The organism is Bradyrhizobium sp. AUGA SZCCT0176, from assembly GCF_018130145.1.
In the GTDB taxonomy this organism is placed as follows: domain Bacteria; phylum Pseudomonadota; class Alphaproteobacteria; order Rhizobiales; family Xanthobacteraceae; genus Bradyrhizobium.
Genome location: NZ_JAFCMB010000002.1, coordinates 453,339 through 568,085, shown reverse-complemented (window position 1 = coordinate 568,085; position 114,747 = coordinate 453,339). Strand labels below are relative to the sequence as shown.

Here is a 114,747-nt window from a genome sequence, read left to right as displayed (position 1 = left end):
GGGCACGGTCACCTTTACCGATACCGATTTGACCGATCGCCCGGTGGTGACTGCGGCGATCTCGACAACCGAGCCGTTCAGATACCTCGACGCGCAGGGGCATAACGTCACCGCGACGCTGACGCCGGCACAACTGGCGGCAATTGCAGCCGTCAAGGTTCCCTTGAGCGTGACGCAGGGGGGCGCAAACGGCCATAACGGTTCGGCGACCTGGACCTACAGCATCGCCGACCACGCCTTCGATTTCCTCGCCAAGGGCGAGAAGCTGATCCTCAACTACGTCATCAAGGTCGACGACGGCCATGGCGGCGTTGTGTACACGCCGGTCAGCATCTCCATCAACGGCGCCGACGTCACCGTGATCGGCACCAACGACGTTCCCACCATAGTTCCGGAGTGGACGACGGCGACAGGCGAGATGACGGAGGATGCAGCGGCGACGCTGACCGCCAATGGAACGATCACGTTTCAGGACCTCGACCTGACGGACACCCATGCCGCGGCATTCGCTCTGAAGTCGTCGAACGCCACTGCCAATCTGCCGGGCTATTCGGAGGCGGCCCCGCTGGGTCAAATCGGCACGTTTGCCCTGACCGCGATAAGCGAGAATCCCGGTGTTTCGACCGTCGGCTCGCTCGGCTGGAACTTTACGCTGAACGACGACGATCCGGTGCTGCAGTCGCTGGCCAAGGGCCAGACCATCACCCAGATCTACACGGTCACCATATCAGACAATAACGGTGCGCCGGTGACGCAGGACGTGACGGTGACGATCACCGGCACCAACGATACGCCGACCATTGTGGGTGGATCTACCACGGCGACTGGCGGGGTGACGGAGGATACCGGCGTCAACGACTCCGGTAACATCGAGACCTCGGGCACGATCACGTTCGGCGATCTCGACCTGATCGACACCCACACCGCCGGCTTCGTGCTGAAGTCGACGAATGCCAGCGCGAACCTGCCGGGCTTTGCCGAGGGCAACGGCGCATTGGCCGCCAATATCGGCACCTTTGCGCTGACCGGAGTGAACGAGAGCACGACCGACACCGGCAATACCGCCAGCATCGGCTGGAACTTTACGCTAAACGACAACGATCCGGTGCTGCAGTCGCTGGCCAAGGGCCAGACGATCGTCCAGATCTACACGGTCACCATATCAGACAATAACGGTGCGCCGGTCACGCAGGATGTGACGGTGACGATCACCGGCACCAATGACACGCCGACGATTGTGGGCGCGTCGACGACGGCGGCCGGCGGGGTGACGGAAGACGTCGGCGTCAACGTTTCCGGCGATATTGCGACTTCGGGCATGATTACGTTTGGTGATCTCGACCTGATCGACGCCCATACTGCGGGCTTCGTGCTGAAATCGACGGATGCCAGCGTGAACCTGCCGGGCTTTGCCGAGGGCAACGGCGCATTGGCCGCCAATATCGGCACCTTCGCCCTGACGGGAGTGAACGAGAGCGCGACCGACACCGTCAACACCGCCAGCATCGGCTGGAGCTTTACGCTGAACGACAACGATCCGGTGCTGCAGTCGCTGGCGTTGGGCCAGACCATTACCCAGATCTACACCGTCACGATCATAGACAGTAACGGTGCGCCGGTGACGCAAGATGTGACGGTGACGATCGCCGGCACCAACGATGTGCCGGTTGCGGTTGCCGACACTGACACCGGCCATATCGTCGAGGCGGGGAACAACAGCGACAATTCCGTACTGGCCGGCGTCTCGACCACGTCGGGCGACGTGCTCAGCAACGATACCGACGTCGACCTGATCGATACCCACCACGTCATCGGTGTTGTGGCGGGTTCGATCAGCGGGGTGCTGACGAACGACGATGTCGGCGCGACCGTCATCGGCACTTATGGGTCACTGGTTCTCAACGCCAACGGTACCTGGACCTATACGCTCGACAATACCAATCCGCTGACCGACTCGCTAGCGCATGGCGCGCACGCCAGCGACGTCTTCAGCTATACCGAGTCCGATGGTTATGGCGGCACGTCGACGACGACGCTGACGATCGATATCACCGGCACCAACGATGCACCGGTTGCAAATGCGGCGCCGGTCGCTGTGACTGACGTCAATTCGGGTGCGCCGGTTTCCGAGCAAGGCGTCAGTCCGGTCAATGACGCGTTTGCCGGCGTCGCATCGGCGACCGGTAACGTGCTTGCCAACGATCTCGACGTCGATGCCGGCGACACCAAGACGGTGCAGGGAGTTGCCAGCGGAACGCAAACCGGCCCCTTGACCGTAGGCGTGGCTAGCGTGGTCGCCGGCACCTATGGCAGCGTGACGATCGACGCCAACGGCGCGTGGACGTACACGCTCAATAACACCAAGGCCACGACACAGGCGCTGATGCAGGATCAGCATGTCGCAGACGTGTTCACCTACACCATGCATGACGTCTACGGCGCGACCGCGTCCGCGACGCTGACGATTGATGTCACCGGTACCAACGATGCGCCGACCCTGGCCCCGGCGACGGTAGGGCCGCTGCTGGATACCGCCGTTACCGATAGCTACAGCACCATCACGGGAACGCTGGTCGGGTACGATGCCGACAGTGGCGAGGCCGCGACGCTGAGTTACGGCACGATCGTCGGACTGAGTGCCGTGAACTCGGCGGTTGCGGGCCTGTATGGCTCGCTCACGGTGGACGAGGACGGCCACTACATTTATACGCCCGATGCCGCCGCGATCAACGCGCTGCATGCCGGCACCCAGACCGAAACTTTCACCGTGCAGACCGCGGACGTCAACGGTGCCACGGGTATCGCTTTATTCACGGTGAATGTGACCGGCGCCAACGACACGGCGACGATATCGGGCGATTGGGAGGGCAGCCTGAACGCCTTCACGAGCAGCGGCGAAATTGTACCCCTCGACACCGTCAGCGGCACGCTGACGGTCAGCGATGTCGACACTGGCGAAGGTCATTTCCAGGCGGTCGATCCGGACTTGCTCGACGGCGCCTATGGCACCTTCACCTTCGACAGCGGTACGGGCGGCTGGACCTATCAGCTCGATAATTCCAAGGTTGAGGTTCAGTCGCTGGGCGAGGGCACCAGCGTCACCGATACGCTGACGGTGACGTCAATCGACGGCACCGAGAAGAATATCGTCGTCACCATCAACGGTACCAACGACGCGCCGGACTACTCGGGAAAGAGCCTCGCGTCGACCTACCATGCCGGCGACAGCCCGGTCGCGATCGTCTACGGCGTCGCGGCCGCCGACATCGACAGCGCCCATTATGCCGGCGGAACTCTGACCGCAACCGTCACGGCCGGACACGAGGGCGACACGCTGTCGATTGTGGGCAACGACTACATTTGGGTAGATAGCGGCTCGATCGTCTATTTCGATTCCGACGGTAATGATCCGGGCGGAGATGTCGCGATCGGGACGCTGGCACACAACGGCGATAACAGCCTCACGGTGACGCTGAACGGCAGCGCCGGCGATACCGCCGTCGAGGCGTTAACGCAGGCGATCGAATTCTCGAACTCCAAGCCGGACCCGGTCGCCGGTACGCGCACGGTGGCATTCACACTCTGGGACGGCCACGGTGCCCCTAACAATGGGCACGACAGCGACTATTTCGAAGCGCATGTGACGGTGCCTGAGAGTGCAGGGGCGGCGCCCGTGATCCAAACGGACCTGTTCACCCTCTCCGAACTCGGCGATGGAGTAACGATGGTTTCCGGTCTCTACGTCACCGATGCCGACGCCTCGGAGACCGAGACCTTCACCTTTACCGCGACCACCGGGGCGCCCCTGGTCAGCAGCGTGTCGATCGATCCGGGTGACCTTGAGGATATCGACGAGGCGCTTGGTGCTGTTGCTGTTGCTGGTGTCACATACAATCCCGGCGGCGGCTCTCAGCCGCAGAATGACTCTGTCAAGTTCACCGTGACTGATGGCTTCGGCCATTCCGACACGGTCAATTTCATCTTCAATGTGACTGGCGAAAGCGATGTCGAACTGACCGGTACGGACGGGAAGGATGTCATCTTCGCGACAGGCAATACGGATACGCTGACCGGTGGCGCGGGCGCCGATCAGTTCGTGTTCCGGGTCGGTGATGGCAACGACACGATCACGGACTTCACGCCGGGGCAGGACCACATCGATCTCAGGGCGTTTTTCGAAACGATCAACCCTGAAACGATCGATGCATGGCTCCATGACCATGCGGCGCCAAGCCAGAACGATCCGGCGGATATGGTGCTCTGGCTCGGCGGCGATGACAATGTCACGCTGAAGCAAGTCGCGAGCCTCACGGCCAACGACTTCATCCTCCATCCCGGCATCGGTAACTGACCGCGACGCTCCAGCGGCGGTAGACGTTCTCTTACAAGACCCGCGGAATCCCCAGCCGCTCAGCCTCTTCACGCACCGTCGCCGCGTTCTGATAGCCGGCGCCCACCTTGCTTTTCGGATCCTGCAGCTTGACCGTCGGCACGTCCGGCACGGCGTAATATTTGTCGTGAACCAGGCAATGGTTGCGGATCAGCGGCCACAGCATCAGGCCGAGCATGTCTGGTCGTGGCCGTATTTTGCCGTCGGCCTGGCGACAAAATAGCGGCGTATCAGTCCGCAGCAGCGCGCGAACACGATCGTGAGGCCGGGGCGGCGGCCGAAGGGTTCCGCCTGCAGTGTTCGGTTTCGTCAATCCCGATGGTCCCCCCAATGCCACCATAGCCAGCCATGGTCCGCCGGGAAAGCGGGCGAGCGGCCTTTTGGAAGCGCCGGGGTCCCATAATGCCGCGGCGCGGGTCGCAACCTGTTGGAACAATCTGCCTGCCCGTGATACCGAAGCAGCATGAAGCGGCTGAGAGTATTTTGGCGGTGGTTCAAGCGGCGCTTTGGCTATGCCCGGCTGGCGTGCGTGGCGCTGCTGATCGGGTTTGCCGCGCTGCGCGTGTGGGACCCTGCTCCGGTCGAAGAGATCCGCGTTCGAACCTTCGACGCCTTCCAGCGCGTCGACCCGCGGAAGAAGACCGCACGTCCGGTCACGATCGTCGATATCGACGACAAAAGCCTGGAAAAGCTTGGACAATGGCCGTGGCCGCGGACGCGGCTTGCGGATCTGGTAACGGAGCTGACCAATCTCGGCGCCGTCGTGATTGCCTTCGACGTGGTGTTTTCGGAGCCCGACCGGCTCAACCCGGAATTCGTCGCCGATACTTACCGTAATCTCGATGAGGAAACCCGCAGCCGGTTGCGTTCGCTGCCGAGCAACGACCAGGTTTTCGCCGATGCCATCCGCGCCTCGCGCGTGGTGCTGGGTGAATCGGGTTTGCCGGAAGAACTGGGTGTGCTCGACAAGACGCTTCCGGTGACCGGGCTTGCGATGCTCGGCGAGGAGCCGCAGCGCTTCATGTTCGAATTCCCCGGCCTGCTGCGCAACACCAAGGTGCTGGAGCATGCCGCTGCCGGACGCGGGCTGTTCACCATCAAGCCCGAACGCGACGGTATCGTGCGGCGGGTGCCGATGATCATGCAGGCGCAGGGCCAGACCATGCCCTCGCTGAGCTTCGAGATGCTGCGGGTCGCCACCGGTTCGGGCACGATCCTGATCAAGGCCGAAAAGGCCGGCATCAAGAGCCTCGGCATCAAGGGCTTTCAGCTGCCGACCGACGGCAATGGCCAGCTTTGGGTCCATTACGCCCGGCACGATGCGTCGCTCTATGTTCCGGCGATCAACGTGCTGGAAAAGACCGTTGCGCCCGAGAAGATCGCCGGCAAACTGGTATTGATCGGCACCTCGGCCGTCGGTCTCAACGATATCAAGACCACGCCGGTGTCGCGCGCCATGCCCGGCGTGGAAATCCACGCCCAGGTGCTCGAGAGCGCGCTGACCGGGGAGGTGATCTCGCAGCCGATCTTCGGTATCTCGATCGAATTCGCCACCGCGGTCTTGTTCGGATTATTGGTGATCGCGTTCGCGCCCTTGTTCGGACCGGTCACGCTGGTCGCCCTCGGTGCGGCGTTTGCCACCGCGCTGATCGGAACGTCCTGGTATTTCTATTCGCAGCACCGGCTGCTGATCGATTTCACCTATCCGTTGATATCGACGACGTCGATCTATCTCACGCTGATCTTCTCGAGTTTCGTCCGGGAGCAGAAGCAGCGCAAACAGATCCGTAACGCGTTCTCCCAGTATATGTCGCCCGCGCTGGTCGCCCAGCTGGCGCAGTCGCCGGAAAAGCTCGTGCTCGGCGGCGAGGAACGCGAGATGACCATCATGTTCTCCGACATGCGTGGCTTCACCTCGATCTCGGAGACCTACAAGCGGGACCCACAGGGCCTCACTGCGCTGATGAACCGCTTCCTGACGCCGCTGACCAACGCCATCCTTCACCGCAAGGGCACCATCGACAAATATATGGGCGACGCCATCATGGCGTTCTGGAATGCGCCGCTCGACGACAAGGATCACCAGCTCAACGCCTGCGAGGCGGCGCTCGATATGCTGGAGCGTGTCGACGAACTCAATCAGGAACGAATGGAGGAAGCCGAGGAAGAGGGCCGCCCGTTCATTCCGCTCAATGTCGGCGTCGGCCTCAATACCGGAACCTGCGTAGTCGGCAACATGGGATCCGACATGCGGTTCGACTATTCGGTGTTCGGCGACAGCGTCAATCTGGCCTCACGGCTGGAGGGCCAATCCAAGGAATACGGCTTCCCGATCATCGTCGGTTCGAAAACCGCGCTGGCGGTCAAGGACAAGTTCGCGATCCTCGAACTCGACTTCATCATGGTGAAGGGCAAGAAGGAGCCAGAGGTGATCTACGCCATCGCCGGACGGGAGGACACCGCGCAGTCCGGCCGTTTCCAGCGCTTGCGCAACCTGACCATCGAGATGCTGGCCTGCTATCGCGGCCGCGACTGGCAAGGCGCGCTGGCGGCGATCGAACGCGGCCGCCACACCGACGAGGTGCGTTCGCTCGAGTTGTTGTTCAACCTCTACGAGGCGCGAATCCGCAACTTCCTGGAGGCCCCGCCGCCGGAAGACTGGAACGGCGCATTCGCGTTGTTGACGAAGTAGCTTTTGTCGTCCCGGCCTTGAGCCGGGACCCATACCGCGTGATTTCTCGATGAGGCGGAGTGGGAGAGACCTTTCACCGACAACTGCACCCTGTGGTTATGGGTCCCGGCTCAAGGCCGGGACGACAGGAAATCTACTCCAGCCCGATCGTCGTCAGATCCTGAAACCAGTGCTGCGCCTGCACGAATTTCTTCACCTTCGGCGACAGCGCATGCGGGTTGGTGTCGTGCACCACCCACACCAGCACGGCGTCGTCGACGATCTGGGCGTGGGCCTGCGCCAGCAATTCGTCCTGCTTGGTGGCATCGAAGGTCTGCTTGGCCTCGTCGATCAGCGCGTCGACCTTTGGTGACTTGTAGCCGCCCCAGTTGACGCCGACAGGCGCGATCTGGCCGGAGTGGAAGAAGCGCACGATGGCGTAGAGCGGATCCGAGGTGACATAAGCGATGTTGTTGGAGGTGATGCCGGCGTTCATCTCGTCGGCCGCGCCCTTGCGCCAGGCCGTATACAATGTCTCGAGCTCGACCACCTTGAAGTCGATCTCGATGCCGATTTCCTTGAAGCTCTGCTGCAGGAATTCGTTCATCGGCAGCGACAGCATCTGTCCGGTGCCGCCCTGCGCGATGATGAAGGTGGCCTTCAGCGGCTTCTGCCTGGAGTAGCCGGCTTCCTCGACCAGTTTCTTGGCCGCCGCCACATCATGTTTAAGCTCGAAGCTGGGCTTGCCAAACCAGGGGCTCGACGGATCGACCTGACCCTTGGCGGGCTTTGCCAGGCCGTTCATCAGACCGACGACCCCTTCACGGTCAATCGCAAGGTTGAGCGCCTTGCGCAGGCGGATGTCGGTCCATGGCGAGCCCGGCAGCACGCTGAGATGATAATTCCAGACATGCGGCGTGATGTTGTCGACGATGCGCATCCCTGCGGATTTCAGCTGCGGCACCGCATCGGGGGCCGGCGTTTCGATCAGATCGACCTGGCCGGCGAGCAGCGCATTGGTGCGCGTCAGCGCTTCCGGCATCGGAATCAGGACGATCTTGTCGGCCTTCGGAATCCGCTTCTTGTTCCAGTAATCCGCGTTCTTGGTGAGTTCGGCGAGTTCGCGCGGCACCAGCTTTGTCAGTTTGAACGGCCCGGTGCCGGAAGGTTGGCTGGCGAATTTGTCCCAGTCCTTGCCGAGCTTTTCATATTGCGCGGGGCTCGAGACCAGGAACCAGAGCATCTGGTAGGGGAAGAACGAATCCACCGCCTTGGTGGTGATCTCGATGGTTTCGTCGTCGATCTTGGCGTAGCTGGCGACCGAGGGCAGGCGGGTCTTCACCTGCGCGCTCTGGCGCTTGTCGAATTGCGGCGCCTTCTCGTTCAGCACCTTGTCGAGATTCCAGATCACCGCGTCGGCGTTGAGCGTGCTGCCGTCATGGAATTTGACGTCCTTGCGCAGACTGAAACGCCATTTGGTCTTGTCCTTGTCGTCGACCTTCCATTCAGTCGCGAGCCCCGGCACCAGCTTGCCGGGCCGGTCAGCCACGTCCATTTCCCAGGCTACCAGCGGATCGTAGATCGTGTAGGCGCTGAACTGATAGGCACCGGCGCCGCGGTCCGGCTGACCCGTGGTCAGGGGAATATCGGCCATCGAAATTCCGTAGCGCACCACGGATTCGGCCCGCACCGGCGTGGCCGGCAGGGCGCCGATGGCGAACGCCATAGCGGCGACGAGTAGCATCGAATTGCGGGTGCGCATGAACTAAACTCCGTTGGCAGTATGCTGAATACCTAATGCCAACTTGCAAGCTTGATGCCAGAATAGGCATCACTGGCTTTTCTTCGTGCGGAGCGGGAAGAAACCATATGTCACATGGCTATTTCGCGAAGAACTATCTCTTTTGGCACGGGCGTTGCATAACTTTGCATAAGAAATAGTCACCTGAAGTAGAGAAGGGATTGCTGCATATGCGTAACGAGAAATCAAAGAAGACCGCGACGGCGGTCGCGCTGGCGATGGCAATGGCGGCGGGGTTGCCGCTGGCCGCCAGCGCCGAAACCGTGCTGCGCATCGGCATGACGGCTGCCGATATTCCGCGCACGTTGGGTCAGCCGGACCAGGGCTTTGAGGGCAACCGTTTCACCGGCCTCACGATGTATGACGCGCTGACCATGTGGGACCTCTCCTCGGCCAGCAAGGCGAGCGTGATGATCCCGGGGCTTTCGACCGAATGGAAGGTCGATGATGCCGACAAGAAGAAGTGGACCTTCAAGCTGCGTCCCGGCGTCACCTTCCACGACGGCTCGCCGTTCAACGCCGACGCCGTGGTGTGGAATGTCGAGAAGGTGCTGAAGCAGGATGCGCCGCAGTTCGACGCCAGCCAGGTCGGCGTCACCGCTTCGCGCATGCCGACGCTGGCCTCCGCGAAGAAAATCGACGATCTGACGGTGGAATTGACCACCAAGGAGCCGGACAGCTTCCTGCCGATCAACCTGACCAATCTGTTCATGGCGAGCCCCTCGAAATGGCAAAAACTGTTCGAGTCGGCTGAGGGCGCGGATGCCAAGGCGAAATCGCAGGCCGCCTGGGCGGCGTTCGCCCGCGAGGCTTCGGGCACCGGCCCGTGGAAGATGTCGAAGTTCACGCCGCGCGAGCGGCTCGAACTCGTCAAGAACGAGGGCTATTGGGACAAGGCGCGCGTGCCCAAGGTCGACAAGATGGTGCTGCTGCCGATGCCGGAAGCCAATGCCCGCACCGCGGCGTTGCTCTCCGGTCAGGTCGACTGGGTCGAGGCGCCCGCGCCCGATGCGGTCAAGGAAATCAAGGCACGCGGCTTCTCCCTGCAGGCCAACGAATCGCCGCATGTCTGGCCGTGGCAGTTCTCGCGCATTGAAGGCTCGCCCTGGAACGACATTCGCGTTCGCAAGGCCGCCAACCTCTGCATCGATCGCGAGGGTCTCAAGGAGGGGCTGCTCGCCGGCCTGATGGTGCCGGCGACCGGCACGTTCGAGGCTGGTCATCCCTGGCGCGGCAAGCCGACCTTCGAGATCAAGTATGACCTGAAGGCGGCGCAAAAGCTGATGCAGGAAGCCGGTTACGGTCCGTCGAAGAAGCTGACGGTCAAGACCCAGACCTCGGCGTCCGGTTCGGGCCAGATGCAACCGCTGCCGATGAACGAATATCTGCAGCAGGCGCTGGCTGAATGTTACTTCGACGTCCAGCTCGACGTGATCGAATGGAACACGCTGTTCACCAACTGGCGCCGCGGTGCCAAGGACGCGTCCGCCAATAACGCCAACGCCACCAACGTGACCTATGCGGCGATGGATCCGTTCTTCGCGCTGGTGCGCTTCCTGCAGTCGTCGATGGCACCTCCGGTGTCGAACAATTGGGGCTACATCAACAATCCCAAATTCGATGAGCTGGTGACCAAGGCACGCCAGACCTTCGATCCCGCGGCGCGCGATGCGGCGCTGGCCGAACTGCATGCGGCCTCGGTCGACGATGCCGCCTTCCTCTATGTCGCCCATGACGTGTCTCCGCGCGCCATGAGCCCGAAGGTGAAAGGCTTCGTGCAGCCGAAGAGCTGGTTCGTCGACTTCTCGCCGGTGACGATCGCGCCGTAAGGCGTGATACTCCAACTTCGCGTGTGCTTCCCTCTCCCCTTGTGGGAGAGGGTGACTTCGCGAAGCGAAGACGGGTGAGGGGTTCTCTCCGCGGATACCCCTCTCTCATTCGCAATGACCGCTTCTGCGGATTGAACCCCTCATCCGGCGCGCTGCGCGCGCCACCTTCTCCCACAAGGTGAGAAGGAAGAAAGAATGTCTCGTGCTCGTCTATATCGCCCGCCGTATCGTCTATGTGATCCCGATCGTGGCCAGCGTGGCGTTGGTGTGCTTCCTGCTGGTCCACATCACGCCGGGCGATCCCCTGGTGGCGGTGCTGCCGGCGGACGCCAGCCAGGAACTCGCGGCGCAATTGCGCACTGCCTATGGCTTCGACCGCCCGCTGCCGGTCCAGTTCGGGCTCTGGCTGTGGCGTGCGCTGCACGGTGATCTCGGCAATTCGATTGCGACGGGCCGTCCGGTGCTGTCGGAGGTGCTGCGCGCGGTCGGCAATACCGTGACGCTGGCGATTGCGGCCGCGTCGATCGGCTTCACGCTGGGTTTGTTTTTCGGCCTGATTGCCGGCTATTTCCGCGATACCTGGATCGACAAGGTCGCGACCTCGATCGCGATCGCCGGCGTCTCCGTGCCGCATTACTGGCTCGGCATGGTGCTGGTCATCATTTTCTCGGTGCAGCTCAACTGGCTGCCCGCGGTCGGCGCCGGTCCCGGCGGCTCGGGCGCCTGGGGCTGGGATTGGGAGCACATGAAATATCTGATCCTGCCCGCGATCACGACATCCGTCATTCCAATGGGCATCGTCACCCGAACGGTGCGGGCCCTGACCGGCGACATCCTGAGCCAGGATTTCGTCGAGGCGCTGCGCGCAAAAGGCCTGCGCGAGACCGATGTGTTCCGCCATGTCATCAAGAACGCCGCGCCGACCGCGCTCGCGGTGATGGGCCTTCAGCTCGGCTATATGCTCGGCGGCTCGATCCTGATCGAAACCGTGTTCTCATGGCCGGGCTCGGGGCTGCTGCTGAATTCGGCGATCTTCCAGCGCGACCTGCCGCTGCTGCAGGGCACGATCCTGGTGCTGGCGCTGTTCTTCGTGGCCCTCAACCTCCTGGTCGATATCGCGCAAGCGTCGATCGATCCGCGCATCAAGCGGAGCTGACATGGTCCGGAAAAGTGGGAACCGGTTTTCGCTCGCGACAAACGCGGAACGCGTTTGCGTGGAGATCATGCTCAAACAAAAAGAGCGTAGCGCATGAGCGCGATCACAGATACCGCCCTGCAGGCGGCACCGGCCACCCAGGCGCGGGGCTATTGGGCCACCGTCGGCCGCCGCATCCGGCGCGACAAGGTCAGTATGGTCTGCGCCTTCATTCTGGTGCTGATCTTCCTGTCCGCGCTGCTGGCGCCGTGGCTCGGTTTGGCCGATCCCTATCAGGGCTCGATGATCCGCAGACTCCGCCATATCGGCACGCCGAACTATCCGCTCGGCACCGATGAGCTCGGCCGCGACATGCTGGCGCGGCTGGTCTATGGCGGCCGACTGTCGCTGCTCATCGGCATTCTGCCCGTGATCCTCGCCTTCATGATTGGCACATCGCTTGGTCTTGTCGCCGGTTACGTCGGTGGCAAGCTCAACACCGCGATCATGCGCACCGTGGACGTGTTCTATGCATTCCCGTCGGTGCTGCTGGCGATTGCGATTTCGGGCGCGCTCGGCGCCGGCATCGTCAACTCCATCGTCTCGCTGACCATCGTGTTCGTGCCGCAGATCACCCGCGTCGCCGAGAGCGTCACGACCGGCGTGCGCAACATGGATTTTGTCGAGGCAGCGCGCGCTTCCGGCGCCGGGCCCTTCATCATCATGCGCGTGCACATGCTCGGCAACGTGCTGGGCCCGATCTTCGTCTACGCCACTGGCTTGATCTCGGTCTCGATGATCCTCGCCGCCGGCCTTTCGTTCCTCGGTCTGGGTACAAAACCGCCGGAGCCGGAATGGGGGTTGATGCTCAACACGCTGCGCACCGCGATCTATGTCAATCCGTGGGTCGCGGCGTTGCCCGGCGCCATGATCTTTGCGGTGTCGATCTGTTTCAATCTGCTCAGCGACGGTATGCGCAGCGCCATGGACATCAGGAACTGACGCGATGAACGAGAGCAGCCCGTCGGTCGAACTGCTGGAAAAGATCGAGGATGTCGGCGGCGCCGCGCAGCCGCTGTTGCAGGTCAACGGCCTGACCAAGCATTTCCCGGTGCGCGGTGATCTGTTCAGCGCGCGCAAGACCGTCCGCGCGGTCGACGACGTCTCGTTTTCGATCGCCAAGGGTGAAACCGTCGGGATCGTAGGCGAATCCGGCTGCGGCAAGTCGACCACCGCGCGGCTTCTGATGCATCTGATGAAGTCAGACGCCGGCGATATCATCTATGACGGCATGCAGGTCGGCCGCGCACTCTCATTACGTGAGCTGCGCCGCGGCATGCAGATGGTGTTTCAGGACAGCTACGCCTCGCTCAACCCGCGCCTCACCATCGAGGATTCGATCGCGTTCGGCCCGAAGGTACACGGCATGGCGGATGCCGCCGCGCGGACGCTGGCGCGCGAACTGCTCGGCAAGGTGGGCTTGCGGCCCGAGACCTTCGCCAACCGCTATCCGCACGAGATATCCGGCGGCCAGCGCCAGCGCGTCAACATCGCGCGCGCGCTGGCGCTGTCGCCGCGGCTGGTGATCCTCGACGAGGCGGTATCGGCGCTCGACAAATCGGTTGAAGCCCAGGTGCTCAATCTGCTGGCCGATCTAAAGCGCGAGTTCGGGCTCACCTACCTCTTCATCAGCCACGATCTCAACGTGGTGCGCTACATCAGTGATCGCGTGCTGGTGATGTATCTCGGCGAGGTCGTCGAGCTCGGTCCGGTCGACAAGGTCTGGGACGAGCCGGCGCATCCCTATACGCGGGCGCTGCTGGCGGCGATGCCGTCGGCGGATCCTGACAACCGCACCCAGACGCCGCCGATCACGGGCGATCCGCCCAATCCGATCGATCCGCCGCCGGGCTGCCGGTTTCACACCCGTTGTCCATATGCGGAGCCGCTCTGCTCAAATGCGACGCCAAAACTCAGCGACCTCGATACACTGGGTCACCAGGCGGCGTGTTACATGGCCATTCCGGGATCAGGGCACAGCCGCGCACCGGCCAAAGAAACGACCAAGAAAAACGCATAAGGGAGCAAATCCGCAATGACAAAACCCAGTCCAAAAGAGGTCAAGGTCATGACCGATGTCGCGGGCGTGCCGGTGACCGCCGAAGTCGCCGAGCGGATCGCCAATTCGATCGGGCCGGCGTTCGAAGGCTTCGCGCCGGTCGCCGGCACCCTGCCGTTCGACCTGGAGCCCGCGAGCTTTCTTCTGGCGCAGAACCCCGGGGTGTCGAAATGAGCACCGAAGCGGCCCTGATGTCGCTGGTGTCGGTCGCCAAGGCGATCGCCAGCAAGGAAGTTTCATCGCGCGAGGTGACAAAATCCTGTCTCGACCGCATCGCGCAATGGCAGCCGCGCCTCAACGCCTTCATGGCGATCGAGGCGGAGGAGGCGTTGGCGGCGGCCGCCGCCGCCGATGCTGATCTCGCCAAGGGCAAGAATAAGGGCGTGCTGCATGGCGTGCCGCTGGCACACAAGGACATGTATTACGAGGCCGGCAAGGTCGTTACCTGCGGCTCGAAGATCCGCCGCGACTTCGTCGCCACCACGAATTCGACCGCGCTGCAGCGCCTGAAGGACGCCGGTACCATCAGGCTCGGCTCGCTGCAGATGGTCGAGTTCGCCTACGGGCCGACCGGCCACAACCCGCATTACGGCGCAGTGCGCAATCCCTGGAACGTCGATCACATTACCGGCGGCTCGTCGTCCGGCTCGGGATCGGCGGTCGCGGCCCGGCTGACCTTTGCGGCGCTGGGCTCGGACACCGGCGGCTCGATCCGGATGCCCGCGCATTTCTGCGGCGTCACCGGGTTGAAGACGACGGTCGGCCGCGTCAGCCGCGCCGGCGCGATGCCGCTGTCGCAATCGCTCGATACCGTCGGCCCGCTGGCGCAGAGCGTGGAAGATTGCGCGCTGCTGCTCGGATTGATGGCGGGCGCGGATCCCGATGATCTCACCGCATCCACGCTGCCGGTGCCGGACTATATGGCGGCCACCAAGGGCTCGCTCAAAGGCCTCAGGATCGGCGTGCCGACCGCGTTCTATATCGACGATCTCGATGCCGAAGTGGCGCGCGTTCTCGATGAGACCATCGCGACGCTGAAGAAAGAGGGCGCCGAAATCGTCTCGGTCGAATTGCCCGACCAGCGCCAGCTCACGGCCGCCTGCCAATTGGTGCTCGCGACCGAAGCCGCCGCGTTCCACAAAAGATGGATGATCGAACGGCCGCAGGATTACGGCGCGCAGGTCCTGATGCGGCTGCAGAACGGCCTTGCGATCCCGGCGGTGTCCTACCTCGAAGCGATGCGCTGGCGGGGTCCGGCGCTGGCGGCGTATCTCGCGGCGGTCACCGGCACCGATGCGGTGATTGCGCCGGTCGCGCCGATGCCGGCGGCAACCATCGCCGAGAGCGATGTCGGCAACAGCCGCGACGCCGAGGCCGTGATCCAGCGGATCACGAAATTTACCCGCCCGGTCAATTACCTAGGCCTGCCGTCGCTTTCGATTCCCTCGGGCTTCACCAAAAGCGGTTTGCCGGTCGGCCTGCAATTGATCGGCCGCTCCTTTGACGAGGCGATGCTGCTGCGGATCGGCGCCGCGTTCCAGCGCGCCACGGACTATCATAAACAGGTACCCAAACCGGCATGACCAACCTCGTCGAAATCCGCGATCTCAGCATCCGCTTCACCGGCGAGCGCACCGTGCACGCCGTCAACGACATCTCGCTCTCGCTCGGCGAGGGCGAGGTGCTCGGCCTCCTCGGTGAATCCGGTTCGGGCAAGAGCGTGACGTTGCGCGCGCTGATGCGGCTATTGCCGAAGAAGCGGACGCAGATTTCGGGCAGCGTGAATGTTCTCGGCCGCGACGTGCTGGCGTTGAACGACGACGAATTGTCGGCGTTTCGCGGCCAGACCGTCTCCATGATCTTCCAGGAGCCGGCGCTGGCGCTCGACCCCGTCTACACCATCGGCCGGCAGATTTCCGAATCGGTGATGCGCCATGAAGGCAAGAGCGAGAAGGAGGCCACCGCGCGGGCGCTGGAAATGCTGGAAGTGGTGCGGATTCCCTCCGCCAAGCGCCGCCTCGATGCCTATCCGCATGAAATGAGCGGCGGCATGCGGCAGCGCGCGATGATCGCCCTCGCACTGGCCTGCAAGCCGAAGATCCTGTTGGCCGACGAGCCGACCACGGCGCTCGATGCCACCGTGCAGATCCAGATCCTGCTCTTGCTGCGTGAGTTGCAGCGCGAGTTCGGCATGTCGGTGATCTTCGTGACCCACGATATCGGCGTCGCCATCGAAATCTGCGACCGCGTCGCTGTCATGTATGCCGGCCAGATCGTCGAGCAGGGCAAGCTGCGCGACATCGTCCGGACGCCGATACATCCCTATGCGCGCGGGCTCCTGGCATCGACCACCCACGGCGCCAAACGCGGCCAGCGGCTGGAGACCATCCCGGGCACGCCGCCGTCGCTCGACAAGGCGCCGGTGAACTGCTCGTTCGCGCCGCGCTGCAGCGTGGCGCAGCCGCGCTGCACCGAGCAACTGCCGCCGAATGTGCAGGTTGCGCCGGATCGAATCGCGCGCTGCGTTCTGGCCGAACCGACCGCAGCCACCGCGATCTGATTCATCAAGAATTAAGGTCATCGCCTGCATTCCCCGGATGCTGAGCAGCGCGCCGCACTTCGCGGCGTGGTGCGCGGCTGTTCCGGGGTCCAGATGTTGGCACGCAGTAGGTCCCCCGATGCGCAGTTGCGCATCTGAGCTCTGCGGAGCAGCGTTTGCACGCTGCGCCGCGTCCGGGACACGAGACTTAGCCACCCAATCCCGGATCCGCCCATTGTTCGATCTGGGCGGGCCCCACGATCTGCTTGGGCTGGTGCGGATTGAGCGTGCCTGCGCTCGCAGACCAGCCCTTCGCCAGAATCTGCATCGCGAACAGTTTGGCGTCGACTTCCGATTTAAATTTGCGGGTCGAACGGACCATGCTCGTCGCACTCTCGTCGGTCCGCTCCGGCCCAAAACTTACATACCAAATATCAGGTTGCGTCATTGCCGGATAACGCGGACTGCGATTGACAGTTCCACCACAGGCGGCGTGGCGGGCAGATTCAGGTCGTCACATCGGGGAATTGCCGGTAGTCTAAAACCGCGGGGCGGATGACGCGCGCGAAGCGGGGGATTTTCAGGTGCACGTATCCAACCAGGGCATTTTGGTCATCCTGTTTATCGGGCTCGTCGCCGGCTGGCTGGCCGGCAAGATCGTGCGCGGCACCGGTTTTGGCCTGATCGGCGACATCCTCGTCGGCATCGCCGGCGCGCTGGTTGCAAACCTTCTTTTGCCCAAGCTCGGCATTCACATCGGCACCGGCGTGATCAGGGAGATCATCAATGCCGTGATCGGCGCCGTCATATTGCTGCTGGTGGTGCGGCTGGTTCGCGGCCGGAGGTAGGGCAGCAAATCAGCCGAGACGCAAATCCTTGCGCAGGTCACCCGGCGCCATCCCATAGGTTTGACGGAAGGTGCGGTAGAACGTGGCGAGACTGTCGAAGCCGCTGGCAGAGGCGATTTCCGCCACCGGCCGAAGCGGCATGGATTCCATCTGGCGCCGGGCTTCGGCGAGGCGCATCGCGAGCACCGTCCGCGCGAACGACTGCCCGGTCGGCTCGAACAGCAGATGAAGCTGCCTCACCGAGATATTCAATGCTCGCGCCACCCGCGTCGGCGACAGATCCGGCTCCAGCAGATGGCTTCTCAGCAACGCCAGCGCCATCTGCAGATAGCCGTGCCGCACCGCGTTGCGGCTTTCCGACGTGCCTGGCGTCACCCGGCCGCGCGCCAGCAGCGCCAGTTGCGCGATATGGCGAATGGTGGCGTCGGCGTGGGCCGCCTCTATTCGCTGCTCGACGATCGCCGCAAAAATGGCTTCGATCAGTCGCGCGACCGGCGTCTCCGGCAATAACGGCTCGCAGAGCAAATTCTCCGCGCCGGCCGCGAGCCGTGCATTGCCGGTGACCGGAATTTTCAGCGCGCGGAAATGGAAGCCGTCGGAACGGATTGGGGTCCCGGCAAAGGGCACGTCGGAATGGGCGATGGTCATCGTGCCGTCGGCGATCATATGGACACGCTCCTCGCCGGCGCGAAGCATGCCGGGGCCGCGTACCTGCTGGAAAATGTTGAGGCTGTCGCCGGACATGCGCTTGATGTCAGCCCATGTGCGGCTGACCCTGTAGGAAGAGGCCTGCAGTTCAGCGACGGTCGCGCCACCCGTTTCGTAGGCGGAGAACCGCCCGTGGAAATCCGGCCGCCGCTCGCGAGACACCTCGATGGTGACGCCGAACAGTCCCTTGGCGCGCACTTCGCACCAGTGATCGAAGCGTTCGTCCGGCCGCAAGCCATCGGTATCAAAACTGATCATGTGGCCGCGAGAACTCCGTCGGTACCTGCACGGCGGGTGCAGCCAGGGCGCGGAACCTACCACGGTCCGTAAGGCCGTGCGCGCTCATTCGCGGGTCCGGGCGCCGCGCCGAAACCCGCTGGCGGCCGGCAGGCGGCCTTAAGGACCGGGAGTGGGTGTTCGACCTGCACGGCGAAATTGGACGGGCTCGATATCAGTGATTCCAGCGCCTTTTGCGACGGCCGAACCGGCAAAGCCCCGCGCCGGACCCGCCTAACCCGCTCTGCAGGCTCATTTCCCGGTGTTTCGGCCAGACACGTCCTGCCGCCGGCGGGGGCATGAACCGCATCAGGTTAACGTGACTTAAATAGACGCTGGCCACAAACATCGGTAGAACCAGCCCGTTAGCTAATCCCTTTTGCAGAGACACGAATTGATGGCAGCTGCTCCCGGTGTCCGGCGGTCCGAACTCGGTATTGCGCTGCGCGCCTGTCGCAACGCGTTTATCGGCGTCGGCGTCATGAGCTGCATGATCAACTTGCTGTATCTGACCGGCTCGATTTTCATGCTGGAGGTCTATGACCGCGTGATTCCGAGCCGGAGCGTGCCGACCCTGATCGGCCTCGTCGTGCTCGCCGGGGGACTATACGTCGCCCAGGGCGGCCTCGACCTGATCCGGGGCCGGATTCTCGGCCGCATCGGCACCGCGCTCGATGAAGCCATCAATGCCCGCGTGTTCGATACCATCGTGCGCCTGCCGCTGATGGTGGGCGCCCGCAATGAAGGCCTGCAGCCGCTGCGCGACCTCGATAACGTGCGCTCCTTCCTCGGCAGCCAGGGGCCGGGCGCGTTTTTCGATCTGCCCTGGCTGCCGTTCTACCTCGCCATCTGTTTCGCATTCCACTGGCTGCTGGGCCTTACCGCGCTGGTCGGCGCCATCATCCTGGTGATCCTCACCGTGATCACCGAAGTGATGTCGCGCCAGCCGGCCAAAGACGCCATGATGCTGGCGGCGCGGCGCAACGATCTGGCGGCGACCAGCCGGCGCAACGCCGAAGTGCTGGTCGCGATGGGCATGGCCGGACGGCTGACCAAGCGCTGGACCGAAGCCAACGAGACCTATCTGGCCGGCAATCAGCGCGCCAGCGACGTCGCGGGCGGCCTCGGCGCAATCGCCAAGGTGCTGCGCATGATGCTGCAATCGGCGGTGCTGGCGGTCGGTGCCTATCTGGTGATCCATCAGGAGGCGTCCGGCGGTATCATCATCGCAGGCTCGATCCTGAGCGCGCGGGCGCTGGCGCCGGTCGATCTGGCGATCGCGCACTGGAAGGGTTTCGTCGCGGCGCGCCAGAGCTGGCATCGCCTCACCAAGCTGCTCGAACAGATACCGGCGCAGAATACCCAGACCTTGCTGCAAAGTCCCACCAAGCGATTGTCGGTCGAGGGCGTCACCATCGTGCCGCCCGGCGATCAGCGGGTCATCGTCCAGGATGTCACTTTTGCGGTCGAGGCCGGAACCGGTGTCGGTGTGATCGGGCCCAGTGGATCGGGCAAGTCGTCGCTGATCCGTGCCTTGGTCGGCGTCTGGATGCCGGTGCGCGGCAAGGTGCGGCTCGATGGCGCCGCGCTCGATCAATGGTCGTCCGACGTGCTCGGCCGTCACGTCGGCTATCTGCCGCAGGACGTCGAATTGTTCGCCGGCTCGATCGCCCATAATATTTCCCGTTTCGATCCCGACGCCAAATCGGATGCGATCATCACCGCGGCCAAGGAGGCCGGCGTGCATGACATGATCATCAAGATGCGCGAGGGCTATGACACCCAGATTGGCGAGCAGGGGACCGCGTTGTCGGCCGGGCAGGCGCAGCGCGTCGGGCTGGCGCGGGCGCTGTATGGCCATCCCTTCCTGATCGTACTCGACGAGCCGAACTCCAACCTCGACACCGAGGGCGACGAGGCGCTGACCCGTGCCGTTCGCGCCGCGCGCGAGCGCGGCGCCATCGTGATCGTGGTGGCGCACCGACCGATCGGCATCGAGGCGGTCGACCAATTGCTGGTGCTGAAGGACGGCCGCATGCAGGCGTTCGGGCCGAAGGAAACCGTTCTCGGCCAGGTGCTGCAGCGCGCCGTCCCGCCGCCGCCCGCGCCGATCAAGATCGTTGCCCCTGGAGCCAAATCATGAGCGAGGAGTTGAAAGGCGCCCGCCGTTCGATACGGTCGCATCTGGTTGTCGGCCTGGCGCTGATGCTGGTGCTGGTGGGCGGATTCGGCGGATGGGCCTCGACGGTGCCGATCTCGGGCGCGCTGATCGCGCCGGGAGCCGTGGTGGTCGATTCCAACGTCAAGAAGGTGCAGCACCCGACCGGTGGCGTGGTCGGCGAAGTGCGGGTGCGCGACGGCGATACCGTCAAGGCCGGCGACATCGTGGTCCGCCTCGACGAGACCGTGGTCAAGGCAAGCCTGGCGATCGTTGTCAAAACCCTCAACGGATTGTTGGCGCGCGCGGCACGGCTGGAGGCCGAACAGCGCGGCACTGACAAGATCAAGTTCCCTCCGCTGCTGGCCGATCGCGCCGACGATGCCGACGTCAGGGACGTCATGGCGAGCGAAACCAAATTGTTCGAGGTTCGTGTCCACGGCCGCGCCGGGCAAAAGGCCCAGCTGCGAGAGCGGGTCATGCAACTCAATGAGGAAATCGAGGGCCTCTCGGCGCAGGAGAAAGCCAAGGACAAGGAAATCGCGCTGGTCGAAAAGGAACTGATCGGCGTCCGCCAGCTCTACGACCAGCGCCTGATCCAGATCTCGCGCCTGACCACGCTGGAGCGCGATTCCGCCCGCCTGTCGGGCGAGCGCGCGCAATACATCGCCTCGCGCGCGCAGGCCAAGGGCAAGATCACCGAGACCGAGCTGCAGATCATCCAGATCGACAAGGAACTGGTCAGCGAGGTTTCCAAGGATTTGCGCGAGACCAACGACAAGATCGGCGAATTCGTCGAGCGCAAGGTCACCGCGGAAGATCAGCTCCGCCGCATCGACATCCGGGCGCCGCAGGCCGGCATGGTGCTGCAATCGACGGTGCATACCGTCGGTGGCGTGATCACCGCCGGCGACGCGATCATGATGATCGTGCCGCAGGCCGACGATCTCTCGGTCGAGGCCAAGGTCAATCCGCAGGACATCGACAAGCTGCAGATCGGCCAGAAGACATTGCTGCGGCTATCGGCCTTCAACCAGCACACCACGCCGGAACTGAACGGCAAGGTCACCAGGGTCTCGGCCGACGTCACCACCGAGCAGCGCACCGGGCAAACCTATTACACGATCCGCGTCTCGTTGCCGCCGCAAGAAGTCGCCCGCCTCGGCGACAACAACAAGCTGATCCCGGGCATGCCGGTGGAAGCCTTCGTGCAAACCGGCGACCGCACCATGTTCTCGTATCTGATGAAGCCGCTGAGCGATCAGCTGATGCGTTCGTTCAGGGAGAAGTGAGTTGCTGTCGTCCCGGCGTAGGCCGAGACCCATACGCCGTGTTGGTCGTTGTGAGACACGCGTGTTCGACGACTTTATCTAACCACGAAAGCCTGTGGTTATGGGTCCCGGCCTTCGCCGGGACGACACTGATGGCCGATCAATAGCACCGCGTGATGTTGATGGTCGTCTGGCCGTTGCGTCCGGGAACCGTGACGGGCTCCGAGGAGCAGCTCGACACATAGGGCCGGTCGGACGGCACAACGTTCGGCGGATAGCGATGCGCCCAATCCCAGGGCACATCATAGGTATAGGTGTAACGGATGTCGCGGGTGGTGGACTGGGGCGCCTCGACCACAGTCTCGCCATTCGAGGGCGAATAGTAATAGCCGCCGCCTCCCGGCCAGTAGGTCCCGACATTGTGCCGGCGGTGATGTCCGAAACCGTGGGCGGCCGGCGAATGGGACCCCGAACGCACGCCACCTGGCGCTGTTCCTGATCTTGCGAACGTATCGCCCGCGGCAAGCAAAAGCGCGGCTGCGCTGAGAGACGCGACAAGCGCCGAATGCATTCTATACGCCATGGCACATACCAATCGTTGGTTTCCAGGCGGCTCCCCCAAGCCGCTCCCTGATGCACGCTAGGTCGGGCCTTTCGGGCCGGCAAACGCATACTTAATGATTGGTTAAGATGTAACGTTAATAGGGTCGAGTTTCGAGTGAAATCCTGCCGTCTTGGCTCAATACACCGCCGTCGTCCCGGCGAAGGCCGGGACCCATACCGCGTTGTGCTGTCCGTTGGGGCAAGGTGGCAGACACCTTCCGCAACAACAACGTTCGGTGGCTATGGGTCCCGGCGTTCGCCGGGACGACACAATACTGGCCGCTCTCTCACCGCCTGTCATATTCGTCCGGTCCCATCGCCCAGGCCCATTGTTCGTGGCCGGGCGCGTAGGTGCGGTTGGTCTCTGCCGGGTTGCGGTTGACCAGCGGCCGCATGAACATCGGGTGCGTGGCGCTGCGTACCTCGTGCTCGACCGTGAACAGATGCTTGCCGCTGTCGAGGTCGACGATGTCCTTGAACCGGTACTGGTACGGGTTGTCTTCCTGCGAGACCAAATTGCGCTCCAGGAGCTTGCGGTAGGGGCCCGAGAAATTCGTGATGTAGATCTGCACGTGGTGGCCGTCGAATTCCGGCTGCTTCCGGTCGGTCTCGCGGAATTGCAGATATTGATCCTTGCCGACCTTGACGCGCGCCGTGGTGCCGTCGCCGTTCTTGAATTCGGCCGGCATTCCCATGATCTCGGGGTAGAAGCCGCAAATGGCTTTCGCTGTCCCAACCGGCACGTCGAACTCGACATAGGGAATGCCGAGCGTGATGCGGCCGAAGCGTGCAGCGTCCGGCTCATAGCAGCGCACGCGATTGCCCCAGGGACAGATCGCCTCGACGTAATCATTGTGTTCGCTGAACGCGAATTTGGTGCCTTCGAGCTTTTTGGCGACCGACGCCAGCCGTTCGAGCAGCGCCTCGCGGCCGGAGATGACGATGCCGGTATGGCCGCGCAGCACCTGTGCCTCACCATCAGGCAGATGAAACTGGCTCTTGCCGACATTCACCCACATGTTGCTGTCCGACACCATCAGATAGGGATCGCGTGTCAGTCCGAGCCCGGTGACATAGAACAATGTCGCCAGCCGCTGATCGGGCACGAAGACGTTGACATGTTCGAAATGGATCGAGTTGCCGAGGTCTTCTGCGGCGCGGTCGAACGGCTGTTGCATGGCTGCGATCCCTGGATGTTTCAGCGGATTATAGTCAGGCGCGGTGCCATGATCCAGCCGTCGCCGCGACGAGCAGGTATCTTCCCCGAGCGCATCACGGCTGATCAGACATTTCGATGGGTGCGGCGGATATACCCAGCCGGCCGTGCAGGGATTGGTGATAGGATGGTTTCGATAAGTGAGCGATCGGAAAGCCGGGATGCCGCGGCGCAGGCCGTCGTCGCGGCGCGACCACAGACGGGAGCGGGTGCCGAGATGATCACAATCCCCCAATTGACCGCGCAAGCCCTGGGTTCGTTCCTGTCACGGGAAACCGAGGGACGGTTCGGCGCCTCGCATTCCGATTTGACGAAGCTGTTGCCATTTGCCGCGAGGCTGACCCTGGAGTGCATCGGCAACAGCGATGCGCTGTATCACAACATCGAGCACACCATGCTGGTGACGCTGGTGGGCCACGACATCCTGGTCGGCCGCGCGCTGGCGCGCGCCACCACGGCGGACGATTACGCCAACTTCATCATGGCCTGCCTTGCCCATGATATTGGATATGTCCGCGGCGTCGTCCAGGGCGACGAGGATGATGCCTTTGTTGCTGATCTGAGCGGCCGCAAGATCCATCTGCCGGTTGGATCGTCCGACGCTGCGCTTGCGCCCTACCATGTCGACCGCTCAAAGCTGTTCGTGATCGAGCGGCTCGATACCATGGAGGAAGTCGACGCGGCCCGGATTTCCCGGGCGATCGAATACACCCGCTTTCCCTATGCCACGGGTCCGAACGACGGTGATGATCTCAACGAGGAGGAGGGATTGCTGCTGCGTGCGGCCGATCTGATCGGCCAGCTCGGCGACCCCAACTACATGCGCAAGTCGAATGCGCTGTTTTACGAATTCGAGGAAATCGGAATGAACAAGACGCTGGGCTACGCCACGCCCGCCGACATCGTTTATCGATTCCCGCAGTTTTATTGGACCAACGTCGCGCCGCAGATCCAGCTTGCGATCCGCTATCTCAACGTCACCTCCAGCGGCCGGCAATGGATCGCCAACCTGCATAGCAACGTCTTCCGGGCGGAGCGGGAAGTGAACCTGTCTGGACCGCAGCGCTAGAACTGGTTCGCGCTTGCGGTCCGAATCGTAAGTTCAACGTCATTGCGACATCTTTGGCTGACGTTGGAGTGCTTCCTGCTGCGCTGAGCGATCCTTGCCGGCTTCCGCCAGTCCTTCGCCGATCTGACTGCGATTGATGCCCATGTCCCTCAGCTCCCGGTCGGCAAGGTATCGCAGGATGACGAGATTGGCCTGTTGCTCGCGCCGGGCAATCAGCTTTGCGATACAGTCATTGATCATGTGGCCGAGCCAGGCCTGCCATGACCTCAATGTACTGCGGATCGCGCCGGTAGTGACAAAAGTACTGGACGTATGGTTTAGCATCGACATGTTGTTTCTCCTTCGAAACGGTGAACACCCCCTTTCGCAGCAGCAACATGCACCACGTGCGCTTCCATGACTTTCAGGGAAGCACGATTTGTTCTTTTGTTTAGCTTGAGACGGCCTTGATCTTGATCAATTGGACCCGCGATGTGTGAAGCAGTTCACAATCGGCGCGTCGCGTCGCCTACTTCGACACGTTCTCCAGCAACAGGCCCAGCGCCGTGCTCGCAAATTTCTGCATGTTCGCCTGCCGGTCGGCGCTGCCGGTCTCCAGTGTGAAAACCGCATTCTGCGGGCCCGCGACCGCCATGCAGCTGTGGCCGGCGGCGTCGCCGTAGCGGTTGCCCGTCGGTCCCGTGGCGCCGGTCTCCGACAGGCCCCAGTCGGTGGCGAAGCGCTGGCGCACCTGATTAGCCAGCAATTTGGCATAGGGCTCCGACGCCGACCGGAGGCCCTTCATCGCCTCATCGGAAATGTCCATCAGGATCCGCCGCGCGTCGCGGGTGTAGACCACACCGCCGCCGAGGAAATAGGCGGATGCGCCGGGCACCGACAGCAGCGCCGCCGAGATCAGACCGCCGGTGGAGGATTCCGCGATCGCGATGGTTTGTTTTCGCTCGATCAGTTTGACGGCGATCTTCTCGGCGATCGTTACGAGCTCTTTCATTCCTCAACTCCGGCGCAGCATGCGTTTCAGCAATGACTTCTTGTCGGGCTTGTCAGCCAGCGAATGATAGACGACGCGAATGAAGTTCTTGGAGGCGAGCTCCGTCGGCGCCCATTTCTTGTCGAGATCGGCGAACGGTTTGGCGGCCACCACGTCGTCTTCGCTCTTGCCTTCCTTCACCAGCTTCGCCATGCGGTCCCGCGCGGTGACCAGCATGGCGCGGTATTCGGTCAGAACAGCCTTGTCGGCGATCGGCCCGTGGCCCGGCACGATGCGGCTCTTGGCGTTGGTCATCTTGAGATAGGCGTTGGCCGCCGCGATCATGCCCTTGATGTTGCCGCCATTGGCAAAGTCGATGTTGGGATAGCGGCCATTGGTGAAGGTGTCGCCGGTCGCCAGCACATTGGCGGTCTTGAACCACACATAGGTGTCGCCGTCGGTATGGGCGTGGGCGATGTGCTGGAGTTCGGCGACGCGGCCGGGCAGCCGGAGCTTGAGCGTCCCGCCGGCATAGGTCTTCTTCGGCAGCGCGCCAGCGGCGGCCGGCGGCGTCTTGACGCCGGTCAGGCCGTTGGTGGTTCCCTCCGCCAGGCGAATCTTGACGTTGACGTCGGAGACGATGGTGACGCCGTCCTTGGCGAAGGCTTCATTCCCGCCGGTGTGGTCGCCGTGATAATGCGTGTTGATGAGGTATTTGATCGGCAGGTTCGAGATGGTTGAGATCGCGGCCTTGATCTTGTCGTGCAGCGGCGCGAACTGGCCGTCGACCATGATGATGCCGGTTTTGCCGACCGCCACGGTGATGTTCCCGCCCTGGCCCTCGAGCATATAAACGTTGTCGCCGAGGTCGGTGGTCTTGATCTCGACCTTGGAGAAATCGACCGGCGGGGGTGCGGCAGGCGGGGCAGGGGGCGCTTTCTGCGCGGCTACCGCGCCAGCCAGCAAAAGGGTGATGGCAACCGCCGTACTTCCAGTCCGAATCATCAAAATCTCCTAAGGGCCGACCCATGTTTTCCTAGCACAGGGGGCTAGCGTTTGCCGAGTTGCGGCGCACCGGCCAGCCTGCTTGAATGCGGCCAAAGAACCAAGCGGCGCGGCTTACAAGATGCCGTGAGACCGCGGGCGCGCACGAGGAAACATGCCCGAGGAAACGTCATGACGTCACCGATCGCAGGCGGTGTGGATTGCGACCTGCATCCCGCCGTGCCCCATCTGACCAGCCTGCTGCCGTATATGAACGACTACTGGCGCGACCAGGTGACGACGCGCGGCATGACCGATCTGGTGTCGCAATCCTATCCGGCCAATTCGCCGATCAGCGCGCGCCCCGATTGGCGTCCGGCGCAGGGTAAGCCGGGCTCCAGCCTCAGCGATATGCAAAAGCAGGCGCTCGATCGGTTTCAGGTCAGCTACGGCATCTGCAATCCCTTGTATGGCGTGCAGATGGTGTTTTCCGAGGACATGCAGGACGCCTTCTGCCGCGCGCTGAACGACTGGCTGGTGCAAGAGTGGCTCGACAAGGATTCCCGTCTGCGTGGCTCGATCGTGATCCCGACCCAGAGCGTGGAAAAATCAGTCGCCGAGATCGAGCGCTGTGCCAAAGACCCGCGCTTCGTTCAGGTGCTGATGCTTGTGATGGGCGACATGCCGGTCGGCAAACGCGCCTATTGGCCGATCTATGCCGCCGCCGAGCGGCTGGGGCTGGCCATCGGCATCCACGCCGGCTCCGCCTATCACAACCCGCCGACCTCGGTCGGCTGGGGTTCCTATCATGTCGAGGATTATGTCGCCCAGGCGCAGGCGTTCCAGACCCAGTTGACCAGCCTGATCGTCGAGGGCGTGTTCGCGCGGCATCCGAAGCTGAAGATGGTGATGCTGGAAAGTGGCTTCACCTGGCTGCCGTCATACCTGTGGCGGCTGCACAAGTTCTGGCGCGGGGTGCGGATGGAAACGCCCTGGGTCGACCGCGCGCCGCTGGAAATTGTGCGCAGCAACATCCGCTTTTCGCTGCAGCCGGTCGACGCGCCGCCGGATCCGGCCACGTTAAATCGCCTGTTCGACCATATGCAGTCGGACGAATTGCTCCTATTCTCAACCGACTATCCGCACTGGCAATTCGACGGCGACGAGGTGCTGCCGGAGGGGATTTCGGAAGGTCTTGTCCGCAAGATCATGATCGATAATCCGCACGCGACCTATCCTCGTCTAACGCAGCCCGCGCTCAAGGAGGCAACGCCATGAATGTGCAGTTCCGCACCGAGCCGTCAGCGTCTGTCAGCGTCAAGACCGCGATCGCCGATTGCGACATTCATCCCGCGCGCGCCACCGGGACCGAACTCTATCCGTTCCTGGCAAAACGCTGGCATTCGCATCTGGAGACCTACGGCAAGCACGCCTATCAAGGCATGATGGAAGGCCCGCCCTATCCGAAGGCGCAGCCGAACGCCTCGCGCCGCGACGCCTATCCGCCGGAAGGCGGCAAACAAGGCTCCTCGCTGTCCTTCATGCAGAAGCAGCTGCTCGACCCCTACAATGTCACGCTCGGCGTGCTCAACCCGCTCGACACCGGGCAGGGCCTGCGCAACCACGATCTCAGCGCGGCGCTGGCGACCGCGATCAACGACTGGCAGATCGAGAAATGGACCAGCAAGGATTCGCGTCTCAAAGGTTCGATCGTCGTCGGCAATGAAGACGGCCCCACTGCCGCCGCCGAGATCCGCAAGCGCGCCGGCGACAAGAATTTCGTGCAGGTGCTTTTGCTGAGCCGCAATGTCGAGCCGCTCGGCCAGCGCCGCTACTGGCCGATCTATGAGGCGGCGCAGGAGATCGGCCTTCCCGTCGGCGTCCATGCCTTCGGCTTCGGCGGCAACCCGATCACAGCTTCCGGCTGGCCGAGCTTTTACATCGAGGAGATGGTCGGCCATTCGCAGTGCCAGCAGACCGCGCTCGCAAGCCTCGTGCTCGAAGGCGTGTTCGAGCGCTATCCCAAACTGAAGATGGTGATGATCGAGGCCGGCTTCGGCTGGGCGCCGTCGCTTTCATGGCGGCTGGACAAGAGTTTCGACCGGCTGCGCAGCGAGGTGCCGCATCTGAAGCGCCGTCCGTCGGAATATATCCGCGATCACATCTGGTGGACCACGCAACCGATGGAAGATCCGGAACGCCGCGAGCATCTGTTCGAGGTGATCGAGTGGATCGGCTGGGACAAACTGCTGTTCGCGACCGACTATCCGCACTGGGATTTCGACGAGCCCTCGCGCGTGCTGCCCCCCGGCGTCAGCGACGCCAACAAGCAGGCGTTCTATCTCGACAATGCGAAGAAGCTGTACGGGATCGCATGATCAGGAAAAGTGGGAACCGGTTTTCCGAAAAAGATCATGCGTAGGAAATAATATGGCCCGGCATGTCATTGCCCCGGTGGACGAGTTGCCGCCGGGCACGCGAAAATTCCTCACCATCGACGAGCGGCCGATCGCGATCTTCAACGTCAAGGGCGAGTTTTTCGGTCTGTTGAACCGCTGCCCGCATCAGGGCGCGGCATTGTGCGAGGGACCGCTGGTCGGGCTCGCCACTTCCTCCGACCCCGGCGAGATCGAGTACACCAAGTTAGGCGAGATCATCCGCTGCCCCTGGCACGGCTGGGAATTCGATATCCGCACCGGCCAGTCCTACTGCGATCCCAAGCGCTTCCGCGCCCGCGCCTATCCCGTCAATGTCGAGCCCGGCACCAACCTGGTGAAAGGGCCGTATGTCGCGGAGACGATCAAGGTCGCGGTCGAGAGCGACTACGTGGTGGTCGATCTGTAGCGGCCGCCGTTCCGGTGAACGCCGGCCGCTTCGCCATCCCTAGACAGCGTCTTTGGCAACCTTCAGCGGCGACGCCTTGACCGACTTGCTGGCCGGCTTGGCCGCGAACTCCATCGGCTCTTTCGTGAACGGATTGATGCCGCTGCGGGCTTCAGTCGCCGGCTTGTTCACGACAGACATTTTGACGAAGCCGGGAATGACGAACTCACCGGACTCGTTCAGCTCCTTGTAGCCGACGGTGGCCATCTGCTCGATGACGGCCTTGACGTCATTCTTGGAAAGCTGCGTTCCCTCTGCGATTGCATCGATCAACTGAGTCTTGGTCATCTTGGCCATTGAAAATTACCTTTCTGTGTGGGGGAGAACGGATTGAAGCGCACGCGCTACGCTGGTTGCATAACTCGGTCTGGAGCGCGGCAAGGCCACGCAAATCGCTTCCCGTTCATGGCTGCGGTCATGAAAGCTACCGGGCTTAAAACCTATCGACGCCCAAAACGCAAGGCGTAGATCGGCCTGTGGGGAACCGCTTCCGGATCGATCGGCACCTGCAGGAGGCTGGTAAAGTCGCTGATACCACTGGCGTCCTGCGAGGTCAGGCGCTGATAACTCTGCCCGGATCATCTTGCAATGACACAACAAAATCCCGCTGTCGCGATGACAGATGCAGGCAACAGTCGTTAGCTTCGCGCTATGTGCTTGCCGTCGACATGGATATTCAATCGCTTCATGAAAAATCCGGACGCATAAATTTCCACAACCCGGTTGGCCTCTCCCGTCTTCAACGCGCCACACAGCAAGGCCGCGCGGGTGTAAAGAGACACACCGGAGGATGATTCAACCAGCTGCCCGTCGATGTACAACTTCAAGATCATCCGTCCCGCCTTCTCCATATCCGGGACCGCGCTGCATGCGATCTGATGTCCTTCAAAGGTCGTCGTCACTTCTAAACACACCCATTGCTTGATCTGCTCTATCCCGTTGTCCACCGAAATTGGCGGAGTTCGTCGAGCTGCGGCGAACCGTCCCGAACCGTCGCCCTTGCCGCTATGGCCTCAACGTCCCCTGCAGCAGCTTGATGCCGTCGGCGAGCGCGCGCTGCATCAACAGCGCATCTACGCCGTAGGCGATCATGCGAAAGCCTTTGGCGCGGAAATCGCGCGCCCACTTCTCGTCGCCGGCGAGGAAGCCCGGCGTCTTGCCGTGTTTCTGGCAGGCTTCGACCAGTCTATCGACAGCGCTGTGGAATTTCGGATTGTCGAACTGCCCCGGGATGCCCATGAAGTTCGTCAGATCGTAGTGGCCGAGCCAGACCACGTCGACGCCGTCGACCGCGGCGATCGCATCGACGTTCTCGATGCCCTTGGCGGTCTCCACCAGCGCGATCACCATCGTGCGTGCGTTTGCCTCGGCAATCTTGTCGGTCTCGGCTCCGCCGGCATAGTCGTCATGCGCCGCGACATTGAACGCGGCGCCGCGACGCCCAACGGGCGGATATTTCGTGCAACCAACGATCGCCCTGGCCTGCTCAGATGTTTCGACCATCGGCACCATGATGCCCATCGCACCGATGTCGAGTGCGCGAGCGATGTGATGATAGTCGCCGGAGGGAACGCGCACGAGAGGCACCAGATCGAGCCCGCGGCAGAATGCGAACTGCGCCTTCATTGTCTCGAAGCCGACGCCCGAATGCTCCATGTCATAGAGGATGAATTCGGCGCCGGCCTCGCGGCAGATCGAAGGATAGCCGGGCGTGAAGAACTCGAACGTCATCGTTCCGAACGCACAGCCCCCCGCCGCGAGCCGTGGCTTCAATGGATTTGGGCGCAACGGATTTTCCTCCGAGAGTTGTTCAAGCGCCCGGCATGGCGAACACGGCAACGCAGCCGGGCACAGGCGTTGACGCAACTTTACGCACGGCCGCAGTTCCTATCAATGCTGCCGTCCGGAATGGTGGGTTCTTGTACGCGGCCGCCGTAAACCATCGCTTGAGGGGATGTCCGCTGACGATGGAAGCTGACAAGATAATCCGACCACCGGTCGCCGGGCCTCCCATATCCGGGCCTCCCATATGATGACCCCATTTCCTCAAGTTGGGCCATCTCCTCGTTTGTTTTGAATAGTGGTCAATATTGACCAGCCACATCGGATCCGGAAGCGCATGCTGCTTCCACCATCGCCCCAGTCACGGCAGCCGTTGGTGACAGCGCAGTAACGCTTCCGCCATGGAAGCATTGTGCTCCTCGTCCAGAATCTCTTGACCGGTATTGAGCGCCCGCGCGGATCTCGTTGAGGTCGAAAAGCAGGGTGGTTTGGAAGTCGTTGCTTGACCGGGTTTTCTTATCTTTAGCTCAGACGGAGATCGCATATGCAGGCAACGATACTTGCGAAACTCCGCGAATGGTCCATCCTTATAACCGCACTTTGTATTGCTCTTGGCGGAATCTTGTACGCAGCTTCTTTCTCATCGACACCGCCGGAATCGCTGGCGGTCGCGCCCACCGCCGCCAGTTCTCAGCCGCAGGCGTCTTCAGTTGCTTCCAGGAATTCCGCAGCGGCGCCACAAAGTTCAGCCGTGGTCCCAGCACCAGCGGACCCGGCGACGCCAAGCCGCCCCCCGGCGTCGTCCGGACCGACGGCACACCAGATGCATGGCCACGCACCAACGCAGCCGTCGAGCGCTCCCGCGCTCAGGGCTGCTGCGACGAACGCTCCTCCGACGCAACCCGTTACTCCCACGCCACCCCCAACACTGGCTGGCGGGACAGCCGTCGACGGCGATGCGGCGACCGGCCGCCAGGTCTACAGAAAATGCCAAGCCTGCCACTCGCTGGAGGTCGGCAAGAACGCCCTTGGCCCGAGCCTCGCCGGCATCATTGGCAAGAAGTCCGGCGAGGTGCCCAACTACAATTATTCGCCTGCGATGAAGGCTGCCAATTTGATTTGGGACGCCGCGACACTCGACGCCTATCTGCTTGATCCATCAAAGCTGGTTCCGCAGAACAAAATGCCGTTCGCGGGATTGAAGACCGTGAACGAGCGCAAGGATGTGATCGCCTATCTGGTTGCGGCCGCGTCTCCGACCGGCGCGCCGGTTGTTGCGCAGCGTTCGCCCTCGCCGGCGGCTGCGCCGGTGCAACCGTCAGCCCCGGGCGAACCGCGCGCTTCTGTTTATTTGCCGGAGGCCCGCTACACACTGCGTACCGGCATTGCAGAAGGACGGATGGTCTATCTTGGCGTCGGCGGCACCATCGACGGACAAGTCAATCCGCTTCTTTCAGCCGCGGAGGGACAGACGGTGCAGATCATCCTGATCAACGGAGAAGGGGCCGAGCACGACATCGTATTTCCGGAACAGAATGCAAGGTCGTCACGTATATTTAGCCCGGGCGCAAGCACAGCGTTCGCGTTCCGCGCCACGCGCGCCGGAGATTTCACCTACCTGTGTAGCGTTCCAGGGCACGAGTTGGCGGGCATGCGCGGACAACTCGTCGTCACGCCGCTTCCGCCCGATCAGGTGCTGGTCGAAGCCGACATCTCGAGGAAATCGACCGAGGTTCCACCGCCTGTCGGCCAACGTCCGCCGCAAACAGTGCAAGTCGAACTCAACGCAGTCGAACTCGAAGGCCGCCTCGCGGAAGGGACTACGTTCGGCTATTGGACGTTCAACGGCCGCGTTCCCGGGCCGATGCTGCGCGTCCGCGTCGGAGACACCGTGGATGTGCGCGTCAAGAATTCCGCTGACAGTACGATGGTTCATTCGGTCGACTTCCATGCGACCACCGGACCCGGGGGCGGAGCCGCTTCCACACAGGTCGATCCCGGGGCGGAGAAATCATTCAAATTCAAAGCGCTTATTCCGGGACTGTATGTCTACCACTGCGCCACGCCAATGGTGGCCCATCATATCGCCAACGGGATGTATGGTCTCATGCTGGTCGAGCCCGAAGGCGGACTGCCGGCGGTGGATCGCGAGTTCTACGTTATGCAGGGCGAGATCTATACTGAGGCGCCGTTCGGCCATCGCGGCAGTCAGGAATTCAGTGTTGAAAAATTGCTGAACGAGCGGCCGGAATATTTCGTTTTCAACGGTTCGGTGGGGGCGCTTTCAAAATTGCATCCGCTGGAGGCCAAGGTCGGTGAAACCGTTCGAATCTATTTCGGCGTCGGCGGACCCAACTACACGTCCTCCTTCCACGTCATCGGTGAAATTTTCGACCGAGTCTACAATCTCGGCGGCTTGCTAAGCGAGCCATTGCGCGGCGTGCAGACCGTCACCGTTCCAGCGGGTGGTGCAGTCATCACGGAATTCAAGGTCGAGGTTCCCGGCAACTATATGCTGGTTGATCATGCTCTGTCGCGCGCCGAGCGCGGCCTGGTCGGCATGTTGCATGTTGAAGGGCCACCCAACCCGGAAATTTTCGACGGCAAGATCGAACCCGGGACGGGCCATTGAGACTGATGGCTGCGCGACCTGGGTCAACCATGCCATTTAGCTGATGCTCGAAATCCTGCTGGCGCCCTGATCGCCCAGGGCGGCGCGGCAGACACCGTCGTTTATATTCAAAGCCGGCCAACTGTCCGCCGCATTTCGCACTCAGCCTTCGTTCGCAGAGGAACCGATGCGCTGCTGTGGACTATATACTCAAAGGGAGAAAACCAGATGAAGCTCAAATTCGCACTTCTCGCACTGGCCACCTTAGCCGGCGCTGCGCTTTCGACCGGAACCGCTTCGGCTATTCCGCTCGCCCCCTTGGGACAGCTCCAGCCTTCGAATGTCGAACGTGTTGCAGTGGTCTGCGGAGCACGCGGCTGCGTTCGCACGGCGCCCGTGTATCGGCGAGGAGCCTACGTCGTCCGCCGCCCGTATGTACGTCGCGGTTATGGATATCATCGGGGCTATCGTCGCTACTAACCTGAAAGATCGGGTATGCGGCTACGCCGCGGCAGGCGGTCCGAACCAGTTGGTCAGCGCGTCGGCGAGTCCCGTCTGCGTTGAATTTCCCACCCAGGCCACATATCCATCGGGCCGAATTAATACGGCGTCGGGAGCGGTGACCGCGCCGAGTGCCGGAAGCTCCCACGCGCCATCATACTTGGCGTCGATCAATTGGACCCGATCCGCCCACGGTGTGATGTCGAGGCTGCCGGGCTCGGCAAGATTGAGCAGCACCGGCCGGGCATCGTGTAGCAGGGTGAACACCCGCAGCGGGCTGCCTTCGGTGATCAGGTCGAGATCGGGCATGCGGCGTCCGAGCAGCTTATGCCCTTCGCCAAAGTCGTAACGAATGCCGAAACCGGACATGTCAGCGGCGAACCGCTTGCGCGGCTCGTCCATGCGCATCAGCTCGGACACGGCCTCGCCCAAGGCTTTGGTGCGGTCGTCGGTGCGCAGCAGTGCTACTTGCGCCATCGTGTTGCGCAACGCGAGGGCCGCGACCGGGTGCCGTTCGGCATGGTAGGTGTCGAGCAGACTTTCCGGCGCCGTCTGCTTGACCACTTGCGCCAGCTTCCAGCCGAGGTTCACCGCATCCTGCACACCGAGGTTGAGGCCCTGTCCGCCTGTCGGATAATGCACGTGGGCGGCGTCGCCGGCCAGCAGCACCCGTCTGTCGCGGTAGGACGCGGCCTGCCGGGTCATGTCGGTGAATCTCGAAATCCAGGTCGGACTGTGGATTCCGTAATCGGTCCCGAAGATTCCGATCAGCGCCTCGCTGAGATCGCTCAACGTCGGTTCGCCGGACCCGACGTTCCGCTCGGTCACCATGACCCGTAGCGGTCCCCCATCCAGGTAGACAATTTCGCCGTCGCGGATCTCGTAGTTCAACTTGCTGAAGCCATGGGCGCCAAACTCATTGCGGTGGATGCCCAGTTTCGGCTGCTCGGCCACCTCGACCTCGGCGATCAGATTGCTGACGGTCGGATCCGATCCGGGGAATGCGATGCCGGCGGCTTTGCGGATCAGGCTGCGTCCTCCGTCGCACCCGACGAGATATTTCGCGCGCAACGCTGCCCCGTCGGACAGCGCGACGTCCACGCCGCTGTCGTCCTGTGCGAAACCCGTCACCTCCGTTCCGCGATAGATCGGCACCTTCAGCTCAAGGGCCCACTCGGCCAGGATGCGCTCGATATGGTTCTGCCACAGCCCGAGCCCGTAATTGTGCCGGGTGGGAAAGTCGCTGATATCGAGCGGAACGTGGAAGTGCACGACCCCGAACGTCTGTCCCTCCGAGAGGAACCGGTCGGCGATGCCACGCTGATCGAGGATCTCGATGGTGCGCGAATGCAGGCCGCCGGCGCGTGAGCCCGCCAGTTCCTGGCTGGCCCGCCGCTCGACGATGGCAACGTCGATACAAGCCAACGCCAATTCGCCCGCCAGCATCAGCCCTGTGGGGCCGCCCCCGGCGATCACCACCGCATGCTCCGTCTTTGCCGCACCCATGTCGTCCCTCCGTAGCTGTTGGCGTCGGCAGGCGTTCTACGGGATGACCGGGGTCTTGAAGCAAGCCCCTTGCGCACTACATATCAGTGTGGGGAGGCTGGTGTTCCGCTTTTTGCGGACCGAAGCTCGCCAATCAAGCCATCACCGCGTTCAAGGCCGCCACCGGCTCGGGCAAGGCGGCAACAGTTTTTGCCGCGGCTGGAACAGTTCGCGCAACCAGCCGCTCGAGATCGCGAACCGTCTGCTGCTCGACGAACTTGACCGCGATGCCGTTGGGCAACAGCCGCACGACGCGCCCGACGCATGCGCCGACCGCGAGCGGCATGCCGACGGGCGGCTGCACGGCGGTCGACACCGCAACGCCCGTGACCGAGCAATCGATAATGAAGCAGGGGTGGATCGAACTATCCGCCAGGGTCAGCGTGGAATGCGGATTGGGCGGCACGAAGCGCGCATTCTTTCGCAGCTCCAGCATCGCCGGATTTTTCTGCTTCTTCTCCAGCCAGGTCAGCATATCAGAGAGTCTTTCGCGCCGCTCGCGCGTCATCTCCAGCTCGAGCATGAAACTGCGATTCATCGTGTCGCTGATGCTGCCCTCGAATCTTCCGAAGTCGCGGAAATACGACGTCAGGCGGTCGCCGATCTTGCCGACCACGGGCACCTCGACAATCATGCGGTACGGCGACACGCGCGTGGTGCGGCAGGCGAAGGTGCGAAGCTTGCCCTGCGGGTCATACCAGTTCGGCAGCGTGTAGCTGCCGCCGACGATGACATTCACCGCTCGCTGGCTGAGGAAATCCTGAACAGGCACGATGGATCCTTGGGGAGCAAATGGGAGAGTTTGAGCGGCCGCTGATCTTTGTCAGCTTGATAGGCTGCTCCTCGGCCATTCGCGACCTCGGGCGCACCACGCGAGAGAGCCGAAGCCATCTCTTGCGCCGTTGCTCTTACGGCCATTTTCTGAATGGGAGGTAAAAAGGTAGGCAGAATCAGCAAATATCCTAATGCTTCATGAATGGAACCGGATCGGCGTTGTCAGACCGCAAATCGCTTCTGATTTACAGAAGTCGTGTCAAGCCCCAGAATAAAAAATATTTCTGTTTACCAGAACCAAAATCAGGGGCATATATTCTCCCATCCCGTCCTGGCCAGAAGGGCGTCGGCCGTCGTCACGGACGTTGGACGGGTTGCGGTGGACGCTTGTTTACGCTGAGACGACGGCGTGGATAAGCGTACGGCAAAACCGTGTGGTCCTGGCGCCCGTTGCAGGCGTCAAGCTGTCGGGTAGGCGAGAGCTGAACGGCGGCGACGGAGTCAACCAAGAACTCGTCTCCGGGGAGATCACGGCATAAGCCGTAAAGCCATTGCGCAGGGAAGGCCGGGTGTTCTCCGCTGCCCTGTATGCTCGTGTGCAGCCTTTTTTGTGCAAACCGCACACGGGACCGCGGGTGCAGCGCGCACCCGGTCTTCCCTGCGCCCTCTTTCTTATGGGGCGAAACGATTTGCAAAACTTCGGGCGTATTGCGCCGCGAGAATAATTTTCGTCGTCCCGGACAAGTGAGCGCAGCGAACGCGATCCGGGACCCATACGCCGCGCCCCTTCGATGAGAGCGCTGGCGTCAGATACCTTCCTTAACAAGGATCGCCGCGGAGTATGGGTCCCGGCTCAAGGCCGGGACGACGAGTGGAGAGGACTAGGAAACGCATTGGCAGCTAAACATGCCCCATCATCCGCCGCTCCCGCGCATAACGCACCAGGGCGACGAAGCGATAAATGCCGTGCACAAATTTGCCATAGGGCATGGTGACGAACAGCGAGAACACCACGCCGAGATGCAGCGCCAGTAGCGGTCCCATCGCCGGTGTTGCGCGCAAGAACAAGAGCGCCATGCCGGTCAGGCTGGTCAGGAACAGCATCACGATGAACGCGACATCCATGCCGAGGCGTTTTTCATCGACCAGCACAGGATCGCGCTTCCATTTTTCGAGGAGCAGTCCCACGGGTCCAATCAACAGCCCAATGCCGCCAAGCGTGCCCAGCACGACAGGCAGGTCCCACCACGGGTAAGGCGCCTGACGCGCCAGAAAATAATGATAGAGCGTCGCGACACTGGTCGAGGCAAAGCACAGTCCAAAACCGTAGAAGGTGAGGTGGTGATAGATCTTGCGGCGGTCGGTCGGGCGATCATCCTCGTTGAAGCAGCCGACGCCGCCGCCATCGAGATAACGCAACTCGCCGGCGTCGCGGATCGCCTGCCAAATCGAGCCCGCATCGGCGCGCATGCCGACGGGCTCGCCGATATCGCGCCAGAACGCGCGCACGCCCATGAAAAGCGCCACGATCGCATAGAGGAAGGCGGCGCCGAACAGCGCCGCCATCGCATTGTGCGGCATCAATTTGTAGAACGCGCCCGGCCCGGTGTGGACGCCGAACAGCACTTGCCGGTCGTGGAAGGCGGCAAAGCCGAAGATGAAGGCGGCGACGCTGAGCGCCGCAACGATGCTGATCACGAGGCCGTTGCGCGCGAAGGCGCCGGAAAAGGCGCGGGGCCACACATAGGCGGCGTAGGATTCGTTTCGCGCGACGGCAAGCGTCTGCGGCACATTGACGTTGAACTCATGCGGCGGCGAGAACTGGCAATCGGTGTAGCACGCGCCGCAGCCGTGGCAGAGATTGGCGAGATAATTGAGGTCGCCGTCGGAAAACGCGCGGCGCATCTCCATCGCCGGAAATACCGCGCAGAGCCCCTCGCAATAGCGGCAGGAATTGCAGACCGTCATCAGGCGGTCCGCCTCCTCCAGAATTCTCGTTCCGTGCATCGCGCGGCGCTCTCTTCCCAAACGTGTCTGTTACTTGGTCAGGCCCTTGCCCTCGAGCCATTTCTGGATCAGGGCCGCGACCTCGGCGTTGTTCTTGTCCATCATCACCATGTGGGAATTGCCCTTGATGCCGGCCTTCGGCAGGTCGACGACATCGACGCTGCCGCCGGCGGCCTTGAGGCTTTCGGCAAAGGCGACGCCGGTGGCGCGGATCTTCGGCCAGCGCGAGTCCTGCTCGATATAGTCGCCATAGACCATCAGCGTCGGGATGTTCTTCAAGCTTTCGACCTTGGCGGGATCGCCGACACCGGCGGGCTCGATCGCGATCAGCGCCTTGACCTTGTCGGGGCGCGCCTGCGCCACCTTGAAGCCGAAGCTGCCGGCCTGGCTGTGGAACAGGATGATGGAGGGGCCGACGCGGTCGATCTCGGCGATATAGGCGGCAATGATCGCATCATCAGTGGTGGTCCAGCGCGGCACGTTCTGCTTGACGAAATTCTCATAGCCGTCGTTCGGAAACTGATTGCCCGGCAACAGCTTGCGTTTGGTCGGATCGGCATCGTAGGAACCGGCGCCGTCGCCGATGCGAAAGCGCTCGAACGGATTGGCCGTGGTGAGGAAGACCGGCTCGCTCTTGAAGATGTCGGGATATTGCGCCCAGCCGGCGCGGCCGCGCTCGACGGCGTCGGAATTGTAGACGGCCCAGCCCTTGCGCAGAAAATAGTTCAGCCAGCCTTCGCGTCCGTCCGGCGTGGTCTCATAGGTGACCCCTGTGAGGCCGCCGCCATGCCACATCAGCAGCGGATAGGCGCCCTTCTCAACGGCGGGCAGAAAATACTGCACGTACATCTGCTCGACCTGGTAGGTGCCGTTCGGATCGACCTTTGCGGGCACGCCGCCCGGCGTGAACGTCACTTCCTTCACCGGCTTGCCGGAGATTTCGACCAGCCGTCCGCCGACATGGAACGAGCCCATGTCGCGCAACGCGATCGGCTCGGCGGCATTGGCCGCGCCCGTCATCAGGACAGCTGCAATGGAAAGAAAAGCAAATCGCGACATCAAACCTCCCATGAATCCTGGCGGCTGTTAGTTCTTGGCATTCTTCGCCGCTTCCCGTCCCGCCACCCGTCCGAACACGCTGCCGATGGTCATGCCGATGCCGGCGGCGTAGCCCTTGCCGAGCACGTTGCCGGCCATGATCTCGCCGGCGGCGAACATGTTGGCGGAAGGCTTTCCGTCCTTCATCACCATGCGCGACTGCTTGTTCACGCGGGTGCCGAGATAGGTAAACGTAATGCCGGGCCGCACCGGATAGGCCAGGTACGGCGCGGCCTCGATCTTGCGCGCCCAATGCGTTTTTTGCGGCATGATGCCTTCGGTGCGGCAATCATCCAGGATGGTGTGGTCGAACGTGCCGGGCTGCACCGCGGCGTTGAAATCGGTGATGGTCTTTTCCAGCGCCACCGGGTCGAGTTCGAGTTTTCCCGCGAGCTCGGCGATGGTGCCGCCCGCGATCGGCGGGAACAGCGTCGGCATGAAGCTCGTGACCACGGCCGAATCGAAAATGATGTAGGCGATCTGGTCGGGCTGGGCCGCCACCAGCCGGCCCCAGATCGCGTAGCGCTTCGGCCAGATGTCTTCGCCCTCGTCGTAGAAGCGCTGCGCGTGCTTGTTGACCACGATGCCGAACACGACCGAGTCGTGCCGCGTGATGATGCCGCCGTCGAATTTCGGCGCCCGGGCGTCGATTGCGACCGCATGGCATTGGGTGGGATCGCCGATGTCCTGCACACCCTTGGCCAGCAGCATTTTCAGGATCGAGCCGCGATTATAGGGCGTGCCGCGAATGAGAAAGTTGTCGGCGGCCTCGCCCCAATATTCCTTGAGCCATTCGATGTTGGCCTCAAACCCGCCGGCGGCGGCGACCAGCGCCGAGGCGCGGATTTCGGTGGCCCCATCGATCGGCTGCTTCAGGTGAGCTGCCAGGAACATGCCGTCCTCGATGTGGAGGTCGGCGACCTCGGCGTCATAGATGATCTGGACGCCGAGCTGTTCGGCGGTCAGATACAGCGCGTTCAGCATGGCGCGGCCGCCGCCGAGGAAGAACGAATTGGTGCGGCCGAGGCTGAGCGTGCCGCCGAGCGACGGCTGCCAGCGCACACCCTGTTCGACGATCCAGTTCAGGATGTCCTTGGACTCCCGGATCATGAATTTTGCCAGTTCTTCGTCGGTCTCGCCGCCGGTCACCAGCAACAGATCCTGCCAGAATTCCTCTTCGGTGTAGGGCCCGGTGAGAATGTCGGTCGCCGCGTCATGGGCGCAACGCATGTTGCGGGTGTGCCGGGTATTGCCGCCGCGATAGAATTTCGGCGCGCCCTCCAGCACCAGCACCGAGGCGCCGGCCCTGCGGGCGCTGATCGCGGCGCACAGCGCAGCGTTGCCGCCGCCGATCACCAGAACATCGAACCTGCGTTTCAAATCCACCATGCGCTCTTGTTATCGTTGTTTGCATGGAAATCAAATTGGCGGACGCGCGACATGCGACAATGTCGGATACGGCGCGCATCGTGGAATGAACCGTCGGAGCCGACGCGCCGCCGGGGCAGTGCATTGCCCGGCGCATCCCTGCAATGCTCTAGGCGGGAACGGCGTCGCGGGCCGCGATCGTTTCTCCGTCGCGATAGATGGCGAGCGCTGCGATGATGCCCAGCGCCGCGGCGCACATCAGCCAGTAGGCGGGGGATGCCTTGTCGCCGGTGTGACCGATCAGCCAGGTCGACGCAAATGGCGTAAACGTCCCGAACAGGCCTGCGGCGAGCGCAAAGGCCAGCGAGAAACAGGTGGTCCGGACGTTCGCCGGCACCACCTCGACCAGCGCGCCCAGCATGGTGCCGCTGTAAACGCCGAAATAGAACGAGAACATCATTTCGACGGCCAGCATCTTGCCGAAGGTGGGCGCCGCGATCAGCCAGTGCAGCGCCGGATAGGCGGTCACCAGCGACAGGCATGCAATCGCCAGCAATACCGGCTTGCGCCCGATCCGGTCGGACAGCGCGCCGCCGACCGGATTCCAGATGAAATTGGCCACGGCTACCAGCAGGGTCACGAGGAGCGCGTCCGGCGTGGACAGCTTCAGCACGGTCTTGCCGAAGGTCGGCGTGTAGACGGTGACGAAGTAGAAGGTCGTGGTGGTCAGCACCGCCATCATCATGCCGAGAATGACGATGCGCCAGTTTGCCACCGCGGACGCGAACACTTCCGATGCGGTCGGATGCGTCTTCATGGCGAGGAAGGCGGGCGTCTCTTCGAGCGTCCGCCGCAGCACGAAAATGAAGGGAATGATGAGGCAGCCGATGAAGAATGGAATGCGCCAGCCCCACGCCGCAACCGTTTCTGCCGGCATCACCTCGCTCAGCACATAGCCGAGGATCGCGGCAACAAAAATGGCGACCTGCTGGCTGGAAGATTGAAACGAGGTGTAGAAGCCCCTGTTGCCGGGGGTGGCAATCTCCGCCAGGTAGACCGAGACACCGCCGAGTTCGACGCCGGCGGAAAATCCCTGCAGCAGCCGGCCAAGCAGCACGATGACGGGAGCGGCGATGCCGATCGTCTCAAACCCCGGACAGAAGGCGATCACGACCGTCCCGATCGCCATGATCCCGAGCGTCACGATCAACCCCCGGCGCCGGCCGATGCGGTCGATATAGGAGCCGAGCACGATGGCGCCGACCGGGCGCATCAGCGCGCCGAGCCAGAACACCCCGAACGCATTCAGCAGCGCCGCCGTTTCGTTCTGAGCAGGAAAGAACGCCTTCGCGATTGCGCTGGCGTAAAATCCGAACAGGAAGAAATCGAATTGCTCGAGGAAATTGCCGCTGGTCGCGCGCAGGATGGCGCCGATACGCGATTTGATTTGCGGTATTTCCGCATCACTTGCCTGCGCCATGACGCCGTCTCCCTGCTGTGTTGCCGCCGGCGCAAAAAGTCTCGTTCACCGAGACAGTTAGCCTGCTTGATGCGACAATTTGGCACAGTGAGGCGTGGCGACAACCCGCAAAACGGCGGAGGTGCCCTGAGAACGCGGAATGTCGGCCTTTCAGGGCTTGTTCTGTACCGAGGCAATCAGCCATTGCCGGAACGCCGACAGTTTCGGCGGGTCCGTTCGTCCCGCGGGCGAGACCAGATAGAACCCGGCATCGGTCGGCAGCGTGATCTTGAAGGGCACGACGAGGCGGCCCTTGGCGATGTCCTCCTCGACATAGGCGGTGCGGCCCATCGCGACGCCGAGGCCGTCGATGGCGGCCTGCACCGTCATGAAGATGAGGTCGAAGGTCACGCCCGGCTGCTTGGAAAAGTCCGCCGGCAGGCCGGCCGCTGTCAGCCACAGCCGCCAGTCGTCGCTGTTGAAATTGCTGGTGTGCAGCAGCACGTGGTCGCGGAGGTCTTCCGGGCATTTCAGCGGCTTGCTGCCCTTCAAGAGGTCCGGGCTGCATACCGGGAAAAGCTCGTCCGCCATCAGCCAGTCGGCGCGCAATCCCGCCCATTGGCCGCGGCCGTAGCGGATCGCGGCATCGACATTGTCGCGCTGGAAGTCGACCAGATTGGTCGAGGTGGTGATACGCACATCGATCCCGGGATGCGCTTCCTGGAACGCGGAAAGGCGCGGCAGCAGCCATTTGGCGGCGAGCGAGGCCAGCGTCGAAACCGTCAGCACATGGTCGTCGTCCTTGCGCAGCAGCCGATCGGTGGCGAGCCGCAGGTCGTTGAAGGCAGCGCGGATGCCGGGCAGGTAATCCACCGCCTGCGGCGTCAGCGTCAGCGCCCGGTTCTGGCGCACGAACAGGCGGACGCCGAGCTCTTCTTCCAGCCGCTTGATCTGATGGCTGATCGCGGTCTGCGTGACGTTCAGCTCGGCCGCCGCCTGCGTGAAACTCAGATGCCGGGCGGCCGCCTCGAAGGCGCGCAACCCATTCAGCGACGGCAGCCTGGCGGTCATCTCCGGCATTCCCTCAATATATGAGTTTTTATCATCCGAAGCGGTACAAAGTGTCGTTTGTGAAAGGCCTTGGGAGCGCAGATATTAGCGTCAACAGATTAGAGATAGGAGCTTCAAATGTCTACTTTCACGCATGAATCGATGATAAATCATCATGGACAGAGCCTTTTCAGCCAGGTTGCCGAACTGTTCCATGTCTGGCGGCAGCGCTCCGCGGCTCGCCGGGAACTGGCCAACTGGTCCGACCGGGAACTCCACGACATCGGCGTTTCCCACGGCGATGCCATCTACGAAGCCTCAAAACCATTCTGGCGGGCATAAAACGCAGCCATGCCGGCGTCGCCTCATCAGGGGGACGCCGGCCATTTTTTCGGGAGCAATGGGAGCGTGCGATGACGACAATGCGTTTCGACGATCTCAAGCAATATTCGGACCTGCTGCGCGCGCGCAGCGGCGAGGCCCTGACCGTGCGTTTCGTCGAGCCGCGCGATGCCGAGGCATTGCAAAGCTATTTCCGCGCGCTGACCATCCGCTCCCGCTACAACCGCTTCCTCGGCGCCACGCGTGAACTGCCGCCGTCGGTGCTCGAGGATTTCATCCATATCGGCGAAGCCGACCGCTTCAGCGTGGTCGCGAGCATGCTGGTCGATGGCCATGAGATCATCGTTGGCGAAGCCCGTTACGCGTTCGAGGACGGCAGCATCGAATTCGGCATGTCGATCGACGACCGCTGGCAGGGCCACGGCATCGGCAAGGCGCTGTTGAAAAATCTCGAATGCCGCGCCGCCTCATTCGGCGCTGACCGTTTGTTCGGCGATACGCTGCGTTCCAATGAGGCCATGATCGGCCTCGCCCGCAAATCCGGCTACGCCTTCATGCCGACCCCCGGCGACTGGAAGCTGGTGCGCTTCGAAAAGCATATCGACGTCGAACCGCAAGACATCCCCTGTGCAAGCTGGCGGCTCGCCGCCCTCTCCCGCCAGGCCACTATGTCCTCGGTTGCGGTTTGACGAAACTAAGCCCGGTTCTGGCTGACCAGAACCGGGCTATTTTTATGCCTGCGGGTTCAGCAACATTTACGCAGCCTCTTCAGTCCAGTAGGTCGAAGTCGAAACCTCGCGCCAGGCCGCGAGCTCCTTCTGGTGTCCCGCCTATCCCGGCTTCTTCCTGTATTATCCGAGCCGCCGCCAGCTCTGCGCGCCTTCGTCGATTTCGCGGGGGCGGCCAGTGCGTCCGCCGCGCCACGCGCGAATGCAAAGATGACAAAACGTTGGCGAGGGCTCGCGGCTATCGATTGAAAATCGCGCCGGCCCCGTTTAGCCTTGCCCCACCGAGCGGAGGGCGGCGCATGTCAGTCGATGCTGAATTCGTGCGGAAGATCTTTGCCGGCCTCGAGCATGGCGATGGCGCAGTATTCTTTGGCCATGTCGCTGACGATGTCGACTGGATCGTGATGGGCACGCATCCGCTCGCCGGCCACTACGCATCAAAGGCCGATTTCATTGCCGGGACCTTTGCGAAGCTCGGCAAGGTGTTGCCCCACGGCGCGCAATTGCACGTCGACAATCTGATCGTGAATGACGATGTCGCGATTGTGGAACTACATTCGGAAGCGACCGCCAGGAACGGATTTCGCTTTGACAACCATTATTGCTGGGTCTGCTATTTCAAGAACGACAGAATCGTGCGCGTGCGCGCCTACCTGGATTCGGTGATGGTGGCGCGGCTGTTTGACGAAAACCCGATAAGCTAAGTTCTCAGCCGCCCCTGAACACCGGCTTGCGCTTTTCGATGAAGGCTTGCACCGCCTCCTTGTGATCCGCTGTCACCTGGGTGCGGATCATGCGTTCGGCTTCATGGTCGCGCGCGGTGGCGAAATCGAACATCAGGGCTTCGTCGAGATTGTCCTTCATATAGCGGATCGCGATCGTCGGACCTTCTGCGATCGATTTGGCGAGCGCAAAGGCTTCGGCCTGAAGCTTGTCGTCCGGGACCACGCGGTTGACGAGGCCGATCGTCTCGCACCTGGCGGCGTCGACCCGTTCGCAGGTGAACATCAATTCGCGCGCCCGCGCGGTGCCAACCAGCCGGGTCAACAGCCAGGCGATGCCATAGTCGCCGCTCAGGCCCACCTTGAGATACCCGGTGGAAAGGAAGGCCGATTGTGCGGCGATACGGATGTCGCAGGCCATCGCGAGGGCAAGCCCGGCGCCGACTGCGGGGCCGGGCAAGGCCGCAATGGTCGGCTTGCGCACCGAGACCAAGGCGCCGGTCAGCAGGCGTTGCCGTTCCTGCAGATCGGCGACTCTTTCGTCATGCGACATTTCGAGCTTCTTCTTGTCGCGATTGGCGCCCATGCCCTTGACGTTGCCGCCGGCGCAAAATGCCGTGCCGGCGCCGGTGAGCAGCAGCGCGCCGACTTCCGGATTCTCGCCGCAGGTCTTGATCATGTTGCGCAGCGCCGGCGTCAGATTATCCGACATCGCGTTGCGCGCCTCGGGTCGGTTCAGCGTGATGATGGCGACGCGGTCGCGGATCACGCAGAGCAATTCATTGGTGCCGGTGTCGACGGTGATTTCGGTCATGTTTCCCCCAGTATTTCTTCTTGTTCGTCATTCCGGGATGGTGCGTAAGCACCAGACCCGGAATCTCGAGATTCCGGATTCGATGCTTCGCATCGCTCCGGAATGACGGTGTGCTAAAACTTCTCGACCCACGGCCGCAATTCCAGCTCCCAGGTCCAGGCGCTGCGCGGCTGCTGCAGCACGTTCCAGTAGCTCGAGGCAATGGCGTCAGGATCGAGCATCGAATCCGGCCGATCGGCGGGCTCGGTGCGGGCGGCGCTGCGGATGCCGCCGTCGATGACGAAATGCGCGACGTGAATGCCTTGCGGCGATAGTTCACGCGCCATGCTCTGGGCAAGGCCGCGCAGTGCGAACTTGCCCATCGCGAACGGGGCTGACTGCGGATAGCCCTTGACGCTGGCGGAGGCGCCGGTGAACAGGATCGCGCCGTGCTTGTTGGGCAGCATGCGCAACGCCGCCTGCTGCGCCACCAGGAAACCGCCGAAGGCGCTGACCGCGATCGCGTTGGCGACGTCGGCCGGCACCAGGTCGGTGAAGGGGCCGCGCGCCCGCCCGCTGGCGTTATAGACAACGAGATCAGGCGTAGCGATCTCGCGCTCGACCTGACCGAACAGCCGTTCGACGTCGTCGGCGTTGGTGGCGTCGCAGGCATAGGCGCGGGCGCCGGTTTCGGTGCACAGCGCGCCGAGTTTTTCGATTTTGCGGGCGGCCAGCGCGACGCGGATTTTTTCGCGCGCGAAGAGCCGCGCCAGCGATGCGCTCAATCCCTCGCCGGCGCCGACGATCAGGGCGGTCTTGTAGGTTGGCGGGGTCGGCATGGCGGCTCTCCAGAAATGACCGGGAACAGGTATTTAGGGGCGTAATTCCGCCAGACAACCCGCCGGGTCATGGCGAGGCTGATATCCGTCCCCCATGGGGTGACCCTCCAATTATGCTTGTTGACGGCTTGATCGCCTGCGTTATCGGTAGATGATCAATATCGGGCGGAACGAACAAGAGATAAAAATGCAGCAACCCCTCACGCATGATCGCAGCACGGCTCCGGCCGACAAGCCAGGATTGCTTGCGCCTGATACCTCGGGGATGAATTTCTACCGGGCCGATCCGGCGCTGACGGATCTGCTGCGGCTGCATTTGCCGGAGGCATTGTTCCGCCACATCGAACCGCATCTCGACCGGCTTGGCGAACTGGCCGGTGGGCACCTCGACGAATGCGCGCGGCTCGCCGATCGCCACACGCCGGTGCTGCACCAGCGCGACCGTTTTGGCCGCGATTCCCAGTATATCGAATATCATCCGGCCTATCGCGAGTTGGAGAAGGCTGCGTTCGGCGAGTTCGGCATTCACGCGCTGTCGATCCGCAAGGGCATCATGGGATGGCCGGACAAATATCCTGTCGTCGCCAAGCACGCCTTTACGTTCCTGTTCAATCAGGCCGAGTTCGGGCTGGGCTGTCCGATCAACGTCACCGACGGCTGCGCCAAGCTGTTGAATAATTTCGGCAGCGAGGCCTTGAAGGCGCGATATCTCGACGGCCTGACGCAAACCGACATGAGCAAGCTGACCCAGGGTGGTCAGTTCATGACCGAGAAGGAGGGTGGTTCCGACGTCGGCACGCTGACCACGACGGCCGTGCAGGAGGGCGATCACTGGCGGCTGCATGGCGAGAAATGGTTCTGCTCCAATGCCGACGCCGAAGTGGTGATGCTGCTGGCGCGCCCGGAAGGCGCGGGGCCGGGTACGCGCGGCGTCGGTCTGTTTCTGATGCCGCGGCGGCTCGAGGACGGATCACAAAATCACTACCGGATCGTTCGCCTGAAGGACAAGCTCGGCACCCGTTCGATGGCCTCGGGTGAGATCAAGCTGGAGGGCGCGATCGCGTATGCCGTCGGCAAACTCGATCGGGGGTTTGTGCAGATGGCCGAGATGGTCAATTCGTCCAGGCTTTCCAATGGCGTCAAATCCACCGCGCTGATGCGGCGCGCGTGCCATGACGCGATGACGGTGGCGCGAAATCGCGTGGTGTTTGGCCAGCGCATCATCGACCTGCCGCTGGCGCGGCGGCAATTGATGAAGATCATGCTGCCGACCGAACAGGCGCTGTCGATGAGCTTCCTCACCGCTGACGCGCTCGACCGCGCCGAGGCCGGCAGCCAGGATGCCGCGGCGTTGCTGCGCATCCTGACGCCGACCTTAAAATTCCGCGCCACCCGCGATGCCCGCAAGGTCTGCGGTGATGCGCTCGAGATGCGCGGCGGCATCGGCTACATCGAGGAATTCGCGACCGCGCGGCTGTTGCGCGACGCGCATCTCGGCTCGATCTGGGAAGGCACCGGCAATATCGTCGCGATCGATGCGCTGAAACGCGCGGTCGGCCGCCACGGCGCCGATGCGGCGCTCGCCGCCGATCTGCACGCCCGCCTCGATGACAGCGCCAATGTGCCGCAGGCCTGGCGCAACCGCCTGCGCGAATTGACCGACCGCGCTATCGGCTTTGCGCGCGAGGTCGCCAGCAAGTCGGATAACGAAGGCGATGCGCGGCGTGCGACCAGCCTGCTTTATCATGTCGCCAGCGCCGTGGCCTTGGCATGGGAGGGCGGCCGCATCCATGAGATGCGCGGCGATGCGAAGCGGCTGCTGCTCTCGCGCATGGTGATCGATCACCGGGTGGCCGCGTCTGATCCGTTCCGCTTGGCGGAAAATGCCACGCAGCGTGCGATCACGGAGCACCTGCTCGGCGAACGCGCGGTGGGCATGGCCGAGGTTGGCGAATTGCTCACCGCAGCGTAGGCTTCCGACCACGCTGATATTCAAGAAAAACAATCAAGGGAGTACCCGATGAAGGCCGCCGTTCTGCATGAAGTCAATCAACCGCTCGTGATCGAGGATGTCAGCGTGCCGAATCCCGGCCCGCGCGAAGTCCTGATCCGCACCCGCGTCGCCGGCCTCTGTCACTCTGATTTGCATTTCATGGAAGGGCTTTATCCGCATCCGCTGCCTGCGGTGCTTGGTCATGAATCGGCCGGCGTGGTGGAAAAAGTCGGCTCCGACGTCACCTATGTGAAACCCGGCGATCACGTCGTGACCTGCCTGTCGGTGTTCTGCGGCACCTGCGACAATTGCACCACCGGACGCACCGTGCTCTGCACCGACACGACGGTAAAAATGCTGCCGGGCGTGTCCAACCGGCTGTCCTGGGCGCGCTCGGAGAAACTCAACCAGTTCCTTAATCTGTCGTCGTTCGCCGAGCAGATGCTGGTGCACGAAAACGCCATCGTCAAAATCCGCAACGATATGCCGCTCGAACTGGCCGCGCTGATCGGTTGCGGCGTCATCACCGGTTACGGCGCGGTCGTGAACACGGCCAAAGTCACCGCCGGCGAAACGGTCGCGGTGATCGGCTGCGGCGGCGTCGGCATGGCCGCGATTAACGGCGCTGCGATCGCCGGCGCCGGCCGCATCATCGCGATCGACACCAATCCCGCCAAGCTGCAGCTTGCGACCAAACTCGGCGCCACCGACATCGTCGATCCCCGCAACGGCGACGTCGTGCAGCAGGTGCGCGAACTCACCAAGGGCGGCGTCAACCATTCCTTCGAAGTGCTGGGCCGCAAGGAGACCGCGGAGCAGTCGTTCGCGATGCTGGCCGCCGGCGGCACCGCGACCATCGTCGGCATGATACCGTTCGGCCAGAAGATCGAGCTGCACGGCTTCGACTTCCTGCGCGAGCGCAGGATCCAGGGCTCCTCGATGGGCTCCAACCATTTCCGCGTCGACATGCCCCGCCTGGTCGAATTCTACATGCGCGGCAAGCTGCATCTGGAAGACTGGATTTCGGCCAAACTGAAACTGTCCGAAATCAACGAGGGTTTTGCGGCGATGAAGGCGGGCAAGACCGTGCGCAGCGTGATCATGTTCGATGCGTGAGTAAACTGCGCGTGTTGCGAACTTCACCTATGCGTCGTCCCGGCGAAGGCCGGGACCCATACGCCGCGGCCGACGTGGCTAAACAAGGAAGATAACGACCAGCGTGCAAAAGCAATCGCCGCTGGTGGTTATGGGTCCCCCGATGCGCAATTGCGCATCTGAGCTCAAGGCCGGGACGACGGCTGGTGTTCACCGCGACACATGCGCGGACACCGCGAGCCATTTCCCATTCTGCTTCGCCCAGCAATCGGTATATCGCCCATGGGCTTCCTGCCCATCCGCCGTCGTATAACGCGTCGCGGCGTGGATGATGGCGAAGTCGCCGAGCACGCGGATTTTGACGTCGTCGGCCCGCAGATTCCGGATCGTCACCGGCACGGCGGTCTGCTTGAGAAAGCCTGATCGGTCGACCAGCGATTTGTCGGGATTGGAGCAGTAGAACTCCTGCGCCAGAATCTCGTCGAAGCGTTTGACGTCGCAATTCTGCACCGAGGCGACGTAGTCGCGGTTCAGCGCGGTGAGTTCTTCGATGTCGTTGCTCATGGCTTTCCCTTCGGCTTGTTGGAGCGATTATCGGTCGCTTCGCACCACATGCAATGACGTTGCAGGTAAGTTTCCAGCTCAATCATCCAGCATCGGCGGCGGCTTGAACCCGCCGAATTCGCGCTCGATCAGTTCGGCGAGTTTTAGCGGCGTGCGGTCTTCCAGCCAGGGGCCGACGATCTGCACGCCGATCGGCAATCCGTCCGGCGCGAAGCCGGTCGGGATCGCGGTGGAGGGCAGGCCGGGCAGGGTGGCGATGCCGGGCCAGGCGAGTTGATCCGGATAGACGTAATCCTTGCCGTCGATCCTGATGCGGCGTTGTTCCTGGTCGGCCGAGTGATCGTGCGGATAGGCCGGTGTCGGCATGATCGGGCAGATCACGGCGTCAAACGTCCTGAACAGCTCGCGCCATTGCGCGCGCAGGCGAACGCGCCCGCCGTCCGCCATCAGCCAGTCGCGATGGCTGAGCGCGATGCCGCGCAGCCGTTCGGCGCCGAGACTGATGTCGTCGGCCGGAAGTGACGCTGCGGCGGCCTGCGCGCCGGCATAAATCTCGGGCGCATAGGATGCTGAGAGGAACGACAGCAGCATCCGCATATAGAGCCGGGATGATGCGGCGAAGTCCGGCAACAGCCGGCTTTGGCGCTCGACCTTGACGCCGGCCTTGGCAAGATTGGCGGCAAGTGTTTCCAGCGTCCCGCGCACGACCTTGTCCGTCGGCATCAGCGGATCGGTATCGATCAGCAGCACGCGGAAATCCTTCAGCGCGGTGTGGCGCGCCGCTGGTAGCTCCAGTCTGTAACCCTTGCCGGCGTCGAGCGGATCGGGGCCGGCCATCACATCGAGCAATAGCGAGAGATCGGCCGCGCCGCGCGCCATCGGCCCGATCACGGAAAGGTCGCGGTTGGACGGCAGCGGCGGCAAGGGCGGCGGCGTGTGGCCGCGCATGGCCACGAGGTCGAAGGTCGGCTTGTGCGCATAGATGCCGCAGTGAAACGCCGGCACACGCAAGGAGCCGCCGATGTCGGAGCCGAGCGACAGTGCGCCATAGCCGGCCGCGAGCGCCGCCGACGATCCGCCGGACGAGCCGCCCGGCGTGCGGCCGAGATCGAACGGATTGTTTGTCGTGCCGTAGATGTCGTTGTAGCTCTGCCAGTCTGCGAGGGCGAGCGGCACGTTGGTCTTGCCGAGGATGACGCCGCCGGCTTCCTTGACGCGCGATATGGGGAGCGCGTCTTCGGTTGGCTTGAAGTCCTTCTGTGCCGGGATGCCCCAGGTCGTCGGCAGGCCCGCGATATTGAAAGATTCCTTCACCGTCATGGGGATGCCGAGCAGCGGCTTGCTGACGCCGCGCGCCAGTTCCGCATCGGCGGCACGCGCAGCGGCGAGGCCGCTCTCGAAATCGCGCACGCAGATCGCGTTGATCTTGGCATCGTGCCGTTCGATGCGGCCGATCGCGTCCTGCGCCAGCTCGACGGCGGAAACCTTTTTTGCAGCGAGCGCTGCCGACAATTCAACGGCGGTCTTGAAGCTCCATTGCGATTTGGCCAAGGCTTGCTCCCGGTCTGTTCTTGATGCGGCGCGGATGATGCTCAGTTTGGCGAGGCGCCGCAAGAGCAATGGCTGTACAGCGGCAGGGCCGCCATGCTGTCAGTGCTATTGGCGCGCTCGCCTTTCGCGCGCTAGTCTCCCGATCAACAAAAATGAAAAGACGGGGAGACGACCATGAGGACCACTTGGGTGGCAGCTGCCGCGATCGTGTTCGCTATTTGCAGTGCTACGACGACGGCCGGTGCGGCCGAAATCAGGCTCGCCGAACAGTTTTCGATGGGCTACCTGCAATTCAACGTCATGAAGCGCGACAGGCTCATCGAGAAATACGCCTCGCAACGCGGCCTGAAGGACTTCAAGGTCTCCTGGCAGCGCTTCAACGGCCCGGTGGCGATGAACGAGGCGTTGCTGTCGAACTCTACCGACATCGTCAGCGGCGGCGTGCCTGGTCTGATCACGCTGTGGGACAAGACCAGAGGCACCTCGTTTGAGGTCAAGGGCATCTGCGCGCTCTCCTCGCAGCCGTTTCTGCTGAACACCGCCAATCCCGACATCAAGTCGATCAAGGATTTCAGCGAGCGCGATCGCATCGCGGTGCCTTCGATCAAAGTATCGGTGCAGGCAGTCCTGCTCCAGATGGCGGCGGCGGAAGCTTTTGGCGAGGCGAACTACGCCAAGCTTGACCCGCTAACGGTGTCGATGTCACCGCCGGATGCGACCATCGCGCTGTTGAGCGGCGCGGGCGGCGTGTCCTCGGCCTTCAGCGTGCCGCCGTTCCAGTTCCAGCAACTCGAGCAGAAGAACATCCGGACCATATTGACCTCGTTCGACGTGCTGGGGCCGCATACGTTCACGGTGGCATGGACCTCGGCGCGGTTCCGCAAGGACAATCCCGAACTCTACGCCGCTTTCCTCGACGCGGTGAAGGAGGCCACCTCGATCATCGCCGCAGATCCCAAGGGCACGGCGCAAAGCTGGATCAACGATTCCGGCTCCAAACTGCCGCTCGAGATGGTGACGAAGGTCGTCACCGGTCCCAATGTCGAATGGACCATGACGCCGGCGGCGACGATGAAGTTCGCCAAATTCATGCGCAAGGTCGGCACCACCAGGAACGAGCCGATCTCGTGGAAAGACCTGTTCTTTCCGGAGATCGGCGACCTCAACGGAAGTTGAAGCCCTTTGGCGACGATGTCACAAGTCGGACATGAAGCTGTATTCCTGTGACGGCCGCGCGCCAACCGCGGGAGGCAGGATCGTGAATGTGTCGAGGTTCAACCGCCGGCAGGTTCTGGCCGGTGCGGGTGGGATACTGATGGGCCCCCTGGCCGGACCCGTTTCGGCCGCGGCCGCCGCCTGGCAGTCGATTTCGCTCCGCGAAGCCGGCTTCGATGATGATCTGCCGGCGCGCCTCGACAAGGCAATCGCGGACAAGCGGATATGGAATCTCCATGGCGTCGTCGTGGTGAGGCGCGGTCGGCTGGTGTTCGAGCGCTATTTCGAGGGTGATGACACCGCGAGGGGAAACCGGCCGGTGGGGGTGGTTTCGTTCAAGCCGGACACGCTGCACGACCTGCGCTCGGTGTCCAAGAGCATCGTCGGCCTGTTGTACGGGATCGCGCTGGCCGCCGGCAAAGTGCCGGCGCCGGAAGATCGCCTGATGCAGTCGTTTCCCGAATACGCCGATCTTGCGGCCGACCCTGCGCGAAGCCGCTGGACGTTGCATCATGTGCTGTCGATGACGATGGGCACCGACTGGAACGAATCGATGCCCTATACCAATCCGGCCAACAGCGAGACCGCCATGGACATGGCGCCGGATCGGTACCGCTACATTCTCGACCGGCCGATCGTGACGGAGCCCGGCCAGCGCTGGGTCTATAATGGCGGCGCCACCGCACTGCTCGGACGCCTGATCGCCAAGGGAACGGGCAAATCGCTGCACGCGTATGCGCGCGAAGCCTTGTTCGATCCGCTCGGGATCGGCCCGACCGACTGGCACGCAGACAATCGCGGCGAGCTGATCGCGGCGTCTGGTATCCGTATGACGCCGCGCGATCTTGCCAGGATCGGCGAACTGACGCTGCGCGGCGGTGTCTGGGAAGGCCGTTCCGTCGTGCCGGCGGAATGGATCGCGCGCAGCACCTCGCCCGTGGTGCCGATCGAGGAAGAGCGCAAATACGGCTACCAATGGTACAATCTGGATTTCACCATGGAGACGCCGACCATGCCGCGCTCCAACCAGCACTTGTGGAACGCCGCCGGCAATGGCGGCCAGCGGCTGACTGTATTTCCGGGGCTCGATCTGGTGGTCGCAAGCACGGCCGGCAACTACAACACCAAGGATGCCAATTTGCCGCCGCGGCGAATCATCACCGACGTAGTGATGCCGAGCTTGCTGTGAGCTGAGCCTACGACGCGCCGATCAGGATGCCGACGCCGAGCACGGGCGATCCGGTCAAAGCGCTAACGGGCAGCTTGGCCCTTTTCCAGAAACTGCAGCAGCAGCCGGCTCACTTCGGCAGGCTGCTCCTGCTGCACCCAATGGCCGGCGCCATCGACGAGATGGCAGCCGATCATGTTGGTGCAGGCTTTTGATTGCATGGTCTCGAATACGCCGGGGCGCTGGTAGGTGCCCCAATCCTGCTTGCCCGAAATGAAGGCCGAGGGCACGTCGATGGTGCGGCCCGACCAGGTCTGCAATTCAGGCAGAAACGCCCCCGAGGTGCCGCAGCGGTACCATTGCAGGCCGCCCTGAAAACCGGTGCGGGTATATTCGGCGCTGTAGAACGAAAGCTCGCTGTCCGGCAGCCATGTGTTCGCGGCGATCGCGGCGGCAGAGGGCATTTCCTCGGCGACGGTCGCGGCCATGTCCTTTACAAAATCCATCACATAATAGGTCGGCAGTTTGGCGATCTCGTCCGCCGTCCATGATTTCAGCGGATAGGGCGCGTTGTCTTTCCAGTCCGCGCTCTTGTGATGGTAGTAGGCGCGCAGGAAATCATGCACGCCCTGCGGCGCGTGGTGCATGTTGGCGTTGGCCTCGCGCGTCGAATAGTACCATTGATAATGTTTGCGCGGCCGCGGCAGCGCCGCCAGCTCGCGATGGATGGGGTCTTCCGCTGCAGGCTTGGCCGGTGCATCCGCGGTGTTGAACGGCAGCGCCGGCGGGCCCGCAAACGGCGCGCTCATCAGCGCGACCGACCGGAACACGTCCGGCCGCAGCAGCGCGCACCAGGCGGCGACCGATGAGCCGAAATCATGCCCGATCACGGCATCGACGTGCCGATAGCCGAATGCCGACACCAGCCCGAGCGCGTCGCGCACCAGATTGGTGAGCCGGAACGAGGCGAGGTCGCCATCGTAATTGGCATCCCACCCCGTGGTGCGGCCGTAGCCGCGCTGGTCCGGCGCGATCACGTGATAGCCCGCGGCGGCCAGCTGCGGCATCACCTTGCGCCAGCTGAAGGCCAGTTCGGGAAAGCCGTGCAGCAACAGCACGCAGGGCCGGCCGCGTGTCTCGAAGCCGGCTTCCAGCACATGCATGGAGAGGCCGTTGATGTTTTCGACGTAGCGCGAGCGAATGCCGGAGGGGAGCGGGATGTCGGGGAGGGCGGTCATTGAAATTCTCACGATGTCGTCCCGGACAAGCGAGCGTAGCGAGCGCGATCCGGGACCCATAGCCACAAATGATTGTTGTGAGTTTAGCTGTAGCCACAGCCTTTGTCACAGCTTACGCCTGTGGTTATGGGTCCCGGCCTTCGCCGGGACGACAGCGAGATATTACCCCTTCACCGCCGGCTTCGGCCAATACCGGTCCCGCAAATGCCGCTTCACCAGCTTGCCGGTCGGGGTGCGCGGCAGTTCAGCCTCGAAGTCGATGCTCTTCGGGCATTTGATCGGCGAAAGATGCTTGCGGCAGAACAGGATCAGCTCTGCCTCGAGCTCCTTGCCGGCTTTGGCCATGTCGTGCGGCTGCACCACGGCCTTGACCTCTTCGCCCATTTCCTCGTTCGGCACGCCGAACACCGCGACGTCGGCGACGCCGGGATGGGTGATCAGCACGTCCTCGGTCTCCTGCGGGTAGATGTTCACGCCGCCTGAAATGATCATGTAGCTCTTGCGGTCGGTGAGGTAGAGAAAGCCCTCATCGTCGAGATAGCCGACGTCGCCGAGCGTCGACCAGCCGCGGTCGTTGTAGGCGCGTTTCGTCTTCTCGGGATCGTTGTGATAGGCGAAAACAGGCGCGTCGGCAAAGTACACCGTGCCGATCTGCCCGGTCGGCGCTTCCTGGTCGTTCTCGTCCAGAATCTTGACCTTCCCGACCACGGCGCGGCCGACGGTGCCGCGATGGCTCAGCCATTGCTGCGAGTTTGACACGGTGACGCCGTTGCCTTCGGAGCCGGCGTAATATTCGATCAGGATCGGTCCCCACCACTCGATCATCTTGGCTTTCACATCGACCGGGCAGGGCGCGGCGGCGTGGATCGCGCCCTTCAACGATGAAACGTCGTAGCGCGTACGCACCTCCTCCGGCAGCTTCAGCATCCGCACGAACATGGTCGGCACCAGCTGCGATTGGGTGGCCTTGTATTTCTCGACCAGTTTCAGGAATTCCTCGGCGTCGAAGGATTCCATGATGATGGAAGTGCCGCCGAGGATGGTCGCCATCATGTTGAAGCGCAAAGGTGCCGCATGATAGAGCGGCGCCGGCGACAGGTAGATGCTGTCAGCATTCATGCCGCACATGTCGCCGCAGAGGACTTTCAGGAACTGGTTGGGCACGTCGATCTTGTTGCCCTCGAACGCCTTCTTGATGCCTTTCGGCCGTCCGGTCGTGCCCGACGAATACAGCATGTCGTAGCCGGCGACCTCGTCCGCGATCGGCGTCGTCGGTTGCGCGATGGCTTCCTTGTCCCAGGAGCGGAAACCCGCTTGCGGCTCGTCGACCATGAAGAACAGCGGTTCGCCGGGCTCGCCCTTGATCAGGCCTTGCACCTTCTCGGCGCATTTCGGCGTGGTGATGAAGACTTTGGCGCCGCAATCCTTGATGATGTAGGCGATTTCGTCTTCCGTCAGATAGCGGCTGATCGCGGTGTAATAGAGTCCCGCGCGCTGCGCCGCCCAGCAGATCTCCATGAACGCCAGGCGGTTCTCCATCAGGAACGCGATGTGGTCGCCGGCCTTGAGGCCGAGCGCGCGGAACAGATGCGCCCCCTGGTTCGAGAGTTCGTCAAGCTCGCGATAGGTGATCGCTTTTCCGGTGCCCGCCATCTGGTAGGCGATCTTGTTCGGATGCGTGCGGGCGTAGATCGACGGATGGGTCATCGGGGTTCCTGAAACAATCACCGGTGTCGTCCCGGCGAACGCCGGGACCCATAACCACCGAGTTGAGTTGTTGAAATCGGCTGGAGCTCCAGCCCAGCATAACCACGAACTCCTGTGGTTATGGGTCCCGGCTCAAGGCCGGGACGACACCATTTATTGTCGCAGCAACTGTAAGCGCTACAGCTTACAGCCGCTCCACAATCGTCACGTTCGCCATGCCGCCGCCTTCGCACATGGTCTGCAAACCATAACGCTTGCCCCGCTGCTTGAGCGCGTTGACCAGCGTGGTCATCAGCTTGGTGCCGGAGCCGCCGAGGGGGTGGCCGAGCGCGATCGCGCCGCCATTGACGTTGAGCCTTTCAGGATCGGCGCCGGTGGTCTTCAGCCACGCAACCGGCACCGCGGCAAAGGCCTCGTTGACCTCGAACAGGTCGATGTCGTCGACCGACATGCCGGCCTTCTCCAGTGCGCGCTTGGTAGCGTGCAGCGGAGCATCCAGCATGATCACGGGATCGCCGCCCATCATGGTGAGGTGATGGATGCGCGCCAGCGGCTTGACGCCGAGCGATTTGAGGCCCTTTTCGTTGACGACCATCACGCCCGAAGCGCCGTCGCAGATCTGGCTGGCGCTGGCGGCGGTGTGCTTGCCGTTCTCGGCGATCAGCTTGACGCCCTTGATGCCGTCGAGGCTGGAATCGAAGCGGATGCCCTCGTCGATGTGGTGGGTGTCGGTCGTGCCATCGGCGCGGGTGATCTGCAGCGAGACGATCTCGTCCTTGAACTTGCCGGCTTGCGTCGCTGCGATCGCGCGCTGGTGGCTGTTGTAGGAGTACGTATCGAGTTCGTCTTTGGACAGACCGTATTTCTCCGCCATCATTTCAGCGCCGGTGAACTGGCTGAACATGATGTTCGGGTAGAGCTTCTCGATGCCGGGGCTCTTGTAGTGACCAAAGCCGTTCTTGGCCGGCAGCGACGACGCAAGGCCCATCGGCACCCGCGTCATCGATTCAACGCCGGCTGCGATCACGCAATCCATGGTGCCGGACATCACCGCCTGCGCCGCGAAATGCAGCGCCTGCTGCGACGAGCCGCACTGGCGGTCGATCGAGGTGGCGGGCACGCTTTCCGGCAGCTTTGAAGCCATCACGGCGTTGCGGCCAATATTGTTGGACTGTTCGCCGGCCTGCATCACGCAGCCCATGATGACGTCCTCAACCTGCGCGGGGTCGGCGCCGCTGCGATCGATCAGCGAATCCAGCACGGAGGCGGCGAGATCGGCCGGATGCCATCCTGCGAGACGTCCCCCTTTGCGGCCCCCGGCGGTGCGAGCGGTGGCGACGATATAGGCCTCGGCCATGTCTGTTCTCCCTGAATTGTTGTTGGATGGTTTTTGAATGATGGGCCGGATTTAAGGGGTGGCACGGGATTTAGTCAATCAATCAATTAACTCTTGAGTGCAGCCGCGGCATGCGCTTATGTGCGGCCGGAATTTCCGGCAGGCAGTGATGGCATCAGGGTTGAATACCAGCATACCGACCAAACTGGCGGGCGGCAAAAATACCACCGCCGAGAAGCTGCTTGTGGCGGCTAGCGAATTGATGATCGAGCGCGCCTCGATCGAGGTGTCGCTCTCCGACATCGCGCAGAAGTCCGGCGTCAACGCCGCTTTGGTGAAATACCATTTCGGCAACAAGGACGGGCTGTTGCTGGCGCTATTGGCGCGCGATGCCGCGACAGAAATGTCGCAACTCGAATATCTCATCAGCCAGCCGATCTCGCCGACCGCCAAACTCAAGCTGCATATCGGCGGCATCATCCGCGCCTATTACCAGTTCCCGTACATGAACCGGCTGATCCACTATCTGCTGCATGAAAGCAGCACGGAAGCGGCCGACGAGGTGTCGAAGTTTTTCGTCGCGCCGCTTTTGGATTTTCAACGGCGGCTGCTGGCCGAAGGCATCAAGGCCGGCGAATTCCGCAACATCGATCCCGTGATGTTCTACACCAGCCTGGTCGGCGCCTGCGATCACCTGTTTTTCGGCCGCCACGCGATGTCGCGCGCGACCGGCGTCGGTCCGGTCACCGACGAAGTCTGCCGCCAGTACATCAAGCACATGGAAGCGCTGATCTGCGGCGGCATGCTCAGTGAAAAGAAAGCCGCGAATGGCGAGTAGCGAATAGCGAATGGATCTCTTCCGTTCGCCACTCCCTATTCGCCATTCGTAAAGTCCAGAGAAGAAACGCCCAAGGAAAGGTTGATAAAATGCAGTTGAATGATGTTGCCGTTCTCATCACCGGCGGCGGCTCCGGTCTCGGTGCCGCTACCGCCCGCGCCATGGCCGCCAAGGGCGCGAAAATCGGCGTGATCGACCAGAACAAGGAAAACGCCGAAGCAGTCGCCGCCGAAGTCAAGGGCGTCGCCCTCCACGCCGACGTGACAGACGAGGAAGCGATCAAGGCCGCGATCGCCAAGGCCGAAGCCGCGCACGGCATCGCGCGCGTGCTGATGAACTGCGCCGGCATCGGCGGATCGCAGCGCACCGTCGGCAAGGACGGCGTCTATCCGCTGGCAAAATTCGTCCGCATCATCAACGTCAATCTGATCGGCACCTTCAACGTGCTGCGCCTGTTCGCCGAACGGCTCGCCACCGCGCCCCCGATCGGTGAAGAACGCGGCGTTGCGATCAACACCGCCAGCGTCGCGGCCTATGAAGGCCAGATCGGTCAGATCGCCTATTCGGCGTCGAAGGGCGGCGTCGTCGGCCTCACGCTGCCGGCCGCGCGCGACCTCGCCAGCCTGAAGATCCGCGTCAACACCATTGCGCCGGGCCTGTTCCTGACGCCGCTGCTGATGGGATTGAACGAGGAGGCTCGCAAGAGCCTCGGCGCCCAGGTGCCGCATCCGGCCCGCCTCGGCGACGCCTCCGAGTACGGCAACCTCGCGGTCCACATCGTCGAGAACCCGATGCTCAACGGCGAGACCATCCGCCTCGACGGCGCCATCCGCATGGCGCCGCGGTAGGCGGCGTAATCTCCGCGAGTCGTCCCGGCGAACGCCGGGACCCATACTCCGCGGCGGTTCTTGCTTAAGAAGGTCTCTACGACCGTGCCGTCACGCAGTGGCACGGCGTATGGGTCCCGGCCTTCGCCGGGACGACGATGGGTAGGAGCGCTTCGTGACTCAACCGCTGCTGATCGAACATGATGACGGGGTCGACCGGGTGACGCTCAATCGCCCCGAAAACCTCAACGCGCTCAACCCCGACATGATCGATGCGCTGAACGCCTATTTCGAAGGCCTGCAGCGCAACCGCACCACGCGTGTGGTGGTGCTGAAAGGGGCCGGTGCGTCGTTCTGCGCCGGGCTCGATCTCAAACATGCCATGAAGCGCCGGGCCGGGCAGCAGGAGCCGCCCGGCGTCACCGAGTCGCTGGATTCGCAGCGCCGGATCGCCGACATCGTGATGCTGATGCGGCGTTGCCCGCAGCCGATCATCGCGCTGGTGCAGGGCGCTGCGGCCGGCGGCGGGTTTGCGCTGGCGCTGGCGGCGGATATTCGCATCGCCACCAGATCGGCGCGGATGAACTGCGCCTTCATCAAGCTCGGCCTCGGCGGCTGCGATATCGGCACCAGCTATTTCCTGCCGCGGCTGGTCGGCGTCTCCGTGGCGTCGGAACTGATCCTCACCGGACGCTTCATCGGCGCGGACCGCGCGCTCGCGGTTGGGCTCGTCTCAGAAGTGGTCGAGGAAGACGCGCTCGATGCGGCAGCGGAACCTTATGTCGAGGCGATGATGACGGCGTCGCCGGTGGGCCTCCGGCTTTCCAAGGAATGCCTCAATATGAGTGTCGATGCCGGCTCGATCGAAGCCGTGATCGCGATGGAAGACCGCAATCAGGTGCTGTGCAGCCGCTCGGAAGAATTCGGCGAAGGCATCAGGGCCTTCCTTGAAAAGCGAAAGCCTGTCTATATCAAACGATAGCAAGACAAGAACGAAGGATCCGAAAAAGGACCGAATTCCGGGAGACGCAATATGAGTGGGAATGCCGCCGAGGTGCTGACCAAGCCCGGCTTTCGCAAGATCGAATGGCTGAAGCGCGACATCGATGTCGCGCGGCGGCCGGACGGCGTCATCGTGCTGAAGTCGCGCATTCCGCTGCAGTCTTACGAGAAGCATATTCCGGCCTCGCTGGCGAAATGGGCAAAGCAAGCGCCCGATCGCATCTGGCTGGCGCAGCGCGGCGGCGCGGACCGGCAATGGCGAAAGGTTTCCTACGGTGAAGCCAAGCGCACCGTCGACGGGCTGACGCAGGGCCTGCTCAACCTCGGCGTCGCAGATGGCCGTCCGGTCACGATCTTGTCCGGCAATTCCATCGAGCACGCGCTGATGACGCAGGCCGCGATGCAGGCGCGCCTGCCGGCGGCGCCGGTGTCACCGGCCTATTCGCTGATGAGTCAGGATCATCTCAAGCTCAAATACCTCTTCAACCTGATCAAGCCTGCGGTCGTGATGGTGCAGGATGGCCCGACCTTCGAGAAGGCGCTGAAAGCGCTCGATCTCACCGGCGTCACCGTCGTGCATGTGCTGCGGCCCTGCGAAGGCATCAAGAGCGTGTCGTTTGCCGACCTCGCCGCGACGCCGGTGACGAAGGCCGTTGACGAGTCGATCGCAAAGATCACGCCGGACACCGTCGGCAAGCTGCTGTTCACCTCGGGCTCGACCGGCATGCCCAAGGCCGTCATCAACACCCAGGAGATGATGTGCGCCAATGCGGCGATGATGATGCAGGTGCGGCCGCGCGATCCGAACGGGCCGATCGCGACCATGCTGGACTGGATGCCGTGGAACCACACCATGGGCGGCAACGCGGCATTCCATCCCATCCTGGTCGATGGCGGCACGCTCTATATCGACGACGGGCGGCCGATGCCGGGCCTGTTCGAGGAGACCCTTCGCAATCTCCACGAGGTGTCGCCGACCTATTACGCCAACGTGCCTGCCGGCTATGCGGCGCTGGCGGCGGCGATGGAGAAGGACGATGCGCTGTGCCGCAGCTTCTTCAGGAATCTGACCGTCATGGCCTATGGCGGCGCGCGGCTGCCCGACGATCTCTATGATCGCATGCAGGCGCTGGCGGTGAAGACTACCGGCGAGCGCATCGTGTTCTATACCGGCTGGGGCTCGACCGAGACCGCGCCGACCTCCACCGGCACCTATTGGGACACCGAGCGCGTCGGCCTGATCGGGCTGCCTTTCCCCGGCGTAGAACTGAAAATGGTGCCGTGCGGCTCGAAATATGAGCTGCGCCTGCGCGGCATTAACGTCACACCCGGCTATTTCGGTCAGCCTGATCTCACGAAGAAGATGTTCGACGAGGAAGGCTTTTACTGCATCGGCGATGCCGGCGTGTTCGTTGACGACAACGATCCGCTGCAGGGCATCATCTTCGCCGGCCGCGTCGTCGAGGATTTTAAACTCACCACCGGCACTTTTGTGCACGTCGGCTCGCTACGGACCGACGCCATCGCCGCCGCCACACCCGCAGTGCATGACGCGCTGGTCGCGGGACAGGACCGCGAATTCATCGGACTGCTGGCCTGGCCCAATCTGCACGCCTGCCGGCAACTCGTCGGCAATCCCGACGCGACGTTTGAGGATGTGGTTGGGCACCCCGAGGTGATCGCCTGCGTCAAGCACGGGCTGCAGGCGCATAACGCCTCCTGCACCGGCAGCAGCATGCGAATCGCCCGCGCCATGCTGATGGCGGAGCCGCCTTCGATCGACGGCAACGAACTCACCGACAAAGGCTACATCAACCAGCGCGCCGGCTTAGAGCGCCGCGCCGCGCTGGTGGAGAGGCTTTATGCCGACAAGCCGGGAGAAGACGTGATCATTTTGAACTGATCGTAGGATGGGTAGAGCGCAGCGAAACCCATCATCCGAACCAAAACCATTGATGGGTATCGCTTCGCTCCACCCATCCTACAGAGCCATCATCAACCCGAGTGACACGCCATGAATTTCGATTTCTCCGACGAACAAAAGCAGATGCGCGACGCGGCGAGGAAGTTCCTTGCCGAGAAGTGCCCGCCGAAAGCGGTGCGTGAGGTGCTGGACGGCAAGGCGACCTACGACAAGGCCTTGTGGAAGGGCCTCGCCGAGATGGGCTTTCTCGGCGTCGCGATCCCCGAAGAGTTTGGCGGCGCCGGCGCCGGTCATCTCGAGCTTTGCGTGATCGCCGAGGAAATGGGCCGCGCGCTGGCGCCGGTGCCGTTCTCCTCGACGGTGTATCTTGCCGCCGAAGCACTGCTGCTCGCGGGCAGCGACGCGCAGAAGCAGAAATGGCTGCCGAAGATCGCCTCCGGAGAAGCGATCGGCACGCTGGCGCTGTTCGAGGGCAAGGGCAATCCATCGCCGCAGGCGATCAAGTTGTCGGCCTCCGGCGGTACGCTGAGCGGCGTCAAGAAGCCGGTGCCGGACGGCGCCATCGCCGATTTCGCCTTCGTCGCCGCGCGCACGGGCTCGACCGGGCGCGATGCCGATATCTCGCTGTTCCTGGTCGACCTCAAGGCAGGCGGTGTCGAAGTCAGGTCGCTGACCAATATCGATCCGACCCACGGCCAGGCCGAACTCACCTTCAAGAACTGCAAGGCCGAGCCGCTCGGCGCCGCCGGTGAAGGCTGGGGCATTCTCACGCAGGTACTCGACCGCGCCGCCGTGTTGATGGCGTTCGAACAGGTCGGCGGTTCCGACCGCGCGCTGGAGATGGGCCGCGACTACGCGCTCGACCGCATCGCCTTCGGCCGGCCGATCGGCTCGTTCCAGGCGGTGAAGCACATCCTCGCCGACATGTATGTCTCGGCGACGCTGGCGCGATCGAATTGCTATTACGGCGCCTGGGCGCTCTCGACCAACGCCTCGGAACTGCCGGAAGCGGCTGCCGCCGCCCGCATCAGCGCGACGCAGGCGTTCCAGCATTGCTCCAAGAACAACATCCAGGTCCATGGCGGCATGGGTTTCACCTGGGAGTTCGACTGCCACATGTACTACCGCCGCGCCAACGCGACCGCGGTGACGCTCGGCAGTCTGTCGTATTGGGAAGATCAGTTGATCGACCGCATGCGCAAGAAGAACGCGGCGTAACTAACAATGGTGTCGTCCCGGCGAAAGCCGGGACCCATACGCCGGGAACTATCGATGAGAAGATGCCGCCAAACGCCAGTGCAACATCGGGCATAGGTGGCTATGGGTCCCGGCCTTCGCCGGGACGACGATGGATTTGAAAGATGATTCGATGAACTTCGATGACACCCCGCAGGAGGCCGCGTTCCGTGCCGAGGCGAAAGCCTGGATCGGGGCCAATGCGCCGAAGCAGTATGAGGAAGAGCTGCGCAAATCCTCGCTCGGCCGCACCGTGCTCAAGGGCGCCAACATCCTCGAGGTCGCCAAGGCCTGGCAGAAGAAGAAAGCCGACGCCGGCTGGGCCTGTCTGCACTGGCCGAAGGAATATGGCGGCCGCGGCTCGTCGCCGATCGAGCGCGTGATCTGGCAGCAGGAGGAAGGCCCGTTCGGAAAACTCTCGGGCATGTTCATCATCGGCCACGGCATGTGCGGGCCGACCATGATGGCGTTCGCCGGCGAAGAGGAAAAGCGGAAGTACCTGCCGCCGCTGGCCTCGGGCGAAAAGGTTTGGTGTCAGCTGTTCTCCGAGCCCGCCGGCGGTTCCGACGTCGCGGGCCTCCGCACCCGCGCCGAGAAGCAGGGCGACGACTGGATCATCAACGGCCAGAAGATCTGGACCTCGGGCGCGCACTATTCGGATTACGGCATCCTGCTGACGCGCACCGATCCCAATGTGGCAAAACACAAGGGCCTCACCATGTTCTTCCTGGACATGAAGAGCCCGGGCGTCGAGGTCAGGCCGATCAAGCAGGCCAGCGGGCAATCCGACTTCAACGAGGTCTATTTTACCGACGTGAAGATTCCGGATTCGCAGCGGCTTGGCGCCGTCAATGATGGCTGGAACGTCTCGCTGACCACGCTGATGAACGAGCGCATGTCGATCGGCGCCGGCGTTTCCACCGGCTTTCCGGAGCTGTTCGATTTCTGCAACAGTCTGATGCTCGACGATGGCCCTGCGATCGAGGACCGCAGCGTGCGTTCCAGGCTGGCGAACTATGCCGTGAAGGCGAGCGGGCTGAAATACACCAGCATGCGCGCGATCTCGGCGCTGTCGAAGGGCGATCGTCCGGGTCCCGAGAATTCCATCGGCAAGCTGGTGGCGGGCTCGATGGTGCAGGAAGTCGCGATGTACGCGCTCGATCTGCAGGGCGCCGCCGGCGTGCTGAGCGGGCCGGAGGACGCGGAGATCGCCGGAAAATTCCAGGCCATGCTGCTGCGTGCGCCGGGTACCCGCGTCGAAGGCGGCACCGACGAGATCATGCGCAACATCATTGCCGAACGCGTGCTTGGCCTGCCCGGTGACATCAGGGTCGACAAGGACGTGCCGTTCAACAAGATTCCGACCAAGGGAAGAGCTTAGGTTTCGTCATTCCGGGACGCGCGTCAGCGCGAACCTCAGATGTGCAATTGCACATCGGGGAATCCAGAGGTTACTTACATCGAGATTCCGGGTTCGCGTCTTCGACGCGCCCCGGAATGACAGCCAATGAAGGACAGTCCGCCATGAACTTCGACGATACCCCGCAGGAAGCCGAATTCCGTAGCCTCGCCCGCAAATGGATGGAAGCGAACGCGCCGAAAAAATACGAGGCGGAGCTTTCGAAATCCTCGCTCGGCCGCATCCGGCTGGAGAAGGAAGAGATCGTCGATGTCGGCAAGGCTTGGCAGAAGAAGAAGGCCGAAGGCGGCTGGGCCTGTCTGCACTGGCCGAAGGAATATGGCGGCCGCGGCGCCACGCCGATCGAGAAGGTGATCTGGCAGCAGGAAGAAGGTGTCTACGGCAAGCTGACCCAGCCGTTTCAGATCGGCGAGGGCATGTGCGGCCCGACCGTGATGGCGTTCGGCAGCGAGGAGCACAAGCGGCATTATCTGCCGAAGCTTGCGTCCGGCGAACATATCTGGTGCCAGCTGTTTTCGGAGCCGGCCGGTGGTTCCGACGTCGCGGGCCTGCGTACCCGTGCCGAGAAGCAGGGCGACGACTGGATCATCAACGGCCAGAAGATCTGGACCTCGGGCGCGCATTATTCGGATTACGGCCTGTTGATCACGCGCACCGATCCCAACGTGCCCAAGCACAAGGGCCTGACGATGTTCTTCCTCGACATGAAGAGCAAGGGCGTCGAGGTGCGGCCGATCAAGCAGGCCAACGGCATGCAGGAGTTCAACGAGGTCTATTTCACCGACGTCGTGATCCCGGATCATCAACGCCTCGGCGCGGTCGGCGACGGCTGGAACGTCTCGCTCACCACGCTGATGAACGAGCGCATGTCGATCGGCTCGCGGCTGGCGACCGGTTTTCCTGAAATGTTCGAGTTCTGCTCGAACCTGATGACCGATGACGGGCTCGCGATCGACGATCCAGCTGTCCGTTCCAAACTTGCGAGTTGGGCGGTGAAGGCCAGCGGACTGAAATACACCAGCTACCGCGCGATCTCGTCGCTGTCGAAGGGCGAGCGGCCGGGACCGGAGAATTCCATCGGCAAGCTGGTGTCGGGCACGATGCTGCAGGACATCGCGACCTACGCGATGGACCTGGAGGGTGCAGCCGGTGCGTTGGCCGGGGCGGATGAAGAAGCCGCAAGCGGCCAGTTCCAGCAGATGCTGCTCTCTTCGCCGTCGATGCGTATTGCCGGCGGTACCGACGAAATCCTGCGCAACATCATCGCCGAGCGCGTGCTCGGCCTGCCCGGCGATATCCGTGTCGACAAGGACGTGCCGTTCAACAAGATCCCGACCAAAGGGCGATGACCATGGATGCAAAAGCGCCGAAGGCGCGCTACGCGGCCGAAGACCGCATCGGTGTGCTTGAGGAATTGCTCGGCGAACGCTACTCGGTGCGCGCCTTCCTGCCGCGCGAGGTGCCGCGCGAGACCATCGAGCATATCCTCGCCGTGTCGCAGCGCACCGCGTCATGGTGCAACAGCCAGCCATGGCAGGTGCTGATCGCGAGCGGCGAGGCCAAGGAGCGGTTTCGCAAGGCGATCTATGCCGAGGCTTCCTCGGGCGGCAAGGACGACCATGATTTCACGCCGCCGCGCGAATATCTCGGCGTCTATCTCGAGCGCCGGCGCGAGAGTGGATTCCAGCTCTACAACACGCTCGGCATCGCCAGAGGCGACAAGACGGCTTATGCCAAACAGGCGCTGGAGAATTACAACTTCTTCGGCGCGCCGCATGTGGCTGTCATTCACACCGACGAGCCGCTCGGCACTTACGGCGCGGTCGATTGCGGCGCCTATGTCGGCAATTTCATGCTGGCGGCGCAGGCGCTCGGTCTCGGCACCATTCCGCAGGCCGCACTGGCGCGGCATTCCGGGCTGATCCGCCGGCACTTCAACCTCGCCGACGACCGCCGCGTGGTCTGCGGCATTTCGTTCGGCTTTGCCGACAATGCGCACAAGGTCAACAGCTACCGGACCTCGCGCGCAAGCGTGGCCGATACGGTCACGTTCTTCGACGAATAGCGTATTCAAATCATCAAGCGCACAGGAAAAGCCCCGATCGCCAATGGCGGCCGGGGCTTTTCGCTATCTGGATTCAGACGAGATCAGTAGGCGCAGACATTGACGGTGCGCAGGCGCAGACCGCGGCGGGTTTCGACCCACTGCTGCTGGATGCAGTCGTTGTAGCCATAGCCGGTGTTGAGGTAGACGCCACCGAAGCCGACGCCGAAGCCGTGACCCCAGCCGTGACCCCAATGGCCGTGGTGGTGGTGATGATGGAAGGGGCCGGCGGCGGCGGGCGCAGCAGCGGCGAGGGTGAGGGCGGTGGCGGCGATCAGTCCGAGGGTAACCTTGCGAAGCATTGTATTCTCCAATTTGAAAGGCGCGGGGGCCGTTGTTTCGTCCCTGCACCTCTGTCGGCGCGACTTGAATATTCGTTCACGCCGGTTCCGGAGAATCGTGTTTCAGGAATGTTTCGTGGGGGCGGGGGGGACGACACCTTTTCTTCCCTTCTCCCCTTGTGGGAGACCCCTCATCCGGCGCCATAGCCGATGCAAAGCATCGGCGTTCTAAGAACGGCGGCCGAAGGCCGCCTATGCCACCTTCTCCCACAAGGGGAGAAGGCAGAATCAGAATCTTGGCGCCCTCTTTTCCGCGAAGGCCTTGATGCCTTCCTTGATCTCGTCGCCGCGCATGCTCTCGCGGTGGCGCTGGTTCGCGGCGGCCTCGTCGAGCTTGCCACGGGCGAATTCGTTAATGGCGCGTTTCATGCCGCGCATCGCGACAGGCGCGTTACCGGCGAGGATGTTCGCAAGCTTGCCTACTTCCTCGTCAAGCATCGCAATCGGCACCATCGCGGTGAGATAGCCGATCCGCAGCATCTCGGGCGCCGAGATCTTCTGCGCCGTCAGAAACAATTTTTTCGCGTTGTCGACGCCAAGCCGCGTCACGTAACGCTCGATGCCGCTCTTGTAATAATGCAGGCCGAGCCGCGCCGCCGGCATGAACATTTCAGCCGTATCGACGCCGATGCGGAAATCGCAGGCCAGCGCCAGATCGGTCGAGCCGCCATAGACGCCGCCATTGAGCCGGCAGATCGTCGGCACCCCGAGATCTTCCAAACGGTTGACCACCACCTCGAACGCCGAGCCCGCGCTCTGCTCTTCCCTGGCGCTGACGGCGCGATCGGCGACCGAATTGAGGTCGTAGCCGGCCGAGAAGGCGCGGCCGGTGCCGGTCAGCACCAGCACCCGGATGTCGGGATCGGCCTCGATCCGGTCGAACAGTTTCACGAGTTCGCCGAGATCCTCGCTCTGCAGCCGGTTCAAATGTTTCGGCCGGTTGAGGCGGATGGTGGCGCGCGCGCCGCTGATGTCGAGTACCGGCGAGCTCGCCGCCGCGGCTGAATTGGGCATATCGTTCTCCATTCTTGTTATTTACTTGTTCTCTTTGTTTTCTTGCGCGCGCCGTTTGGGCCTCGGCGTCGATGGTCTGGGCGAGGTCAGGATGCCGTGCCATCAGCAGGCGGAAATCGACGAGGTCAAGCACCAAGAGCTTCGACAGCCGCGTGGTGGTGACATCGGCGGAACGCAGATTGTTGCGCAAAGTGCCCGCCGCAGGGAAGGCCGTCAACGACGGCCGGCAAACCGCGATACGGCGTCGAATTGCCCGCCGGCGAGGCTGCGCGGCAAGCCCGGCGGGGGGATGAATTTTCTCGAATCCCGACAAATCGTCGTTTTTTCCCCGCATATCGAAAATAGCCTGCGGCCTTTACAATAGCGGCACTGCAATAAAATCGCGAAAAAATTCACTCCCTGAAAAATTGGTTGGCTTCCAATGGATCCGTCTCATTTGGCACAACATGCCGGCACGGCCGGCGCCCTCTTCGCGTCGATCTTCGTGATCGCCACCACCACGATGCGGACGATGATTCCTTTGCGGGTGTTCGGCATTCTCGCCAACATCGCCCTGTTCCTGACCGCCATTCCGTCCCGTAATTATCTGGTCATGGTGGTGCAGGTGGCGATGCTGCTGGTCAATTCCTATCGGCTGCACCAGATGCTGCAGCTCGTGCGCGACGTGAAAAAATCGGTCAACAGCGACCTGTCGATGGAGTGGCTGAAGCCGTTCATGACCGAGCGCGATTGCGCGGCCGGGGAAATGCTGTTCTACAAGGACGAGAAGGCCGACGACATGCTCTACATCGTCAGCGGCAAGTTCAAGCTGGTCGAGTCCGGCATCGTCTTGCCGGTCGGCGCCATCGTCGGCGAGCTTGGCATGCTGTCGCCGTCGAACATGCGCACCCAGTCGCTGGAATGCATCGAGGCCGGCCTCGTGCTGAGCGTCAGCTACAGCAAGGTCGAGGAACTCTACGTTCAAAACCCGGCGTTCGGCTTTTACTTCCTTCGCCTCGCCAGCGCCCGGTTGTTTCAGAACCTCGAGACGCTGCAGCACCAGCTGGCCCAGCAAACGGCGGCATCTGCCGCCGGGCCGAAACCTGCGTAGAGGCCGGAGCTAAGGGAGTGTCAGACCGCGGTTTCATGTCGTCGTTGCGTTATCTGTTCGCCGATTTCATCGGTGAGGAGGACGACACCCCGCCATTCCTTCCCGAGGGCTTGCCAGAAGCGGTGACCGATGTCGCGAGCGATGCCATCCATCTGCTGATCGACTATCAGAGCACGAGTTATGCGCAGCTTTACGTCGACCGGCTGCGGCGGTTCGTCGGCCGCAATGGGGTCGATGATGCGATGCTGGTCGAGATCGCGCGGCTGATGGCGGTGCGCATGAGCTACGAGGATCCGATCCGGATCGCGCAGCTCAAGCTTGCCGAATTCAACGAGGGGTCCGGCGGGAACTACAATCCGGTCGTCGATATCAGGAAATTCCGGGTCGACGAACTGGTGAGCGCGCTCCCCGCCATTATCGCGGAATATCTGATCGATGCGCTTAACTGGGCAGGGTGGGCGCACAAGCGGATTTCCATTCGATTCAGCGCGGCAAGCCGTCTCGGCGTTCGCCGCCTCAAGATTGAAGCCGGGTTGAAGCGGTGGCGGCGCTATTCGGTGCGTTACGCCAAGGAGCGGCTGTGGGTCGAACGCTGGCTGCACATGATCAGCCGCAGCCTGGACAAACAGCCGGCCGCGGCTTCTGAAATCGTGCAGACCGCGACCATGATCGAGAGCTATGGCGACGTCTACCGTCAGGGCATGGCGGACTGGAACGCGATCATCGACGGCCTGGCCAAGCCGACCTTCGACGGCGTGCTGGCGCTATCAGATCTCGCCGGAGCGGTAGCGGAAGCGCGCGCAGCGGCGCTGCCCGATCCGCGGCAGGCCGCGCTCAAGCGCAAGATCGAGGAAATCAGGGCGCGGGTGCCGGCCAGCGGCTCGAGCGCCGCTGCGGGGTGATTTGCTTCACGTCCCCGCAAGCGGGAGAGGGAACGCAGCTTCATCGTGGATGCAATGCGATCTGATCTTGGCCCGGTAGCGTGATTACGCGCTTTGCGCGGTCTTCACGGCTACCACCTTGTCGTCCTGGGGCGGCGGGTGCCGTTTCAGATGATCGCGGCGCATGCCGATTTCGTCGCGCACGAATTCATAGCCGAGCTTGAACGTATCCAGCCCGTCGCTGGAGATGGTGCCGTCGCGCAGCCCTATCACCACGCGCCGAATAATGGCTTCAAGTTCGTCCTGCAGTTTGTCGAGCGCGTCGAGGGATTTGGCATCCGCCATCCGCTCGCCGATATCGAGAATGGCGGTGGCCAGCTGGCTGGCCTTTTCGGGCGCTATGCGTGTGACCTTGGTGTAGATGGTGGCGAACAGCGAGCCGATGATGCCGAGCGCCGCGAGGGCAACATACATCAGGTCACTGTAGCGCTCCACGAACGACTTGATCTCGTCGTTGATGTATTCGGTAGCCCCCGGATGCGCGACAATGAAGGCATCCTTGTCGGTCGCGGCCGGTTCGATCTTGGAGGCGAAGCCGCCGTCGAGCGCGAGTTCGGCCTTGTTCTCGTAGATGATGCGCGCGAGGTCGCTGACGGTTGTCGTCGACAGATTTGACTGCGCGACCAGCAGCCATTGCAGCCCGATGGTCTCGATATCTTCCTCGGGCAACGTCGGCGCCGCCGACAGCATGCCGGTCGTGACCGTTTCCTCCGAAAGGGCAGGATATTTCCGGGTGATCGCCTTCGCGGCGTCGATCGCGTTCAGCGTGAAGCCGCCGCGCCTGGCATGTTGCTCGTAACTCCTGTCCTTCACGACCTTCGAGGCATGGACGACGGCGACCACGGCGCCGAAGCCCGACGCGAACAGCTTGTCGAAGGTCGACCCCGGCGGGGCCAACTGGATTCGCGCCGCTGCTTCCTGCTGCTCGGAAAGTTCGAGCATATTCCGGATCAGCGTGACGCTGCTCTCGCGGTCGGCGACGACGGCGATCTTCTTTTTCTTCAGCTCGGTGACGGTCTTGATCTTTTTACCGGCGGGACTGATCAGCAGCAGCAGGTCGTGTTCAAGGATCGCAACCGCGCGCGCCCGGGACGGGATTTTCGCGTCGGTGCGCAAAATCGCCAGGTTGGCTTCCTTGCGGTCGAACTGGGCGACCGCCTTGGCGTTGTCGGCGTTGGGCACGATCTTGAGGCGCAGCCGCGACGAATTGTTCTTCAGGACGGCGGCAAGCCGGGCCGCAAAACGCGCCTCGGGCCCATTGGCTTCGCCGACGGCAAAGACCAGCGTCTCCGAATTTCGCACCAAAGCCCGGCCGCCCCACATCGTTGCGGCGGTAAGAATCAGGGTCAGGATCGAGAACAGCACGATCTGGGAGCGGTTGCTTTTGACGACCGGCATACGGAGGCGCCGTGGCATACCGGGTTTTGGCGTGGGGGCTCCAGCACTCATGGCTATACCCGGTCGGAGGACATCCCGCCGCCAAATCGGCGTCGCAGGCCATCCAAATGAATTCGTAAATGCCTAGAAACGAACGACAATTTCCCTGCGCGGCAATGATATCCTGCCCCCGCCGGATTGCAAATCGCTCCCCCGCCGGTAACCTTACCCGCAAAAGCTGCGCGCCGATGCCGCAGTATCGCCGTTGGGCCACACCATTTTTTTTTCCAACCACCCACAGGTGCATTCCGGTCCGGGAGGTGCCATAAATAACGGCAACGTTCACGTCCGGGTTCGAGAAGAAAATTCGCTGACAGCCTAGACCCCCGGTTTTATTGCCACCTCGTTAGTCCCAGCAAAGGGCGTCAGCTTTGTTGTTTCCTTCCATGTCGTCGTCGGTCCCGGTTGCTGCGCTGGTGGGATGGATGTTGCTTCTCACGGTGAAGCACATCATTGCCGACTTCATTTTTCAGACTTCCTGGATGGCGATCGGCAAGGACCAGAAGACCGGCTGGGCGATGCCGTTGCTGGCGCACTGCTCGGTGCATCTCGTGACATCGTTGCTGCTGATCATGGTGGTCGCGCCGCGGTTCTGGTTCGTCGCCTTTATCGACTTCGCCATCCACATCACGATCGATCGCGCCAAGGGGATCTGCGCATCGTCCTTCGGGGTGACGCTGGAGAATGAGCATCCCTGGTTCTGGACGCTGATCGGCGTCGATCAGGCGCTGCACCATCTCACCGGCTTCGGCCTGGCGATCTTCATGGCGGCGAACTGATCCGGCCTACGGACCGGAGTATTCCGGATAGGCACCAGCCTCCCTCACGCATAGCCTGCCCTGGTCTGCACGTGACCGCCGGCCAGCCCGTGGCGGCAGGGGTTTAGGCGCAATTCGCGCCAGGCGAATCACCGGCTGCGCCGGTCCGATTTGGTCGAAACTGGCAAGAGCACCGGAACACTACTGGTACGGGTGGTTAACCTTTCGTTAGAGTATTGCACTGCATCTTCCGCATAGGGAGAACCGCAATGTTTTCAAGCCGCGAAGCCTTCGAGAACGATTTCTGCCCGGTCCGGGACGAGTTGCTCGGCGAGATGTACCGCGCCAACGCCAACGGCCTGCCGCTTCTGGTGGAGAGTGTCTCCTCCGAGACGCGCGCGATGCTGGCGCTGTTCTGCTACCGCCGCAGCCACCTGCACTCGCTGGCCCTCGCCATTGCCGCCAGCTGCACCGAGCGCGAGTTGATCTCGCTGGGCGGGCGCGTCGGCTCGACCCTCTACGCGCTGTCCCGCGAGCCGGCCGCGCGCTCCGCGCCCTCGTCGTCCTACGGCAACCGCAAGCCGATCACGCTTTCGACCAAGCCGCTCTCCACCTTCGCTCCGGTTGAAGACGAAATCGACGACGAAGACCTCGCCGAAGCGGTGCCGGCGTAAGTCCGTCGTCCCGGCGAACGCCGGGACCCATAGCTACCGGCAGAAATTGTTTCGCACGCTGGTCGTTATCTTTCTTTTCCAACAACACGGGCCGCGGCGTATGGGTCCCCCGATGCGCAATTGCGCATCTGACTGCGCCGGGACGACAGCAGTGAGCTACACCAGCGCCGCCAGCCCATGCCTCTTCCGCGCCATCGCGCATTCGGGATCGCCGGGCATGCAGGTCCGGCATACCTCGGGCCGCACCGCATAGATGGTGCACGCCGTCGCCTCGCCGACCTTGCCCGACAACGCCGAACAGCGGTCGCCGTCGCAGCGCATTCCCGACAGCCGGTCGTTGACGAACTTTTCCGGGATCAGGTCGAGGTCGGCATCGTCCTCGGTCGTGAAGCGCGGCCAGTTCTGCGAATAGCTGCAGCAGGCGCCGCAGGCCTGGCAGGGGCTTTCGCTGGCAATCATTGATCCGGCTTCATCCATCGCTGCCGTTTAGCGCGGAATGATGCGCCCGACCAGTCGCGGCCGGAGCATGACGAGAAGATCGAACTGTGCCCGCGATGGAACTGCGCTCCCTCTCCCGCACTTGCGGGGGTCGAGACGAGCGAAGCTCGCTCTTGGGCTGGGGTGGGGGTGCTGCCGCGATTCGTACGGTTCGTGTGGAGGTTGCTCTACGTATCCTTCGGGGCTTCCCAGACCAGGCTGCGCCGCCATTTCGCCCGCAGCAAATCGCGCCGCTCCGGATATTTTTCGTCGTGGTACACCGCGTCGACGACACGGTCGGTGCGAAAGCTCCGAAAATCCTTCCGCAGCTCGCACCACGCCGCCATGATCCGCACCGCTTCGTGATAGCCGATGGCAATCGGCCAGATCGTGCGTTTGCTCTCGCGGCCATGTTCGTCGCGATAGTCCAGGGTGATCTTCTTGCCCTCGTGAATCTGGGCGCGTGTCCGCACCATGTCGATACGGTCCGGTTCCCGGTTCCAGACCGACCGCGCGCGGCTTGCAGGTTCGAGAACGAAAGGCCGCAACCGTTCCGGGACCGTGTCGGCGATCTTCGCCATCAGGTCCTGCGCGGCGCGTGCCAGCACGGGATCGGCATGACCTACGACCCATTGCGCGCCGAGCACGGCGGCTTCGATCTCGTCGGGCGTCAGCATCAACGGAGGCAGGTCGAATCCCTTCTCCAGGATGTAGCCCATGCCGGCCTCGCCGCGGATCGGCACGCGCTGTTCGATCAGCGTGGCGATGTCGCGATAGATGGTGCGTTTCGAGGTCTCGAGTTCGGCCGCGATCGCGTCCGCCGTCAGCGGCTTTCGCGTGCGCCGGAGCACCTGAATGATCTGGAACAGCCGGTCGGCGCGTCTCATGGCGAGTCTCTTTTCTTGGCTCTTTTCGTAAGCCCGCCTGGCTGATGCTGACAGCATGTTGGCAGCAGGGGGTCGGTATATCGGGACAACACCTCAACTGAAGGGAATTTGTCCATGACGATTTTCAGCGAATTTGGTCCCCTGGGAAGCCGCAGGCGTCTTACGAATACCCAGGCCTTCGCCCTGGAACAGCTGGTTTCCATCCACTGCGTCACGTCAGATCTGCGCTGGGCGATGGTCGAGCTGGCATGGCGTTCATTCACAGCAATGTGCGGCTTTGCGCAAGGGCAGTTGCTGTCGTGGGCCCGCGGGCGTCGTGCGCCGCGGGAAGAGGAAGGTCGCGGCCGGCATTGCTGCTGCTGACACCACGGTGGCAGCAGGGCGCCATTAGGCTTCCCCCACGTTCTTGAGGAAATCAGGAGTTTTTCGGATGATCACGCTTTATGGCTTCGGCACCGGCTTTGGCTTGCCGGAAATCAGCCCCTTTGTGACCAAGACCGAGGTCCAGCTGAAGATGGCTGGACTTGCCTATCGCAAGGAGAAGGCGATGCCGCCGGCCTCGCCCAAGGGGCAGCTGCCATACATCGTCGACGAGGCCGAGAGCATCGCCGATTCCACCTTCATCCGCGCCCATATCGAGGGCAAGTACGGCTTCGATTTCGACGCGCCGCTGTCGCTGCAGGCGCGGGCGCAAGCCTGGGCGTTCGAGCGGATGATCGAGCACCATGTCTATTGGGCGCTGGTCGGCGCCCGCTGGGTCGATACCGAGAATTTCGCCAAGGGGCCGGCGCACTTCTTCGACGGCGCGCCGGATCACCTGCGTGAGAAGCTGCGCGAGGACGCGCAGTTCCGGGTGGCGGAGAACTACTTGCTGAGCGGTCTCGGCCGCCACGCTCCGGAAGAGGATGTCGACCTTGCGGTCCGCTCGCTGTTTGCGCTGTCGGTTCAGCTCGGCGACAAGCCCTATCTGTTTGGCGACACGCCTTGCGGCACCGATGCCACCGCCTTCGGTGCGATTGCCGGCATCCTGACGCCGTACTTCGAATCGCCGCTGCGGCAGCAGACCGAGAAGTTCGGCAACCTGACCGCCTATGTCGACCGGATGATGCTGCGATATTATCCCGAATTCGGCTGGGCGCCGCTGCAGCAGGAGGCTGCGTAAGGATGAACTCTGAGATCGGCGACGGGCGGGATTGCGCGTCGTCCGTTTCTCCGACGCAAATTGGTCTGTTGTTTCGCCCGCACGCAGCTATTTTTGGGCCCGGGAGAAAGCCGTTTCGAGCACGTCGCCGATCGGTTGCCAGCTACGGCCGTCGAATTGAACCAGTCGCAGGTGTTTGATCGGCCGGAAATCCCAACGTCCAGTGTTGATTTTGATTCCGGGTAGCAAGATCGAGCCCTGGTAGTCTTCGAGGGCCGCTGCCTGCTTCATGACGTTGTCGCGAGACAGGTCATCGCCGCATTGTCTGAGCACCTGGGCGAGTGTCTCGGCGGCCGCGTAGCCGAACATGGCGGCACTGTCGTCGTTGCCTCCGGCCCGGTTGTATTTTTCAATGAAAGTCTGCCAGTCCTTGACGGCTTGTTCGTCCTTCCAGACCGGATCATTGGCATCCTTCAGGAAGGTAGCGGTGATGACTCCCAGGGCCTTTTCCGGGCCGGCAGGCTTTAGCACCGTCGCAATCGACGACGACATGTGGTTCAGCAGGAACACCGGGTGCCAGTTCAGTTCCGCCGCGCTTCGGATCACTTTCGTCAGGTCCGCAGGCGCGCCCGCAAATACAAAAATCTCGGCGCCTGATCGCTTCAGGACCGATACGTGTGTGCCCAGATGCTCGTCTGCGACATCGTAGGCGATGTCGACCTTGATCATCCGGGCGATGTCCCCGAGCCCGTCTTGCAGCCCCCTGAACAGTTCACGACCAAAATGATCGTTCTGCCAAAGCGCGACGATCCTTTTTCCGGGGTAGAACGCCTGGATGTAGTTGGCGTAGATGCGCCCCTCTTCTCGAATCGAGGGTTGCCAGCCCATTGTCCAGGGGAACAGGGTTGGATCGCTCAAATGATCGTCTCCGGAGGCGACAAAGAGTTGAGGAATTTGCCGCTCGTTCAGGTATGTGCGGACGGCAAAATTCCCCGGAGTTCCGAAAGAACCGAACATCAGCAAGACATTCTCTGTCTCGATCAGGTCGCGTGTAAGTTCCAGGGCGGTCGACGGATTGGATTTGTCGTCACGGGAGATGAAGCGCACCTTGCGGCCGTTGATCCCGCCACGCTCGTTGATCATCTCAAAATACGCGGCTTCGGCCTTTCCAATCGCTCCGAACGCCTCCAAATTCCCGCTATAGGGCATAACGTTCCCTATGCGAATTTCAGTGTCGGTGACATCAGGCTCGCGCACCCGCTCGGTGATCGCGCCCAAAGACGCGAGCGCCACCACGATCGCAATCGGTGTTCGGATCCAGATATGCATCGGATGAACTCAATTACAAAAAGAAGTGCAGCTGGATTTCAAGGCAGATTGAAGGCGATCAACTTGATCTGGATCAAGGACCGGAAAGCGGCGCGTGAGGCTTCGGCACCCTGGTTACAAATCAGGTTGCAAACCGTCAGAGGTGTCGTGGCGCGCACGCAGCCGCGCGATGTTTGGCGGGGGTAGACCGGAAGTCGCCGGCGTTCGATCAAACCGCCGCGAATGACGCGAAGCCAATACTCCGCATCTCCGGCGTGCCGGGTAGGACCGGCACGCTCCAGCGGCCTGAGTGATCTCCGTCACATCGCGCGACTTTGAGCTTGGCTACGTTCCCGATCACAGCAGGCGGTACTCGCGCTGCACCAATCGGGAGAATGACTATGACGAAGATCAAGAAGCTCATTGTTTCGGCGATTGCAGTTCTCGCTCTGAGCACTGCCTCGCTGTCTATCAATAGCGCGGCGTTCGCTGGTGGGCACGGGCATGGTGGCCACGGCGGGCACGGTGGCCATGGCCATCACGGCCATCACCACGGCCATCACCATCATGGCCACCATCATCATGGCCATCACCACCACGGCCACCACCATCACGGTCATCATCATCACGCCCATGGCTACGGCTGCTGGCGGGTGACCTCGTACGGTGTGATCAACGTTTGCTCGGTCTATTGATCGGCTGACGCGTAAGAACTCGCCCGTAGACGAAACGGGCGAGTTTTTCATTGTGGGTCCAGCCGAACTTGCTCTGACGTGGGCCCGTTAGCGCAACCATACGCGCATGGATGCCAGCTGGACGAGCCTCCGTTGCCGCTATCGGCATGCCCTCAGTTGAGATGGCGATCGAGAAACCGGTGCAGGCGCTGACTTGCATTGCCCGCTGCCTCGCCGTCGTATTCCAGCCAGTGACCAAACAGGGTCGTGCCGGGCTTCAGGTGCGGGTAATAGAATCCATGGTACGCGCCGGGATAGACAACGAGCTCGACTGGCGGCCCGTCGTTGCCCCAGCTGGCGATCTTACCGGAGCAGTCTGCCGCCGGCGTCCAATCGTCGAGGGCCCCGGTGAAAATGAGCGTGGGTATCCCCGGACGCGCCATGGCCTGTTGACACGGAGGATAGAACGCCGCCGCCGCCCGGAACTGCAGAGTGCTTGGAGGGCCGAACAGTTCGAACGAATTGGGCTCCGCCACAGAGAGGGCAACCCGAGCGCCTGCCGAGAAGCCGACCGCAGCCACACGGCGCGGATCGACGAAGGTTTGCCCAGCCAGGAAGACGAGCGCCCCGTAAGCATCCGGCCTGCGCCTGACGAAGGTGGCAAACGCGCTTGATGTGCAGGCGTGATCGGTACCAAGTCGCGTTGCGTAGCTGTCGACGAGCAGGACGACATAGCCCCGGGCGACAAGTTCATCGGTCAATTTTTGCTTTGTCGTGTCGTGCATCCCGGCACAGCCGTGCAGTCCGACGACCGCGGGAAAAGGCCCTGCGCCATCGGGCTTGGCCAGATCGCCCTGGATGCGCTCGCCCGGAATGAGCGTGCCTGAAACGAGCCGCTGAGAGGCGCTTTCAAACTCTACGCGCTCCAGCGGTGTCGCCCATGCGTCAGCCATCAGCGCACCTACGCCGCTCCAGAGCATCAGCAATGCCGCGGCTCGGGAAGTGACTGTTCCAGGCAATGGCGTCTCCCCTTGAATGTTCGCCTGGTCGTCCAGCGGGTGCGAAGGTTTCCGGTTTCCAGGTCCGGGCCGCTTCAGCCTGATACTACCGCGCCTGGCGGCCAAACGGACATGATCGATTTATGAGTGCACCGCTCAGGTCCTCGATGCAGGCTGGCCCTTCAATGCGGCCAGTTCCGCTTCAAGTTCGGCGATGCGGGCGTCGCGAGAGGCCAAGGCCGTCGCAACGTCGCCCGCGTCGAATTTTTGCGGGATGTGCTGCGGACAATTGGTGTCCCACGCCGAAATCCGGAACAGGATGACTTGTTCGGGCCGCGCCTTATAGCCCTTCGGCATCAACGCCTGCGTCAGTGCCGGGTCGTCATCGACCACGCGCGCCTCGCCCCAGATCTTGACGCGCCTCCGGTGCGCATAGTCCATCACGAAGATATGCGCTTGCGGGTTCTCCGAGAGATTGCCTTGCGTGATGTATTGCCGGTTGCCGCTGTAATCGGCGAACGCGATCGTGTTCTTGTCGATGATTTTGACAAAGCCCTTCGGGCCGCCGCGATGCTGGATGTAGGGGTGGCCGGCGCCCGAGGCGGTGGCGAAATAGAAACTGTTGGTTTCGCCCAGGAAGCCCGCGAGGTTTTCATCGATCTCGGTGCGCCAGCCGCCGTTCTGTTCGACGCGGGCATAGGCGTCGCGCGATCCCTTGCGCGACTGCACCGCCTTCACCGCCGGGGTGAAGGCAACGTCGCTGGAATAGGTGTGAACGTCTGACATTGGAGTTGCTCCTGCCAAGTTCGATGGCGCCGGTGCGCCTCTGCTGGTCAATAAGATGCTATCTCCCGAATTTAAAACAATCATCCCGATTGACACGACACTATTGCAATATATGAAATAATTGGCATGGACCGTATCGAAGCCATGCAGGCCTTTGTCACCGTCGCCGATTTGCAGGGCTTTGCCCCTGCCGCGCGCAAGCTAGGGCTGTCGCCATCAGGCGTGACGCGGCTGATCGCGGCGCTGGAGGACCGTCTCGGCGCCCGGCTGCTGCAGCGGACCACCCGATCCCTGACGCTCACGGATACCGGCGCCCGTTACCTCGAGCGCGCCCGCCAGATCCTCAGTGATGTCGAGGAAGCCGAAAGCGCCGCCGAGGGCGAGCGCACCAGGCCGGGCGGCCGGCTGGCGGTATCCGCCCCGAACGGCTTTGGCCGGCTTCACGTCAGCCCTGTGATGACGGCCTATCTGAAACGCTATCCCGACGTCTCGGCGGATCTCAGGCTATCGGACCGCATGATCAATCTGGTGGAAGAGGGCGTCGACCTCGCGGTGCGGATCGGCCATTTGCCGGACTCGACGCTGGTCGCGCGCCATGTCGGCGAGATGCGGCGGATCGTGGTGGCCTCGAAGGATTATCTCAAGCGGCGCGGGGAGCCCAAAACGCCGGAGGCGATCGCTACGCACGATACCATCCATTTCGGCGCCATGACCGCCGCACCGGACTGGCGCTTTGCCGCCGAAGGCCGTGAGATCCGCGTCTCGAGCACGCCGCGGTTTACCTCCAACAGCGCCGACGCCGCGATCCAGTATGCGGAAGCGGGCGGGGGCCTGACCCGGGTGCTGGCCTATCAGGCCGCCGATTCACTGAAGGCGGGAAGGCTCCGAATCGTGCTGGCGGAATTCGAGCAGCCGGCGCTGCCGATCCACATCGTCTATCCGACCTCGCGGCTGCTGTCGGCCAAGGTGCGGACATTCATTGATCTCGTGACCGAGACTGCGGATTGGCATTTTGGCTAGACAGAAATCTCGTGCCCCGGACGCAGCGCAGCGCAGCGCGCTTGCGGTGCGCTGCAGAGCCGGGGCCCATCTCTCCGCGTGGGTCCCGGTTCTGCGGAGCGGCGTAAAGAACGCCGCACCGCGCCCGGGACACGAGGTAAGCCCCTACGCATCAACTTTCTTCGGCACCACGCGGAACGTCGCATTGGCCCGCGCGATCACGACGTCGTCGGCTTTGATCAGGCTCTGCGCAAAGCAAATCGTGCGGCCGGTCTTGATCACCTCGGTCTCGATCGCAAGCCATTGCCCGACCTCCGCGGTGCCGACGAAGTCAACCGCGAGCCCGATCGTCACGAATGACGTCGTCCAGTTCGTCGCCTGCGCGCAGCTATAGCCCATCGCGTTGTCGGAGAGGGCCGCGATCAGCCCGCCATGAATCAGGCCGCGGCCGTTGGTGTGCGGTTTTGCAAGTCGCAGCCCGATGACCACGGCCTTGTCGGTCCGCTTGGCATAAAGCGGCTCCCATGGCTCGGTGAGTGGGCTCTTGCGGGTGTGAAGCTCAAAACCATCGGGGATTTCGGTCGCGGTCATGTGTGGCTCACGTGCTGACGATGTCTCTCGTCATTGAACGCAACGCGCCTGCGAAGTCACCGCCTACAAAGTTTTAAACGGGATTTCGGCACCCGTTTGAAACGCCTGCGGCAGAGCCGTGATTGTGTCGTAAGCGCAGGCAGAGTCACCCGAGCCAGCAACAAACTCAGCCTCATCCCCGCGCAACGGCTTCGCCGTTGTCGCTGGAGGAGCCGCGAAGCGGCGTCTCGAAGGATGGGCCGCGGGCCTCATGGTTCGCTCGGCGATGCGGAGCATCGTCCGGAGACGCGCGAAGACGCGCTCCTCACCATGAGGGATAGCCACCACGCGAATGTCTACAACGGCAAACCCACATAATTCTCCGACAGCGACGCCGACGCGGCTTTTGAGCTGACCAGATATTCCAGCTCCGCGAGCTGAATCCGCGCGCCGAACTCGCCCTGATCCGGGAATTTGTGCAGCATCGACGTCATCCACCACGAGAACCGCACCGCCTTCCAGACTCGCGTCAGCGCCTTCGCCGAATAATTGTCGATCCCGGCACTGGATTTCTCGTCGTAATATTCGCGCAGCGCGCTCGAGAGGTAATGCACGTCGCTGGCCGCCAGATTCAATCCCTTGGCGCCGGTCGGCGGCACGATGTGCGAGGCGTCGCCGGCCAGGAACATTTTTCCGAACCGCATCGGCTCGGCGACGAAGCTGCGCAACGGCGCGATGCTCTTTTCGATCGACGGCCCGGTGACGAGTTCATCGACCGCCTTCTGGTCGAGCCTGCGCTTCAACTCGTCCCAGAACCGCTCGTCCGGCCACTGGTCGATATGGTCGTCGAGCGGGCATTGCACGTAATAGCGGCTGCGCTGGGTCGAGCGCATGGAGCACAGTGTAAAGCCCCGCGCATGGTTGGAATAGATCAATTCGTGGCTGACCGGCGGCGTTTCGGAAAGAATCCCGAGCCAGCCGAACGGGTAGATCCGCTCAAAGGTCTGGATCGCCGAGGGTTTGACGCTGGCGCGGCTGACGCCGTGAAATCCGTCGCAGCCGGCGATGAAGTCGCAGTCGATTTCGTGGGCAACCCCGTCCTTGGTGTAGGTGACGCGCGGACGGTCGGTATCGAAATCATGCGGCTTGACCTCGCTGGCCTGATAGACCGTGGTGAGGCCGGCCGCCTTGCGTGCGTTCATCAGGTCGAGCGTCACCTCGGTCTGGCCGTAGATCGTCACCGCCTTGCCGGTGGCGGCATGCAAGTCGATGCGGTGCCGCACGCCGCCGAAGGCCAGTTCCACGCCATGGTGCACCAGGCCCTCGCGATGGACGCGCGTCCCGGCGCCGACCTCGTCGAGCAGCGCCACGGTGCCGGCTTCCAGCACGCCGGCACGAATGCGGCCGAGCACATATTCCGGGGTCTGGCGCTCGAGAATGACGTTATCGATGCCGTAGCGGTGAAGTAGTTGCCCAAGCAACAATCCAGCCGGCCCGGCACCTATGATTGCGACTTTAGTCCGCAATTGCTTGCTCCCATGGTCTGATACAGATTGGCACGCCGACGCTTGCGCGAGGTGTTGAAATGATAATTATATCATATAACAATTTTCGCAAAGAGCGTTGGCGCGAAAGATTGTCGTTTGTTGCGCTGCACCGCAAGGCCGTCCTGTCGGCGGACGCGTGGAAGCGCCGCACCGAACTCGGCTTGAAAAGCCGCACCAACTATATAACATGTTAAATAACGAGACCGGGCGCCAAGCCCGCCTTCATGCGCAAAGGGAGAGAATGTCGATGAGAAAAGCGTTTTTGGCGCTGCTGCTTGCTGCCAGTGTAACGCCTGCGATGGCGCAGGAAAAAAACTTCGAGTTGAAATTGTCGCATTGGGTGCCGGCGTCGCACCCGCTGCAGAAGGCGCTGGAAGACTGGGGCTCCGCGGTCGAAAAGGAATCCGGCGGCACCATCAAATACAAGGTGTTCCCGGCCCAGCAGCTCGGCAAGGCGTTCGACCATTACGACATGGCGCGCGACGGCATCGCCGACGTCACCTACATCAATCCGGGTTACCAGCCTGGCCGCTTCCCGATCATCGGCGCCGGCGAACTGCCGTTCCTGATGTCGGACGCCAAGGGCGGCTCGATGGCGCTCGACGCCTGGTACCGCAAATATGCCGAGAAGGAGATGAAGGACGTCAAGTTCTGCCTCGGCTTCATTCACTCACCCTCCACGTTCCATTCGCGCACCAAGAAGATCGTGGTGCCCGACGACATCAAGGGCATGAAGATCCGTCCCGCCCACGCCACCATGGCGAATTACGTGACCCTGCTCGGCGGCACCAACGTGCAGTCGTCGGCGCCTGAGGTCCGCGACATTATCGAGCGCGGCGTCGCCGACGCCGTCACCTTCCCGTGGGGATCGGTGCTGCTGTTCGGCATCGACAAGGTGACGAAGTATCACATCGAGGCGCCGATCTATGTCACGACCTTTGCCTTCGTGATGAACAAGGACAAGTACAACCAGATGTCCGATCGCCAGAAGAAGGCGATCGACAACAACTGCAACACCGAGGCCGCCGGCCGCGTCGGCGAACCCTGGGGCATCTACGAGAACTCCGGTGTCGCAAAGATCAAGGCGCTGCCCGACCACGAAGTCTACAAACTATCGCCGGAGCAGACCGCGCTGTGGAAGAAGGCGTCCGAGCCGCTGGTCAAGACCTGGGCGGACAATGTCAAGAAAGCCGGCGGCGACCCGGATGCGGCGATGACCGAGCTTCGCGCCGAACTGACAAAACAAAACGCTTTGGCGCAGTAAGGAGCGCTCGCTGCGCCCCCTCTCCCGCTCTTGCGGGGGAGGGTCGGGGTGGGGGCTCTCTCCACACCGACGGTCCGACTCGTGGCGATACCCCCACCCCAACCCTCCCCCGCAAGCGGGAGAGGGAGCGATAGAGATAGGCAAGGACCTCCCCACATGAATCGCGCTTCGATGGATCGTTTCATCGATACGATCGAATGGATCGCGGCGGCATTTGTCGGCATCGTCGCCGCCAACATTTTCCTGGCCGTGCTGCTGCGTAACATCTTCAACTATTCGATCCCGGATTCCTTCGACATCGGCCGCATGATGCTCGGCATCCTGATCTTCTGGGGCATCGCGGCGACCAGCTATCGCGGCGGGCACATCACGGTCGATCTGGTCTGGGCCAATGTCGGTCCGAAGTACCAGCGGATGATCGACGTGTTCGCGACGCTGGTGCTGCTGTTCGTGGTGGCGGTGCAGACCTGGACGCTGTTCGACAAGGTGCAGGGCACCTACAACGACAACGTCCTGACCTTCGACATGCGGATGCCGACCTGGCCGTTCTTCGCGATCGCGTGGGCCGGCGACGCCTCGGCGGTGCTGCTGATCGCGATCCGCACCTACCGCCTGATCTTCCATCCGGAAGACATCCATGATGCCAAAGAAACCACGGTAGAGTAGGGCATCATGAGCACCGACGCCGTCGCCATTCTCGGATTTGTCGCGCTGTTCGCGCTGATGCTGCTGCGCGTGCCGGTGGGCATGGCGATGGGCCTCGTCGGCGTCACCGGCTTTGGATATCTCGTCGGCTTTACCCCGGCGCTGAAAATGGTCGGCCAGACCTCGATGCGCACGGTGACCGACTATACGTTCGGCGTCATTCCGATGTTCCTGCTGATGGGCGCCTTCGTCAGCAACTCCGGAATGAGCCGCGAGCTGTTCCGCGCCGCCAACGGCTTTGTCGGCCATCTGCGCGGCGGCCTCGGCATCGCCACGGTCGCGGCCTGCGGCGGCTTTGCCGCAATCTGCGGCTCGTCGGTGGCGACGGCCGCGACATTCTCCGCCGTCGCCTATCCGGAAATGCGCCGCTTCGGCTATCCGCAATCCTTCGCCACCGGCGTGATCGCGGCCGGCGGCACGTTGGGCGCGATGCTGCCGCCGTCGACGGTACTGGCGGTCTACGGCATCATCACCGAGCAGGACATCGGCAAGCTGTTCATGGCCGGCATCATTCCCGGCCTGCTCGCGATGGCCATGTACATGATCACGATCTCGCTGATCGGCTGGTTCCGGCCGGATTTCCTGCCGAAGGGACCGCAAACCACCTGGCGCGAGCGCTTCGCCGGCCTGAAAGACATCTGGGCGCCGGTCTTGTTGTTCGTCTTCGTGATCGGCGGACTTTACGGCCTGCCGTTCCTGCCGCGCTTTACGCCGACGGAAGCCGGCGGCGTCGGCGCCACCGGCGCGTTCCTGATCGGCGTGCTTACCGGACGGCTCAACAAGGAAAAAATCCTGAACTCGCTGCTGCAGGCGACCCGCACCGCCGCGGCCGTCTTCACCGTGCTGATCGGCGCCCTGATCTTCGGCTATTTCCTCACGGTGACGCAGACCCCGCAAAAGGTCACCGAACTGCTCACCGGCCTCGGGCTCGGCCCCTACGGCATCCTCGCGCTGATCATGGTGATGTATCTGGTGCTGGGCTGCCTGATGGACGCGATGGCCATGATCATCCTGACGGTGCCGATCATCTTCCCCGTCATCATGCATCTCGGTTTTGATCCGATCTGGTTCGGCGTCATCATCGTGATGACGGTGGAGCTGGGCCTGATCCATCCGCCGGTCGGCATGAACGTCTTTGTCATCAAGAGCGTGGTCAAGGACGTGTCGTTCACCACCATCTTCCGCGGGGTCATTCCGTTCGTCGTCACCGACCTGATCCGCCTGGTGATCCTGATTGCATTTCCGATCCTGGCGCTCTGGCTGCCACAACGCATGATGGGGTAACTTCATGACGCCTCAGCTTGAGACAAAGTATGTCTTCACGCTCACCGTCCGCATCGGCGAGGTGACATCGGCCGGCGAGACCGGCCACGGCGTGCGCCGGATCATCCCGATCCTGGGCGGCGAAGTGCGCGGCGAAGGCATCAACGGCAAGGTCTGCCCGTTCGGCGCCGACTTCCAGATCATCCGCCCCAACGAACTGATCGAGCTGGAAGCCAAATACGCCTTCGAGACCGACGATGGTGCGACCGTCTATGTCGAGAACAAGGGTCTGCGTTTCGGCCCGCTCGATCTGCTGCAAAAACTCAAGCGCGGCGAGCCGGTCGATCCCAGGCTGATCTACTTCCGCACCGTGCCGAAATTCGAAACCGGCCACGAGAAATACCGCTGGCTGATGGAAAACCTCTTCATCGGCTCCGCCGCCCGCCACACCGACCGCGTCGTCATCGACGTGCATCAGGTGTTGTAGGGAACGGTTTTTTCCCGTCATTGCGAGCGCAGCGAAGCAATCCATCGCGCGTCCAGCCGAGGAATGGATTGCTTCGTCGCTTCGCTCCCTTGCGCAAACGCTTTGCGTTTGTCGCAGGCAATGACGGTTGCCTGCGACAAAACAACCCGACGGGCAAAATTCCGCTTCCCTCGTCGGGCAAATCAGCGGTTTGAATCGTCGCGTCCCGCCCGACAAGAGGGGCGTGCGCACGTCACGAACGCGCGGCGGGATGCGGTGGACGCTTGTTCACGTCTGACGACGGCGTGGATTAAGCGTACGGCAAAACCGTGTGGTCCTGGCGCCCGTTGCCGGCGTCAAGCTGTCGGAGAAGCGTGAGCGGAAACGATAGCGACGGAGTCAACCCAGAACTCGTCTCCGGGGAGATCACGGCATAAGCCGTAAAGCCATTGCGCAGGGAAGGCCGGGTGTTCTCCGCTGCCCTGTATGCTCGTGTGCACTTTGTTTTGTGTAAACCGCACACGGGACCGCGGGTGCAGCGCGCACCCGGTCTTCCCTGCGCCCTCTTGATGAGAGGGCACGGAAGTTTCTGGCAAAGCTCGGGTGCAATGCGCCGCGAGAAGGTAAAAGTGCGTTCAGTGCACGGTGCAGCTACAAACACCGCTGTCGTCCCGGCCTTGCGCCGGGACCCATACGCCGCGGCCCATCCGTTAGAGCGCTGGCGTTAGAGACCTTCTACTACCATGAGCGCCGCGGCGTATGGGTCCCGGCCTTCGCCGGGACGACAATAGTTAGAGGATTGACTCCCTCGCCAATAGTTATAAAATATAACTATTCTGGACGGGAAACAATAATCCATGGGAAACGCCGCCTCCGCAACCGCTGACCAGGCTGGATTGCTGACCATCGAGAAGTCAGGCGCGGTGCTGACCGTGGGGCTCAACCGCCCCGCCAAGCGCAATGCGCTGAACGATGGCATCATCCTCGCGATCCAGGATTGCTTCGCCAATCTTCCCGAAGGGACCGGCGCCGTGGTCATCCATGGCATCGGCGACCATTTCTCCTCCGGCCTCGATCTGTCCGAACTGACCGAGCACGATGCCACCGAGGGCCTGCGGCACTCGCAGATGTGGCATCGGGTGTTCGACCGCATTCAATACAGCCCCGTGCCTGTCATTGCGGCGCTCAAGGGCGCGGTGATCGGCGGCGGGCTGGAGCTTGCCTGCGCCGCGCATATCCGCGTCGCCGAGCCATCAGCCTATTTCGCGCTGCCCGAGGGCCAGCGCGGCATCTTCGTCGGCGGCGGCGGCTCGGTGCGGCTGCCGCGGCTGATCGGGGTGGCGCGGATGACCGACATGATGCTGACCGGGCGGGTCTATTCCGCGACCGAAGGCGCTGCCTATGGCTTCTCGCAATATCTCACCGAAGCCGGCGGCGCGCTGCCCAAGGCGCTGGAACTGGCCGAACGCGTCGCGGCCAATGCGCCGCTGACCAATTTTGCGGTGCTGCAGGCGCTGCCGATGATCGCGGAAGCCAATCCGCAGGCCGGCCTCCTGATGGAGTCGCTGATGGCCACGGTGGCGCAAAGCGACAAGGAAGCAAAACGCCGGATCCGTGAATTTCTCGATCGCAAGACCGCCAAAGTGAAACCGACCTGACATGAGCGCCAAGCCCAGCATGTCCCCAATTGAAAGCGCCACGCGCAGCGGCAGCGCCCATCCGCTCCGCGCGATCTCGTTCGGCAATCCCGACGTCACGGTCGAGCGCCGCGATGACGGCACCATCTATCTCAGGCCGAAGCTCAAATTGCGCGACTATCCCGTCCGCATCACCGATCGCCTGCATCATTGGGCCCGGGAAGCCCCCGAGCGCGTCTTCATGGCGGAGCGCGATGCGACGACCGGCGGCTGGCGAAAAATCACCTACGCGCAACTGCTGACCTCGACGCGGCGCATCGCCTCGGCGCTGCTGGCGCGCGGGCTTTCGGCGGAAAAGCCGATCGTGATCCTGTCAGGCAATTCGGTCGACCATGCGCTGCTGGCGTTCGGCGCGCTCTATGCCGGCATTCCCTTTTGCCCGGTGTCGCCGGCCTATTCACTGGTGTCGCGCGATTACGGCAAGCTGGCCTTCCTGATGAAGCTGTTGACGCCCGGCCTCGTCTTCGCCGACGACGCCACGAAATTCGCCGATGCGCTTGCCACCAACGTCTCATTGGGGACGGAGATCGCGGCAACGCGCGGCGAGGTGCCCGGCCGCGACGTGACGCTGCTGTCGGACCTGCTGGCGACGCCGGAGCATTGGCGCCTCGACGCGGCCCACGATGCCATTGGCCCGGACACAATTGCAAAGTTCCTGCTGACGTCAGGCTCCACCGGTAATCCCAAGGCCGTCATCAACACCCAGCGGATGATCTGCGCCAACCAGGTGATGCTGCGGGAAACGCTGGCGTTCCTGATGGACGAGCCGCCGGTGATCATCGACTGGCTGCCGTGGAATCACACGTTCGGCGGCAACCACAATATCGGGCTGACGCTGTTCAACGGCGGCTCGATGTATCTCGACGAGGGCAAGCCGATGCCCGGCGGCATCGAGGAGACTGTGCGTAATCTCCGGGAGATTTCGCCGACGGTCTATTTCAACGTCCCCAAAGGCTATGAATCGCTGCTGCCTTATCTGCGCGAGGATGCCGCGCTGCGCGCAAAATTCTTCGGACGGCTGCATGCGATGTTCTTCTCCGGTGCTGCGCTGTCGCCGTTCATCTGGAACAGCCTCGACGAGCTCGCGGTGCAGGAGACCGGTTTTCGCATACCGATGCTGACCGGCCTCGGCGCCACGGAAACTTCGCCGTTCTTCATGTCGGTACGTCCCGACACCAGCCGCTCCGGTCATGTCGGCCTTCCCGTGCTCGGCAATGACGCAAAATTGCTGCCCAACAATGGCAAGCTGGAAGTCCGCGCCAAGGGTCCGAACGTCACGCCGGGGTACTGGCGTCAGCCCGAACTGACCGCCGCGGCATTCGACGAGGAAGGTTTTTACAAGTTCGGCGACGCGCTCAAGCCGGTCGATCCCGACAATTTCGACGCCGGCTTCGACTTCGATGGCCGCATCGCCGAGGATTTCAAGCTCGCCAGCGGCACCTGGGTCAGCGTCGGTCCCTTGAGGGCGCGGTTCGTTGCGGCATGCGCGCCTTTGGTGCGCGACGTCGTGATTGCCGGCATCAACCGCGACGAATTATCGGCGCTGGTCATGCTCGATCTCGACGGCTGCCGTCTGATCAACCCGAAACTCCCGGCGAACGACCTCGCGGCAGCGGCGTCCGATCCGCTGATCCGCGCGGCGTTCCGCGAGCGGTTCCAGAAGCTGCTGGCCGATGCCACGGGCTCGTCGACCCGGATCACGCGCGCGGTGCTGTTCGATGCGCCGCTGTCGATCGATCGCGGCGAAGTCACCGACAAGGGCTCCATCAACCAGCGCGCGGTGATCGAGCATCGCAGCGCGCTGATCGAGCAGATCTATTCACCGGCGCCGCCGGCGCAGGTCATCACGCTGAAATGAACTCCAGAAACCCAACTTCGAGAAGATTCTACCAGGGAGAAACACAATGCAGTTGAAGGACCAGGCCGCCATCGTCACCGGTGGCGCATCCGGATTGGGCGCCGCCACCGCGCGCCGGCTTGCCGCGCAGGGCGCCAAGGTCGCGGTGTGCGACCTCAACGCCAAGCTCGCTGAAACCGTCGCCGCCGAAATCGGCGGCGTCGCCGTTGTCTGCGACGTCTCGGACGCCGCCTCGGCAGAAGCGGCGGTCGCCGCCGCCGCGAAGGCACATGGCCCGGCTCGCGTGCTGGTCAATTGCGCCGGCATCGGCGTCGCCAAGCGCGTGATCGGCAAGGAAGGCCCGATGGCGCTCACCGATTTCGACCGCGTGATCAAGGTCAATCTGATCGGCTCGTTCAACATGCTGCGGCTCGCGACAGCAGGCATGTCGAAGCTGGAGCCGCTTGAGTCAGGCGAACGCGGCGTCGTGATCTCGACCGCCTCGGTCGCGGCCTATGACGGCCAGATCGGGCAATCAGCCTACTCGGCTTCCAAGGGCGGCATTGTCGCGATGACGCTGCCGATCGCGCGCGAGCTGGCGCAGTTCGGCATTCGCGTGCTGACCATCGCGCCCGGCCTGTTCCTCACGCCCCTGCTGGCCAATTTGCCGCAGGAGGCGCAGGACTCGCTCGCCGCCTCGATCCCGTTCCCGCGCCGGCTCGGGCAGGCCGACGAGTTTGCTTCGCTGGCGCTGCATATGATCGACAATCCATATCTCAACGGCGAAGTGGTGCGGCTCGATGCCGCGCTCCGCATGGCCCCGCGCTAAGTATGGTCCGTTTACTTCTCCCTCGCCCCGCACTTGCGGGGAGAGGGTCGGGGTGAGGGGCTCTATCCGCTAACCCCGGTGTCAATTGCTGGACCTGTACAATTCAACGTCATGAGGCTCTAGGGATATCCAATGTTCGTTAACCGGCGCGACGTGCAGATCCAGTGGGGCGATTGCGACCCCGCCAACATCGTCTACTACCCGCGCTACTTCGCGATGTTCGACGATTCGACCTCGATCATGTTCGAAGCGGCCGGCTTTTCGAAACAGGACATCATCCACAAATACGGCCTCGTCGGCATTCCCATGGTCGATACGCGGGCGAAATTCCACATCCCCTCGACCCATGGCGACTGGATCAGAATCGAAAGCCGGATCGAGAGCTTCAAGCGCTCCAGCTTCGAGGTGGTCCACAACGTGTTCAAGGGTGAAGCGCTGGCGATCGAGGCGTTCGAGACCCGCGTGCTGGTCGGCAAGCATCCGGACGATCCCGCGCGGCTGAAATCGGCTCCGATGCCGCCCGAGATCATCGAGCGGTTCATGCGGGGCTGAGGCATAAATGGCTGACTTGTTAGCTGACTTGGCGCGTTGCATGACCTAAAGAAGGGGCTGAATTGGCGACCAATTTTTGATCTAAAATTAAAACAATATCCAAGGGAGGAATGAATGAAGAAGTTTTATCTGTCCGCTGCCGTGATTGCGGCGTCGCTGGCGCTGCCGGCCGTGCCCGCGTTGGCGCAAGCCAATGAAATCGTCATCGGCATCACCATCGTCACCACCGGCCCGGCCGCGGCCCTTGGCATTCCCGAGCGCAATGCGCTGGAATTCGTGCCGAAGGAAATCGGCGGCGTGCCGCTGAAACTGATCGTGCTCGACGACGGCGGCGATCCGACCGCCGCCACCACCAACGCGCGGCGCTTCGTCACCGAATCCAAGGCCGACATCATCATGGGTTCGTCGACCACGCCGCCGACGATTGCCGTCTCCACCGTCGCCAACGAAGCCGGCATTCCGCATTTCGCGCTGGCGCCGCTGCCGATCAACGAGGCGCGCATGAAATGGTCGGTCGCGATGCCGCAGCCGATCCCGATCATGGGCAAGGTGCTGTACGAGCACATGAAGGCCCACGGCATCAAGACCGTCGGTTACATCGGTTACTCGGATTCCTACGGCGACCTCTGGTTCAATGATTTCAAGGCCCAGGCCGTTCCGATGGGCATAGCCCTGGCGACTGAAGAGCGTTATGCCCGTACCGATACGTCGGTCACCGGCCAGGTGCTGAAGCTGCTCGCCGCCAATCCCGATGCGGTCCTCGTCGGCGGCTCCGGCACCGCCGCGGCCTTGCCGCAGGCCGCGCTGCGTGAGCGTGGCTACAAGGGCCTGATCTATCAGACCCACGGCGCCGCCAGCATGGACTTCATCCGTATTGCGGGTGCGGCGGCGGAAGGCGTGATCATGTCTTCCGGTCCGGTGATGTCGCCGGAAACCCAGCCCGACAGCGCACTGACCAAGAAGCCGGGTCTCGCGCTCAACGCCGCCTATGAAGCCAAGTACGGCGCCAACAGCCGCAGCCAGTTCGCCGGCCATTCCTACGACGCCTTTGAAGTCCTCAAGCGCGTCATTCCGCCGGCCCTGAAGGCCGGCAAGCCCGGCACGCCGGAATTCCGTGAAGGCATCCGTCAGGCCCTGCTGACCGAACGCGACATCGCCGCCAGCCAGGGCGTCTACAACTTCACCGAAAAAGACCGCTACGGCCTGGACGACCGCTCCCGCATCATCCTGACCGTGAACAACGGAAAGTACGTTCCGGCGAAGTGAGTCTCAACTCGATCCGTCATGGCCGGGCTTGTCCCGGCCATCCACGTCTTGGTCGCAAAAGATAGACGTGGATGCCCGGGTCAAGCCCGGGCATGACGTCGTTGGGTTCAGTGCTAGCGCTAAATCGCGCTCTCGCCCTCGTGCGTGAAGCCGAGATAGCTTGCGGCGACGCGCGCGTTGGTGGCAATGTCGCTGGCCGGGCCGCTCAGGACGAATTCGCCGAGCTCCATCACATAGGCGCGGTCGGCGATCTTCAATGCTGCCTGCGCGTTCTGCTCGACCAGCAGCACCGAGACGCCGGCGGCGCGGAGTTCGCCGATGGTACGGAAGATGTCGGCGACGATGATCGGGGCGAGGCCGAGGCTCGGCTCGTCCAGCATCAACAGTTTCGGGGCGCCCATCAACGCGCGGCCCATCGCCAGCATCTGCTGCTCGCCGCCGGAGAGCGTGCCGGCCAGTTGCTTGCGCCGCTCCTTCAGCCGCGGAAACAGCGTGTAGACCCGCTCGAACGATCTCGCCGCAATCGCCTTCGGAATCCGGAACGCGCCGAGCTGCAGATTGTCCTCGACGTTCATCGTGCCGAACAATTCGCGGTGCTCGGGCACGAGGCTCAGTCCAACCGCGACGCGGTCCTCGATGTCGAGGGAAGCCATATCAGCGCCGGCGAAAGCCGCCGATCCCGTGAGCGGCAGGATGCCCATGATGGCGTTCAGCAGCGTCGTCTTGCCGGCGCCGTTGGCGCCGATGATGGTGACGATCTCGTTGTCGGCGACTTCGAGCGATACCGAGCGCACCGCCTCGACCTTGCCATAGGCGACATGCGCATCGCTCACCTTCAACAGCGCGCTCATGTGGTGGCTCCGAGATAGGCCTTGATCACGTCGGGGTTGGTCTTGATATCAGCCGGCGTGCCCTCGGCGATCTTGGTGCCGAAGTCGAGCACCACGATCCGGTCGGCCAGATCCATCACAAAACCCATGTCGTGCTCGACCAGAAGCACCGACATGCCGCCGTCACGCAACTGGCGCAGCAATGCGGCGAGCCGCTGCTTCTCCATGTGGCGGAGGCCCGCGGCGGGCTCGTCGAGCAGCAGCAGCAGCGGATCGACGCACAGCGCGCGCGCGATTTCGACGATGCGCTGCTGGCCGAGCGACAGGCTTCCCGCCAGCTGGTCGATCTGGTCGCCGAGGCCGACGCGCTCGATCTGGCGCGCGGCTTCCGCCAGCAATCGGGCTTCATCTGATCGGTCGAGCCGGAACATGCTGGAGATCGCGCCGGCATGGCCGCGCAGATGCGCGCCGATCGCGACGTTCTCGAGCACGGTCATGTCGGGCACCAGCTTGACGTGCTGGAAGGTTCTGCTGACGCCGAGCTTGACGACTTCCTGCGGCGGCGCGTTGTCGACCTTGGTGCCGAGCACCGAGATCGCGCCGCCGGTCGACGTCAAAACCCCCGTGATCAGGTTGAAGGTCGTGCTCTTGCCGGCGCCGTTGGGGCCGATCAGGGCAACGATCTCACGCGCCCCGACGTCGAAGCTGACGTCGTTGACGGCGATGACGCCGCCGAATTGCTTGCGCGCCTTGTCGATATGCAGCAGCACCGAAGGTGTCGACGGCGCCCGCACCCGCGCAGGCAGCTCGAGCGAGGTGTCAGGGATCTTGCGGGCCGGCTTGAATGGCAACCTCGACATCAACCAGGGCCACACCCCGGTGGGCGCCAGCTGCAGCAGCACGACCAGCAGGATGCCGAACACGATGGTCTCAAGCTGGCTCTGGCCGCCGAAAATATACGGCAGGTAGCTCTGCAGGATCTCCTTGAGGATCACCACGATGCCGGCGCCGAGCACAGCGCCCCAGACATAGCCGGCGCCACCGACGACGGCGATGAACAGATATTCGATGCCGGCCTGTGCGCCGAACGGCGTCGGGTTGGCGGCGCGCTGGAAGTGCGCATAGAGCCAGCCGGAAAGCCCGGCCAGCACCGCCGCGTAGATGAACACCAGCAGCTTGGCGCGCGGCGTCTGTACGCCGAACGCTTCGCCGGCGATATGCCCGCGCCGCAGCGCGCGGATGGCGCGGCCGGTGCGTGAATCCAGCAGGTTCATGGTCAGCAAGGCCGAGATCAGCACCGCGAACCAGATTGCGAAATAGATCGTGCCGGGATCGAGCATCCGGAAACCGCCGATGCTCAGCGGCGGAATGCCGGAAATGCCGTCATTGCGGCCGAGGAATTCGAGCTTGCTGAACAGATAAAACAGCCCGATGCCCCAGGCGATGGTGCCGAGCGGCAGATAATGGCCGGACAGCCGCACCGTGACGATACCGAGCAGGACCGCCGCGATGCCGCTGACCAGCAGCGAGAGCGGCAGCGTCAGCCATGGCGACACGCCGTAGGCGGTGGTCAGCACGGCGGTGGTGTAGGCGCCGAAGCCGCAAAACGCCGCCTGGCCGAACGAGGTGAGGCCGCCGACGCCGGTCAGCAGCACGAGCCCCATCGCAACCAGTGCGGCAAGGCCGATATTGTCCAGCAGCACGATCCAGAACGGCGGTATGCCCGGGATGAACGGGATCACCGCCATGACGATCGCGAAGATGATGAGGGGAAGCCGTTGCGTCATCGCCGTCAGTCCTTCTCTTCCTCGACCGCAGGGGCTGCGAGCGAACGCAGCACCAGCACGGGAAGGATCAGCGTGAAGACGATGACCTCCTTGAAGTTACTGGCGTAGAACGAGGAGAAGGCCTCGACGCTGCCGACCACCAGGGCGGCGACCGCCGTCAGCGGATAGCTCACCAGCCCGCCGATGATGGCGGCGATGAAGCCCTTCAGGCCGATCAGGAAGCCGGTGTCGTAATAGAGCGTCGTGATCGGCACGATCAGGATTCCCGAAATCGCGCCGATCACGGAGGCGAGCAGGAAGGCGATCTGTCCCGACAGCGTGGTCCTGATGCCGACGAGGCGGGCGCCGAGGCGATTGACGGCGGTGGCGCGCAGCGCCTTGCCCATCAGCGTGAAGCCGAAGAACAGCCACAGCGCGATGATGAAGGCGATGGTCAGGCCGTAGACGGCGATGCTCTGGCCGGTGAAGCGCAGCGGTCCCACCGTGAACGCCGCATTCGACAGCGCAGGTCCGCGCAGGCCTTCGGCGCCGAAGAACACGAGGCCAAGGCCCTGCAGCGCGAGGTGGCAGCCGACCGAAGCGATCAGCAGCACCAGCACCGAGGTGTGCGCGAGCGGCTGAAAGGCGATGCGATAAAGAAACAGCCCGATCGCCGCGACGATCAGCAGCGACAACGCGATATTGATAGCAATCGGTGTTTTGGGACCGGCCAGGGCGTAGGTCAGCGCCAGGATCGCCACCGGCAGCACGATGTTGAGCAGCACCGAGCGCACCACCAGCTTGAAGCGGAGCGAGCGCCGTGCCGCATACAGATCGAGGCCGAAGGCGACGACGCCCATCGCGACCGCCAGCCGCGCCGTGCCCGGCACCTGACCGGTCGCCAGCATGGCGTAGCTCAGCGCACCGAAGGTGACGAACTCGCCCTGCGGGATCAGGATCACGCGCGTGACGGCAAACACCAGCACCAGCGCAAGCCCGAGCAACGCATAGATCGCGCCATTGGTGATGCCGTCCTGCAGCAGGAACAGCATGATCGTCGTGTTCAAGACTGGCGCTCCCCCTCACGCGTCGCGCCGGTCTCGACCCTTAAGGGCTAGCCGGCGGTCCGATATCGGCAGTTGAAAGAAGCCGACATTTGATATAGTCTATAACAATTATCAAACATAACCTCAAGGCCCGGACCACTGCGGACCTTTTTATCGGGATTGCGAGCCCCCTGCGATGACAGTTTCCAAGGCGGCCACTGACGCCGTCAAGCCTTCCCGCGCCCACGGCAAGGAAGCGGTCGACGGCGCTGCGGAGAATGCCGCCCTGCAAATGGGCGAATTGTCCGACCTGCTCGGCTATTCGCTGAAGCGCGCGCAGCTGAGGGTGTTCGAGGATTTCCTGCGCTGCGTCGCGCCGCTGCAGCTGACGCCGGCGCAATTTTCGGTGCTGCTGCTGCTCGACAAGAATCCCGGCCGCAACCAGACCGAGATCGCCAATACGCTCGGCATCCTCCGGCCGAATTTCGTGGCGATGCTCGACGCGCTGGAAAGCCGCGATCTCTGCACGCGGATGCGTTCGACCAACGACCGCCGTTCCCACATCCTGATGCTGACCGACAAGGGCCGCGCGGTGCTGGCGCGCGCCAAGAAGCTCGTCGCCACCAAGCATGAAGCCCGCCTCAACGAAGTGCTGGGGCCGGCCAATCGCGTCGCGCTGCTCGATATGCTGTCGAAGATCGCCGCGGAGTTTTAGCTACACTGTCATTCCGGGGCATCGCGCAGCGATGAACCCGGAATCTCGAGATTCCCCGATGTGCAATTGCACATCTGAGGTTCGCGCTTGCGCGCACCCCTGAATGACGGCGGTGGATCGATCAAGCCGCGACGATACGTCCAGCGATTGCCTTCGCCCCATTCCCGTTCAGGAACAGCCGCTCGATCTCACGGGCGGGAAGCGGCTTGCTGAACAGGAAGCCCTGCATCTCCGTGCATCCTTCGGACGCGATGCTGTCGAGCTGTTCCTTGGTCTCCACGCCTTCGGCGGTGGCCGTCATGCCCATGCCATTGGCGAGTGCTGCGACCGCCCGCACGATGTTGAGCGAGCCCGAATTCTCGGTGATGTCCTTGACGAAGGAGCGGTCGATCTTGATCTTGTCGAACGGAAAACTCTGCAAATAGGTCAGCGAGGAATAGCCGGTGCCGAAATCGTCCATCGCGATCCGGATGCCGAGTTCCCGCAACTGATGCAGCACCGCGAGTGTCGCTTCCTTGTTGTGCAGCAGCACGGTCTCGGTGATTTCGATCTCCAGCCGGGCGGGGTCCAGTCCCGAGGCGGTAAGCGCGCCTGTTATCACCTGCATCAGGCCGGGGTTGCGAAACTGCACCGCCGAAATGTTGACGGCGATGTGGAGGTTGCCGGGCCATTGCGCCGCGGTGGTGCAGGCCTGGCGGATCACCCATTCGCCCATCGGGACGATGAAGCCGATCTCTTCGGCCAGCGGAATGAACGCGGCCGGAGAAATCATGCCCTTGGTCGGATGATTCCAGCGGATCAGGGCCTCAAATCCGCTGATCTCGTTGCTCGCCAGATTGACGACGGGCTGATAGTGCAGTTCGAACTCGCCCGCCGGCAGCGCCTTGCGCAAATCCTGCTCCATGACGCGGCGCGTCTGCATCTGCAGATCCATCACCGGCTCAAAGAAGCGAAACGTGCCGCGCCCGTCGCCCTTGGCGCGGTACAGCGCGAGGTCTGCACTCCGCAACAGCTTGTCGGGGCTGTTGCCGTCGCCGGGTCCGACCGAGATGCCGATGCTGGCGCCGATCACGGCCTGGTGACCATCAAGGTCGTAGGGTTCGCTCAAAAGGCCGATGACGCGCTGCGCCAGCGACGTTGCGTCGGCCGGGTCCGCGATCGGGGCCTGCACGATGACGAACTCATCGCCACCCATTCGCGCAATGGTGTCGGTGTCGCGAACCAGTCCGCACAGGCGCTCGGCGACGATCTTCAGAAGCTTGTCGCCGGCGTGATGGCCAAACGTGTCGTTCACGGCCTTGAACTGATCAAGATCGAGGTGATGAACCGCGACCGTTTCCTCGCGGCCCATGGCGTGTTCGAGCCGTTCGTTGAGCAGCACCCGGTTGGCGAGTTCGGTGAGCGAATCATGGTGGGCCATGTATTCGATCTTGACCTCGGATTGCCGCTGCTCGGTGATGTCCTCGTGCGTGGCGACCCAGCCGCCGCCGGGCATCGGCCGATGGCGGATCTTGAAGGTGCGTCCGTTCTGCAGTTCGACGATGCTGTCTTTGGCGACGTTGGAAACCGCCACATTGGTACGCCAATGGAGATATTCATCCCGGGTCATCGCGGGGAAGCTGCCGGCTTCAAAGCGAAGGTCGACGATGTCCGTCAGCGGCGTGCCGGGTCCGACGCGGCCGAACGGGATGTCGTACATCTCGACGAAGCGGTCGTTGCACACGATCAGGCGGTGGTCGGCATCGAAGAAGCACAGCCCCTGCGACATGTTGTTGATCGCGGTGTCGAACTGGAAGTTTCGTATCCGCAGCGCCTCTTCCTGCTCCTTTCCCAGCTCGTACTGGGTCTTCAGGCGGGCATGGAGTTCTTCGCGCTCGGTGATGTCCTCGTGGGTCGACATCCCGCCGCCGCCGGGCATCGGGTAGACCGTGTAGGCGATGATCCGCCCGTCGGTGAACTCCTGAAACGTGGTGTCGAGCGCGATGTTCTGTCCGACGCGGGCGCGAACGTAATCATCCGGCGCCACCGCCACCTTCAGGCCGAGCTTCAGCCGGTGCCGGATCAGTTCGCTGGTCGGCGTGCCCGGCTTCACCTGTTCCGGCGAAAGCCCGTACATCTCCGCGTAACGTCTATTGCAGAAGACGACTTTCCGCTTCTCATCGAAGACGACAATTCCAAGCGACAGATGATTGATCGCCTCCTCGAGCCGCGCACTCAAGTGAGCGGGCTCGGGACGGATAGGTCCCGCAAAAGAATGCACCATTTCCCGTGTTCCCCTGCCGCGATTTGCGGCACCCCGGCAATAAGGAGGGTCCTATTAAGGACGAGGCTGGTGAATTGCAGCTTTGAGAGGCGGCAATTGTTCGTGCATTCCCGCGAACGTCCTCAACAAAACGTTAATGCCATCGGCCTGGGCGGATATCAAATCGAAGGACCACGGCCCAAATTCAATCGACCAGGATCACCCTGACGTCGTTGACATTGGTGAGCGTCGGACCGGTCAGCAGCAGATCGCCCGTTGCCACAAAGAAGGCGGTGGCGTCGTTGTTGTCCAGATAGGCCCTGGGATCGAGACCAAGCGATTTCATCTTCGCAAATGTGGTCTGGTCGATCACGGCCCCGGCGGGATCGCTCGCGCTGCCGGCGCCGCCATCGGCGCCGTCGGTATCGCCGGCCAGCGCGCAAATGTCCGGTATCTCTTTCAAGAGGTCCGCCAGCGCCAGCGCATATTCCTGGTTGGGGCCGCCGCGGCCATTGCCGCGCACGGTCACCGTGAGTTCGCCGCCCGACAGGATCGCGGTGCGCTTGCCTTCGCTGCGCGCTTTCAGCGCCAGTTGGACGTGAGCGGCAGCGACCTCGCGTGCCTCGCCTTCGAGGTCGGCGCCGAGACCGATGATGGCGTAGCCCGCATCCTGTGCGATCCTGATCGCCGCATCGAGCGAGGCCTTCGGCCGCGCGATCAGTTCGAACCGCGCGCGCGTGAACGCGGGATCGCCGGGCTTGCAGCTCTCGTTTTTCGGGTCGTCCAGCGCACGCCGAACCGCATCGTCGACGGCGAGATTGTACTTCGCGACCAGCGCGCGGGCGTCCGCCAGCGTGGTCGGATCCGGCACCGTCGGCCCGGACGCGATCGCGGACGGATCGTCGTGCGGCACGTCGGAGATCGCCAGCGTGACGATTTCGGCGGCGCGGTAGCCTGCGCGGGCCAGCCGGCCGCCCTTGATGCGCGACAAATGCTTGCGGACGATATTCATCTCGCCGATCGGCGCGCCGGAACGCAGCAGCGCGCGGTTCACCTGCTGCTTCTGCGCGAATGAAACGCCCTCGACCGGGGCGATCCAGTTCGCCGAGCCGCCGCCCGACAGCAGCACCAGCAACAGGTCGTCGGCGGTTGCCTCGGCCGCGAGACGCAGCGTGTCGTCGGCCGCTTTCAGCCCGGCTTCGTCGGGCACGGGATGGCCGGCTTCGACGACCCTGATCCGCCGCGTCGGCACGCCGTGGCCGTGCCGCGTGGTGGCAATGCCGGTGAGGCGCTCCGGGTCGAGCGCGAGCGTGTCGAGATAGTATCGCTCGGCGGACGCGGCCATGGCAGCGGCGCCCTTGCCGGCGGCGAGGCAAATCACGCGGCCCCTGGGTGCGGGAGGCAAATGCGCCGACAGCACCACATCGGGATGGGCGGCTGCGACGGCCGCATCGAAGATCGCACGCAGGAGGGGACGTCGGTCGGTCATCGGTTCACGGCAAGCCAGAGATCGCGAATGGAAGACCGGTTATCCATCCAATCGCCGCAAAAGAAAACCCCCGCGGGCGGGCCGCGGGGGCGCTTGAGGCCGCAATGGGCCGATCGGCATTTGGAATAACTAGAGCGTTTTCCAGCGAAGTGGCCACCGGTTCGCGTCAAGAAAACGCGTCAAACCAAGAATCTAGAGCCGTTCCGACTTAATCGGAACGGCGCTAGCCGCCGACGTCGCCGGAGAGGATTTCGCCGAAGCGTTCCCAGGTCTCGCCCTTGAACTTGATCAGTTGCACCTGCGAGATCGGCGCAAAGTCGGTGGGCGAGGTGTTGACCTTGATGCCCGGCAGCAAGCCTTCGAGTTCGAGGTTCTTGATGTTGGCCGCCTGCTTCATGACGTTCTCGCGCGTGAGATCGTCGCCGCAAGCCTTCAACACATGCACCAGACCCTGGGCGACGGTATAGCCGAAGATCACCGACGCATCGGCGCGGTTGGCCTCCGGATAATACTTGTCCAGGAACGCGTTCCAGGCCTTCATGCCGGGATCGTCCTTCCACTGCGCATCCGTCGGATCCTTCAGGTATTGCGACGAGATAATGTCCTGCGCGTTTTCCATGCCGGCCGGCTTGATGACGCTGCCGATCGAGGCCGAGACGTTGTTGAGGAAGTGCAGCGGCTTCCAGCCGATTTCGGCGTTCTTCTTGATCGCCTGCGCCGCGAATTTCGGCGTGGTGATGTTGATGAACACGTCGGCGCCGGTCGACTTCATCTTGACGATGTGGGAATCGATCGTCGGTTCGGAGACTTCATAGCTCTCCTCGATGACGATCATCGATGCGGCCTTGGCGCCGAGCCCGTCCTTGAATCCCTTCAGATAGTCCTTGCCGTAGTCGTCGTTCTGATACAGCACGGCGATCTTGGCGTTCGGCTTCTCCTTCAGGATGTATTTCGCGTAGATCTGCGTTTCGCTCTGATAGTTGGGCTGCCATCCCATGGTCCAGGGGAAGTTCTTTGGATCGTTCCACTTGGTGGCGCCGGTGGCGACGAACAGCTGCGGCACCTTCTTGCTGTTCAGATATTTCTGGATCGCCGAATTCGGCGGAGTACCGAGCGGATTGAATACCAGCAGCACTTCGTCGCTCTCGACCAGCTTGCGGGCCTGCTCGACGGTCTTCGGCGGTGAGTAGGTATCGTCATAGCTGATGAAGGTGATCTTGCGGCCGTTGATGCCGCCTTCGGCGTTGATCTTCTTGAAGTAGGCCTCTTCGGTCTTGCCGATCACGCCATAGGCGGATGCAGGGCCGCTATAGGGCATGATGTTGCCGATCTTGATTTCAGTATCGGTGGCACCGCTGTCGTATTTTTTTTGAGCGAGCGCGCCGTTGCTCGTGGCTGCGAACGCAATGAACGCGGCCGAGGCAATGGCGAGTCTGCTGGTAGCAATAGGCATTCCGGGTCTCCCTTTTTGAGATTGTCTTTTTGTGCAAGCGTCACGCTCTGTTGTTGATTGCAGTTCGCGCATGACGTGGAGGGATTGAATACGATTTAGCGGAAAGCATCAAGAAAAAGCCCCTGCGGCGATGCCGCAGGGGCTGCTCCTTTAGTAGTCAGGCGCTAGAGAACCGATCGCGGATTAGCCGCCGACGTCGCCGGTGAGAATTTCGCCGAACAGTTCCCAGCCCTCGCCCTTGAACTTCATGAGCTGCAACTGCGAGATCGGAGCAAAGTCGGTCGCCGAGGTATTGACCTTGACGCCGGGCAGCAAGCCGCCAAGCTCGAGGTCCTTGATGCTCGCGGCCTGCTTCATGATGTTTTCGCGCGTCAGGTTGTCACCGCAGGCTTTCAGCACGTGCACGAGGCCCTGGGCCACGGTGTAGGCGTACATGACCGACGCGTCGGCGCGGTTGGCTTCGGGGTAGTATTTGTCCAGGAACTCGTTCCAGGCCTTCATCCCCGCATCGTCCTTCCATTGCTTGTCGGTCGGATCCTTCAGGTAATTCGACGAAATGATGTCCTGCGCGTTTTCGAAGCCGGCAGGCTTGATGACGCTGCCGATCGAGGCCGACACGTTGTTGAGGAAGTGCAGCGGCTTCCAGCCGATCTCCATGTTCTTCTTGATCGCCTGCGCCGCGAATTTCGGCGTGGTGATGTTGATGAACACGTCGGCGCCGCTCGCCTTGAGCTTGACGATGTGGGAGTCGATGGTCGGCTGCGAAACTTCGAAGCTCTCCTCCATGACAATCATCGACGCCGCCTTGGCGCCAAGTCCGTCCTTCAGGCCCTTCAGGTAATCCTTGCCGTAATCGTCGTTCTGGTACAGCACGCCGATCTTGGCGTCCGGCTTGTGCTTCAGAATGTACTTTGCGTAGATGATGGTTTCGCTCTGGTAGTTGGGTTGCCAGCCAATGGTCCAGGGAAATTCCTTGGGGTCGTTCCATTTGGTCGCGCCGGTGGCGACGAACAGTTGCGGCACCTTCTTCTGGTTCATGTATTTCTGAATCGCCGAGTTCGGCGGCGTGCCGAGCGGATTGAAGACGAGCAAGACTTCGTCGCTCTCCACCAGCTTGCGCACCTGCTCGACCGTCTTCGGCGGACTGTAGGCGTCGTCGTAGGAGACGAAGTTGATCTTGCGGCCATTGATGCCGCCTTCCGCATTGATCTTCTTGAAGTAGGCCTCTTCGGTCTTGCCGATCACGCCGTAGGCGGATGCGGGTCCGCTGTAGGGCATGATGTTGCCGATCTTGATTTCGGTATCGGATGCGCCGGTGTCGTATTTCTTTTGGGCAAGCGCGCCGCTGCTGGTGGCGGCGAGCAATGCGAGAGCGGCCGAAAAGGCCCCCAATCGCAAGTTGATAGCAGGCATGTTTTTCTCTCCCTGGAGACCACGATGAATGTGTCGTTTCTTCTTGAAGTTGGAGCACTTTCCGGCTCCTGCCATCATTCAATACCTTTCGGTCGCGCCGGGCAACAAAAAGCCCCCCGCGACGGTGTCGCGGGGGGCGATATTTTAGTCTCAAGTCCCGGGCGGACTGCCCGTGACGCGGAATATTAATTACTGAGTTCGCCGCTGATGATGTCGCCGAACAGCTCCCATTTCTCGCCCTTGAACCGCTGCATCTGAAGCTGTTCGATCGGGGCGAAGTCCTTGGCTGACGTGTTGATTTTGACGCCGGGCAGCAGGGTGTCGGGCGCAAAGTCCTTCAGGCTGGCAGCCTGCTTCATCACGTTGGCGCGGGTGAGGTCGTCACCGCACATCTCCAGCACCTTCACCATGGTTTGCGCCGCGCCGTAGCCATAGACCACGGAGCCGTCGAGCTTGTTGGCTTCGGGATAATACTTGGCGAGGAATTCGTAGAACTTCTTCATGCCGGGATCATTGTCCCATTGCGCGTCCGCGCCGTCCTTGGCGTAGTTGGCCGAGAGAATGCCTTGCGCATTCTCGAAGCCCGCCGGCTTGATCACGCTGCCGACCGAGGCCGAGACGTTGGAGACGATGTGCAGCGGCCTCCATTCGACTTCGGCGATCTTCTTGATGGCCTGGGCGGCGAACTTCGGCGTCGTGATGCTGATGAAGACGTCGGCGCCGGTGGCTTTCAGCTTGACGATGTGGGAGTCGATTGACGGCTCCGAGGTCTCATAGCTTTCCTCGGCGACGATCATCGACGCCTTGGCGCCGAGGCCGTCCTTCAGGCCCTTGAGGTAATCCTTGCCGAAGTCGTCGTTCTGATAAAACACTGCGATCTTGCCATCCGGCTTTTCCTTCATCAGGAACTTGGCATAGATCCGCGCTTCGCTCTGGTAGCTGGGCTGCCAGCCAATCGTCCAGGGGAAGTCCTTCGGCTCGTTCCATTTGGTGGCGCCGGTCGCGACGAACAGCTGCGGTACCTTCTTCGAATTGAGATACTTCTGGATCGCGGAATTGGACGGCGTGCCGAGCGGATTGAACACCACAAGCACTTCGTCGCTCTCGACCAGCTTGCGGGCCTGCTCGACGGCCTTCGGCGGGCTGTAGCTGTCGTCGTAGGTGACGAAAGTGATCTTGCGGCCGTTGATGCCGCCTTCCGCGTTGATCTTCTTGAAGTATGCCTCTTCGGTCTTGCCGATCACGCCGTAGGCGGACGCCGGTCCGCTATAGGGCATGATGTTGCCGATCTTGATTTCGGTATCGGACGCGCCGGTGTCGTACTTCTTCTGGGCGAGGGCACTGCCGCTGACGGCAATAGAGCCCATGAGCGCCGTCGCGAACGCGGCGCTTCTTGTTGTCGAAAGCATCATTATTTCAGGTTTCCGGATTCGAGTTTGAGGTTAGTTCTTCTTCGTCAGTTTGCCGAGCAAATGCTGGGCGACCATTGCGACCTGCCTTGCGCCGTGCGGCACCAGGAAGATGACAAGGAACAGCAGCACGCCGAACACGGCGCCGGAGAGGCCCTTGGAGATGCTCTCGGCGATGTTGGGCACGAAGATGATGAAGGCGGCGCCGACGAACGAGCCGGGCAGCCAGCCCACGCCGCCGACCACCATGCCGAGGAACAGCGCGATGGCCAGGTTGATCGTGTAGCTGTCAGGCGCCACGAACGCCACGACGATGGCGCTGAGCCCGCCGGCAATGCCGGTGATGCCCGCGGACACGCCGAAGGCGAGCGTCTTGTACTGCGCGACGTCGACGCCCATGGCCGAGGCCGCGATCTCATTGTCGCGGATCGACATGAAGGCGCGGCCCGAGCGCGAGCGCAGCAGGTTGATCGACCCGATATAGATCGCCAGCGAGATCGCCAGTGTGAAGTAATAGAGCCACTTGTCCTGTCCGATCGGCAGGCCGAACGGCGCATCGGGTTTCATGACGGTGAGGCCCTGCACGCCGCCGGTCCAGTGCTCGAGGAAATGCAGCTTCAGGAGCTGCGGCATGGCGACCGCCAGCGCGAAGGTGGCAAGGGCAAGGTAGATGCCGGAAAGCCGCAAGGCGGGTTTGCCGAACAAATAGCCGGCGCCGAACGCCACAAGCCCCGCAATCGGCAGCGTCAGCGCGTAGTTCATGTTGGCGACTTCCATCAGGACCGCCGACGTATAGGCGCCGAGCGCGTAGAACGCGCTTTGGCCGAGCGAAAACTGCCCGCTTCCGCCGGTCAGGATGTTGAGCGCCAGCACCGCGATCCCGTAGATCATGACCATCGTCATCTGGAAGACGACGAAGTTCTTCACGAACATCGGTGTGACGAGCAGCGCCGCCAGGATCACCAGCGAGGTGCCGGTGCTCAGCGTCATGGCGCGCTTCGGAACGGCCTCGACGGCCGGGGCTTCTGTAACGGCGTCTTCTGCAGCTGCGCTCATGATCAGACTCGCTTGACGATGGCTCGGCCGAAGAGACCGGCAGGTTTGAAGACCAGGACGGTGATGATCAGCGCAAGCGCGATCGGCAGTTTCAGTTCATTACCCACGCCGGGGATGTAGGTGCCGGCGAGGTTCTCGAAGACGCCGACCAGGAAGCCGCCGATGACGGCGCCAAGCGGCGAGGAAAGCCCGCCGAGCACGGCGGCGGCGAAACCGTAGACCAGGACGCCGCCCATCATGTTCGGTTCGAGGAACACGACCGGGGCGATCAGGATGCCGGCGACGGCGCCGATTGCGGAGGCCATGCCCCAGCCCAGCGCGATCATCCAGGAGGTGTTGACGCCGACCAGCCGCGCCGATTCCGGCAACGCCGCAGCAGCGCGCATCGCAAGGCCAATCCGGGTGAACTGGAAAAAGAGGTAGAGCCCGACCAGCATCAGGAGAGTGACACCGATCATCCCGGCCTGGTGGGTCGAGATCAGCTGGCTGCCGAGGAAGGGCGAGGATCCGAAAGGCGTCGGATACTGCTTGATGGTAAAATCCCAGATCAGGCCGGCGATCGAGTTGACGATGGCGAACAGGGCGATGAAGCCGGCGACGTTGGTCAGGACCGGGGCCTTGGAGAGCGGCTTGAAGAGCAGCCGCTCGATCATGATGCCGCCGGCAAAGGAGATGATCAGCGTGGCCAGGAAGGCCCACCAGTACGGTATGCCCCACTGCATCAGCTGCCAGGAGATGAAGGTCGAGAACATCGCCATTTCGCCCTGGGCGAAATTCAGATGGTCGATCGCCTGGTAGATCATGACCACCGCGAGCGCCATACAGGCATAGATCGCGCCTGTGGCGATGCCGGCCAGGACTTGGTTGGTAAGTAGTTCCACGGCCGTGCTCCTCAGTAGCCCAGATAGGATTTGCGGACGTCTTCGTTGCTCGCGATTTCCTTCGCGTTCCCCGACATCACGATTTTTCCGGTTTCGATCACATAGGCCTGGTCGGCGAGCTCCAGCGCCAGTTGCGCGTTCTGCTCCACCACCAGAATGGTAACCTTGTCCTCACGGTTGATCTTGCCGAGGATCTTGAACAGGTCGCGCACGATCAGGGGGGCGAGACCGAATGACGGCTCGTCCAGCAGCATCAGCCGCGGCCGCAACATCAGCGCACGCGCGACCGCGAGCATTTGCTGTTCGCCGCCCGACAGCGTTCCGGCCTGCTGGGTATGGCGTTCCTTCAGCACCGGGAAATGCGCGTACATGCGCTCGATGTCGGAAACGATGTTCTTGGAGTCGCTGCGCGTGATGGCGCCGAGTTGCAGGTTCTCTTCCACCGTCATGGTGGTGAAGGTGCCGCGGCCCTGTGGCACATGCGCAATGCCGAGACGGACGACGTTTTCGGTCGAGCGGCCGGAGAGCGACTTGCCCTCGAATTCGATCGCGCCGGTGGAGCGCACCATGTTGCAGATCGCCCGCAACGTGGTGGTCTTGCCGGCGCCGTTGGCGCCGAGCAGGGTGGTCAGGCTGCCCTCGTTGAGGGCAAAGGACAGGCCATGGAGCGCCTGGACCTGGCCGTAATAGGCCCGCAAATCCTTGACGTTGAGCATCGCGGTCATTGGTCGTCCTTGCTCCCCAGATAGGCTTTGATGACATCCGGGTCGGCCTGGACCTGGGCCGGGGTTCCCTCGGCAAGCTTGCGGCCGAAGTTGAGTGCGACGACATGGTCGGCGATCGACATGACAAGACCCATGTGATGTTCGACCAGCAGCACGGTCATATGGCGATCGTCGCGAATGCGGCGGATCAGATCGCCGAGCACGTGAACTTCCTCGTGGTTGAGACCGCCGGCGGGCTCGTCGAGCAGCAGGATTTTCGGATCGGCGGCCAGCGCCCGCGCCAGCTCGACGCGCTTCTGGGTGCCGAAGGGCAGGCCGGATACCACGGTGTGCGCGACGTCACCGAGATCCAGATAATCGAGGATCTCATGAACCTTCCTGTTGATCTCGGCTTCGCCGCGGCGAACCCAGGCGAGCTTGAGCGAATCCGAGATGATGTCGCTGGAGGAGCGCGAGTGGCAGCCGACGCGAACGTTGTCCATCACCGAGAGGTTGGGAAACAGCGCGACGTTCTGGAACGTGCGGCCGATGCCGATCTCGGCGATCTTGTGCGCTGGCCGCGTCAGGATGCTGGCGCCTTCCATCAGGATGTCGCCGGTGCTCGGCTGATAAAGCCTGGAAAGGCAATTGAAGAGCGTTGTCTTGCCGGCGCCGTTCGGTCCGATCAGGCCGAGGATGGCGCCCTTGTGCATGTCAAAGGACACACCATTCAACGCGATGATGCCGCCGAACACGACGCTGACGTCGCGAACCGCAAGCAGGGGAGCATTTCCCTGCGCGAGCTGTGCCTGCGTCATCGCGTCCCGCCCAAATGACTCACTGAGTGACTCATGGAGTAACTCATGGAGCGGGAATGACCGCGCGAAAACTTGCGCCGGTCATGATGATGGCTACCTGATCCCCTCGACCACACGTGCAACTTTCCCTCCTGCTTTCAACTTCTTGTTCTCTTCTTTTTTGGATTGCGGGGCTGCGCCGCCCAGCGCCGCCTCGATGTTCCTTACCATCGTCACAAGGCGAGGTCCAATGTCGTTGATCAAGCGATCTTCCGTGAAACGGAAAGCGGGCGCGCCACAATTGAAGGCATACGGTCCGGTTCCATCGCTGAGCTTCAACGCGACGCCTACCGCGTGCACATCGTCTTGCCATTCGCCGGCGGAGATCGTGAATCCCTGACGCGCCACCATTTCGCCCGCGCGTTCGATGCCGTCGCGCATTCGCGGCCAGCGGCTGCTGCCGTAATGGTCGCGCAGTTCGCGCAACAAAGCGGCACGCTCGTCATCGGGCAGCGCCCAGATATAGGCACGTCCCATCGCGGTGGTCACTATCGGTACCCGCGAACCGACGTCGAGCTGCACGCCAAGCAAGCCGGTCCGGCTCTGGCCGAAATAGATCATGCTGTGACGGTCGCGGCCGCCGACCGCAACCGCGCCGCCGGTCTCGCGCATCAGCGCTTCACGGTAGGGTTCGGACAAATGCCGAACGCCGAGATTGGCCAGCGCGGCATACCCCAGGGCCATGGCTGATGGCGCGAGCTGATACTTTTCGAACCGCGGAACGGGTGTAAGATAGCCCAGCTTGGTCAAGGTGTAGGTCAGCCGGGAAATGGTTGGCTTCGGCAATTTAGTACGGGCAGCAATCTCTTGATTGCCAAGAAGCCCGTCGTTGGGTTGGAATGCGCGCAACACATCAAGTCCGCGGGAGAGCGCGACGACGAAGCTGCGATCAGTCGCCGCTTTCTTCCCTGGACGTTTCATTGCCTGCTGCTGTGCCGAGCTCGTTGACAAGGGACGTGCTTCAAAATAACCCTCCCTGTCAAGATGTGGAATTGAATTTCGCAGTGCGAAATCAACAAAACGCCGTAGCCACTCAACGCAAGTTCGAGCGGCAATCAAGAACAGGCATTCAGGGAGAGTCCCGTGAACGAAGTCGTAACACTCGAACGTCATGACGCCATCGCCATCGTCACGGTCAACAGCCCTCCGGTGAACGCGCTCAGCGCCGCCGTGCGTGGCGGCATTTTCGACTGCATGAAGGCTGCGATCGCTGATCCCGAGGTAAAGGCGATCGTGCTGACCTGCGGCGGCCGCACCTTCATCGCCGGCGCCGACATCACCGAATTCGGCAAGCCGCCGAAGCCTCCGGGTCTGCATGAAGTGCTGGTCGCGATGGAGAACTCGCCGAAGCCGATCATTGCCGCCATCCACGGCACCGCGCTTGGTGGCGGTCTCGAAGTCGCGCTGGCATGCCACTACCGCGTGGCGACCAAAGAGGCAAAACTCGGCCTGCCTGAAGTGAAGCTCGGCCTGTTGCCGGGCGCCGGCGGCACGCAGCGCCTGCCGCGCGCGATCGGCCCGGAAATGGCGGTCAAGATGATCGTCAGCGGCGATCCGATCGGCGCCGCTGAAGCCCTCAAGAACGGCCTGATCGAGGAAATCGTCGAAGGTCCGGCCTCGGGCGGCGAAGCCTTTGCCCGCAAGGTGCTGGCGGAGAAGCGCCCGCTGCGCAAGCTGCGCGACGACGATTCGAAGCTCGCCGCGGCGAAAGCCGATATTTCGATCTTCACCAACGCGGTCGCGGCCCTCACCAAGAAGGCGCGCGGACTGGAAGCGCCGTTCGCCGCCGCGGATGCCGTGCGCGCCGCGATCGAATTGCCGTTCGACGAAGGGTTGAAGAAGGAGCGCGAAGGTTTCCTCAAGCTGGTGTCATCAGACCAGTCGAAGGCGCAGCGCTACGCCTTCTTCAGCGAACGCGAGGCGGCAAAAGTCGCCGGCGTTCCCGAAGGCACAAAACCGCGCAATGTCGAGCGCGTCGCGATCATCGGCGCCGGCACCATGGGCGGCGGCATTGCGATGTCGTTCGCCAATGCCGGTATCCCGGTGACGCTGATCGAGACCGGCGAAGAGCAGCTCAAGCGCGGCATGGGCGTGATGCAGAAGAATTACGAGGCGACCGCCGCGCGCGGTGGCATCCCGGCAGACGCGCCGGCCAAGCGGATGGGCCTGATCACCGGGGTGGTCGGCCTTGAGAACGTCAAGGACGCTGACCTTGTGATCGAAGCCGTGTTCGAAACCATGGCGATCAAGAAGGAAGTGTTCACCGCGCTCGACAAATACGCCAAGAAGGGCGCCGTGCTCGCCTCCAACACCTCCTATCTCAACATCGACGAGATCGCGAAGGTCACCAGCCGTCCGCAGGACGTGCTCGGCATGCACTTCTTCTCCCCGGCCAACGTGATGAAGCTGTGCGAAATCGTGCGTGCCGACAAGACCGCGCCGGATGCTTTGACCACGGCCGTCTCGATCGCGCGCAAAATTGCGAAAGTTCCGGCGGTGGTCGGTGTCTGCGACGGTTTTGTCGGCAACCGCATGCTCGCGCAGCGCGGCAAGCAGTCCGAAAAGCTGTTGTTCGAAGGCGCATTGCCGCAGCAGGTCGATGCCGTCGTGACGAAATTCGGCATGCCGATGGGCCCGTTCGCGATGGGCGATCTCGCCGGCCTCGATATCGGCTGGCGTTCGCGCAAGGACCGCGGCCTCAAGTCGGAAATCGCGGATGCGCTGTGCGAAGCCGGCCGCTTCGGCCAGAAGACCGGCAAGGGCTATTACAAATACGAAGGCGGCTCGCGTTCGCCGATGCCGGATCCGGAGGTCGAGAAGCTGATCACCGAAACCCTGCAGCGCCTCGGCCGCAAGACCCGCGTGGTAAGCGACGACGAAATCCTCGAGCGCATGATGTACCCGATGATCAACGAGGGCGCGCGGATCCTGGAGGAGGGCATCGCGGCGCGTCCGAGCGATATCGACGTGATCTGGCTCTATGGCTATGGCTGGCCGATCTATCGCGGCGGCCCGATGTTCTATGCCGACCAGGTCGGCCTCAAGCACATCGCGGATCGTCTGTCGTACTACGCCAAGGAGACCAACGATCCCTCGCTCGAACCGGCGCCGCTGCTCAAGCGCCTCGCCGCGGAGGGCAAGACCTTTGCGTCGCTGGCACAGTCGAAAGCGGCTTGATGGGGCTGGACGTCCTCTCAGTGTCGTTCCGGGGCGCGCGCAGCGCGAACCTCAGATGTGCAATGCACATCGGGGAACCTCGAGATTCCGGGTTCGCTCGCTGGGTGCGAGCGCCCCGGAATGACGATGTGGGGCGAGCATGACCCATCCCGGCGAACAGTTCTATCCACACGGCGTTCACTGGGACGATCCGCTGCCGCGCGGCACGCTGCCTGATTTGTTGTCGGCAGCGGCCGCCGAGTTCGGCTCGCGCCCGGCGCTCGAATTCCGCGACCGGCCGATCAGCTACGCCGCGCTCGAATCCCTGGTGGAGGCGGCAGCCTCGGCCTTCCTGCGCGCCGGCTACGGCAAGGGCAGTTCGGTCGCGCTGTTCCTCGGCAATTCGCCGGATCATCCCGTCAATTTCTTCGGTGCGCTGAAAGCCGGCGCTCGCATCGTGCACCTGTCGCCGCTCGACGGCGAGATCGCGCTGTCGCACAAGCTCTCGGATTCCGGCGCGCGCGTGCTGGTCACCAGCAATTTGTCGGCGTTATTGCCCACCGCACTGAAATTCCTCGACAAGGGTCTGCTCGATCGCCTCATCGTCTGCGAGGACGATGATTGGGGCAAGGTCGGCACGCCGCAGACGGCGTTGCCGAACAATCCGGCCGTCATCACCTACAAGCAATTCACCGATGGTGCGTCGAGGCCTTCGCAATGGCCTGTCATGAGCGCCGATGATGTAGCGCTGCTGCAGTATACCGGCGGCACCACGGGCCTGCCCAAGGGCGCGATGCTCAGCCACGGCAACCTGACCTCGGCGGTGTCGGTCTATGACGTCTGGGGCAAGCCGTCGCGCGCCGAGCGCAACAATCCAATCGAGCGCGTGATCTGCGTGCTGCCGCTGTTCCATATCTATGCGTTGACAGTGGTGCTGCTGTCCTCGATCCGGCGCGGCCATCTGATCTCGCTGCATCAACGCTTTGATGTCGAGTCCGTAATTCGCGATATCGAGACGAAGCGCGCCACCGCGTTCCCCGGCGTGCCGACGATGTGGATCGCGATCGCCGCATTGCCCGATCTCGACACGCGCGATCTGTCCTCGCTGGTCAGCGTCGGCTCGGGCGGCGCACCGCTGCCGGTCGAAGTCGCGCGGATCCTCGAACAGAGGGTCGGCATGAAGCTGAAGAGCGGCTGGGGCATGACCGAGACCTGCTCGCCCGGCACCGCCCATCCCAAGGAAGGCCCGGACAAACCCGGCTCGATCGGTTTGATGCTGCCGGGCATCGAGATGGACGTGGTGTCGCTCGACGATCCCAAGCAACTGATGCCGGTCGGCGAGGTCGGCGAAATCCGTATCCGCGGACCCAACGTGACCAAAGGCTACTGGAACCGGCCCAAGGAAACCGCGGAAGCCTTCGTCGGCGACCGCTTCCTGACCGGCGACATCGGCTACATGGATGGCGACGGCTATTTCTACCTGGTCGACCGCAAGAAGGACATGATCATCTCCGGCGGCTTCAACGTCTACCCGCAGATGATCGAGCAGGCGATCTACACCCATCCCGCCGTGCAGGAAGTGATCGTGATCGGTATTCCCGACGATTACCGCGGCGAAGCCGCAAAAGCTTTCATCAAGCTGCGCAGCGATGCAAAACCGTTCGCGCTGGAAGAGCTGCGCGCCTTCCTCACCGGCAAGCTCGGCAAGCATGAAATCCCGGCCGCGGTCGATTTCGTCGATGAATTGCCGCGCACGCCGGTCGGAAAATTGTCGCGTCATGAACTGCGTCTGCAGCAGCCTTCGCCGCAGAAGCAACAGCTCGTATCAGGAGGACGGTCGTAACGACACCCGTCGTCCCGGCGAAGGCCGGGACCCATACGCCGCGGCTTCGCCTGGGGGCA

General features: G+C 62.7%; 101 protein-coding genes and 1 pseudogene (1 of these 102 cut by a window edge). 51 read left to right on the top strand and 51 right to left on the bottom strand.

Translation table 11 applies throughout. From position 1 onward, the window contains the following. Positions 1-4,351, top strand: partial view of a VCBS domain-containing protein gene (locus JQ600_RS07690; RefSeq protein WP_212489766.1) — the 3' portion only. Its footprint begins 1,628 nt before the window's first position; 4,351 of the gene's 5,979 nt are visible here — the last part of the coding sequence; the start codon falls outside the window, past its left edge; the stop codon is at positions 4,349-4,351. A 31-nt stretch (positions 4,352-4,382) separates the two neighbouring features. Here JQ600_RS07690 and JQ600_RS07685 read toward each other — a convergent pair whose 3' ends face one another. After that, positions 4,383-4,568 (bottom strand): hypothetical protein, encoded by a 186-nt coding sequence (locus JQ600_RS07685; RefSeq protein WP_212391760.1) that lies wholly within the window; start codon positions 4,566-4,568, stop codon positions 4,383-4,385. A 285-nt stretch (positions 4,569-4,853) separates the two neighbouring features. On the opposite strand from JQ600_RS07685, the gene JQ600_RS07680 reads away from it, so the two are divergent. Further along, the gene (locus JQ600_RS07680; protein ID WP_212391758.1) at positions 4,854-7,082 is read left to right on the top strand and encodes a CHASE2 domain-containing protein; all 2,229 of its coding nucleotides are present in this window, start codon (positions 4,854-4,856) and stop codon (positions 7,080-7,082) included. Positions 7,083-7,215: 133 nt separating this feature from the next. On the opposite strand, the gene JQ600_RS07675 is transcribed toward JQ600_RS07680, so the two are convergent. Next, positions 7,216-8,823: an ABC transporter substrate-binding protein gene (locus JQ600_RS07675; RefSeq protein ID WP_212391756.1), complete on the bottom strand. Its 1,608-nt coding sequence runs from the start codon at positions 8,821-8,823 to the stop codon at positions 7,216-7,218. Positions 8,824-9,080: 257 nt separating this feature from the next. Here JQ600_RS07675 and JQ600_RS07670 point away from each other — a divergent pair, with 257 nt between their 5' ends. The 7 genes from JQ600_RS07670 to JQ600_RS07640 all read left to right on the top strand — a co-directional run bounded on the left by JQ600_RS07670 (position 9,081) and on the right by JQ600_RS07640 (position 16,505). Further along, complete coding sequence (locus JQ600_RS07670) at positions 9,081-10,691, top strand: ABC transporter substrate-binding protein (RefSeq protein ID WP_249135755.1); 1,611 nt, start codon at positions 9,081-9,083, stop codon at positions 10,689-10,691. 202 nt (positions 10,692-10,893) lie between these two features. Further along, positions 10,894-11,847, top strand: a complete 954-nt coding sequence (locus tag JQ600_RS07665; protein WP_192737023.1) for an ABC transporter permease — start codon at positions 10,894-10,896, stop codon at positions 11,845-11,847. Positions 11,848-11,940: 93 nt separating this feature from the next. Then, positions 11,941-12,828 (top strand): ABC transporter permease, encoded by an 888-nt coding sequence (locus tag JQ600_RS07660; protein ID WP_212391750.1) that lies wholly within the window; start codon positions 11,941-11,943, stop codon positions 12,826-12,828. 4 nt (positions 12,829-12,832) lie between these two features. Next, on the top strand, positions 12,833-13,906 hold the full coding sequence (locus JQ600_RS07655) for an ABC transporter ATP-binding protein (protein ID WP_212267994.1): 1,074 nt from the start codon (positions 12,833-12,835) through the stop codon (positions 13,904-13,906). A 15-nt stretch (positions 13,907-13,921) separates the two neighbouring features. Next, complete coding sequence (locus JQ600_RS07650) at positions 13,922-14,119, top strand: hypothetical protein (protein WP_212267996.1); 198 nt, start codon at positions 13,922-13,924, stop codon at positions 14,117-14,119. After that, positions 14,116-15,528: an amidase gene (locus tag JQ600_RS07645; RefSeq protein ID WP_212391748.1), complete on the top strand. Its 1,413-nt coding sequence runs from the start codon at positions 14,116-14,118 to the stop codon at positions 15,526-15,528. Before JQ600_RS07650 ends, JQ600_RS07645 begins: the two co-directional genes overlap by 4 nt. Then, entirely contained in the window at positions 15,525-16,505 is a 981-nt protein-coding gene (locus JQ600_RS07640; protein ID WP_212391746.1) for an ABC transporter ATP-binding protein, read from the top strand. The genes JQ600_RS07645 and JQ600_RS07640 overlap by 4 nt, the downstream gene beginning before the upstream one ends. A 187-nt stretch (positions 16,506-16,692) precedes the next feature. Here the strand turns inward: JQ600_RS07640 and JQ600_RS07635 are convergent, their stop codons facing one another. Further along, positions 16,693-16,866, bottom strand: a complete 174-nt coding sequence (locus JQ600_RS07635) for a hypothetical protein (protein WP_192737029.1) — start codon at positions 16,864-16,866, stop codon at positions 16,693-16,695. A 202-nt stretch (positions 16,867-17,068) separates the two neighbouring features. Here JQ600_RS07635 and JQ600_RS07630 point away from each other — a divergent pair, with 202 nt between their 5' ends. Beyond that, a complete protein-coding gene (locus tag JQ600_RS07630) occupies positions 17,069-17,332 on the top strand; it encodes a GlsB/YeaQ/YmgE family stress response membrane protein (protein WP_212268002.1) in 264 nt (87 codons plus the stop codon). A gap of 9 nt (positions 17,333-17,341) precedes the next feature. On the opposite strand, the gene JQ600_RS07625 is transcribed toward JQ600_RS07630, so the two are convergent. Then, positions 17,342-18,298 carry an AraC family transcriptional regulator gene (locus JQ600_RS07625; protein ID WP_212391744.1) on the bottom strand — a complete coding sequence of 319 codons (957 nt, stop codon included), beginning with the start codon at positions 18,296-18,298 and terminating at the stop codon, positions 17,342-17,344. A 415-nt stretch (positions 18,299-18,713) separates the two neighbouring features. On the opposite strand from JQ600_RS07625, the gene JQ600_RS07620 reads away from it, so the two are divergent. Both JQ600_RS07620 and JQ600_RS07615 read left to right on the top strand, forming a co-directional pair. Then, complete coding sequence (locus tag JQ600_RS07620) at positions 18,714-20,459, top strand: type I secretion system permease/ATPase (RefSeq protein ID WP_212268006.1); 1,746 nt, start codon at positions 18,714-18,716, stop codon at positions 20,457-20,459. After that, positions 20,456-21,766: an HlyD family type I secretion periplasmic adaptor subunit gene (locus JQ600_RS07615; RefSeq protein ID WP_212391742.1), complete on the top strand. Its 1,311-nt coding sequence runs from the start codon at positions 20,456-20,458 to the stop codon at positions 21,764-21,766. Before JQ600_RS07620 ends, JQ600_RS07615 begins: the two co-directional genes overlap by 4 nt. A gap of 139 nt (positions 21,767-21,905) precedes the next feature. Here the strand turns inward: JQ600_RS07615 and JQ600_RS07610 are convergent, their stop codons facing one another. Further along, positions 21,906-22,223 (bottom strand): hypothetical protein, encoded by a 318-nt coding sequence (locus tag JQ600_RS07610; protein WP_312011116.1) that lies wholly within the window; start codon positions 22,221-22,223, stop codon positions 21,906-21,908. 412 nt (positions 22,224-22,635) lie between these two features. Further along, the gene (locus JQ600_RS07605; protein WP_212391740.1) at positions 22,636-23,526 is read right to left on the bottom strand and encodes a VOC family protein; all 891 of its coding nucleotides are present in this window, start codon (positions 23,524-23,526) and stop codon (positions 22,636-22,638) included. Positions 23,527-23,781: 255 nt separating this feature from the next. Here JQ600_RS07605 and JQ600_RS07600 point away from each other — a divergent pair, with 255 nt between their 5' ends. Beyond that, positions 23,782-24,633 carry a metal-dependent phosphohydrolase gene (locus JQ600_RS07600; protein WP_212033402.1) on the top strand — a complete coding sequence of 284 codons (852 nt, stop codon included), beginning with the start codon at positions 23,782-23,784 and terminating at the stop codon, positions 24,631-24,633. A 39-nt stretch (positions 24,634-24,672) separates the two neighbouring features. Here the strand turns inward: JQ600_RS07600 and JQ600_RS07595 are convergent, their stop codons facing one another. The 3 genes from JQ600_RS07595 to JQ600_RS07585 form a co-directional block, all read right to left on the bottom strand. Next, the gene (locus JQ600_RS07595) at positions 24,673-24,963 is read right to left on the bottom strand and encodes a DUF1127 domain-containing protein (protein ID WP_212268014.1); all 291 of its coding nucleotides are present in this window, start codon (positions 24,961-24,963) and stop codon (positions 24,673-24,675) included. A gap of 178 nt (positions 24,964-25,141) precedes the next feature. Beyond that, positions 25,142-25,624, bottom strand: a complete 483-nt coding sequence (locus tag JQ600_RS07590) for a CinA family protein (protein ID WP_212391738.1) — start codon at positions 25,622-25,624, stop codon at positions 25,142-25,144. A 3-nt stretch (positions 25,625-25,627) separates the two neighbouring features. Continuing rightward, entirely contained in the window at positions 25,628-26,608 is a 981-nt protein-coding gene (locus tag JQ600_RS07585) for an MBL fold metallo-hydrolase (RefSeq protein WP_212489765.1), read from the bottom strand. Between the two features lie 171 nt (positions 26,609-26,779). Here JQ600_RS07585 and JQ600_RS07580 point away from each other — a divergent pair, with 171 nt between their 5' ends. Genes JQ600_RS07580 through JQ600_RS07570 form a run of 3 tightly spaced genes read left to right on the top strand, consistent with a single transcriptional unit; the run spans position 26,780 to position 29,431 of the window. After that, positions 26,780-27,865 (top strand): amidohydrolase family protein, encoded by a 1,086-nt coding sequence (locus JQ600_RS07580; protein ID WP_212268019.1) that lies wholly within the window; start codon positions 26,780-26,782, stop codon positions 27,863-27,865. Further along, the gene (locus JQ600_RS07575; RefSeq protein ID WP_212391734.1) at positions 27,862-28,965 is read left to right on the top strand and encodes an amidohydrolase family protein; all 1,104 of its coding nucleotides are present in this window, start codon (positions 27,862-27,864) and stop codon (positions 28,963-28,965) included. The genes JQ600_RS07580 and JQ600_RS07575 overlap by 4 nt, the downstream gene beginning before the upstream one ends. Positions 28,966-29,017: 52 nt before the next feature. Beyond that, the gene (locus tag JQ600_RS07570; RefSeq protein WP_212489764.1) at positions 29,018-29,431 is read left to right on the top strand and encodes a Rieske (2Fe-2S) protein; all 414 of its coding nucleotides are present in this window, start codon (positions 29,018-29,020) and stop codon (positions 29,429-29,431) included. A gap of 39 nt (positions 29,432-29,470) precedes the next feature. On the opposite strand, the gene JQ600_RS07565 is transcribed toward JQ600_RS07570, so the two are convergent. The 3 genes from JQ600_RS07565 to JQ600_RS07555 all read right to left on the bottom strand — a co-directional run bounded on the left by JQ600_RS07565 (position 29,471) and on the right by JQ600_RS07555 (position 31,201). Further along, positions 29,471-29,767 (bottom strand): HU family DNA-binding protein, encoded by a 297-nt coding sequence (locus JQ600_RS07565; protein ID WP_192737043.1) that lies wholly within the window; start codon positions 29,765-29,767, stop codon positions 29,471-29,473. Between the two features lie 341 nt (positions 29,768-30,108). Then, positions 30,109-30,372, bottom strand: coding sequence for a hypothetical protein (locus JQ600_RS07560; protein ID WP_212489763.1), 264 nt, complete (start codon positions 30,370-30,372; stop codon positions 30,109-30,111). 103 nt (positions 30,373-30,475) lie between these two features. After that, positions 30,476-31,201 (bottom strand): HpcH/HpaI aldolase/citrate lyase family protein, encoded by a 726-nt coding sequence (locus JQ600_RS07555; RefSeq protein WP_212391732.1) that lies wholly within the window; start codon positions 31,199-31,201, stop codon positions 30,476-30,478. A gap of 874 nt (positions 31,202-32,075) precedes the next feature. Here JQ600_RS07555 and nirK point away from each other — a divergent pair. After that, complete coding sequence (gene nirK, locus JQ600_RS07550) at positions 32,076-33,884, top strand: copper-containing nitrite reductase (RefSeq protein ID WP_249135732.1); 1,809 nt, start codon at positions 32,076-32,078, stop codon at positions 33,882-33,884. Positions 33,885-34,364: 480 nt separating this feature from the next. On the opposite strand, the gene JQ600_RS07545 is transcribed toward nirK, so the two are convergent. The 7 genes from JQ600_RS07545 to JQ600_RS07515 form a co-directional block, all read right to left on the bottom strand. Continuing rightward, on the bottom strand, positions 34,365-35,870 hold the full coding sequence (locus tag JQ600_RS07545; protein ID WP_212391730.1) for an FAD-dependent monooxygenase: 1,506 nt from the start codon (positions 35,868-35,870) through the stop codon (positions 34,365-34,367). A 133-nt stretch (positions 35,871-36,003) separates the two neighbouring features. Beyond that, a complete protein-coding gene (locus JQ600_RS07540) occupies positions 36,004-36,681 on the bottom strand; it encodes a PilZ domain-containing protein (protein WP_212391729.1) in 678 nt (225 codons plus the stop codon). Positions 36,682-37,583: 902 nt separating this feature from the next. Next, the gene (gene tcuB / locus JQ600_RS07535) at positions 37,584-38,690 is read right to left on the bottom strand and encodes a tricarballylate utilization 4Fe-4S protein TcuB (protein WP_212390095.1); all 1,107 of its coding nucleotides are present in this window, start codon (positions 38,688-38,690) and stop codon (positions 37,584-37,586) included. 30 nt (positions 38,691-38,720) lie between these two features. Next, positions 38,721-39,749, bottom strand: a complete 1,029-nt coding sequence (locus tag JQ600_RS07530; RefSeq protein ID WP_212390096.1) for an esterase — start codon at positions 39,747-39,749, stop codon at positions 38,721-38,723. Positions 39,750-39,776: 27 nt separating this feature from the next. Further along, a complete protein-coding gene (tcuA, locus tag JQ600_RS07525) occupies positions 39,777-41,177 on the bottom strand; it encodes an FAD-dependent tricarballylate dehydrogenase TcuA (protein WP_212390097.1) in 1,401 nt (466 codons plus the stop codon). A gap of 148 nt (positions 41,178-41,325) precedes the next feature. Then, positions 41,326-42,636 (bottom strand): MFS transporter, encoded by a 1,311-nt coding sequence (locus JQ600_RS07520; RefSeq protein ID WP_212390098.1) that lies wholly within the window; start codon positions 42,634-42,636, stop codon positions 41,326-41,328. A gap of 150 nt (positions 42,637-42,786) precedes the next feature. Continuing rightward, positions 42,787-43,686, bottom strand: coding sequence for a transcriptional regulator GcvA (locus JQ600_RS07515; RefSeq protein WP_212390099.1), 900 nt, complete (start codon positions 43,684-43,686; stop codon positions 42,787-42,789). 117 nt (positions 43,687-43,803) lie between these two features. Here JQ600_RS07515 and JQ600_RS07510 point away from each other — a divergent pair, with 117 nt between their 5' ends. The 3 genes from JQ600_RS07510 to JQ600_RS07500 all read left to right on the top strand — a co-directional run bounded on the left by JQ600_RS07510 (position 43,804) and on the right by JQ600_RS07500 (position 45,439). Continuing rightward, on the top strand, positions 43,804-44,007 hold the full coding sequence (locus JQ600_RS07510; protein ID WP_212206051.1) for a DUF1127 domain-containing protein: 204 nt from the start codon (positions 43,804-43,806) through the stop codon (positions 44,005-44,007). Between the two features lie 71 nt (positions 44,008-44,078). After that, positions 44,079-44,696, top strand: a complete 618-nt coding sequence (locus JQ600_RS07505) for a GNAT family N-acetyltransferase (protein ID WP_212269719.1) — start codon at positions 44,079-44,081, stop codon at positions 44,694-44,696. A 338-nt stretch (positions 44,697-45,034) separates the two neighbouring features. Then, positions 45,035-45,439, top strand: a complete 405-nt coding sequence (locus JQ600_RS07500) for a nuclear transport factor 2 family protein (RefSeq protein ID WP_212489762.1) — start codon at positions 45,035-45,037, stop codon at positions 45,437-45,439. Positions 45,440-45,443: 4 nt separating this feature from the next. Here the strand turns inward: JQ600_RS07500 and JQ600_RS07495 are convergent, their stop codons facing one another. Together JQ600_RS07495 and JQ600_RS07490 are read right to left on the bottom strand one after the other, a co-directional pair. Continuing rightward, positions 45,444-46,271, bottom strand: coding sequence for an enoyl-CoA hydratase (locus JQ600_RS07495; RefSeq protein WP_212037827.1), 828 nt, complete (start codon positions 46,269-46,271; stop codon positions 45,444-45,446). A 113-nt stretch (positions 46,272-46,384) separates the two neighbouring features. Further along, on the bottom strand, positions 46,385-47,089 hold the full coding sequence (locus tag JQ600_RS07490; protein ID WP_212269722.1) for an SDR family NAD(P)-dependent oxidoreductase: 705 nt from the start codon (positions 47,087-47,089) through the stop codon (positions 46,385-46,387). 187 nt (positions 47,090-47,276) lie between these two features. Here JQ600_RS07490 and JQ600_RS07485 point away from each other — a divergent pair, with 187 nt between their 5' ends. Beyond that, positions 47,277-49,061, top strand: coding sequence for an acyl-CoA dehydrogenase family protein (locus tag JQ600_RS07485; RefSeq protein ID WP_212390101.1), 1,785 nt, complete (start codon positions 47,277-47,279; stop codon positions 49,059-49,061). Positions 49,062-49,109: 48 nt separating this feature from the next. Beyond that, a complete protein-coding gene (locus JQ600_RS07480; protein WP_212269724.1) occupies positions 49,110-50,198 on the top strand; it encodes a Zn-dependent alcohol dehydrogenase in 1,089 nt (362 codons plus the stop codon). Between the two features lie 189 nt (positions 50,199-50,387). Here the strand turns inward: JQ600_RS07480 and JQ600_RS07475 are convergent, their stop codons facing one another. Beyond that, a complete protein-coding gene (locus JQ600_RS07475) occupies positions 50,388-50,741 on the bottom strand; it encodes a nuclear transport factor 2 family protein (RefSeq protein WP_212269725.1) in 354 nt (117 codons plus the stop codon). A gap of 78 nt (positions 50,742-50,819) precedes the next feature. Next, positions 50,820-52,292, bottom strand: coding sequence for an amidase (locus JQ600_RS07470; RefSeq protein WP_212390102.1), 1,473 nt, complete (start codon positions 52,290-52,292; stop codon positions 50,820-50,822). A gap of 174 nt (positions 52,293-52,466) precedes the next feature. Between JQ600_RS07470 and JQ600_RS07465 the strand changes: the two genes are divergently transcribed. After that, a complete protein-coding gene (locus tag JQ600_RS07465; protein WP_212390103.1) occupies positions 52,467-53,468 on the top strand; it encodes an ABC transporter substrate-binding protein in 1,002 nt (333 codons plus the stop codon). Between the two features lie 82 nt (positions 53,469-53,550). Next, complete coding sequence (locus JQ600_RS07460; protein ID WP_212390104.1) at positions 53,551-54,696, top strand: serine hydrolase; 1,146 nt, start codon at positions 53,551-53,553, stop codon at positions 54,694-54,696. Positions 54,697-54,758: 62 nt separating this feature from the next. Here the strand turns inward: JQ600_RS07460 and JQ600_RS07455 are convergent, their stop codons facing one another. From JQ600_RS07455 to JQ600_RS07445, 3 genes are all read right to left on the bottom strand, one after another. Beyond that, positions 54,759-55,913: an alpha/beta hydrolase gene (locus tag JQ600_RS07455; RefSeq protein WP_212390105.1), complete on the bottom strand. Its 1,155-nt coding sequence runs from the start codon at positions 55,911-55,913 to the stop codon at positions 54,759-54,761. 162 nt (positions 55,914-56,075) lie between these two features. Next, positions 56,076-57,620, bottom strand: a complete 1,545-nt coding sequence (locus JQ600_RS07450) for an acyl-CoA synthetase (protein WP_212390106.1) — start codon at positions 57,618-57,620, stop codon at positions 56,076-56,078. A gap of 184 nt (positions 57,621-57,804) precedes the next feature. After that, positions 57,805-58,977, bottom strand: coding sequence for an acetyl-CoA C-acetyltransferase (locus JQ600_RS07445; RefSeq protein WP_212269732.1), 1,173 nt, complete (start codon positions 58,975-58,977; stop codon positions 57,805-57,807). A 148-nt stretch (positions 58,978-59,125) separates the two neighbouring features. Here JQ600_RS07445 and JQ600_RS07440 point away from each other — a divergent pair, with 148 nt between their 5' ends. The 8 genes from JQ600_RS07440 to JQ600_RS07405 all read left to right on the top strand — a co-directional run bounded on the left by JQ600_RS07440 (position 59,126) and on the right by JQ600_RS07405 (position 68,268). Further along, entirely contained in the window at positions 59,126-59,794 is a 669-nt protein-coding gene (locus JQ600_RS07440; protein WP_212390107.1) for a TetR family transcriptional regulator, read from the top strand. 89 nt (positions 59,795-59,883) lie between these two features. Then, positions 59,884-60,642 (top strand): SDR family NAD(P)-dependent oxidoreductase, encoded by a 759-nt coding sequence (locus JQ600_RS07435; protein WP_192737070.1) that lies wholly within the window; start codon positions 59,884-59,886, stop codon positions 60,640-60,642. Between the two features lie 154 nt (positions 60,643-60,796). After that, positions 60,797-61,603, top strand: coding sequence for an enoyl-CoA hydratase/isomerase family protein (locus tag JQ600_RS07430; protein WP_212390108.1), 807 nt, complete (start codon positions 60,797-60,799; stop codon positions 61,601-61,603). 51 nt (positions 61,604-61,654) lie between these two features. Further along, positions 61,655-63,526 carry an AMP-binding protein gene (locus JQ600_RS07425; RefSeq protein ID WP_212390109.1) on the top strand — a complete coding sequence of 624 codons (1,872 nt, stop codon included), beginning with the start codon at positions 61,655-61,657 and terminating at the stop codon, positions 63,524-63,526. Positions 63,527-63,637: 111 nt separating this feature from the next. Continuing rightward, on the top strand, positions 63,638-64,765 hold the full coding sequence (locus JQ600_RS07420; protein WP_212489761.1) for an acyl-CoA dehydrogenase family protein: 1,128 nt from the start codon (positions 63,638-63,640) through the stop codon (positions 64,763-64,765). A 151-nt stretch (positions 64,766-64,916) separates the two neighbouring features. Continuing rightward, positions 64,917-66,164: an acyl-CoA dehydrogenase gene (locus JQ600_RS07415; protein ID WP_212390110.1), complete on the top strand. Its 1,248-nt coding sequence runs from the start codon at positions 64,917-64,919 to the stop codon at positions 66,162-66,164. 143 nt (positions 66,165-66,307) lie between these two features. Continuing rightward, positions 66,308-67,552, top strand: a complete 1,245-nt coding sequence (locus tag JQ600_RS07410; protein WP_212269738.1) for an acyl-CoA dehydrogenase — start codon at positions 66,308-66,310, stop codon at positions 67,550-67,552. A 2-nt stretch (positions 67,553-67,554) separates the two neighbouring features. Next, positions 67,555-68,268, top strand: coding sequence for a nitroreductase (locus tag JQ600_RS07405; protein ID WP_212390112.1), 714 nt, complete (start codon positions 67,555-67,557; stop codon positions 68,266-68,268). An 83-nt stretch (positions 68,269-68,351) separates the two neighbouring features. Here the strand turns inward: JQ600_RS07405 and JQ600_RS07400 are convergent, their stop codons facing one another. The 3 genes and pseudogenes from JQ600_RS07400 to JQ600_RS36740 form a co-directional block, all read right to left on the bottom strand. Continuing rightward, positions 68,352-68,609: a hypothetical protein gene (locus tag JQ600_RS07400; RefSeq protein ID WP_212269740.1), complete on the bottom strand. Its 258-nt coding sequence runs from the start codon at positions 68,607-68,609 to the stop codon at positions 68,352-68,354. Positions 68,610-68,876: 267 nt separating this feature from the next. Continuing rightward, positions 68,877-69,662: an enoyl-CoA hydratase/isomerase family protein gene (locus JQ600_RS07395; protein WP_212390113.1), complete on the bottom strand. Its 786-nt coding sequence runs from the start codon at positions 69,660-69,662 to the stop codon at positions 68,877-68,879. Between the two features lie 21 nt (positions 69,663-69,683). Next, a pseudogene (locus tag JQ600_RS36740) lies at positions 69,684-69,852 on the bottom strand (cyclic nucleotide-binding protein); the annotation flags it as partial. A 231-nt stretch (positions 69,853-70,083) separates the two neighbouring features. Here JQ600_RS36740 and JQ600_RS07385 point away from each other — a divergent pair. Continuing rightward, a complete protein-coding gene (locus tag JQ600_RS07385; protein WP_212390115.1) occupies positions 70,084-70,752 on the top strand; it encodes a Crp/Fnr family transcriptional regulator in 669 nt (222 codons plus the stop codon). A 35-nt stretch (positions 70,753-70,787) separates the two neighbouring features. After that, positions 70,788-71,654 carry a DUF6537 domain-containing protein gene (locus JQ600_RS07380; RefSeq protein ID WP_212269759.1) on the top strand — a complete coding sequence of 289 codons (867 nt, stop codon included), beginning with the start codon at positions 70,788-70,790 and terminating at the stop codon, positions 71,652-71,654. 84 nt (positions 71,655-71,738) lie between these two features. Here the strand turns inward: JQ600_RS07380 and JQ600_RS07375 are convergent, their stop codons facing one another. Next, the gene (locus JQ600_RS07375; RefSeq protein WP_212390116.1) at positions 71,739-73,142 is read right to left on the bottom strand and encodes a TAXI family TRAP transporter solute-binding subunit; all 1,404 of its coding nucleotides are present in this window, start codon (positions 73,140-73,142) and stop codon (positions 71,739-71,741) included. A gap of 413 nt (positions 73,143-73,555) precedes the next feature. Here JQ600_RS07375 and JQ600_RS07370 point away from each other — a divergent pair, with 413 nt between their 5' ends. Next, positions 73,556-73,909: a DUF3307 domain-containing protein gene (locus JQ600_RS07370; RefSeq protein ID WP_212269744.1), complete on the top strand. Its 354-nt coding sequence runs from the start codon at positions 73,556-73,558 to the stop codon at positions 73,907-73,909. A gap of 248 nt (positions 73,910-74,157) precedes the next feature. Further along, positions 74,158-74,562 (top strand): hypothetical protein, encoded by a 405-nt coding sequence (locus JQ600_RS07365; RefSeq protein ID WP_212269745.1) that lies wholly within the window; start codon positions 74,158-74,160, stop codon positions 74,560-74,562. Between the two features lie 156 nt (positions 74,563-74,718). Here JQ600_RS07365 and JQ600_RS07360 read toward each other — a convergent pair whose 3' ends face one another. Both JQ600_RS07360 and JQ600_RS07355 read right to left on the bottom strand, forming a co-directional pair. Then, on the bottom strand, positions 74,719-75,021 hold the full coding sequence (locus JQ600_RS07360) for a YkgJ family cysteine cluster protein (protein ID WP_212269746.1): 303 nt from the start codon (positions 75,019-75,021) through the stop codon (positions 74,719-74,721). A 206-nt stretch (positions 75,022-75,227) separates the two neighbouring features. Further along, entirely contained in the window at positions 75,228-75,926 is a 699-nt protein-coding gene (locus JQ600_RS07355) for a YafY family protein (protein WP_211999372.1), read from the bottom strand. 114 nt (positions 75,927-76,040) lie between these two features. Between JQ600_RS07355 and JQ600_RS07350 the strand changes: the two genes are divergently transcribed. Further along, the gene (locus JQ600_RS07350) at positions 76,041-76,289 is read left to right on the top strand and encodes a hypothetical protein (protein WP_212390117.1); all 249 of its coding nucleotides are present in this window, start codon (positions 76,041-76,043) and stop codon (positions 76,287-76,289) included. Between the two features lie 67 nt (positions 76,290-76,356). After that, positions 76,357-77,088: a glutathione S-transferase family protein gene (locus JQ600_RS07345; protein ID WP_212390118.1), complete on the top strand. Its 732-nt coding sequence runs from the start codon at positions 76,357-76,359 to the stop codon at positions 77,086-77,088. An 87-nt stretch (positions 77,089-77,175) separates the two neighbouring features. Here JQ600_RS07345 and JQ600_RS07340 read toward each other — a convergent pair whose 3' ends face one another. The 4 genes from JQ600_RS07340 to JQ600_RS07325 all read right to left on the bottom strand — a co-directional run bounded on the left by JQ600_RS07340 (position 77,176) and on the right by JQ600_RS07325 (position 80,833). Beyond that, a complete protein-coding gene (locus JQ600_RS07340) occupies positions 77,176-78,396 on the bottom strand; it encodes an ABC transporter substrate-binding protein (protein WP_212390119.1) in 1,221 nt (406 codons plus the stop codon). Positions 78,397-78,695: 299 nt separating this feature from the next. Continuing rightward, positions 78,696-79,010, bottom strand: a complete 315-nt coding sequence (locus JQ600_RS07335; protein WP_212390120.1) for a hypothetical protein — start codon at positions 79,008-79,010, stop codon at positions 78,696-78,698. 212 nt (positions 79,011-79,222) lie between these two features. After that, on the bottom strand, positions 79,223-80,068 hold the full coding sequence (locus JQ600_RS07330) for a dienelactone hydrolase family protein (RefSeq protein WP_212390121.1): 846 nt from the start codon (positions 80,066-80,068) through the stop codon (positions 79,223-79,225). 135 nt (positions 80,069-80,203) lie between these two features. Further along, complete coding sequence (locus tag JQ600_RS07325) at positions 80,204-80,833, bottom strand: pyridoxamine 5'-phosphate oxidase family protein (RefSeq protein WP_212390122.1); 630 nt, start codon at positions 80,831-80,833, stop codon at positions 80,204-80,206. Positions 80,834-80,959: 126 nt separating this feature from the next. On the opposite strand from JQ600_RS07325, the gene JQ600_RS07320 reads away from it, so the two are divergent. Beyond that, the gene (locus JQ600_RS07320; RefSeq protein WP_212269753.1) at positions 80,960-81,853 is read left to right on the top strand and encodes a LysR family transcriptional regulator; all 894 of its coding nucleotides are present in this window, start codon (positions 80,960-80,962) and stop codon (positions 81,851-81,853) included. A gap of 144 nt (positions 81,854-81,997) precedes the next feature. Here JQ600_RS07320 and JQ600_RS07315 read toward each other — a convergent pair whose 3' ends face one another. After that, a complete protein-coding gene (locus tag JQ600_RS07315; RefSeq protein ID WP_212269754.1) occupies positions 81,998-82,423 on the bottom strand; it encodes a PaaI family thioesterase in 426 nt (141 codons plus the stop codon). A gap of 335 nt (positions 82,424-82,758) precedes the next feature. Continuing rightward, on the bottom strand, positions 82,759-83,928 hold the full coding sequence (gene pobA / locus JQ600_RS07310) for a 4-hydroxybenzoate 3-monooxygenase (protein WP_212269755.1): 1,170 nt from the start codon (positions 83,926-83,928) through the stop codon (positions 82,759-82,761). Positions 83,929-84,196: 268 nt separating this feature from the next. Between pobA and JQ600_RS07305 the strand changes: the two genes are divergently transcribed. From JQ600_RS07305 to JQ600_RS07265, 9 genes are all read left to right on the top strand, one after another. Continuing rightward, on the top strand, positions 84,197-85,213 hold the full coding sequence (locus JQ600_RS07305; RefSeq protein ID WP_212390123.1) for a TRAP transporter substrate-binding protein: 1,017 nt from the start codon (positions 84,197-84,199) through the stop codon (positions 85,211-85,213). Positions 85,214-85,369: 156 nt separating this feature from the next. Continuing rightward, a complete protein-coding gene (locus tag JQ600_RS07300; RefSeq protein ID WP_192737094.1) occupies positions 85,370-85,879 on the top strand; it encodes a TRAP transporter small permease in 510 nt (169 codons plus the stop codon). Positions 85,880-85,885: 6 nt separating this feature from the next. After that, positions 85,886-87,202, top strand: a complete 1,317-nt coding sequence (locus JQ600_RS07295; RefSeq protein WP_211999387.1) for a TRAP transporter large permease — start codon at positions 85,886-85,888, stop codon at positions 87,200-87,202. A 4-nt stretch (positions 87,203-87,206) separates the two neighbouring features. Beyond that, entirely contained in the window at positions 87,207-87,668 is a 462-nt protein-coding gene (locus tag JQ600_RS07290) for a DUF3237 domain-containing protein (protein ID WP_212390124.1), read from the top strand. A gap of 836 nt (positions 87,669-88,504) precedes the next feature. Further along, positions 88,505-89,305, top strand: coding sequence for a crotonase/enoyl-CoA hydratase family protein (locus tag JQ600_RS07285; protein ID WP_192737098.1), 801 nt, complete (start codon positions 88,505-88,507; stop codon positions 89,303-89,305). A 1-nt stretch (position 89,306) separates the two neighbouring features. Further along, positions 89,307-91,202: a feruloyl-CoA synthase gene (locus tag JQ600_RS07280; protein WP_212390125.1), complete on the top strand. Its 1,896-nt coding sequence runs from the start codon at positions 89,307-89,309 to the stop codon at positions 91,200-91,202. A 46-nt stretch (positions 91,203-91,248) separates the two neighbouring features. After that, complete coding sequence (locus JQ600_RS07275; protein ID WP_212206156.1) at positions 91,249-92,010, top strand: SDR family NAD(P)-dependent oxidoreductase; 762 nt, start codon at positions 91,249-91,251, stop codon at positions 92,008-92,010. A gap of 132 nt (positions 92,011-92,142) precedes the next feature. Then, entirely contained in the window at positions 92,143-92,562 is a 420-nt protein-coding gene (locus tag JQ600_RS07270) for a thioesterase family protein (protein ID WP_212264977.1), read from the top strand. A gap of 114 nt (positions 92,563-92,676) precedes the next feature. Next, a complete protein-coding gene (locus JQ600_RS07265; RefSeq protein ID WP_212264978.1) occupies positions 92,677-93,828 on the top strand; it encodes an ABC transporter substrate-binding protein in 1,152 nt (383 codons plus the stop codon). 119 nt (positions 93,829-93,947) lie between these two features. On the opposite strand, the gene JQ600_RS07260 is transcribed toward JQ600_RS07265, so the two are convergent. Genes JQ600_RS07260 through JQ600_RS07250 form a run of 3 tightly spaced genes read right to left on the bottom strand, consistent with a single transcriptional unit; the run spans position 93,948 to position 97,491 of the window. Further along, the gene (locus JQ600_RS07260; RefSeq protein WP_212390126.1) at positions 93,948-94,679 is read right to left on the bottom strand and encodes an ABC transporter ATP-binding protein; all 732 of its coding nucleotides are present in this window, start codon (positions 94,677-94,679) and stop codon (positions 93,948-93,950) included. Next, positions 94,676-96,445 (bottom strand): ABC transporter permease subunit, encoded by a 1,770-nt coding sequence (locus JQ600_RS07255; protein ID WP_212390127.1) that lies wholly within the window; start codon positions 96,443-96,445, stop codon positions 94,676-94,678. The genes JQ600_RS07260 and JQ600_RS07255 overlap by 4 nt, the downstream gene beginning before the upstream one ends. Before the next feature lie 5 nt (positions 96,446-96,450). After that, positions 96,451-97,491 (bottom strand): branched-chain amino acid ABC transporter permease, encoded by a 1,041-nt coding sequence (locus JQ600_RS07250; RefSeq protein ID WP_212390128.1) that lies wholly within the window; start codon positions 97,489-97,491, stop codon positions 96,451-96,453. A gap of 175 nt (positions 97,492-97,666) precedes the next feature. Here JQ600_RS07250 and JQ600_RS07245 point away from each other — a divergent pair, with 175 nt between their 5' ends. Next, a complete protein-coding gene (locus tag JQ600_RS07245; RefSeq protein ID WP_212264982.1) occupies positions 97,667-98,185 on the top strand; it encodes a MarR family winged helix-turn-helix transcriptional regulator in 519 nt (172 codons plus the stop codon). A 121-nt stretch (positions 98,186-98,306) separates the two neighbouring features. Here JQ600_RS07245 and JQ600_RS07240 read toward each other — a convergent pair whose 3' ends face one another. The 10 genes from JQ600_RS07240 to JQ600_RS07195 all read right to left on the bottom strand — a co-directional run bounded on the left by JQ600_RS07240 (position 98,307) and on the right by JQ600_RS07195 (position 110,610). After that, positions 98,307-100,403, bottom strand: coding sequence for an EAL domain-containing protein (locus tag JQ600_RS07240; RefSeq protein ID WP_249135730.1), 2,097 nt, complete (start codon positions 100,401-100,403; stop codon positions 98,307-98,309). 229 nt (positions 100,404-100,632) lie between these two features. Then, on the bottom strand, positions 100,633-101,916 hold the full coding sequence (locus JQ600_RS07235) for a glycerate kinase (RefSeq protein ID WP_212489760.1): 1,284 nt from the start codon (positions 101,914-101,916) through the stop codon (positions 100,633-100,635). 223 nt (positions 101,917-102,139) lie between these two features. Next, positions 102,140-103,369, bottom strand: coding sequence for an ABC transporter substrate-binding protein (locus tag JQ600_RS07230; protein ID WP_212264985.1), 1,230 nt, complete (start codon positions 103,367-103,369; stop codon positions 102,140-102,142). Between the two features lie 183 nt (positions 103,370-103,552). Beyond that, a complete protein-coding gene (locus tag JQ600_RS07225; protein ID WP_212264986.1) occupies positions 103,553-104,782 on the bottom strand; it encodes an ABC transporter substrate-binding protein in 1,230 nt (409 codons plus the stop codon). Positions 104,783-104,967: 185 nt separating this feature from the next. Further along, positions 104,968-106,191: an ABC transporter substrate-binding protein gene (locus JQ600_RS07220; RefSeq protein WP_249146779.1), complete on the bottom strand. Its 1,224-nt coding sequence runs from the start codon at positions 106,189-106,191 to the stop codon at positions 104,968-104,970. 33 nt (positions 106,192-106,224) lie between these two features. Beyond that, entirely contained in the window at positions 106,225-107,247 is a 1,023-nt protein-coding gene (locus JQ600_RS07215) for a branched-chain amino acid ABC transporter permease (RefSeq protein ID WP_212264988.1), read from the bottom strand. A 2-nt stretch (positions 107,248-107,249) separates the two neighbouring features. Then, a complete protein-coding gene (locus JQ600_RS07210; protein WP_212264989.1) occupies positions 107,250-108,128 on the bottom strand; it encodes a branched-chain amino acid ABC transporter permease in 879 nt (292 codons plus the stop codon). 11 nt (positions 108,129-108,139) lie between these two features. Further along, positions 108,140-108,853: an ABC transporter ATP-binding protein gene (locus JQ600_RS07205; protein ID WP_212038501.1), complete on the bottom strand. Its 714-nt coding sequence runs from the start codon at positions 108,851-108,853 to the stop codon at positions 108,140-108,142. Further along, positions 108,850-109,650: an ABC transporter ATP-binding protein gene (locus tag JQ600_RS07200; RefSeq protein ID WP_212390132.1), complete on the bottom strand. Its 801-nt coding sequence runs from the start codon at positions 109,648-109,650 to the stop codon at positions 108,850-108,852. Before JQ600_RS07200 ends, JQ600_RS07205 begins: the two co-directional genes overlap by 4 nt. 93 nt (positions 109,651-109,743) lie before the next feature. Beyond that, on the bottom strand, positions 109,744-110,610 hold the full coding sequence (locus JQ600_RS07195) for an IclR family transcriptional regulator (protein WP_212265151.1): 867 nt from the start codon (positions 110,608-110,610) through the stop codon (positions 109,744-109,746). Between the two features lie 162 nt (positions 110,611-110,772). Between JQ600_RS07195 and JQ600_RS07190 the strand changes: the two genes are divergently transcribed. Together JQ600_RS07190 and pimA are read left to right on the top strand one after the other, a co-directional pair. After that, positions 110,773-112,866 (top strand): 3-hydroxyacyl-CoA dehydrogenase NAD-binding domain-containing protein, encoded by a 2,094-nt coding sequence (locus JQ600_RS07190; RefSeq protein ID WP_212264992.1) that lies wholly within the window; start codon positions 110,773-110,775, stop codon positions 112,864-112,866. Positions 112,867-113,005: 139 nt separating this feature from the next. Beyond that, a complete protein-coding gene (gene pimA, locus JQ600_RS07185; protein ID WP_212390133.1) occupies positions 113,006-114,688 on the top strand; it encodes a dicarboxylate--CoA ligase PimA in 1,683 nt (560 codons plus the stop codon). Positions 114,689-114,747: the final 59 nt, after the last annotated feature.

What these genes read in the sequence shown, in the direction of transcription:
- JQ600_RS07290 (WP_212390124.1), top strand. Translation starts at nt 87,207, where the DNA reads ATGACGCCTCAGCTTGAGACAAAGTATGTCTTCACGCTCACCGTCCGC.
- JQ600_RS07660 (WP_212391750.1), top strand. Translation starts at nt 11,941, where the DNA reads ATGAGCGCGATCACAGATACCGCCCTGCAGGCGGCACCGGCCACCCAG.
- JQ600_RS07280 (WP_212390125.1), top strand. Translation starts at nt 89,307, where the DNA reads ATGAGCGCCAAGCCCAGCATGTCCCCAATTGAAAGCGCCACGCGCAGC.
- JQ600_RS07500 (WP_212489762.1), top strand. Translation starts at nt 45,035, where the DNA reads ATGTCAGTCGATGCTGAATTCGTGCGGAAGATCTTTGCCGGCCTCGAG.
- JQ600_RS07350 (WP_212390117.1), top strand. Translation starts at nt 76,041, where the DNA reads ATGACGATTTTCAGCGAATTTGGTCCCCTGGGAAGCCGCAGGCGTCTT.
- JQ600_RS07345 (WP_212390118.1), top strand. Translation starts at nt 76,357, where the DNA reads ATGATCACGCTTTATGGCTTCGGCACCGGCTTTGGCTTGCCGGAAATC.
- JQ600_RS07480 (WP_212269724.1), top strand. Translation starts at nt 49,110, where the DNA reads ATGAAGGCCGCCGTTCTGCATGAAGTCAATCAACCGCTCGTGATCGAG.
- JQ600_RS07580 (WP_212268019.1), top strand. Translation starts at nt 26,780, where the DNA reads ATGACGTCACCGATCGCAGGCGGTGTGGATTGCGACCTGCATCCCGCC.
- JQ600_RS07495 (WP_212037827.1), bottom strand. Translation starts at nt 46,271, where the DNA reads ATGACCGAAATCACCGTCGACACCGGCACCAATGAATTGCTCTGCGTG.
- JQ600_RS07490 (WP_212269722.1), bottom strand. Translation starts at nt 47,089, where the DNA reads ATGCCGACCCCGCCAACCTACAAGACCGCCCTGATCGTCGGCGCCGGC.
- JQ600_RS07360 (WP_212269746.1), bottom strand. Translation starts at nt 75,021, where the DNA reads ATGATTGCCAGCGAAAGCCCCTGCCAGGCCTGCGGCGCCTGCTGCAGC.
- JQ600_RS07465 (WP_212390103.1), top strand. Translation starts at nt 52,467, where the DNA reads ATGAGGACCACTTGGGTGGCAGCTGCCGCGATCGTGTTCGCTATTTGC.
- JQ600_RS07275 (WP_212206156.1), top strand. Translation starts at nt 91,249, where the DNA reads ATGCAGTTGAAGGACCAGGCCGCCATCGTCACCGGTGGCGCATCCGGA.
- JQ600_RS07220 (WP_249146779.1), bottom strand. Translation starts at nt 106,191, where the DNA reads ATGCTTTCGACAACAAGAAGCGCCGCGTTCGCGACGGCGCTCATGGGC.
- JQ600_RS07600 (WP_212033402.1), top strand. Translation starts at nt 23,782, where the DNA reads ATGATCACAATCCCCCAATTGACCGCGCAAGCCCTGGGTTCGTTCCTG.
- JQ600_RS07375 (WP_212390116.1), bottom strand. Translation starts at nt 73,142, where the DNA reads ATGAGTGCTGGAGCCCCCACGCCAAAACCCGGTATGCCACGGCGCCTC.
- JQ600_RS07595 (WP_212268014.1), bottom strand. Translation starts at nt 24,963, where the DNA reads ATGTCGATGCTAAACCATACGTCCAGTACTTTTGTCACTACCGGCGCG.
- JQ600_RS07625 (WP_212391744.1), bottom strand. Translation starts at nt 18,298, where the DNA reads ATGATCAGTTTTGATACCGATGGCTTGCGGCCGGACGAACGCTTCGAT.
- JQ600_RS07425 (WP_212390109.1), top strand. Translation starts at nt 61,655, where the DNA reads ATGAGTGGGAATGCCGCCGAGGTGCTGACCAAGCCCGGCTTTCGCAAG.
- JQ600_RS07235 (WP_212489760.1), bottom strand. Translation starts at nt 101,916, where the DNA reads ATGACCGACCGACGTCCCCTCCTGCGTGCGATCTTCGATGCGGCCGTC.
- JQ600_RS07415 (WP_212390110.1), top strand. Translation starts at nt 64,917, where the DNA reads ATGAACTTCGATGACACCCCGCAGGAGGCCGCGTTCCGTGCCGAGGCG.
- JQ600_RS07585 (WP_212489765.1), bottom strand. Translation starts at nt 26,608, where the DNA reads ATGATTCGGACTGGAAGTACGGCGGTTGCCATCACCCTTTTGCTGGCT.
- JQ600_RS07385 (WP_212390115.1), top strand. Translation starts at nt 70,084, where the DNA reads ATGGATCCGTCTCATTTGGCACAACATGCCGGCACGGCCGGCGCCCTC.
- JQ600_RS07270 (WP_212264977.1), top strand. Translation starts at nt 92,143, where the DNA reads ATGTTCGTTAACCGGCGCGACGTGCAGATCCAGTGGGGCGATTGCGAC.
- JQ600_RS07640 (WP_212391746.1), top strand. Translation starts at nt 15,525, where the DNA reads ATGACCAACCTCGTCGAAATCCGCGATCTCAGCATCCGCTTCACCGGC.
- JQ600_RS07260 (WP_212390126.1), bottom strand. Translation starts at nt 94,679, where the DNA reads ATGAGCGCGCTGTTGAAGGTGAGCGATGCGCATGTCGCCTATGGCAAG.
- JQ600_RS07515 (WP_212390099.1), bottom strand. Translation starts at nt 43,686, where the DNA reads ATGACCGCCAGGCTGCCGTCGCTGAATGGGTTGCGCGCCTTCGAGGCG.
- pimA (WP_212390133.1), top strand. Translation starts at nt 113,006, where the DNA reads ATGACCCATCCCGGCGAACAGTTCTATCCACACGGCGTTCACTGGGAC.
- JQ600_RS07590 (WP_212391738.1), bottom strand. Translation starts at nt 25,624, where the DNA reads ATGAAAGAGCTCGTAACGATCGCCGAGAAGATCGCCGTCAAACTGATC.
- JQ600_RS07225 (WP_212264986.1), bottom strand. Translation starts at nt 104,782, where the DNA reads ATGCCTGCTATCAACTTGCGATTGGGGGCCTTTTCGGCCGCTCTCGCA.
- JQ600_RS07670 (WP_249135755.1), top strand. Translation starts at nt 9,081, where the DNA reads ATGGCAATGGCGGCGGGGTTGCCGCTGGCCGCCAGCGCCGAAACCGTG.
- JQ600_RS07265 (WP_212264978.1), top strand. Translation starts at nt 92,677, where the DNA reads ATGAAGAAGTTTTATCTGTCCGCTGCCGTGATTGCGGCGTCGCTGGCG.
- JQ600_RS07365 (WP_212269745.1), top strand. Translation starts at nt 74,158, where the DNA reads ATGTTTTCAAGCCGCGAAGCCTTCGAGAACGATTTCTGCCCGGTCCGG.
- JQ600_RS07335 (WP_212390120.1), bottom strand. Translation starts at nt 79,010, where the DNA reads ATGGGCGTGATGATGATGACCGTGATGGTGGTGGCCGTGGTGGTGATG.
- tcuA (WP_212390097.1), bottom strand. Translation starts at nt 41,177, where the DNA reads ATGGTGGATTTGAAACGCAGGTTCGATGTTCTGGTGATCGGCGGCGGC.
- JQ600_RS07520 (WP_212390098.1), bottom strand. Translation starts at nt 42,636, where the DNA reads ATGGCGCAGGCAAGTGATGCGGAAATACCGCAAATCAAATCGCGTATC.
- JQ600_RS07680 (WP_212391758.1), top strand. Translation starts at nt 4,854, where the DNA reads ATGAAGCGGCTGAGAGTATTTTGGCGGTGGTTCAAGCGGCGCTTTGGC.
- JQ600_RS07555 (WP_212391732.1), bottom strand. Translation starts at nt 31,201, where the DNA reads ATGACGTTCGAGTTCTTCACGCCCGGCTATCCTTCGATCTGCCGCGAG.
- JQ600_RS07230 (WP_212264985.1), bottom strand. Translation starts at nt 103,369, where the DNA reads ATGCCTATTGCTACCAGCAGACTCGCCATTGCCTCGGCCGCGTTCATT.
- JQ600_RS07325 (WP_212390122.1), bottom strand. Translation starts at nt 80,833, where the DNA reads ATGTCAGACGTTCACACCTATTCCAGCGACGTTGCCTTCACCCCGGCG.
- JQ600_RS07445 (WP_212269732.1), bottom strand. Translation starts at nt 58,977, where the DNA reads ATGGCCGAGGCCTATATCGTCGCCACCGCTCGCACCGCCGGGGGCCGC.
- JQ600_RS07255 (WP_212390127.1), bottom strand. Translation starts at nt 96,445, where the DNA reads ATGACGCAACGGCTTCCCCTCATCATCTTCGCGATCGTCATGGCGGTG.
- JQ600_RS07675 (WP_212391756.1), bottom strand. Translation starts at nt 8,823, where the DNA reads ATGCGCACCCGCAATTCGATGCTACTCGTCGCCGCTATGGCGTTCGCC.
- tcuB (WP_212390095.1), bottom strand. Translation starts at nt 38,690, where the DNA reads ATGCACGGAACGAGAATTCTGGAGGAGGCGGACCGCCTGATGACGGTC.
- JQ600_RS07300 (WP_192737094.1), top strand. Translation starts at nt 85,370, where the DNA reads ATGAATCGCGCTTCGATGGATCGTTTCATCGATACGATCGAATGGATC.
- JQ600_RS07545 (WP_212391730.1), bottom strand. Translation starts at nt 35,870, where the DNA reads ATGGGTGCGGCAAAGACGGAGCATGCGGTGGTGATCGCCGGGGGCGGC.
- JQ600_RS07205 (WP_212038501.1), bottom strand. Translation starts at nt 108,853, where the DNA reads ATGACCGCGATGCTCAACGTCAAGGATTTGCGGGCCTATTACGGCCAG.
- JQ600_RS07650 (WP_212267996.1), top strand. Translation starts at nt 13,922, where the DNA reads ATGACAAAACCCAGTCCAAAAGAGGTCAAGGTCATGACCGATGTCGCG.
- nirK (WP_249135732.1), top strand. Translation starts at nt 32,076, where the DNA reads ATGCATGGCCACGCACCAACGCAGCCGTCGAGCGCTCCCGCGCTCAGG.
- JQ600_RS07575 (WP_212391734.1), top strand. Translation starts at nt 27,862, where the DNA reads ATGAATGTGCAGTTCCGCACCGAGCCGTCAGCGTCTGTCAGCGTCAAG.
- JQ600_RS07405 (WP_212390112.1), top strand. Translation starts at nt 67,555, where the DNA reads ATGGATGCAAAAGCGCCGAAGGCGCGCTACGCGGCCGAAGACCGCATC.
- JQ600_RS07565 (WP_192737043.1), bottom strand. Translation starts at nt 29,767, where the DNA reads ATGGCCAAGATGACCAAGACTCAGTTGATCGATGCAATCGCAGAGGGA.
- JQ600_RS07615 (WP_212391742.1), top strand. Translation starts at nt 20,456, where the DNA reads ATGAGCGAGGAGTTGAAAGGCGCCCGCCGTTCGATACGGTCGCATCTG.
- JQ600_RS07400 (WP_212269740.1), bottom strand. Translation starts at nt 68,609, where the DNA reads ATGCTTCGCAAGGTTACCCTCGGACTGATCGCCGCCACCGCCCTCACC.
- JQ600_RS07355 (WP_211999372.1), bottom strand. Translation starts at nt 75,926, where the DNA reads ATGAGACGCGCCGACCGGCTGTTCCAGATCATTCAGGTGCTCCGGCGC.
- JQ600_RS07215 (WP_212264988.1), bottom strand. Translation starts at nt 107,247, where the DNA reads ATGAGCGCAGCTGCAGAAGACGCCGTTACAGAAGCCCCGGCCGTCGAG.
- JQ600_RS07685 (WP_212391760.1), bottom strand. Translation starts at nt 4,568, where the DNA reads ATGCTCGGCCTGATGCTGTGGCCGCTGATCCGCAACCATTGCCTGGTT.
- JQ600_RS07315 (WP_212269754.1), bottom strand. Translation starts at nt 82,423, where the DNA reads ATGACCGCGACCGAAATCCCCGATGGTTTTGAGCTTCACACCCGCAAG.
- JQ600_RS07485 (WP_212390101.1), top strand. Translation starts at nt 47,277, where the DNA reads ATGCAGCAACCCCTCACGCATGATCGCAGCACGGCTCCGGCCGACAAG.
- JQ600_RS07440 (WP_212390107.1), top strand. Translation starts at nt 59,126, where the DNA reads ATGGCATCAGGGTTGAATACCAGCATACCGACCAAACTGGCGGGCGGC.
- JQ600_RS07655 (WP_212267994.1), top strand. Translation starts at nt 12,833, where the DNA reads ATGAACGAGAGCAGCCCGTCGGTCGAACTGCTGGAAAAGATCGAGGAT.
- JQ600_RS07305 (WP_212390123.1), top strand. Translation starts at nt 84,197, where the DNA reads ATGAGAAAAGCGTTTTTGGCGCTGCTGCTTGCTGCCAGTGTAACGCCT.
- JQ600_RS07620 (WP_212268006.1), top strand. Translation starts at nt 18,714, where the DNA reads ATGGCAGCTGCTCCCGGTGTCCGGCGGTCCGAACTCGGTATTGCGCTG.
- JQ600_RS07645 (WP_212391748.1), top strand. Translation starts at nt 14,116, where the DNA reads ATGAGCACCGAAGCGGCCCTGATGTCGCTGGTGTCGGTCGCCAAGGCG.
- JQ600_RS07200 (WP_212390132.1), bottom strand. Translation starts at nt 109,650, where the DNA reads ATGACGCAGGCACAGCTCGCGCAGGGAAATGCTCCCCTGCTTGCGGTT.
- JQ600_RS07475 (WP_212269725.1), bottom strand. Translation starts at nt 50,741, where the DNA reads ATGAGCAACGACATCGAAGAACTCACCGCGCTGAACCGCGACTACGTC.
- JQ600_RS07510 (WP_212206051.1), top strand. Translation starts at nt 43,804, where the DNA reads ATGTCTACTTTCACGCATGAATCGATGATAAATCATCATGGACAGAGC.
- JQ600_RS07420 (WP_212489761.1), top strand. Translation starts at nt 63,638, where the DNA reads ATGAATTTCGATTTCTCCGACGAACAAAAGCAGATGCGCGACGCGGCG.
- JQ600_RS07285 (WP_192737098.1), top strand. Translation starts at nt 88,505, where the DNA reads ATGGGAAACGCCGCCTCCGCAACCGCTGACCAGGCTGGATTGCTGACC.
- JQ600_RS07435 (WP_192737070.1), top strand. Translation starts at nt 59,884, where the DNA reads ATGCAGTTGAATGATGTTGCCGTTCTCATCACCGGCGGCGGCTCCGGT.
- JQ600_RS07505 (WP_212269719.1), top strand. Translation starts at nt 44,079, where the DNA reads ATGACGACAATGCGTTTCGACGATCTCAAGCAATATTCGGACCTGCTG.
- JQ600_RS07245 (WP_212264982.1), top strand. Translation starts at nt 97,667, where the DNA reads ATGACAGTTTCCAAGGCGGCCACTGACGCCGTCAAGCCTTCCCGCGCC.
- JQ600_RS07370 (WP_212269744.1), top strand. Translation starts at nt 73,556, where the DNA reads ATGTTGCTTCTCACGGTGAAGCACATCATTGCCGACTTCATTTTTCAG.
- JQ600_RS07530 (WP_212390096.1), bottom strand. Translation starts at nt 39,749, where the DNA reads ATGTCGCGATTTGCTTTTCTTTCCATTGCAGCTGTCCTGATGACGGGC.
- JQ600_RS07320 (WP_212269753.1), top strand. Translation starts at nt 80,960, where the DNA reads ATGGACCGTATCGAAGCCATGCAGGCCTTTGTCACCGTCGCCGATTTG.
- JQ600_RS07395 (WP_212390113.1), bottom strand. Translation starts at nt 69,662, where the DNA reads ATGCCCAATTCAGCCGCGGCGGCGAGCTCGCCGGTACTCGACATCAGC.
- JQ600_RS07570 (WP_212489764.1), top strand. Translation starts at nt 29,018, where the DNA reads ATGGCCCGGCATGTCATTGCCCCGGTGGACGAGTTGCCGCCGGGCACG.
- JQ600_RS07635 (WP_192737029.1), bottom strand. Translation starts at nt 16,866, where the DNA reads ATGGTCCGTTCGACCCGCAAATTTAAATCGGAAGTCGACGCCAAACTG.
- JQ600_RS07380 (WP_212269759.1), top strand. Translation starts at nt 70,788, where the DNA reads ATGTCGTCGTTGCGTTATCTGTTCGCCGATTTCATCGGTGAGGAGGAC.
- JQ600_RS07410 (WP_212269738.1), top strand. Translation starts at nt 66,308, where the DNA reads ATGAACTTCGACGATACCCCGCAGGAAGCCGAATTCCGTAGCCTCGCC.
- JQ600_RS07450 (WP_212390106.1), bottom strand. Translation starts at nt 57,620, where the DNA reads ATGACCCATCCGTCGATCTACGCCCGCACGCATCCGAACAAGATCGCC.
- JQ600_RS07455 (WP_212390105.1), bottom strand. Translation starts at nt 55,913, where the DNA reads ATGACCGCCCTCCCCGACATCCCGCTCCCCTCCGGCATTCGCTCGCGC.
- JQ600_RS07605 (WP_212391740.1), bottom strand. Translation starts at nt 23,526, where the DNA reads ATGCAACAGCCGTTCGACCGCGCCGCAGAAGACCTCGGCAACTCGATC.
- JQ600_RS07340 (WP_212390119.1), bottom strand. Translation starts at nt 78,396, where the DNA reads ATGCATATCTGGATCCGAACACCGATTGCGATCGTGGTGGCGCTCGCG.
- JQ600_RS07195 (WP_212265151.1), bottom strand. Translation starts at nt 110,610, where the DNA reads ATGAAACGTCCAGGGAAGAAAGCGGCGACTGATCGCAGCTTCGTCGTC.
- JQ600_RS07295 (WP_211999387.1), top strand. Translation starts at nt 85,886, where the DNA reads ATGAGCACCGACGCCGTCGCCATTCTCGGATTTGTCGCGCTGTTCGCG.